The following is a 98,643-nucleotide window of genomic DNA, read 5'->3' as shown; positions in this document are numbered from 1 at the left end:
CGAGTTCAAGTTGAGCGAATCCAGTGCGACGATTGCCAGTAACACCTTGATCGTGCTGGCGGGCGCGTGAGGCTCATATGGATTGCGGGAGGCCAGGATTCGACCGGTGTCGAGATCCGCCAGCAGCCACGCCGGGGCAGGCCCGTCGGGCAGCGCGACCGCGCCGGCTGGTTCGAAGCCGGTGTCAGCCGGCGCCGGGGCGGCGACCGCGATGGCCATGCACACCGTGATGCTCAACGTGGCCAACAGCTTTCGCACGACTGCCCAGCCTACTGAGCACGCCTGCCGACGAGGTCTCGGATGCGTTGCGATTCAGCAACTTAGAGTGAGCCGACGCTGGCCTGTCGGTTCTGGGCGAAGCCCCAATCCAACAGGCCGGCTGCCTGATCCCAATATGTCGGCCCGCCTTCGTGGATGAGCCCGAACATCATCGCGATCACCAAGCGGCGACCACCCCGTTCGGCCGCGGCGACGAACGTCTTCTTGGCCGCGTCGGTGAACCCGGTCTTACCACCGAGCGTGCCGGGATAGCGATGCAGCAGCTCGTCCTCATTTACGAGCGGCTTGTCGCCGGCGTCACTCGGGAACATCGCGACCGGTTGTGCGGTGATCTGGGCGAACGTCGGATTGGCCATCGCGGCGCGGAAGATGGTGGCCAGGTCGTGGGGGGTGGTCAGGCCTGCTCCGCCTGGACCGTCCAGCCCGGACGGCGTGGCGGCGTGCGTGTGCACCGCGCCGAGGGATGCCGCTTTGGCGTTCATCTTGGCCACTGCGGCGTCGTAGCCGCCGATCGTGTCGGCCAGGGCGTTGGCGGCGTCGTTGCCCGAGGCCAGCAATACCGCGTCGAGCAGCTGCCGTGCGGTGTAGGTGCGGCCTGGTTTGATTCCCGCGCAATTGCATTCGACGTGGGTGTCGGCTTCGGTGCCGACGACTGTGGCGTCCAGGCTGGGCAGCTCGTCGAGCGCGGTGAGCGCCAGCAGGGTCTTGATCGTGCTGGCAGGGGGATGGGGCACATCCATTTCGCGACCGGCCAGCACCTGGCCGGTGTCCATGTCGGCGACGATCCATGCCGGGGCCGGACCGTCGGGGATCGGCACACTGCCGACCGGTTGGACGTCGGGCTCGGCCGAGGCGACCGGTGTAACCGCCAGCAGGACCAGACTCAGGCATGCCGTGAGCGCGGCGACGAACCTCCCCATGGGACGTGCAGCCTAATCCGGCGCCCGATCGTGTTCAATCAACGGATGTTGAGCCTGGAGGAGATTTCGGATCGGTTCGAGATCCAGCAACTGCTGATCGACTACTCGACGGCCATCGACAAGCGACGATTCGATGACCTCGACCGGGTCTTCACCCCCGACGCCTACATCGACTATCGCGCGATGGGCGGGATCGACGGCCGCTATCCCGAAGTGAAGGCGTGGCTGGCGCAGGTGCTGCCGAACTTCCCCGCCTATGCGCACATGCTGGGCAATTTCGACGTTCGCATCGTCGGTGATTCCGCGTCGTCGCACACCATCTGCTTCAACCCGATGGTGCTCGGCGGTGAGCAGAATCAGATCCTGTTCTGCGGCCTCTGGTACGACGACGAGTTCGTCAGAACCTCCGATGGCTGGCGCATGAGCCGTCGCGTCGAGGCCAAATGCTTCGACAAGATCGTGTGAGTTACGCCGCCGGTCGACCGACGAACGGGTAGCGAGGCATCGGCTTCTCGTCGATTCGGCTCTGCTCCACCTGAGAGTCCGAATTCGCCAGTGCGCCAGCAATTTTGGCAGCAGTTGCAGTGGCCACATCGTGCCCACTAGGCGTCTGTATCGCCGGCACTCCACTTAGCGGCGCGCCAGCCTGCTCCTGCACGGCCGAGTCGGTCGGAGATGCGGAGGGAGAAGACGGGATTGAAGATGTCCATCCGGAGCCGAGTCAGCGTGGAGCTCTTGATGCGCCACTGCCCGTCGATCTTTTCGTAGGTCTCGTGGTAGTGGCCGAAGCCATTCAGGTTCAATCCCGGCGCCAGCCGGACGATGTCATTGAGCGCCCAGACTCCACGCGCAGTTGTTGCGGACGTCACCTCGATCTCCGGCGCGTGTACTTGGTGCACCGTCGGCTGAGAGGCCTTGCCGATGTTGCGGCGGGTGAAGGCGACGAACTCGTCGGCTCCCCGGATCAGTTTCCCGCCGGCCTGCGACGTGTCGCTGAGGAAGTCGTCGGCGAAGATCCAACGCCATGCCGTCCAGTCCTTGATGTCCAGGTAGCGGCAGTAGCGGGCTTTCAACTGCTTGATCGCCTCGATTTCCAGCAGGGGACCGGCGTCGTCCATAACCTCAGCGTGACACTTTCGCCACAAGTTGTAAAGATCGGCGGCGGTCCGCCTGGATGGATTTCACCGGTAGGGGCTGTTCTGGCACAATGGTCGGCTGTCTGCCACGCGACCCGTTGTGTGCGATCCGCCTCCGGCTTCTCGCACGGCGCTTGCGCGGCGGTCACACACGTAAGGCAAAACCGGATCCGGGCAATTCCGCCCGTATCGCCGAATTGCAGCGTGGCAATCACAGGAGATCGTTTCATCATGGCTGTCAAGATCAAGCTCACCCGGCTTGGCAAGATCCGCAATCCCCAGTACCGCATCGCCGTCGCCGACGCGCGCACCCGCCGCGACGGCCGCTCCATCGAGGTCATCGGCCGGTACCACCCGAAGGAAGAGCCCAGCCTCATCGAGATCAACTCGGAGCGGGCCCAGTACTGGCTGTCCGTCGGCGCGCAGCCGACCGAGCCGGTCCTGCAGCTGCTGAAGATCACCGGCGACTGGCAGAAGTTCAAGGGCCTGCCCGGGGCCGAGGGCACGCTGAAGGTCAAGGAGCCCAAGCCGAGCAAGCTGGACCTGTTCAACGCGGCGCTGGCCGAGGCCGAGGGCGGCCCGAGCACCGAAGCCACGCAGTCCAAGAAGAAGAAGGCGCCCGCCAAGAAGGCTGCCGAGAAGGCCGATGACGCCACCGAGGCGCAGGCGCAGGCTGCTCCGGTAAAGGACGAGTCTGAGGCAGCGGCCGAAGGCGCCGACGCGACCACCGCGCCCGAGCCGTCCGAGAGCTGAGCGCGACCGTGAGCACTGTCGTCGTCGACGCCGTCGAGCATCTGGTCCGCGGGATCGTCGACAACCCCGACGATGTTCGGGTCGACATGGTGACCAGTCGGCGCGGCCGCACCGTGGAGGTGCACGTGCATCCCGATGACCTCGGCAAGGTCATCGGTCGTGGCGGCCGCACCGCGACCGCGCTGCGCACGCTGGTGGCCGGCATCGGCGGCCGCGGCATCCGCGTCGACGTGGTGGACACCGACCAATAGCGGTCCGGATATGGACCTCGTAGTCGGGCGGGTCGCCAAGGCGCACGGCGTCACAGGTGAGGTCGTCGTCGAGGTCCGCACCGACGACCCCGACACCCGCTTCGCACCGGGCAATACGCTGCGCGGCAAGCCCAGGACCGGTCCCGAGCGGCGGTATGCCGTGGAGTCGGCACGTGACCACGGCGGCCGGTTGCTCGTCCGGCTGGAGGGTGTGGCCGATCGCGATGCCGCGGAGGCGCTGAAAGGCGTGCTGTTCCTCGTCGACTCCGAGGACCTGCCGCCGATCGCGGATCCCGACGAGTTCTACGACCACCAGCTGGAGGGCCTAAGCGTGCGCACCATCGCCGGTGTGCCGGTCGGCACCGTGGCCGAGGTGTTGCACACCGCCGCAGGCGAACTCCTGTCGGTGCGCACTGAGCAGGGCGAGGTGCTCGTGCCGTTCGTCAGCGCGATCGTCACCTCCGTATCGCTTGCGGATCAGACCATCGAAATCGATCCGCCTGAAGGGCTGCTGGAGCTATAGGGATGCGCAGCCGTGCTCATTGATGTGGTGACGATCTTCCCCGACTACCTTGATCCTCTGCGAGAGTCATTGCCGGGCAAGGCGATTGACTCCGGGATAATCCGGCTTGCTGTCCACGACCTTCGACAGTGGACGCACGACGTGCACCGGTCCGTCGACGACGCTCCGTACGGCGGCGGTCCCGGCATGGTGATGAAGGCTCCGGTGTGGGGCGAGGCGCTCGACGAGATCTGTTCGGAAGAAACCCTTCTCGTGGTCCCGACACCGGCGGGCAGGCTTTTCACGCAAGCCGATGCGCAACGCTGGCGCACCGAAAAGCATCTGGTGTTCGCGTGCGGCCGATACGAGGGCATCGATCAGCGCGTCGTCGACGATGCGGCCCGCCGGATGCGGGTCGAAGAGATCTCGATCGGCGACTACGTGCTGCCGGGTGGGGAGTCGGCGGCGCTGGTGATGATCGAAGCCGTCGTTCGGCTATTGCCCGATGTACTGGGCAATCCCGCGTCGCACCAGGACGATTCGCATTCGGACGGTCTATTGGAAGGCCCGAGCTATACGCGTCCGGCCAGTTGGCGCGGACTCGATGTGCCTGAGGTGCTGTTGTCGGGTGACCACGCCAAGGTCGCGGCCTGGCGTCGCGAACAGGCGCTGCAGCGTACCCGGGAGCGCCGCCCCGACCTGCTGGACTAGATCCGGCCGCCCGGGAACATCGTCTTGACGACCTGGGTGATGGTGTTGCGCGCCGTGGTGTCGTCGGTGGCCTGCATCGAGCCGATCGCTATCACAAAGCGACGATCCGAGCCGACGACGCCGGTGGACATGTGCATCCAGTTGCCGCCGTTCCAGCAGCACATCCAGCCCTGCTTGACTGCGACCTGCTCGGCGTAGAGCCCATCGGGGATCCCGAATCGCTGCGGGTAGCCGTCGATGCCGATCGGCGTGGATTGCGCGAGATTCGACAGGATGATGCTGGCCTCTTCGGAGGGGAGCCCTCCGCTGCCGTCCAGCAGCATGTCGTAGTAGTGGACCAGGTCGGCGGGCGTACTCATGGTGTTCCACCAGTGGCCGTCGTAGGGCGTCGTCGTCGACTTCAACCCATACCGCGCGGCCACCCGGGTGACGATGGCGCTTCCGCCGCCACGGTTCCAGAAGTTCTCGGCCGCGCTGTCGTCGGAGGACCGCAACATGACGTCAAGCGAAGCGCGGTCGGCGAGGGAGAGCTGGGTCTGGCCCTTCGCCTCCTGCAGCAGCAGGTCGTCGGCGATGAACAGTTTGGCCACCGAGGCAATCGGAAGCGCATCGTTGCCGTTGGTGATGATCTGATCGGTGTTGCGGTCCAGGATCACCGCGGAGATGTCGGCTCCGGCCCTGGTGGCCTCGGCCATCGCCTGCTGCGCCCGGATGTTGAGGCCGTCGAAGGCGGCTGCGGGCTCGTCGGGCGGGACCTCCGGCAGCGGGGCCATGGTGCCCATCGGTGCGATGACGGTCAGCTGCGGGCCGGCGGGTTCTGGTGGCTCGCCGTAGACCTTGGCTTCGCAACCAGCGATAACGGGCATCGCGGCGACGATGGCTACGGTTGCCGTGACCAGCCGCGACGGCCGCCCGCGCATGACCCTCCTGAAGTGTTTCCGACGCCGAAAGTCAGGGTTTGCCGCACCGTCCCTGCCAGTGTCTAAAGCGTAACGGTTGGGTGCATGGATCGCGTGCTTAGTGGTCCTTGGCGTTTCGCGGCCGGCCGCAGGTGGCGATTTCACTGGACGGGTGCCGATCTGGCACAATTGAGCAGTTGTCCGCGTGGGCTTTCGAATACCGCCCACCGCGAGACGCCCCAGAAACGCCCGGAGATCGGCTCGACGACGCGCGTCACAGCGTGACAGACCGCTCTCAGCCGTCAACAGCAAGGAAGTGTCACCGATGAACACGCTGGACTTCGTCGATCAGACGTCGCTGCGCGACGACATCCCGGACTTCAGCCCCGGCGACACCGTCAACGTGCACGTGAAGGTCATCGAGGGTTCCAAGGAACGCATCCAGGTCTTCAAGGGTGTCGTCCTTCGCCGCCAGGGCGGGGGCATCCGCGAGACGTTCACGGTGCGCAAGGAAAGCTACGGCGTCGGTGTCGAGCGGACCTTCCCCGTGCACTCGCCCAACATCGACCACATCGACGTCGTCACCCGGGGTGACGTGCGTCGCGCGAAGCTGTACTACCTGCGCGAACTGCGTGGCAAGAAGGCGAAGATCAAGGAAAAGCGCTGACTTCGGCTCCGGACGAGGTCTGATCCGTGGAACCCGAGCAGCGCGGCGGGAAGCATCGCGCTGACTACGCTGATGCGGTGACCGGATCTACTGACCCCGACGACGTGGCAGGTGAGCAGACGCTCGAGCCGGTCGATTCTGATACCGACGCCGACGACACGACCACCGACGAACCGAAGAAGAAGCGTGGTGCGCTGCGCGAAGCCGCGGTTCTGATCACCATCGCGGTGGTCCTCTACTACGTCATGCTGACGTTCGTTGCCCGGCCGTATTTGATTCCATCTGAATCAATGGAACCGACGCTGCACGGTTGCAACGGCTGTGTCGGCGATCGGATCATGGTCGACAAGCTGACGTATCGGTTTTCCACGCCGCAGCCGGGCGATGTCGTCGTGTTCAAGGGCCCACCGAACTGGAACATCGGCTACAAGTCGATCAGGTCGAAGAACACCGTCGTGCGTTGGGTGCAAAACGCGCTGTCGTTCGTGGGTTTTGTTCCGCCCGACGAGAACGACTTGGTCAAACGGGTCATCGCGGTCGGCGGCCAGACTGTCGAGTGCCGCGCGAACACCGGATTGACCGTGGACGGTAAGCCGCTCAACGAGCCATACCTGGACCCGAACACGATGATGGCCGATCCCAAGGTCTACCCCTGCCTGGGCAATGAGTTCGGACCCGTAAAGGTTCCCGACGGCCGGCTGTGGGTGATGGGCGACAACAGGACCCATTCGGCGGATTCACGCGCGCACTGCGGCAATACGCCGGTCGACGCTCAGCGCGGACTGTTGTGCACGGGTGACCCGATGGCCGGGACGGTCCCGGTAGACAATGTCATTGGAAAGGCACGGTTCATCGCCTGGCCGCCGTCGCGGTGGGGTGGAGTCCACGCGGTGGACCCGCAGACTCAATAGGGGGACCGATGAGCCGCTTGCGCGAAGAGCGGAGGGCTTGAGTCTTGCCGGCGACATGGCCTCCGCGAACTGTGATCCGGAAGTCTTCAGGCCTGCGAACTCTGGAGTCCGCGCTATATCGCGGCGGGCTGGGCCCAGTGGCGGGAGTCGACGAGGTGGGTCGCGGCGCATGCGCGGGCCCGTTGGTGGTCGCGGCGTGTGTGCTCGGGCCGAACCGGTTGGAGAGCCTGGCTGCGCTCGACGACTCGAAGAAGCTCAACGAGAAAGAGCGCGAACGGCTGTTTCCGCTGATTCGCCGCTATGCGCTGGCCTATCACGTGGTGTTCATCCCGTCGGTCGAGGTGGATCGGCGGGGCGTGCATGTGGCGAACATCGAGGGCATGCGCCGGGCAGTGGCCGGTCTGTCGGTGCGGCCCGGTTACGTGTTGTCCGACGGGTTCAGGGTTCCGGGCTTGCCGATGCCGTCGTTACCTGTGGTCGGAGGCGACGCGGCGGCGGCTTGTATCGCGGCGGCCAGCGTGCTGGCCAAGGTGAGTCGTGACCGGGCGATGGTCAAGATGGAGGCCGAACATCCAGGCTACGGATTCGCCGAGCACAAGGGCTATGGCACCCCGGCCCATAGTGCGGCGCTGGCTGAGCTGGGGCCGTGCAGCCAGCACCGATACTCGTTCATCAATGTGCGTCGGTTGGTGGCGATCGAGGGTGAGTTGGTGCCGGAGGACGCGCTTGACACCGAACCCGAGCAGCAGAGCCAACTGGGGTAGGGGAAGATGGGACTAGATCTACATGAAGGACTGCTGAGCCGATGAGTGCCGAAGATCTCGAGAAGTATGAAACCGAGATGGAGCTCTCGCTCTACCGCGAATACAAGGACATCGTCGGGCAGTTCAGCTACGTCGTGGAGACGGAGCGGCGGTTCTACCTGGCCAACAGCGTGGAGCTGGTGCCGCGCAACTCCGAGGGCGAGGTCTACTTCGAACTGAGGCTGGCCGACGCCTGGGTGTGGGACATGTACCGTCCCGCCCGCTTCGTCAAGCAGGTGCGGGTGATCACCTTCAAGGACGTCAACATCGAAGAGGTCGAAAAGCCCGAGCTGCGCCTGCCGGAGTAGTCGCACTAACTGGCGCGACACAGCTTGCGCGTGCGGGCTCTCGTCGGCGAGGCGAAAAGACGAGGTCTTCTATCAGCCTGCATTGTCTGAACCCTGTGATTAGATGATCGGGAACAAAGATTAGGTTACAAACGAGGACTGCACTTTGGGCGCAAGACCGCTCCGCATCGTCGTCTGGTCGACCGGAGGAGTCGGGTCGACCGCGATCGACGCCGTCCGGCGGCGTCCCGACCTCGACCTCGTGGGTGTCTGGGTGCACTCACCCGAGAAAGTAGGCTGCGACGCAGGCGAACTCGCAGGCGGCGGGCCCATCGGAATCACCGCAACGAACGATACCGACGCACTGATCGCGCTAAAGCCCGACTGCGTCGTCTACTCCGCCAGTGGGCCACAGCGCGACGCCGGCGCGGTCCCCGACTACCTCCGGCTACTCGCGGCCGGAATCAACGTTGTGTCGACGACATCGACCAGCCTGGTCTATCCGCCCGTGTACTTCGCGGCCGAGTGGCGCGATCAACTGCAGCAGGCTGCGAAGCAGGGAAACGCCTCGTTCTACGCGTCGGGGATCTTCCCCGGATTCGGCTCCGACCAACTGGCACTCCTGATGACCACGCAGTCGAAGAGCATCCGGACGATCACCGCGACCGAGGTCGCGCTCAACGACCACTATCCGGTGGCCAGCGTGATGATGGACGGGATGGGATTCGGCCGGCCGCTCGACTTCGAACCGATGCTCAAAACCCCGGGATTTATCGAAATGGCCTGGAATGCACCGATTCACCTCATCGCTGACGGTCTCGGCGCCGAGGTGCAGGAGATCCATGGATCGCTGGACCGCCGTGTGACTGATCGTGATATCCACGTCGCATTCGGGACGATCGCCGCGGGAACATGCGGCGCCGTACGAACTCGCGCCGCGGGCATTGTCGATGGGCGCGAGGCGATCGTAATCGAACACATCATCCGGATGGCCCGCGATGTGGCTCCTGACTGGTTGAGTTCCGAGTACGACGCGACGTATCGCGTCGATATCGACGGTGAACCCGACATCCACTGCTCGATGACGCTCGGCGACGCCGAAGGTCACGGCGCAGGCAGGGGAGCGATGGCCGCCACCGCGATGCGGGTCGTCAACGCGGTGCCCTACGTCGTAGCGGCACCCGCGGGCCTACTCAGCTCGCTCGACCTGCCGATCACCTTGCCGCGCTACGTGTTCTCCTGATGGGGCGGCATTACCCGCGACGGTCGACCACTCCGCGCAGCATCGTGTCGCGGACGTGGATGAGTGAGGGGCGGGTGCCCAACTCGTGCAGGATGTTCTCCGGAATCCAGCCGACGCCGATGACGCTGCGCGCCAACACCTCGTTTGACGGGCTGTCGATCTTGATCTCGCCCGACCGAATGCCTTCGGCCAGCAGCGATTTCATCTGTCGAACGCGTTTAGCGAACAGCCAGCCGGGATTCGGGGTGTCCGGGGGAGATTGCCGCATCCACGCGAGCTGGATCCGGAACTCGTCACCGAAACGGTCGAGAGCGTTGGTGTTGACCCAGCTCAGCGCGTCCAGCTTCTCGATCGATGACGCGTCGGAGCGAAGGACGTTCGTCCACCCGGTCGCGACCTTCTCACCGAACGACTGCATGATGGTGGCCAACAGTTCGTCCTTGGATCCGATCAACCGGTATACCGTTCCGGTGCCCATTGCGGCGGCAGAGGCGATGTCCCTGATGGTCGTGACTTCGTAGCCCTTGCGGCCGAATTCGGCTCGCGCGACGGCGCGAATGTGGGCGGCCTTGTCGTTGGGCTCGGCGTCGCTATCATCCATCCACGATTGCACGACGTCGTCGGCGGCAATGAATGCGGCAGACCGGTCGAGTTGTGCGTCGGTGGGTGGGACGGCGGCGAGTCCTTCCAGCAGAATCAGGCACAGCAATGTCGCCACCTTGTCGGCGCCGGCGTTGTGGCGGATCACGTCGAGCCCGACCTGCAACATCGTCTGGACGATGCGGTCGGCCAAGACGGGCAGGTCGACATCGGACCGAAGGTAACCGCTCCACCGCGCAGCCCGAAGCGTCTGCAGCATGGCTTCCAAGATGGCCGTCGGCCGCTGCTGGGCCAATCCGGTCAGTTCCGGATTGGAGCTGGGGCCTTCGTAAAACGTCATCTGGAGCGCGGCGCGATGAGTGACCGCGCACTGCGCAATCGCCGTGCTGAGATCAACGATTCGGTCGAACGCAGATCGCGAGTCGGGCTCGTCCAGTCTGGTTTGGGCGCGCTCAGCGATGTGGTCGAGGTCCGCGTGATAGCGACGGAGCAACTCGACGAGGATGGCTTCCTTCGATTCGAAATGGTGATACAGGCTGCCCGGCAGGATTCCTGCGGCGTCGGCGATTTCCTGCAGCGAGGTGCGCAGGCCCGAGGTCGCGATCAACAATGCCGCCGTCTGCAAGATTTCGGTGCGTCGCGTGCCGTCGTCGTATGCGTGGCGCCGGGCTAGGTTAGGGGAGGCCCCTTGAGCAGTGCGCGGCTTGGGCCGCATCCGAGGAGCCTCCACAACACCTCCAAACCCACGCTCGCGTCACGAGCTTGGTCGAACGAATGTTTGGTTAACGCTATCAGATATCGGCTTCCATTCGTGCCGTGCGGGGCGATGAATACCGCAGGTAAGAACCCATTCGTTGACTCATCGGTGACGCGCCGTTATCGTTCTGAACAAAAATTAGGTCGTGGCGGAGGAGTCGCATGACTGATCCGGGCGTCACCTCGGCGTTGACGCAGGACGTCAAGGATGCGCAGGCCAAGTTCGATGCCGGGATGGGCGCTGATGGGGATGCGTCGCCATACCCGATGTTGGCCGAGCTGAGAGCGAACGCCGCTGTGCATCCCGGCTGGCCCGAAATGGGGATCTTCGAGAACCCGGAAGATGGCCAGCAGATCTACACGGCGTACTCCTTCGATGCGGTGAAGGCCGTGTTCACCGACAATCAGACGTTCAGCACGCGGTGCTACGAGGCGATCGTCCGTCCCCTTCAGGGGCCGACCATCCTCGAAATGCAGGAACCCGAGCACCAGGTCTACCGCAAGCTCCACGAGTTCGCCTTCGCCCGTTCGTCGATGCGCCGGTGGGAGGCTGAGTTGGTCCGTCCACTGGTTGAGCGCACGGTGGACAGGCTGTGTGACGCCAAGCGGGCCGACCTGGTTGAAGAGGTGTTCATGCCGATTCCGGTGCGTGTCATCGCCGCGCTGATCGGCCTGCCGGAGTCTGACATTCCTGAATTCCACCGCCTGGCAATCGATCTGCTCGGATTCCACTCGGACATGGAAAGCGCGCTGAGGGCATCCGCGCAGCTGAAGGAATACTTCGTCGGCATCCTTGCCGACCGCCGTCGTGAACCCCGCGACGACATGGTCACCGTGCTGGCCGAGGCCGACATCGACGGCGTTCGGATGTCCGACGAACAGATCTACGGCTTCATGCGCAATCTGTTGCCCGCCGGCGCCGAAACCACGTCGCGGTCAACGGCCAGTCTGGCGTTGGGGCTGTTGACTCACCCCGAACAGCTCGCTGCCGTGGTGGTCGATCGGAATCTGCTTCCGCAGGCGATCGAGGAAGGCATCCGCTGGGAAACCCCGCTGCTGAACTTCATGCGTGAGACCACCCGCGACGTCGAGTTTCACGCACACCACATTCCCGCTGGCTCGACGATATCCGTCAACCTCGGAAGCGCCAACCACGACGAGGCCAGGTGGGTCGACCCGGAACACTTCGACATCTTTCGGGAACGCAAGCCGCACATCGGTTTCGGACACGGCGCGCACGTCTGCCTCGGCATGCACCTCGCCCGTCTGGAGAGCACCCTGATCTTCAACGCGCTGTTCGACCGGCTGCCGGGGCTCCGGCTCGATCCCGATGCGCCGACGCCCTACGTGTCGGGCATGTACTTCAGGTCCCCGCAGCACCTCAAGGTGGTCTGGGACTGACGGTCAGGCGGTGATGCCGAGCCTTTCACTGACGGCGAAGACTTCGTCGTAGATGGAGCCAGGAACGGTGAACGGTTCTGTTGCGGCTATTTCCGCGAGGTGGGCCGCGATGTCGTCGGCGGTGACGCTGCTCTTGGGTTCGGCCAGCCAACCCTCGCCGAGTCCGATGAAAACCCGCGCGAATCGGCCCCCGCACGCGGAATAGTTCTGATGGCTGAACTCGCAGGCTCGACTGGCCAGGAACATCACGATCGGTGCGACGAGCTCTGGACGGATCGCCTTGAAGAACCCGCTTTCCTCAACCGCCTTCGGATCGCCGAGTGTCTCGGTGACCATACGGGAAAGGCCAAACGGCAGAACCGTATTGGCGAGGATTCCGTGCGGTGCACCTTCGAGCGCGATGACATTGGCGAGCCCGACAAGGCCGGCCTTCGCTGCCGCGTAGTGCGCCTCCAGGTGTTGGCCGAACATACCGGCCGAGGATGCGATGAACACGAACCTGCCGTAGCCCCGCGACTTCATCACTTGATACGCCGGCTGGGCCAAGTAGAAGCCGCCGTCCAGATGGACCCGTAGCATTCGGCGCCAGTCGTCGACCGTCAGCTCGTCGAAGGGGATGCTGTTGAAGATCCCGGCGTTGCTGACGACCGCGTCCAATCGACCGAAGTGTTCGACTGCTGTTTGCACGATCGCCTGACCGCCTTCGGGACTGTCGACCGAATCGTGGGACGCCACTGCGGTGCCGCCCGCGGTGACGATTTCGTCGACAACCTGGTCTGCGACAGTGTCGTCCGACCCTTCGCCGCCCATGGTTCCGCCGAGGTCGTTGACCACCACTGAGGCTCCGCGCCTTGCCAATTCGACGGCGTAAAGGCGGCCCAGCCCACGGCCCGCACCCGTGACGACGGCAACCTGCCCGGTGAAATCGATCATGTCGCCTCCGGTCATTGACTAGCGATGGTGCCGAACCTTACGTTGGAACAGATATTTGGTCAACGAACGAGGTGACGTGCAAGGCTCGACCACGATCGATGACGGACACGGCCCGCAACGGCTGCGCTTGCTCGCTTCCGCGCTGGCCGGCCGTACGGTCGCGGTGGCGGCAGGCGACCCTGGCGAGGCCGCGTGGACGGACGGCATCACGGTTTTCGTCGATGCCGCCCTCGGTTCGCGTGCGCAGGTCGAGTCCGTGACAGTCCAGGCGTCCTTGCTCGGCGGAGGAGGCCTCGACCCGGACATCATCCGCAAGTTGCTTCGGCGCCCGACGCTGGCCAGACGCTACCTCGCGGTCGAAGGTCAGCGGGCGTTGGCGGCGAATGAGGACCTTCTCCCGTTTTCACTTCGTTCGATCATCGATCTGAGGCTCGCGACCCGTGCGAACTCCCCAGCGGAGTCGCTGGCGGTGGCAAAGGGTAGGGACAGGCTCGACGGGCCGCCCGAGAACTTCGGTGTGATCAAGGCCCGCAACCTGCTTGCGGCGGGCGCCGCGGCCGGGCAATCGGAGGTATCCGGGGCGCACGCATCCCGCCGCGAGTCCAAGAAGGCGTTGGCCGAATTCGACGATGCCGTCGACGACGAGGTGATGGACCCGTTCTCCAGTCCCGTCGGTGGTGGCGGTGTGGCAGGAAAACTTTTGCAGCGCTTGATGAGCCGGGTCCGTCAGCTCAGCGGCGGCGGTGCACCGGGCGCGGATACCCCTACCCATCGGTCGCACAAGGGAATTCGCGGTGCCGGAGCGGTGGCCTCAACGTCGACAGCTCTGTCGGACACCGACGGCGCCGACGGCGGCGGCCACGGGCGGAAGTATCCGGAATGGGACGTTTACCGCAGACGCTATCGGCCTGACTGGTGCACAGTGCACGAGATCGAACCGCCAGATGACAACACCAAGCCGCTGGCTCGACCGGATGTCCACGCGCTGCGGCGGCCACTCACCCGGCTCGGGATCGGGCTGGACCGCTGCCACCGGCAGACGCAGGGCGACGACATCGACGTCGACGCCGCCGTCGAGGCCCGGGTCGAGTTGTTGGCCGGGTCGGCGCCCGACGAAGCCGTCTACCTCGACAATCTGCGCCGGCGGCGTGATCTCGCCGTCCTGGTGCTGCTCGACGTCTCGGGTTCGGTCGCCGAGGCGGGCACCTTCGGTCAAACTGTGCACGAACAGCAGCGGACCGCAGCGGCCGCCATCACCATCGCGCTGCACCAGCTTGGCGACCGCGTGGCGCTGTACGCCTTCCAGTCACAGGGCCGCGCGTCGGTGAACATTGTTCCGGTCAAACGATTCGACGACCACCTTGACGCGTCGGTGATGCGCCGCCTCGGCGGCCTCGCCCCGGGCGCCTATTCGCGGCTCGGCGCAGCTATTCGTCATGGCACGTCGGTGATCGTGGAGAAAGCTGGAACGACGCGACGGTTACTCGTCGTGCTCTCCGACGGGCTGGCGTATGACCACGGCTACGAACGTTTGTACGGCGCGGCGGATGCGCGCCGAGCGCTGAGCGAGGCCCGTCGACAGGGGATGGGTTGCCTCTGTCTGACCATTGGCGCGGCCACCGACAGCGGTGAACTCCAGCGCGTCTTCGGCAGTGCCGCGCATGCGTCCATTCCCAAACCGACCCAACTGGCCGACTACATCGGCCCGTTGTTCCGTGCGGCGCTCCATACCGCCGATCTGCGTCGTCGCGTCTCGTAAAGGAGGAATTGAACCAAACATCTGGTCCAAGCTAGGGTGATCGTGCTCCCGCGAAAGCACTTCGGAGGGAAGGAAGACGATGCCGGTGAAGCCGCCGCGTCCGTATTACGTGCCGATCGCCAACGAGGAGCAGGTATTCAAGGCGGCCTACCGCCAGGGGTTGTCCGTCGTGCTGAAAGGGCCCACCGGATGTGGGAAGACCCGGTTCGTCGAGGCAATGGCGCACGATCTCGACTGCCCGCTCATCACGGTTTCGTGCCATGACGACCTGACTACCGCGGACCTTGTCGGTCGATTCCTGTTGCGCGGGGGCGACACTGAGTGGGTCGACGGCCCGTTGACACGAGCAGTGCGTGACGGGGCGATCTGCTACCTCGACGAGGTTGTGGAGGCCCGCCAGGACACCACCGTGGTGCTGCACCCGCTGGCCGATCACCGGCGCCAGTTGCCGATCGAACGACTGGGCATCACTCTCGACGCCGCACCGGGATTTTGCCTGGTTGTGTCGTACAACCCGGGCTATCAGAGCGTGCTCAAGGATCTCAAGGACTCGACGCGGCAACGAATGGTCGCCATCGAGTTCGGCTTCCCCACGCCGGACGTGGAGGAGAAGATCCTCGTCAACGAGGCAGGCATCAGCCATGACAGGGCTGCCGAGCTCGTTCGGCTGGGCCAGGCCATCCGGCGTCTGGAGACGGGCGGCCTGCGAGAGGTGGCATCGACCCGGGTGCTCATCGCGGCAGGTCAGCTGATCGCCGAAGGCCTTGGCCCGCGTGAGGCAGCACGCTCTGCCATTGCCGGACCGCTGACCGACGATTCGACGGTGACGCGGGGACTGGTCGAAATGATCGACGTCTACCTGGCCGATCCGCCCTCAAACGATTGACGCTACGGGGCAGCCTCGCTAGGGTCAGAACAAATATTAGGTTCTATCGGGCATTGCGAAGAGTGCGCGCCAACGGAGGTTGCATGTCGTACGAAGGCACCGCAGAGCCGATCAAGATCGGCTATCTCATGGACTTCCGGCTGCCGGACCTGTATCCGCAGGAAATGAAGGAGGACCTCTCAAACCCCTTCGAGCTCATTTTCGGCGAGGCGCTGGAACAGGGGTTGATTGACCGTCCTATCGAGATCATCTACAAGGAAGTCGAGGGGCTTCCGAAGGGTTCGGTCAAGGCCGTGATCGATGCATACGGCGAGCTCGTCGACGAGGGGTGCCTCGTGGTGTTCGGACCGCACATCACCGATAACTGCGTGCCGACTCGCGAGGCCATCGAGGAGCGCTTCCGGGTGCCCGCGCTCAGCGTGACGGGCAGCGACGACTGGTTGGGGGAGTGGACGTTCGCGTTTCCCCAAGGGTCGTTGACCGACGAACCCATATTCTGGGCAGACCTGCTCGCAAAGGGCGGCCACAATCAGGTGGGTGTTCTCATCGAGCAGTCGCTGATCGGAGAAACCTACCTCAGAAACTTCCGAAGTGCCTGTCGGCGCAAGAACATTCGCATCGTGGCCGAGGCGACACTGGCCCAGACCGCACAGGACGTCACCGAAGCCGTACGCACCATGCACGAGGCCAAGCCAGATGCCCTGGTGCACTGTGGCTTTGGCTTTGGTATCGTGTTCCTCAACAACGCGCTCGAGTCGCTGGATTGGGATCCGCCGCGGTTCACCAGCACCGCCTTCCAGAACGCGTGGATCAACCCGATCATGTGGAACGCGTTCATGGGGTGGACCGGCGTCGACCAGTACGACGAGGGCAATCCCGTCGGGCAGCGGTTCCTCGATAAGTACGAACAGAAATACGGTCGCCGCCCGCAGTACTGCGTCCCAGTAGTGAACTGCGACGTCGCCACCGCGCTGCTTCGGGCCTGCACCGACGCACATCCGCTGAGCCCGCGCGGCATCAAAGAAGCGCTCGAGCGGGTGAAGATGATGCCCGCCGCCGCAGGCGCACCGGGCACCCGGGTCTCGTTCGGAAACTGGACCCGCCGCGCCTGGATGGGCGCTGGATATCTGGTCGCTCGACGGTTGGACGCTGACGGCGTCAACTCCCATCTCGTCGACCGCTTCGGTGAGGAGTAATGAAGATGACTACCGAGCGGATAACGCCGTCTGTCGAAAGCCCTGCGGTCAAAGCAAAGAAGGGCTCATGGAGGGGCGCGATCTGGGTCGTCGTCGCCCTCGTCCTGCTCGCCCTGATCGCGGTCAACGCGCGAATGGCTGCGGTATCACCCCGTATTCGCAATCCCGAGGTCGAGGGTGCGCCGCGACCCGTCGAGCCGCTGTTCGGCTACGACCATTGGCTTGGACTGTTCCAAATCTTCACCATCATCATGATGCTCATCATCATCACCGTTTACGTGGTGGCGTGGCGGCGGCACGGTGCGCACCCGGTGCTGTTGATGGGCATCGTCACGACGTTGATCGTCTGGCAGGACCCGATCATGAACTGGTCGCCGTTCGCCGTGTACAACCCGCAACTGTGGCACTGGCCCGAGGACTGGCCGCTGGTATCACTGTCACCCACGGTCGAGCCGTTCCTCGTCATCGGGTACATCATGTTTTACCTCGGCCCGTACTTCCCGGCCATCTGGATTCTGCGAAAGCTACAGGCTCGCAGGCCCGTTGACTCGTTTGTGTGGCGTCATCCGTTGATCAGCCTTGCGCTCATCATCTTGCCGATCGGGTTTGTCTTCGACATGATGCTCGAAGTCACGCTGGTGCGTACCGGCTTCTACATCTACGCACAGGTCATTCCATTCGGCTCGATCTTCGTCGGTGAGCCTTGGCAGTTCCCGCTGATCTGGGAGTCCCTGATGGTGACGTTCGTGATGATCCCGGCGGGCGTACTGCTCTACCGCGACGACACCGGCCGCACCGTTGCCGAGAAACTCGCGCAGCGCACGCGCATCTTCGCCAGTCGGCCCGCGCTGGGCATGTTCGTCGTCATGTTCGTGCTCATCAACCTCGCCTACTTCTCGTACGGCGCCGGGTTCGCGATCATCAAGTGGACCAGGACCGCGACCTCGGTCGCCTGCCCGTGGCCGTACCCGGAAGCGAAGGTTTATGACCCGCAAGGCTTTTACGAGGAGAACGGGCAACCGGGCCCATACTCGGTCGGTATCTGGTCGACCTGGATGAGCGCCCAGCCGGACGGGCGGCCGGACGTGCAGCTGGGCGCCGAGAGCGACCGGTGTGCCCCAGAAAGCCAGAATGGCTGAGCCGCGCACCGTCGTCATCACCGGCGCGTCAAGGGGACTCGGGCTCGCCTCCGCGTCTCACCTGTACCGCCGGGGCTGGCGTGTCGTCGCGGCGATGCGGTCGCCCGATGTGGGTATGGCGCGGCTGCGCGAGGCGACAGGTGCGACCGAGGACGACCCGCGATTGATCGCCGTCCCGCTCGACCTCACCGACGCCGCGTCAGTTACCGCCGCGGCCAAGTCCATCGAAGAGATGATCGGCGCTCCCTACGGGTTGGTGCACAACGCCGGCATCTCGGCGGCCGGAATGGTCGAGGAAACTCCCATGAGTCTCTGGGAGCAGATGTTCGCGACGAACATCTTCGGCCCGGTGGCGCTGACCAAGGCGCTGCTGCCGTCCATGCGGGAAGCCGGCCAGGGTCGGATCATCTTGGTGTCCAGCGCAGGCGGGGTGCGCGGGATGCCGGCGACAGCGCCGTACTCCGCCGTCAAGGGGGCGCTCGAGCGGTGGGGCGAGTCGATGGCCGGCGAGATCGCGCCGTTCGGTATCGGGGTCACGATCCTGGTGGCCGGTACCTACGACACCGACATCATCACCGACGCGGGCGCGACGGACACCCGCGATCTGGACGGGCCGTACGCCCGCCACCACAGCACGATGGACAAGCGTGGTCGGTTCGCGATGCGCGTCGCCGCAAAGTCGCCCGAGCGCTTCGCCGCCGGACTCGCCAAGGCGTTGGACAGTACCAAGCCATTCGTCAGGCGCCCAGTGGGTCCTGACGCGCGAATGCTGTTGATTACCAACCGGTTCGTCCCCGGACCCGGAATGCACCAGATGATACGGCTGATGATGGGCATTCCTCGGTTCGGCGCATTGCGAGGAAGCAAACAGCCATGACTGACGCTCCGACGGTTCACTTCGAATCAAAGATGATGATCGACGGAAAGCTCGTCGACGGTCAGGCAGGCACGTTCACCAACATCAACCCGGCGACCGAGGACCTGCTCGGCGAGGTCGCCGACGCCTCGAAGACCGACATGCACCGCGCCATCGACGCCGCCCGGCGCGCGTTCGACGAGACAGATTGGGCAACCAATCACAAGTTCCGCCAACGCTGCCTGCTACAGCTTCAAGAGGCGCTGGAGTCCGAACAAGAGGAGCTTCGAGAAGAGCTCATCCTCGAAGTGGGCTGCCCCCGCGCGATCACGCACGGGCCACAGCTCGACGCACCGCTCGCCGACGGGCTGCGCTTTCCGGCCAAGTTGATCGATGAGTATCCCTGGGAGACATCGCTTGGCGACGCCCTCGTGTCCGTCACCGGCATGAACACCACACGCAAGGTTTGGCGTGAGCCGGCCGGTGTGGTGGGCGCGATCGTCCCGTGGAACTTTCCATTCGAGGTCACTATTCAGAAGATCGGCCAGGCGCTGGGGACGGGCAACACCGTGGTGTTGAAGCCCGCGCCCAATACCCCGTACAGCGCGACGCGTCTGGGCCGGCTGATCGCCGAAAACACCGACATTCCAGCGGGAGTCGTGAACGTGGTCACCGCCTCCGATCATTTCGTCGGCGAGGAACTCACGCTCTCACCGAAGGTCGATTTGATCTCCTTCACCGGCTCGACGGTGGTCGGGCAACGGATCATGGAGAAGGGCGCCGCGACGATGAAGCGCCTCTTCCTCGAACTCGGCGGCAAGTCGGCGACCATCGTCCTGGAAGACGCCGACTTCGCGCTGGGCTGCATGATGGGCATCGCGCCGTGCATGCATGCCGGCCAGGGCTGCGCTAACCCGACGCGGCTGTTGCTGCCCCGGTCAAGATACGACGAGGGCATCGAGATGCTCAAGGGCATCTACGAAGGCGTTGCACCTGGTGACCCCCAGGATCCCGGGACACTGTGCGGTCCGGTCATTTCGGACAAGCAGCGCAGCCGGATTCGCGGATACATCCAGAAGGGTGTCGACGAGGGCGCACGGTTGGTGGTCGGGGGTGCCGAGCAGCCGGAAGGCCTCGACAAGGGGTTCTTTGTCAAACCGACATTGTTCGCCGATGTCGACAATTCGATGGCGATCGCCCAGGAAGAGATCTTCGGCCCAGTGCTCGTCGTGATTCCGTTCGAGGACGAGGACGACGCGGTGAGCATCGCCAACGACAGCCCGTACGGCCTCGCGGGCAACGTGATGTCGGGTTCACTCGACCATGCGCTTGCCGTGGCCAAGCGCCTTCGTGCCGGTTTCCTCGGCATCAATGGTGCCGCGGGCTACGGCGCCGACACCCCCTTCGGCGGCTATAAGGCGAGCGGCGTCGGCCGCCAGAACGGTGTGGCCGGGTTCGACCAGTACACCGAGGTCAAATCCGTCGCCTATCCAGCAGGTTAAGGAGCATTCTGTGCAGCTTTTCGGTGATCTCGAGGACTTCGGCGAGTTCGACGATTTCGTGTCGGGCGACGTGCGGGATCCGTACACGGAACTTGCCCGGCTGCGGCGCGAGGAACCGGTGCAGCGGATCGAGATTCCGGGCATGCCGGGCCAGGCGGGCAAACCCATCTTCATGGTGTATCGCTATGAAGACGCCCAGCAGATGTTGCGGGACAACGAGACTTTCTCGTCCTCGATCATCATTCAGGCATTCGGCGATGTCTTCGGCAAGCACGTGATGCTCGGCATGGATGAGCCGGAGCACGGCAGACACCGGGCGCTCGTGTCAAAGGCGTTCTCACAAAGGGTGTTGGCACGTTGGGAAGACGAGCTCGTCAGCAAGGTGGCCAACGAGTTGATCGATGCGTTCGCGGAACGGGGCAGTGCGGATCTGGTGAAGGAATTCAACTTCCCCTACCCGACACGAATCATCGCCCGCCTCTTGGGCCTCCCGCAGGAGGACTACGCGCAGTTCCAGCGCTGGTCGATCTCGTTGCTGTCCTTCACCGTGAACCCTGCGCGCGGCCGCGAAGCGTCCCAGACGCTGGCGGAGTACTTCAGGCCGATCCTGGCGGCACGTCGGGACGAACCGCAAGACGATCTGATCAGTGGACTGGCGGCGGCCGAAATCGATGGCGAGAAGCTGTCGGACGAGGAGATCTTTTCATTCCTGCGACTGCTGCTTCCGGCGGGTGTCGAGACCACCTACCGCTCGCTCGGGAATCTACTGTTCGGCTTGCTATCTCATCCCGATCAGCTCGACGCAGTCCGTTCCGACCGGTCATTGATTCCGCAGGCGATCGAAGAGGCGGTGCGGTGGGAGCCGCCACTGATCATGATCACGCGTGTGGCCAACAAAGACACCGAACTCGGTGGAGTGCAAATTCCCGCGGGCTGTTCGGTGATGCCAGTGCTTGGTGCGGCCAACCGGCAGGACGAGCGTTATGCGGATCCGGACCAGTTCGACATTTTCCGGGACGTCAAACCGAATATCGGCTGGGGACACGGCGTTCACGTGTGCCTCGGCATGCATCTGGCGCGCCTGGAGATGCGAGTGGCGCTGAATCTCTTGCTCGATCGCCTACCCAATCTGCGAATGGATCCCGCGGGCGATGACCCTTACATCCGCGGCCAGGCCTTCCGCTCGCCGACGTCGGTACCGGTGTTGTTTGGATGAGCAATTCTTTTCGCGAGGAGACGCAAAAGGCCCCAAAATGGCCCGAAATTGGGTGCATTTGCGTCTGCTCGCGCAGAAACAGGAGTGCGTTGTGACCGATTTCGAGGCAGTGGACTTCTTCACCGACGAATCACTCGTCCCGGACCCGTATCCGTACTTCGACTACCTGCGATCGAAGTGCCCAGTTGTATCCGCGACCCCCTTTGGTGTGCTGGCCGTCACCGGCTACGAGGAGGCGCTGGCGGTTTACAAAGACCCCGCCTTCTCGTCATGTGTCTCGGTTGCAGGCCCGTTCTCGGGGATGCCGTTCGGCCCCGACGGCCGCGACGATGTGTCAGAGCTCGTCGAGCAATACCGCGCCCAGGTCCCGATGGCCGAACACATCACGTCCCAGGATCCACCGCTGCACACCCGCACTCGTGGCCTGTTGAACAGGCTCATCACGCCCAAGCGCCTCAAGGAAAATGAAGAATTCATGTGGCGGTTGGCCGACCAACAGCTCGACACATTCATCGAACGCGACGGATGCGAGTTCTTGGCGGACTACGCGAAACCGTTCTCGCTGGTCGTCATCGCCGATCTCTTGGGCGTGCCGCTGGAGGACCACGAGGAGTTCAAGGCGGCATTTGCGCTCGAAACAGTCGGTGAGTTGGGCAAGAAGGCACCCACCTCCCACAATCCGCTGCAATGGCTCAACGACAAGTTCTATGGCTACATCGAAGACCGCAGGCGTACGTCGCGCGACGATGTGCTGACCGAGCTGGCGCAGGCCAAGCACGACGACGGATCGACGCCCGAGATCGAAGACGTCATCAACGTGTCGACATTCCTGTTCGCCGCCGGTACTGAAACAACGACGAAGCTCGTCAGCTCCGCGGTACGAATCATCGGAGAGAATCCGGACTTCGAGGCTGCCCTACGCGACGATCGCAGCAAGATTCCAACGTTCCTCGAAGAGACATTGCGGATGGAGAGCCCGGTCAAGGCCCACTTTCGAATGGCGCGCAAATCCACCACGGTCGGCGATGTGCAGGTCCCGGCTGGCACGACGGTCATGCTGCTGCCGGGGGCATGCAATCGCGATGCGCGAAAGTTCGACGACCCCAATACATTCCGAGCCGATCGGCCAAACGTGCGCGAGCAGATCGCGTTCGTGCGTGGTATCCATTCGTGTCCCGGAGCGCCGCTGGCGCGGACGGAGGGCCGGATCTCGCTGAACAAGATTCTCGACCGGATGGCCGACATCAGGATCTCCGAGGAGCACCACGGTCGGGCCGATGCGCGTCGCTACACGTACGAACCCACGTTCATCATGCGCGGTCTCACCGAACTGCACCTGGAGTTCACCCCGATCGGATGACTCTGCGTTTACGACGTAGATGTGCGACTTGAAGTCAAGCGGTCAGTGCAACTTCGGGCTATGCCGTAACGGCCGCGGCGATCGCGGCGGCGGAGCGGTCGACGTCCTCGTCGGTCGTTGCCCAGTTCGAAATAGATACCCGCAAGACGTACTCACCGTTCCATGTGGTCCCGCCGAGCCAACATGTTCCGTCGCGCTGGATCGCGGCGACCGCGGCGCGGTTGGCGTCGTCACCGCCGGGTAGGCGCACCAGCACTTGATTCAGCACGACGTCGTTCAGCACCTCCGCGCCGGGAATGTCATTCAGCTGCTTGGCCATTCGGCGTGCCTGGGCACAATTGCGTTCGATCATTTCTGCGACACCCGCGCGACCCAGTGAGCGGATCGCGGCGTAGATGGGGACCGCGCGAGCACGCCGCGAACTTTCCGGCACGTAGTTCGTGTTGTCGCGCTGCCCGGCGTCGGCCACCAAGTACGGGCCGGCCAAGCTCATCGCGGCCAGGTGCGCGTCCGGGTCGGCGACGATCGCCATCGCGCCGTCGTAGGGCACATTGAGCCACTTGTGAGCGTCGATCGCCCAGGAGTCCGCCCGCTCGACGCCGGCAGTGAGGTGTCGGGTGGCCGGTGCGGCGGCCGCCCACAGGCCGAATGCCCCGTCGACGTGCAACCACGCTCCGTGTTCCGCGCACGCATCGGCGATCGGTCCGAAGGCGTCGAACGTGCCCGTGGCGACGTGGCCGGCCTGTGTGCAGACGATGGTCGGTCCGTCGTTGGCGGCCAACGTCTTTGCGAGTGTGTCGGGGTCCATCCGGCCTTGGTCGTCGGCGGGTATGCGGATCGCGGTATCCGTGCCGAGACCCAGCAGTCGTAGCGCGGTGTAGATGGTGGCGTGGGCCTGTTCGCCGCACAGTATGCGGACGCCAGGCGCACCAATCAGTCCGTCGCGCTCCACATTCCAGCCCACGCGCGAGAGGACAGCGTGGCGGGCGGCGGCCAGACACGTCGTGTTGGCACCCTGGCCGCCGGTGACGAAACCGACGCTCGCCGTATCCGGTAATGCGAGCAGATCAAGCGTCCATGCCGACGCAATCTCCTCGATCGCCGCCGCGGCCGGCGAGAGGGAGTGAAAGGCTGCGCACTGGTCCCAGGCCGACACCAGCCAGTCGGCGGCGAGCGCGGCGGGCAGCGCGCCGCCGATGACAAAGCCGAAGTGGCGTGGACCCGCGGTCGCGACGAGACCCGGCTCGGCGCCGGCGGCCAACGCATTGACCACCGCGACGGGGTCTTCGCCCTGCTCAGGCAACGGCCCGCCGAGGACACTGCGGATGGCTGCGGCATCGGCGCGGGCGGCGACCGGGCGCTCGTCGAGCGTGGCGAGAAACACCTCGGCGTGCTCTGCGGCGGCGCGGAGGCCGGACATGCGGTCAGGCATTGGCCAGGTGTTGACCGAAGAACGAGAAGACGCGCGACCAGGCATCCTCGGCCGCGGCTTCGTTGTAGCCGAAACCGGTGATGCGAAGCAGCGGCTGGCCGGGAAGCTGGTTGGTGAAACTGTGCCCGGCATCGGGATACACCTTGATGTCGGCGGTGATGCCCTTTTCCTCGACCACTCTGCGCAGTCGAGCCGGTGCGCCGATTCCGAGCGGGTCGCGGCGCCCGAAGCTGGCGACGATCGGGCACGCCCCGTCCAGCGTCGCGCTCAGGTTCCGCGGCAGCGGGGTGCCGTAGAAGGGTGCGGAGGCGCCAAATCCTTTGGGAGACATGACCAGTGCGAACTGTCCACCCATGCAGAAGCCTGCGATGCCGACCGTGCCGGTGCATTGCGGCATCTCCCGCAGCTGATTGCGAGCGGCAATGATGTCGTCGAGCGCGCGGCCGCGCTTTGTCAGCAACTCGCGAAAGACCCGTGTTATGCAACGTGCGCGGCCGCCGCGTGAATACAGATTCGGCGTTATCGCCAGGTAGCCGGCCGCGGCGATACGACGCGAGATCGACTCGTTGTCGGGGCCGTAGCCGATCGCGTCGTGAACCACGACCACACCGGGCCAAGGTCCCTGACCTTCGGGCGTACCCAGCAGCGCTTCGATGGGTCCGTCAGGAGTGTTGATCTCGATGATCGTCACCCAATAGAACCTAGTCGGGTTTACGTCCTGGCATGGCTAGCACTCCCATTCGCCGGTTGTAACGCCATGGCGCGATTCGGGCAGATTTCTCGCCGTGGCGTTACTTTCGGGGATGGAGGCCACGGGGTGCGACGTCAACCGCACCTCGGCTTCGGCGTGTACGAGCACCCACACCCAATGCGCTCGATGTACTTCGTGTAGGCGTCTGTGATCAGTTGTCGAATTCCGGACAGGTCAGCCGTGGTGGCTCGTCGTATCGACGTCCCACTCATGCGGCCAGCCTAGGCTGGAACCCGTGCGCTCAACACCGAAGTGCTGGCTCACCGACATGGACGGCGTCCTCGTCCGCGAAGAACACGCCTTGCCAGGGGCTGCTGAGTTTCTGCAGCGGCTGGTCGAGCTCAAGCGGCCGTTCCTCGTGCTGACGAACAATTCGATCTTCACGCCGCGCGATCTGTCCGCGCGGCTGTTGCGTTCCGCCCTGAGTGTGCCGGAGGGCTCGATCTGGACGTCGGCCCTGGCCACAGCGGCCTTCCTGGCGGACCAGCTGCCCGGCGGGTCGGCATACGTCATCGGCGAGGCCGGGCTCACCACCGCGCTGCACGAGGTGGGCTACACGCTGACCGACGTGGAACCCGACTTCGTCGTACTCGGCGAGACGCGGACGTATTCGTTCACCGCGATCACCAAGGCGATCCGGCTGATCCTCGGCGGTGCGCGATTCATCGCGACCAACCCCGACGCCACCGGCCCGTCGGCTGAGGGACCGCTTCCTGCCACCGGCTCGGTGGCCGCGATGATCACCAAGGCCACCGGCCGCGAGCCGTACTTCGTCGGCAAGCCGAATCCGATGATGTTCCGCAGCGCGCTCAACCGGATCGAGGCCCACTCGGAGAGCACCATGATGGTGGGCGATCGTATGGACACGGACGTCGTCGCCGGCATCGAGGCAGGTCTGGACACTGTGCTGGTGCTGACCGGGTCGACCACCGTCGCTGACATCGAGCGGTATCCATTCCGTCCTGGTCGCGTGCTGGACTCCATCGCCGACTGCATGGAACTCGTTTGAGCCGCCGACCTGGCGACGGAAGTGATCGAGAGGTGAGCAGGTTGGCCGAACCGATCGACGAGCATTTCATCACGACCGTCTCCGCGATGAGTACGTCGGCGGGGGAGCGCTCGCACGGCGATGTCGTGCGTGACGGTTCATCGCTGAGCGTAGGACAGTGTTTGGCGCTGTTCGACGCTCAGCTAGGCAGCCGTCACCTCGATCTCGCGGCCCGCTGGTTACGGGCACAGGGCAAGGGCTACTACACCATCGGTTCGTCCGGGCATGAAGGCAACGCCGCGGTCGCCGCGGCGCTTCGTCCCACCGATCCCGCATTGCTGCACTATCGCTCCGGCGGCTTCTTCTTGGCCCGCGCTGCTCAGGTCGGCGGCCGAGATCCGCTGCGCGACATCCTGCTTGGCGTGGTGGCCGCCTCCGAGGAACCGATCTCCGGTGGGCGACACAAGGTGTTCGGCCGCCACGACCTCAACATCATTCCGCAGACATCGACCATCGCGTCGCATCTTCCGCGGGCGCTCGGCGTCGCGTTTTCCATTGCGCGCGCGAAGAAGCTGGGTGTGGCGTGCCCATGGCCCGACGACGCGATCACGATCTGCAGCTTCGGCGACGCGTCGGTGAACCACTCAACCGCGGTCGGTGCCATCAACGCGGCGCTGCACTCGGCGTATCAGGGTGTGCCGATGCCGTTGTTGTTCGTCTGCGAAGACAACGGGATCGGCATCAGCGTCAAGACTCCGCGAGGATGGATCGAGCACACTTACGGAAACCGCGACGGGCTGCAGTATTTCGACGCCGACGGCTGCGATCTGCCTGCGACGTTCGACGCTGCGGCGGCCGCGGCATCCTGGGTGCGATCGCACCGGCGTCCGGCGTTCCTGCATCTGCGAATGGTCCGGTTGATGGGTCATGCCGGGTCCGACTACGAGCCTGCTTACCGTCGCCCCGACGAGATTGCCACCGACTACGAGCGGGATCCGGTGCTGCACACCGCCGAACTTTTGGTATCTGAGGGCGTGCTGACGCCGAAGGAGGTGATTGATCGCTATGAGGCCAAGCGCGCCAACGTCATTGACCTAGCGGCTCAGGTCGGCGATCTACCACAGCTCGATGATGCGCGGACGGTGATGAAGCCCCTGCAGGACGCACTTGAGGAAGCCGTTGCCGCCTACCCGGCGTCCCTGGCCGCGGCGGTGAGGGCAGGCGATCCGAACGCCCCTTTGACGGTTGCACTCGCGATAAACCGTGCGCTGCACGACATCTTGGACCGGTATCCGCAGGTAGTGATCTTCGGCGAGGATGTCGCCCGGAAGGGCGGCGTGTACGGCGTCACCCGTGGACTTCTCGGCAAGACCAGTTCGGCACGGGTATTCGACACGCTGCTCGACGAGCAGTCGATCCTGGGCCTCGCGCTTGGCGCCGGAGTGTCTGGGCTCCTGCCGATTCCGGAGATCCAATATCTGGCGTACTTCCACAATGCCGCGGACCAAATTCGCGGTGAAGGTTCGACGCTGCAGTTCTTCTCCAACCGGCAATACCGCAATCCGATGGTGGTCCGGGTGGCAGGTTACGGATACCAGAAGGGCTTCGGCGGGCACTTTCACAACGACGACTCCATTGCGGCGATCCGTGACATCCCCGGAGTCGTGATCGCATCACCGGCGCGCCCGGACGATGCGGCGGCGATGCTGCATACCTGCGTCGCCGCTGCGAATGTGGCGGGCATCGTGTGCGTCTTCCTCGAACCCATCGCTCTCTACCACACCCGCGATCTGCATGACGAAGGCGACGACGGCTGGCTCGCGTCGTATCCGGTCGAAGGTGTGCCGATCGGCCGCGCGCGCACCTACGGCGACGGGCTGGATCTGACGGTGCTCACCTTCGGCAACGGACTACGGATGAGCCTGCGGGTGGCCCAAAGGCTCGAGTCACTTGGCATCCATGTCCGGGTTGTCGACCTGAGGTGGCTGGCGCCGCTGCCGGTGGAGGACATGCTTCGCGAGGCCAGCGCCACCGGGCGGGTGCTGATCGTCGACGAGACCCGGGCGACGGGAGGAGTGGGCGAAGGCATACTCGCCGAGCTGCTGGAGCACGGCTATACCGGCGTGGTGGAGCGCGTGGCCAGCAAGGACAGCTTCATCCCGTTGGGCGATGCCGCGCTCGAGGTGCTGCTGTCGGAGGACACCGTCGAAGCCGCAGCGATCAAACTCGCCGGTGCGGGCGCTTGATAGCTTGAGCGGATGAGCGTCGATCCCTTGCGGCCGCTGGCTGGGGTGCGCATCGTCGAGATCTCCAGCTTCGTCGCGGTGCCGTTGGCGGGGATGACGCTGAGCCAGCTCGGGGCCGAGGTGATTCGGGTTGACCCCGTCGGCGGCGCGGCCGACTACCACCGCTGGCCGGTCACCGGCGACGGCCAGAGCATCTACTGGGCCGGGCTCAACAAGGGCAAGCGCTCGGTGGCCGTCGATATGCGCTCGGTCGAGGGGCAGCAGCTCGTGCAGCGGTTGATCGCCGACAGCGGCGTGCTTCTGACGAATGTGGTGGGACGGCAATGGCATTCGTATGAAGCGCTGACCGCGTTGCGGCCCGACCTTATCCACGTCGAGGTGTCTGGCCGGGCTGACGGTGGCACCGGGGTGGACTACACGGTCAACGCGGGCATTGGATTTCCGATGGTGACGGGTCCGGCGGAGTTGGCGACCCCGGTCAACCACGTGTTGCCGGCGTGGGACGTCACGTGCGGAATCTATGCGGCGCTGGCCGTCGTGACCGCGTTGCGCCACCGCGACGCGACCGGCCAGGGCCAGCTGGTCAGCATTCCGCTGGAGAACGTGGCGCTGGCGACCGCGGGGAATCTCAGCTTCTTCACCGAGGTCATGGTCAACGGCACGGCCCGCGAGCGCATCGGCAACTCCGTCTACGGGCAGTACGGCCAGGACTTCATCAGCAGCGACGGGGTGTCGTTCATGGTCGTCGCATTGACAGCTCGACATTTCCGCGATCTGGCCGAATTGACAGGGACGACGAAAGCTGTTGCCGCGCTGGCCGAGACGCTCGGCGCCGACTTCACCGACGAGGGCGATCGGTACCGGCACCGTGACGCGTTGACCGGCTTGTTCGCCGAGTGGTTCTCGAGCCACACCGCCGAGGACGTCACCGCCGCGCTGTCTTCGACTTCGGTGCTGTGGGACCGCTACCGCACCTTCGCAGACGTGGTCGCCGAGGACCGGTTGTCCGGCAATCCGATGTTCAGCACGCTGAACCAGCCGCGGATCGGCTCGTACCTCGCACCCGGATTGCCGATGTCGATCGACGGGACCTATCCGCCCGCAGTCGCCGCTCCGGCGGTTGGTGACGACACCGCATCGGTGCTCACCGAATGGCTAGGATTGCGTGCAGACGAAGTCGGCCGTCTCACCGAATCGGGCACTGTCGCATGAGCGATTTGCTCAAGCTGCTGGACCTCAAGCCGGGCGCGGACGCAGATAACTGGATCGGGCCCGCCAGCGGTCCAGCCGGAAAGCGTGCCTACGGTGGCCAATTCGTCGCGCAGAGCTTGGCCGCCGCCTTGCGCACCGTCGATGCGGATCGGCTGCCGACCAACCTGCATCTGCAGTTCCTGCGTGGCGGTGAGGCCGGTGATCCCGTCGAGTACAGCGTCGCGCGGGTGTTCGACGGCCGGACGGCGGCCGCGCGGCGTGTCGACTCCTATCAGGACGGACGTTTGTTGACGACGGCCACGGTGTCGTTCGCCGTCGAGCTGCCCGGCCCGGAGCATGGACGGATCGAGCGGATGCCCGGCGACCCGGAGACGTTGCCGCAAACGGGCCCGGCAGGGCCGGCGCCGTCGATGCCGCTGGGCGAACTGGACATCAGAATCGCCGACGACCGAACCACCGGCGAATTCGTGCGGCGATTGTGGTGGCGGGCAACGGTTCCGCTACCTGACGACCCGATGGTGCACACGTTGGTGGCGGCCTACGTTACCGATGTCTACATGATCGATCCTGCGCTGCATGTGCACGGGCATTCGATGAAGGCCCGTACCCATCGCAGCGGGACCACGGACTCGTCGATCTGGTTCCACCGACCGGTGCGCGCCGACGAATGGAACCTGCTGGAGTGCCGCTCACCGGCCGCCGCGCGGGGACGCGGCGTCGTGACCGCGAGCTCGATCCGCGCCGACGGTGCCATCACCTCCACGATGGCCCAGGAAGGTCTTATTGCCGAGCGGTCGTAGCCGTGACCGCAGCGACGACACAAATCGGCTCAGCAGCATGCCGACAACCACCGACGCGGCAACGCCGAGCAGCGGGTGGCCGTCGAACAGTGGATAGACCTGGTAGTGGGTGAGGTAAATGTACAGCGACGCCTCCGCGACGACACCCGCAACGAGGCTGGTCGCCGGCGGGCAGTGCAATGCGGGCAGCCAGATCAGCAATGCAAACCCCGCCAGCACCAGGGCTTCTCGGTGCGTGCTGCCGAAGTAGCCGTGCAGGCTGACGACGAGCACGAGCGTCACCGCCGCACGCTGAAGAGGCGTCGACGCCTTGGCCGCGGCCCAGCCGACCGCGAAGAACCAGAACGCCAGTACCGTGAACCACGCGTCGCGGCCCAGGTGTAGACCGAGGATGTCGTAACGCAAAGCCAGTCCCGCGGCCAAGAATATCGACGCGACGGCGAACGGTCGCTGCCGTTCCAGCCGATCGATCGCAGGCAACCAGCACAGCGCCGCCAATGCGATCAGGGTCCACACCAACACCTCGACGAACCACAGCCGACCGGCCGTCATACTGTCGTGCGGGCCGAGGAATTTGTTGGCCAACAACAGGTTTGTCGGTCGATAGTCGTCGGTGAATATCAATGCGATCGCGACCCAGATGACCGACGGTCCAGCGATCCACGCGATGGTGTTGCGGAGATGTCGTACCCGGTCCGTCCGCGGCACGGGTGTCAAACAGAACCGTCCGAAGTTGTAGCCGGCAATGCCCAGCAGCACATGGGCGCCGCCCCACAGCTCGAAGAGCCCGGCGTGTGAGCCGACGATCAGCACGATCGCGACCGCACGCAGCGCGACGCTGGTTTCCAGCGTCGCCCGCCGCGGCCACCACCGTCGCGCCGGTTTGGGCATACGCTCCAGCGTGCGCAGAGACAACCGCTGCCAGTCTGCGGGCAGGCGGCCCAGCGCGCGCTCAAGACGGACTGACATCGTCACGTAGGACAGCGAATTGCCGCCCAGGTCAACGAAGCTGGCGTCGGGATCGATGGCGTCCGCATCGATCCGCAGCACCTCGGCGAACAATTCACGCAGCGCCGTCGGCTCGGGCGCAGCCGATTTTCGTGCGAGCTCCCGCACCGTCTGATAGTCGGGTTTGCCCGACGACAGCATGGGAAGCTCGTTGACCGCGACGGCGCTGACGGCGCCGGCGGGCACACCCGCAGCGGCGGCGGTCAAGCGCTGGACATCGCGTGTATCGTGGCCAAGCTCGGCGGCCACGACAAGGCGCTCCTCATCATCGGTGCAGAATGCCGTCACGCCGTGCTCGCGCAATGCGGCCTCGACGCGGTGCAAGTCGATCCGTAGCCCGTATATCTTGACGAAACGGCTTGTGCGGCCGATTACCTCGTAGAGGCCGTCGGTGCCGCGGTGGGCGATATCGCCGGTGTGCAGCGCCTCGACCGTCTTGGCGAGGGCCAGATCGTCGGGTGCGTGTGCGTAGCCCATCATGACGTTGGGTCCGCGGTAAACCAGTTCACCGGTGTCCGCGTCGGGCCATCCGTCAAGTGGCTCGAGCGTGAACGACCCACCGGCGATCGGCCGGCCGATCGAACCGGGATGCGACGACGCGAGATGCGGTGGAAGGTAGGCCATTCGCGCAGTCGCTTCGGTCGCGCCATACATCACGAACAAATCCCACCCTTGTCGGCGGCCGAGTTCGGCGAATCGCCGTACCAAAGACGGCGGCATCCGGCCGCCAGCCTGGGTGACGTAGCGCAGATGCGGCAGGTCCATCGCTTCGAAGCCGGCCCGCTCGAGCAGTTCGAACGTATACGGCACACCGGCGAACGTGGTACCGCGATGCCGGCGGAACAGTTCCCAGAATTCGTCGTCGACCACGGAATGATCAGTGAGGATCAAGCCCGCGCCGTGTAGCAGGTGACTGTGAACGACCGACAGGCCATAGCAATAGGCCATCGGCAACGTGGTTGCCACCCTGTCGGTTTCAACGATGCCGAGGTAGTCCGCGATCGCGGTGGCGTTGGCCGCCAGATTGGTGTGCGACAGGCGGACCAGTTTGGGCGAACCCGTGCTGCCCGAGGTCGACAACAGCAATGCCAGGTCCTCATGTAAGCGGTGACGACCGCGGTGGCGGTGGTGAATTCCGCTCTCGTCGATGACGATGTCGGGCTCATAGGTCCGCATGATCGTTGCGTGGTCGCGGCTGGCCGGAACGGGAAGCACGACGTGATTGGCGGCCAGCGCGGCCAAATAGTGGACCAAGGCGGCGAGATCGTTGCGGACCTCGACCAGCACCAGGCAGCGTCGATCGCCGAGTTCCCGCGCTGCGTCGCAAACCAGTTCAGCCAACTGGGAATAGGACAGTTGCCGCGTTTCGGTCAGCACCGCGGTGAGTTCGCCGTGGCCCCGCAGATGCTCGACGAACTCGCTCATGTGAGCACGACGCCGTTGCCCACCACCTCGATCCGCACCTTGGCGTCGATCGGCGGCGGGTTGAGGCTGTGCTGGCGCACGATCAGCGGTGCGGCGTCACCGGCCGGTTCGATGGTCAACAGCACGTCGTGGCCGAGGAACTCAGCGCTGAGGACCGTTCCGACACCGTCAAGGTGCTCGCTGTCGGAAACTACTGTGGCGACAAGCTGTTCGGGCCGCAACACGAGCGTCCCGGGGCCGTCGGGTGCCGTTCCCTGTAGGGGGATGCGACCGAGGGCACAGTCGGCGATCCCGGATCCGACGGTGCAGGGCAGGGAAATGCAGTCACCGAGGAACTCGGCGGTGAAGCGGTCGGCGGGCTGGTGGTAGACGTGCTGCGGGCTGCCGACCTGAGTGAAACGTCCGTCGCGCATGACGGCGACCTGGTCGGCGATCGACAGGGCCTCTTCCTGGTCGTGTGTCACCAACAGCGTCGTCACACCCGCACCGGCGAGCAGCCCGGCGACCGCCTTGCGGGTCGACGCGCGCAGGCCGGTGTCGAGCGCGCTGAACGGTTCGTCGAGCAGCATCAGCACCGGCTGGCGCGCAAGAGCGCGGGCCAGTGCGACGCGCTGCTGTTGACCACCGGATAGTTGATGTGGGCGGCGGGTGGCGAAAGACGCATCCAGCGAGACGGTTTCGAGCAATTCGGCCACGCGCGCTCGCGCCTGGGCACCGCGTACGAGTCCACGCAAACCGTAGGCGATGTTCTGCCCGACGGTCAGATGCGGGAATAGCGCTCCGTCCTGCGCGACATAGCCGACGCCGCGACGGTGCGGCGCCACGGAGCTTTCCGGGCTCGCGACTTGTCGGCCGGCGATCGTGATCGTTCCGGCGTCGGGTGACTCGAATCCGGCGATGAGCCGCAGCAGCGTGGTCTTGCCGCAGCCCGACGATCCGACGACGGCCGTCGTACTGCCCGGCTCCAATGCCAGATCGATGTCGTGCAGCACGGTGTTGTCGCTGAAAGACTTCGCAAGTCCGCGAACGTCGAGGATCGCGCGACTCACAGCGCCGCCACCTTCGTCGACTGCCGGAACAGCACGAGCGTCACCGGTATGGCGAGGATGACCAGGGTCAGCGCATAGGGCGCGGCGGCCGCGTAGTCCAGCTCACTGGAAAACGACCAGAACCGCATCGACAGTGTTCGGGTACCGGTAGGCGCCAGCAACAGCGTCGCGGTCAATTCCGTTGCCACAGCCACGAATACCAGGGATGCGCCTGCGGCAGCGGCGGGTGCGGTGAGCCGCAACGTGACTCGGAAGAAGGTCGCCGACGGCGAGCTACCGAGCGACCGCGACGCCTCTTCGAGGCTGGTCGGGATCTGGGCCAGGCCGGCCCTGACGTTGACGAGCGCTCGGGGCATGAACAACAAAACGTAGGCGAAGACGATCAGGGCGACGGTTTGGTAAAGCGGGCGGGCGACGTGGATGGTGACGGTGACGAGCGCGAGCGCGGTGACGATGCCCGGAAGCGAGCTGGTGACGTAGTTCGCGCCTTCGACGACGCGTGCCAGCAGACCGTGCGAGCGCACTGCGACCCATGCGACGGGAAATGCCAGCACCGTCGTCAGCACCGCGGCAGCGGCTGCCAGGCCGATGGTTTGGGCCAATGCGGTACCGATGTCGTCGAGGACCCAGACCTGGGCGCCGCCGATCCACAGCCAGCGCAAGATCGTCCAGACCGGCACGCCAAGCGCAAGCACCGCTAAGATCGCCAGGGCCAGCTGCGCAGGTATCATGCTGTGACCCAAGCGGATTGGTGCCGCGGCCCTGGGCACACCCGGGCCGATGCGGGCGAACCGCGCACGCCCACGTGTAAGCGCCTCGGCCACCAACAACACGAGGCAGAGCAAGACCAGCACACCGGCGAGCATGCTGCCTGCCGTGCCGTTGAAGGTGACCTGGAACTGTTGGAAGATCGCGACGGTGAAGGTGTCGAATCGCAGCATCGCGAAGGCGCCGAACTCGGCGAGCAGGTGAATTCCTATGAGCAGGCCGCCGCCGAGGATCGCCAGTCGCAACTGCGGCATCACCACCCGGAAGAACACGCCGGTCGAGTGAGAACCCAGCGCGCGGGCAGACTCCTCGACTGCGGGGTCGAGCCGGCGAAGCGTCGCCGCAACGGGTAGGTACATGAACGGAAAGTAGGAGAGCGTCGACACCAGCACACCCGCCCACAATCCGTGCATCGACGGCACGACACCGACCCAGGCATAACTGTTGACGAACGCCGGAATGGCCAGCGGGGCGACGAACAGTGGACGCCAGAACGCCCGCCCCGGCAGATCGGTGCGTTCCACCAGCCATGCCACACCGACGCCGAGCGCCACGCACAGCGGCACCGTGACGACCACGAGCGAGACCGTGTTGAACAGCAGCTCGCCCACCCTGGGTCGGACAACGAGGTCGTAGGCCTGTGCCCAACCGATGGACACGGCCGCCCATGCGACATAACCGAGAGGGATAAGGGTGGCGGCTACCAGGATCGCGACGGTGCCAGCGACCAGCGGGCCGGGTCGAGAAGCGTTGTCAGACTGCGAGACCGGCGCTGTCGGGCGCGAGACGGGGGGAGCGACCACCTATAACAACCCGGCCTTCGTCATCAGGTCCGACACTTTCTGGGCGTCCAGCGTTGACGGGTCGACCGCCGGCGCCTGCAGGTCGGTGAGCGGAACCAGCGCCGGGTTGGCGGGCACCCCACTGCCGACCGGGTACTCGAAGGAATCGCCCTTCTCCAGTACCTCCTGCCCAGCCTTGCCGGTGATGAACCGAATGAACTGCTGTGCCTGTTGCAGTTTCTTGCTCGACTTGAGCACGCCGCCGCCGGATAGGCTCACGAACGCGCCGGGGTCCTGATTGCGGAAGTAGTGCAGAGCCGTATTCCCGCTCATCTCTTTGGTTTTCGCCTGATCGCGGAACCAGTAATAGTGGTAGATGACACCGCCGTCGACTTCGCCGGCGTTGACGGCCTTGAGTGTGGCGATGTTGTCGTTGTAGATCTTGGCGTTGGCCTTCATCGCGGAGAGCCACTGCGCTGTGGCGGCCTCCCCCTTGAGCTGCAGGAGGGCGGCGACGATGGCTTGGAAGTCGGCCTTCGTCGGCGGTGCACCCCAACGCCCCTTCCACGCGGGCTCTTGCAGATCCAACAACGACTTGGGCAGCTGGTCGGGCTGCAGCTTGGTCTTGTTGTAGACGAACACGGTGGTGCGCGCGGCGACGCCGGTCCACTTGCCGCTGGACGGACGGTACTGCGCCGGAACCTGATTCAGGGTGTCGGCGTCCAGATCGGCGAACAGCCCGGCGCGTTCGACCGCCGCCATGGCGGGGGAGTTCTCGGTCAGGAAGACGTCGGCGGGCGATTTGTCGCCCTCGGCCACCAGTTGGTTGCCGAGTTCGGTATCGCCGCCCTGGCGGTAGGTGACCTTGACGCCCGTCTCCTTGGTGAAGGCGTCGATCCACTCCTTGGTCAGCGACTCGTGCTGCGCGTTGTAGATCAGCAGTTCGTCGTTACCGCCGGAGTTGGAGCATGACGTCGCGCCGACCACGATGGCGAGGACGGACACGACTGCGGCGAGCGGTCTCCAACGTCGTCGCATCCAGTCCAGTCCTTCCGTCGTTCAGGTCTTTAGCTGAGCTTTACCTAAGAGAACTTACCCGTCTAGGGCCCTTGGTCTGTTGCCGTGCCGGAGTGCGGCCGCTAGGTCTGTGGGCAGCTCGTTGTGGCGGTGGGTGTCAATTCGTAGCCGTCAACTCTTGCTGACGGTCTCGGCGCGGGTTCGGTCTACTGAGCGATTGATCTTGAATTCGTACGGGTACCTGTGCTTTCAGGTCGGGACATCACACCCGAATCAACAACTCGCGAGGGAACGAACCAATGAAGATCTCTGTAACTGCGCTTGGCGCCTTCGCGGCGGGCAGCCTCGCCGCCGCGGCGATCGCGATGCCGACGGCTACTGCAGCGCCGCCTGGATGCAGCGCCAGTGCCTTCTCCACGACGGCCAGTGGCGTACTGGCCGCGGCGGGTGGATACCTCGATGCCCATCCGGGCGCCAACGACGTGCTGACGAACGCGGGGATGCAGGGCGCCGGCGCGGAAGGCTCTGTTCGTGACTACTTCGTCGGCCATCCCCAGGAGTTCCAAGACCTGAAGGGCATCGCGCAGCCGCTGATCGACATGCAGCACAACTGCGGCGCGACGATCCAGCCGATGCAGATCGCGGCGCTCTACCAGGCGCTGTCCGGCAACGTGACGTAACGCCTACATGCGGCCGTAGCGGCTGCGCACGAAGCTGTACGCACCGAACGCAGTGAGTCCGACCGCAGCCGCAATCAAGAGGAACTTTCCGAACGGGGCGTGTCCGAGAGTCTTGATCGCTGCGTCGAGGCCGGTCGCCTTCGACGGGTCTGCCTGCAGTGTTGCGATGACGACGAGTACTCCCGTTCCGGCGAGCACCAGACCTTTCGCGACGTAGCCGCTGATACCGACCGCCGTGACACCCGTACCGCCCGAGACGCGCAGATCTTTGAAGAATTTCTTCGATGCGCCCTTGTAGACGTGGTAGCCGCCGACGCCGATCAGCCCCAGAGCCAACAAGATCAGTGCGGCCTTGCCCCAGCTGGATTGCATCATCTGCGCGGACAGACCGGCGTTCTGCTGACTGCTCTGCTTGCCGGTGCCCATCGCAAAACGCGCAGCCGATAACGCGATCGCGAAATTCACGATGGCCAGCCCGAGGGATTTGGCTCGCTTCCATACCGGAGTGTCGTCCTTGTCTTGTCCGGAGCCCTCCCCAGGCTTGGAGCCGACGATTGCCTCGGCAACGCGCCACAACCCAAGTGCGATCAGGCCGATCGCGACGATCCACAGAAACAATGCGCCGGCGGTCTGATGCGCCAGTGTCGCCAGTGCACCTGACTGGTCGGCCTCTTCGGCGGATCCGAACGCAATCCGCGCAATGATGTAGGCGACGAGAAGATGCAGTATTCCGCTGATCGCAAATCCGGCACGGGCGGTGTACTCGAACACGTCGTTGTCGGTCGCCCTGTCGGCGAAACCCTCCAATGGTTTGTCGACCATGCGGACCTCCTGCGGTTCTGCTCCGGATGCCCGTTTTTGACGGCTGCGACACCGTCTGCGCAGTGGTTGTGGATGGATCGGTGACTGGGGATAACGGCGGACGACCGCTGGCGGGGTGTCGGTGCCGGCTCGCAAGGTTGCGCTATGACGACATTGAGCCGTGCCGAGATCGGCGCGTTGGGCGAGCAGCTCGCGGTTGACCATCTGAGGTCGCTGCGGTTGCGCGTGCTGGAGCGCAATTGGCGGTGCCGATATGGCGAGCTGGACGTGATCGCAGCCGACGATGCGGCCCGGATCGTGGTGTTCGTTGAGGTCAAGACCCGCACAAGTGACCAATTCGGCGGTGTTGCGCAGGCCGTGACGCCCGACAAGGTGCGCCGCTTGCGCCGGCTTGCCGGACTCTGGCTGGCCGCGCAGAACGGCAGTTGGGCGGAGGTGCGCATCGACGTCATCGGTGTGCGCATCGGCAGGCGGCGCACGCCGGAGATCACCCATCTGCAGGGTGTGAGCTGATGGCACTGGGCAGAGCGTTCTCGGTGGCCGTGCGCGGCCTTGACGGCGAAATTGTGGAAATCGAAGCCGACATCACGTCCGGCCTGCCGGGTGTACACCTGGTCGGTCTGCCCGACGCGGCCCTGCAGGAGTCGCGGGACAGGGTGCGCGCGGCGATAACCAACTGCGGCCACAGCTGGCCGATGGCGCGCCTGACGCTCGCGCTCTCACCTGCCACGCTGCCGAAAATGGGCAGCGTCTACGACCTCGCCCTCGCTGCTGCGGTGCTGTCGGCCGACCGTAAGACCGCGTGGGAGCGGCTCGAAAAGACCGTGCTGCTGGGCGAATTGGCGCTCGACGGACGTGTGCGCCCGGTCAAGGGTGTACTGCCGGCAGTGCTGGCCGCCAAGCGGGAGGGGTGGCCGGCGGTGGTCGTCCCGGTCGACAACCTCGCCGAGGCCAGCCTCGTCGACGGCATCGACGTATGGGGTGCCCGGACGCTAGGACAGTTGCGCGCCTGGTTCGCAGGCAAGGCGCAACTCGACGACCGGATCGAGGCGCCGTCGTCGGCGCCCGAGCCGGTCATCGACCTGGCCGACGTGGTGGGTCAGTCGCATGCTCGATACGCGGTCGAGGTCGCCGCGGCCGGTGCGCATCATCTGATGCTGACCGGACCGCCGGGAGTAGGCAAAACGATGTTGGCGCAACGACTTCCAGGGCTCTTGCCGCCACTGTCGGATAACGAATCGCTCGAGGTGACGGCCATCCATTCCGTCGCGGGCCTCCTGACGGGCAACACGCCGCTGATCACCTGGCCGCCGTTCGTAGCGCCGCATCCGACGTCAAGCGTGGCCGCACTCGTAGGTGGCGGTTCGGGGCTGGCGCGGCCCGGTGCGGTCAGTCGAGCACACCGCGGTGTGCTTTTACTCGACGAGTGCGCGGAGATAGGCGTAAGCGCACTTGAAGCACTGCGAACTCCGTTGGAAGAAGGGGAAGTTCGGCTCGCCCGCCGGGATGGCGTGGCATGCTACCCGGCACGGTTCCAGCTTGTGCTCGCGGCCAACCCGTGTCCGTGTGCGCCTGCCGATCCCAAGGATTGCATCTGTGCGCCGATGGCCAAACGGCGATACCTCGGCAAGCTGTCCGGTCCACTCATGGATCGGGTGGACCTGCGGGTCGAAATGCACTCGGTGCGTGCCGGCGCGTTCGCCACCGAAGAAGGCGAATCCACCGCCCGCGTCCGCGAGCGGGTTGCCGCGGCACGGGCAGTCGCCGAGGAGCGTTGGCGCCCACACGGAATACGGACCAATGCCGAAGTCAGCGGTGCTCTGCTGCGGCGCAAATTCCGGTTGGAAAAAGCGGCGATGGAACCGTTGCGCACCGCGCTTGACCGCGGGGTTCTCAGCATTCGGGGCGTCGACCGCACATTGCGGGTCGCGTGGACACTGGCGGATCTGACAGGAAAGACCACGCCCGGTGTCGAGGAGGTGACGGCGGCGTTGAGCTTCCGGCAGCCCGGAGGTGCGCGATGACCGACGACGTCGGCCTCGCATGGGCCTACCTGTCTCGCGTCGCCGAGCCGCCGTGCCCCGACCTGTCGGCATTGGTCGCCACCCTGGGCCCAGTGGAGGCTGCCGATCTGGTCCGGCGCGGCTCGGTCGAGGGGCGACTGAGGCGCGTCACCGAGGCACGACGTGGAATCGACTGCGCTGCAGAGGATCTCGATGTGCTAGCGCGGCTCGGTGGGCGCCTGGTCACCGCGTCGGATCCTGAGTGGCCACTGCTGGCATTCACTGGCTTCGGAGGCGTGGGCGCGCGGCTGCGGGAGCAGGCGCATCCACCGATGGTGTTGTGGGTGGTCGGGCCGGCGCGACTGGACGAGACCGCGGAGCGGGCCGCGGCCATCGTCGGCACCCGCGCCGCCACGGCATACGGCGAACACGTCGCCGCCGACATGGCGGCCGGTCTTGCGCTGCGGGACGTCGCCGTGGTGTCCGGCGGTGCCTACGGTATCGACGGGGCAGCACACCGAGGTGCTTTGGCCGCCGACGGCTTCACCGTCGCGGTCCTCGCAGCGGGTATCGACGTTCCCTATCCGGCCGGACACGCCGCGCTGTTTCGCCGGATCGGCGAGCAGGGGCTACTGGTCACTGAGTATCCGCCCGGTGTTCGGCCGTCGCGGCGACAATTCCTCACGCGCAACCGGCTGGTGGCCGCGTTGTCAGGCGCCACGGTTGTCGTGGAGGCCGGGGCGCGCAGCGGCGCCGCGAACACGGCGGCATGGGCACGCGGCATCGGTCGCGGGGTGTGCGCCGTACCGGGTCCCGTCACGTCCTCGGCGTCGGTCGGCTGCCACGTGCTGTTGCGGGCCGGTGCCGACCTCGTCACGCGCGCCGAGGACATCGTCGAACTCGTCGGACATGCGGGTGAACTCGCCCCGGACGAGCAGCGTCCATCGTCGGTGCTCGACGGTCTGACCGAACCCGAGCAGCGGGTGTATGACGCGCTTCCGGCCCGCGGTGCACGCACGGCCGACGAGATCGCGGTGGCGTCCGGTTTGCCACCGACGCAGGTGCTGGGACCGCTGTCCATGCTTGAAGTTTGCGGTTTGGTGCTTCGTCAGGACGGGAGGTGGAAGTTGGCGCTCCGGTAAGTTAGCCCGTATGCATAACGCGGTGAGCAGGACTGTCGGCCGAATGTTGGCGGTCGTTGTGCTCATGACCGCGATGTCTGTCACCGGCGTGCGGACAGGGCACGCGGAGGTGGTCGTGGCACCGTCGGATGGCTACGGCTTCAGCGTTGGCGCACCGATGACGTGGATGAGCGACGTCGACGCCGACCGCGAACTCGACGCTGCCGCAAGGACAGGAGCGACGTGGCTTCGCGTCCTCATCGACTGGCACCTTGTCGAGCCGATGCCTGGCGCGTTCAACTGGGGCTACGTCGATCACTGGATCAACGGCGCGCTGACCCGTGGACTGAAGGTGCTGGGCCTGATCGCCTATACGCCCGACTGGGCGAGAACACCGGGGTCCTACTTCAGTGCCCCGCCGGTGGATCCGGCCGTGTATGCGAGTTTCGCCGCCAAGGTTGTCCAGCGCTACGGCGACCGCGTGTCGGACTGGGAGATCTGGAACGAGCCGAACCTTCCGCTGTTCTTCGGTTTCGTCGACAACCGTCCCGAGCGATACACGCAACTGTTGAAGGCGGCTTATCCGGCGATCAAGGCGGTCCAGCCGCACAGCACAATTGTGTCCGGCGGCTTGAGCCCGGCCTTTGAACAAGACGCGCCGCCGATCTTCGTCAACGCCATGTACGCCGCGGGGGCCAAGGGGTATTTCGACGCGATGGCCATGCATCCCTATGTGTTTCCCGGCGGCTTGGCCGTCGATCCCATGAACGGATGGTCTGACGTCGAAGTCGTGCGCCAGATCATGGTGGACCAGGGCGACGGTGCCAAGAAGATCTGGATGACCGAACTGGGGGCGTCGACAAGCGATCCGTCCGCCGAAGGTGTCAGCCAACAGGAGCAGACGCGGCAGATCACCGACGTGCTGTGGAAGGCGGCGCAGAGCGGCTACAGCGGACCGGCGTTCATCTTTTCCATCCGTGACGTCAACTCGACCCTGCGCGGCAACCGGGACGACAACTTCGGTGCGCTTGTGACATCGGACTGGCAGCCCAAGGTCGCGGCCGGCGTGCTGGCCAAATAGCCGAGGCCGGCGTGCTGGCCAAGTAGCCGAGGCCGGCGTGCTGGCGAGGTAGACCGCCACGTGTTCGTTGGCGCTCGTATCCTCGATGAGGTTGGCTAACGAAATGGTTTTCTTGGAGGCGAAGTGGCTGGACGTCCGGTGCACACATTTGAAGTGGTGCGCAGCGAGGAGCTGACGCCGCACCTGATTCGCGTCGTCCTGGGCGGCAAGGGGTTCGACACCTTCACGCCCAACGCCTTCACCGACGCCTACGTCAAACTGGTCTTCGTCAACGACGGCATCGACGTCGGCGCGCTGCCGCAACCCCTGACACTGGACAGCTTCAAGACCCTGCCCGTTGAGGACCAGCCGGTCGTACGCACCTACACCGTCCGCCGCGTCGATTCTGAGCGCCGCGAGGTCTGGATCGACTTCGTCGTGCATGGGGACCACGGCGTCGCCGGGCCGTGGGCCGTCGCGGCCACCCCCGGTCAACCGGCGTATCTGATGGGCCCCAGCGGGGCCTACGCCCCTGACCCCGCTGCGGACTGGCACTTGTTCGCCGGTGACGAGGCCGCCGTGCCGGCCATCGGTACGGCCTTAGAAGCGTTGCCCGACAACGCAATTGGCAAGGTTTTCATCGAGGTGGCTGGCCCCGAGGACGAGATTGCGCTGAGCGCACCGCCGGGTGTCGAGCTGAACTGGATCTACCGCGGCGGCCGCGCCGACCTGGTGCCTGAGGACAAGGCCGGCGACCATGCTCCGCTGATCGCGGCGGTCAAGGAGGCCGCCTGGCTGCCCGGACAGGTGCAGGTCTTCATCCACGGCGAGGCGCAGACCGTCATGCATAACCTGCGGAGGTACATCCGCAAGGAGCGTGGGGTCGACGCCAAGTGGGCCTCCTCGATTTCCGGCTACTGGCGACGGGGGCGTACCGAAGAGACGTTCCGGCAGTGGAAGCGTGAACTCGCCGAAGCCGAGGTCGACGCCCCGGCCTGACTGGCAAGCTAGCTGCGTGGCGTTTGGGGACTACCAACTCGAGATCTACCTTCAGGGTCTGTCAGGCATCGTGCCGTCGCTGCCGATGGCCTATGCGGACTGGGAGGCCAAGGCCGAGGCGGCGATGCCGCCGTCGATCTGGTCGTATGTGGCCGGGGGCGCGGGCGACGAACGCACCCAACGGGTCAACCGGACCGCATTCGACGGCTGGGGATTGATGCCACGGATGTTCGTCGGCGCCAAGGAACGCGACCTGTCGGTGGATCTGTTCGGGCTGACGCTGCCGTCGCCGGTGTTCATGGCGCCGATCGGCGTGATCGGCCTGTGTGACCAGAGCGGGCACGGCGATCTGGCCTCCGCACGCGCCGCCGCGCGCACCGGCGTGCCGATGGTGATCTCGACGCTGACCGAAGATCCGATGGAGGACATCGCCGCCGAATTCGGTGATACGCCAGGCTTTTTCCAGCTCTACACGCCTACCGACCGGGACTTGGCTGCCAGCCTGGTACATCGCGCGGAGGCGGCGGGCTACAAGGGCATCATCGTCACGCTGGACACCTGGGTGCCCGGCTGGAGGCCACGCGACTTGGCGACGTCGAACTTCCCGCAGCTGCGGGGGCGCTGCCTGGCGAACTACACCAGCGATCCGGTGTTCCGGGCGAGCCTGGACCAACCGCCCGAACAGAACCCGCAAGCCGCGGTACTGCGCTGGGTGTCGATCTTCGGCAACCCGCTGACGTGGGACGACCTCCCGTGGCTACGCTCGCTGACCGATCTGCCACTGATCGTCAAAGGCATCTGCCATCCCGATGACGCCCGCCGTGCCAGGGACGGCGGCGTGGACGGCATCTACTGCTCCAACCACGGTGGCCGCCAGGCCAACGGCGGTATCCCTGCGATCGACTGCCTGCCCGCGGTTGTCGACGCCGCCGAAGGACTGCCGGTGCTGTTCGACTCCGGCATCCGCAGCGGCGCCGACATTGTCAAGGCGCTGGCCCTTGGCGCCACCGTGGTCGGCGTCGGCAGGCCCTACGCATACGGGCTGGCCATCGGCGGCGAGGACGGCGTCGTACATGTGCTGCGTTCGCTGTTGGCGGAGACCGACTTGATCATGGCTGTCGACGGCTATCCGACGCTCAAGGACCTCACACCGGAGGTGTTGCGGCGCGTCACCTGAGCTGCGGCCTTGCCATCTGCGACGGTAGGGAAGTGGAGGCGATCCTTGAGGAGTTCGACGAGTACCTCGAGCTGGAGCGTGGCCGCTCCGAGCACACTCGTCGCGCGTATCTGGGTGACTTGCGGTCGCTGTTCGAATTCCTCGCCGAGCGAATACCGGACGCGGCGCTGACGAATCTGAATCTGCCGCTTCTGCGGTCCTGGCTTGCCTCGCAGGCGTCGACGGGCGCCGCGCGCACGACGCTGTCGCGTCGCACGTCGGCGGTCAAGACCTTCACGGCATGGGCGGCGAGGCGTGGGTTGTTGAGCAGCGACCCAGCCACCCGGCTGCAGGTGCCCAAGGCGCGTCGCACGCTGCCAGCCGTGCTGCGCCAGGACCAGGCGCTCGACGCGATGGCCGCCGCGAAATCCGGTGCACAGCAGGGGGATCCGCTTGCGTTGCGAGACCGACTGATCGTCGAGCTCCTGTACGCCAGCGGAATTCGTGTCAGCGAGCTGTGCGGCCTGGACATCGACGACGTCGACACACCGCGGCGGCTGTTGCGCGTCCTCGGGAAGGGCAACAAGCAGCGCACCGTGCCCTTCGGTGAGCCGGCGCAGGCAGCGCTGGAAGTGTGGCTGTCGGACGGCCGTCCGGCGCTGGCTACGCCGGATTCAGGTCCCGCGCTGCTGTTAGGTGCGCGCGGCCGTCGGCTTGATCCGCGCCAGGCCCGCACGGTCGTGCACCAGACCATCGCCGCTGTCGACGGCGCGCCCGATATCGGTCCCCACGGTCTGCGGCACAGCGCCGCAACGCATCTGCTCGAAGGCGGCGCCGACTTGCGCGTGGTCCAAGAACTGCTCGGCCACTCGTCGTTGGCCACCACGCAGCTCTACACCCACGTCACGGTCGCGCGGTTGCGCGCTGTCCACGACCAAGCTCACCCGCGCGCCTGACCCGATGAACCCTGTAAACCAAAGGGGGAGTGTGGCCCTCAAGTTGCAGTGCGTGCTGATGACGGCTGTCGCGGTTGCTTTCGTCGCGGTGTTCGGGATTCTGTCTACTACCGCCTCGGGCGTTGCGCTGTTGGCCGGCACGCTGCTGGCGATGGGCGGTAACAGCAACCCGGACGGTGTGGGGATGCCGTACGAGCTCAGCGGCTGCAGGCTGTCGGATTGCAGTTCATGGCCGCCCGGCTACATTTCCGGCGCGCCGGGCACCCACTATTCGGACTACAACTTCCAGATCGTCAAATGGTCGGCCCAGACGCCGTTCACTACGGGATCCGATGGCACGCTCTACGGCGACTCGCAGCTCGACGGCGTCAGCAAGTTTGAAGCGGCGCTCAAGGACTTCTACGTTTCCGGCACCCCGATTGTGGGCGTCGGTTATTCGAGCAGCGCAAACGTGTTGACGAAGGTATTGCGGAGACTGCAAGCGGCTCACGATGCGGGTCAGCCGACACCACCACCGGAGGATCTCAGCTTCCTGGTGTTCGGAAACCCAAATCGCCCCAACGGTGGCATCTTCAGCCGGTTCGCGGGGGCGTTTCTGCCGCCGCCGATCGGCGTCAGCTTTGACGGCTCCACCCCTGTATCCGATTACCAGGTCACAGACATCAGCTGGCAATGGGACCCGGCATCCGATTTCCCGACGTATCCGCTGAATCTGCTCGCCGTGGCGAATTCCGCCATCGGTTTCTTCACGCTGCACAGCGTCTACTTCAACGCCGACCCCACGGATTCGGACACGATCGTTCAGGACGTCACCGTGGGCAATACCCGTTACCTGCTGCTCAAGCCTGACCTGCTGCCATTGTTGAAACCGTTGCAGGACATCGGCGTTCCCAAACCTGTACTGGACCTGCTCCAAGCGCCGCTGGAATACGCCGTGGAACTGGGCTATGACCGCACCATCAGTCCTGCAACGCCGACTCCGGCGAAGTGGATTCCGCCGCTTGCCAATCCGCTGGAGGTCGGGGCAGGCTTTCTTCAGGCGGTCGCGAAGGGCGTCACAGCGGCCATCGCCGACTTGACACCGCCGCCAGCGACGGACACGCCAAGTACGCTCGCTGCGGCGGTGCCTTCTGTTACGAAATCCGACCCGCCGCAGTCCCGTATGTCAGTTGAGCCGACTGCGACTTCCCCCGAGCCGACGTCAACATCGACGGACACCGCGGCGTCGACCAAGCCGACGTCCAAACCCAAAGAGCCGGAAGTGCGCGAATCGTTGAAGGCAGTTGTCGGCAAGACGGGCCTGACTCCGCACACCGAGTCCGCGGCAACAGGCAAGACCGATTCCTCGGACAGTTCGACGTCAACCCCCGAACCCGCCACCGCCAGTTCAGCCGCAACCGACACATCGACGTCGTCGACCTCGGAGTCCGATACCACCAAGGCGGCTGCTTGATGACGGCGATTAGCGAAGCAACGCAATGACTTTCGCGATATCGGCCATGGCGGTCTCGCGTCCGATCCATTCGTCGAATACGGTCCAATAGCTCACCCCGAACCGCTGCTGGCGTTCGACAAGTGCTTCGGCCATCTGCTCATGCGTGCCGAGCAGGACGAACGGCGAATCCAGTACGAACTCCGGCGAGACGCCGCCGAACACCGCGGCCAGTTCGGCCGCCGAGGCCTGCCGATCATCGGTGTGCACGACGAACTGGATCAACGCATTGAGCTCGATTGCATCGAAGCGATCCTTTGCGGCGTCGCGCACGACGGCGATCCGGTCTTGCAGGCCCGCAGCGTCGAAATGGGTCAGCTCAACTTTCGTCGCGTCGCGGTTGTGGCTGAAACCGGCCAGCCCGGCGATGTCGGCGACGCGGCCGGCCAGCCGTAGGACCCGGTTCCCGTTGCCACCGATGAGCAGCGGAACATCGACGGACGGCGCCGCAACGAGTGCGCCCGCCTCGGCACGCACGCAGTAGTGCGCCCCGTCGACGTCGACGGGGTCGCCTGACAGCAGCGGCCGGATGACGTCAACCGATTCGATGAGCCGGTCGACGCGCGTCGCGCCGGAGTCGAACCTCAGGCCGGCGGCGTCGTACTCGGATTTCATGTGTCCGGCGCCGAGTCCCAGTTCGAACCGGCCGCCCGACACTGCGGCAACGGTCGCGGCCTCGCGTGCAGTTTCGACGGGATGGCGAAAGTCGTTGTTCAGCACCAGCGTGCCGACATGTAGTCGCTCGGTGGCCACCGCTGCGGCTGCCGCACCTGCGAACGGTGACAGCGATGCCACCAGGTGATCGGGGATCGTCAGCACGTCGAAACCCGCGTCCTGCACGGCCGTTGCGAACGCGCCGAAGTCCGTGCCGCGCGGCAACGCCGTGTGCAGGCCGAACCGAGGCGGACGAGAGCGATGAGCGTCGGTGGTCATGGTTTCGACGTTAGGCGGGTTTTGGTCGGCCGCGAGCGTGCGCATTTGTACAGAAATGGTCGGCGTGTTGCGTACAGACACGCACGCTCGCGGGAGTGGGTCAGGGATGCAGCGGCTTGAGCCGGATCGGCGTGCTCGCGAGCAGACCCAAGGGATCGACGTAGTCGGCGCGCGCCGCCGGGCCCCACATCGCGCCCCAATGCAGACACGCGGCGGCAGGGCAGCCGTCATGGCCTGGCTCGAGCTCGCCGACGACCGCTCCGGCGGAGACCACCTGACCGACGCGAACCGATGGCTGCACCGGCTCGTAACTCGTCCGCAGTCCGCCCGGATGGGCGATCGACACCAACGACCGCCCCGCCAGCTCTCCCGCGAAGACCACCGTTCCGACAGCGGCGGCATACACCCGCTCACCCGGAGTCCCGGCGAGATCGACGCCGCGATGGCCCCGATTCCAGTTCGGCGACGGCGCGTCGAACGCCCGCGTCACCGCAGGTCGCGGCCGCAGCGGCCAGTCCAGCCGGCCGTCATCGGCCCGGGCCTCCGGCGCACACACCACCACGATCGCCACCACCGCTGCCAGCCAACGCATACGACCAGCTCACCGCGCCGCAGACCATCGGCGCCATACCCGAACACCAACCTGTGGATGGGCAGGTCAGTGTGGAAAAAGCACACCTGCGCAGCGTGTAAACTGCTAACCGCAGCTCGCTTGAGCGGGCTGACTTCGCGTGTCTGCACATGACCGCCCAATGGCGGTCAGATCCGGATGCCGGCGGTCTCGGCCCGAGTTTCTCGGAATGAGTCCGGCAACCAGCAGACACCAGGGCTCGGCGCCACCCGGCGCCGTGCGTCAACCGACAACAAAAAGAGGCATAGACCATGGCCGTAGTGACCATGAAACAGCTGCTGGACAGCGGCACCCACTTCGGGCACCAGACCCGTCGCTGGAATCCCAAGATGAAGCGGTTCATCTTCACCGACCGCAACGGCATCTACATCATCGACCTGCAGCAGACGCTGACCTACATCGACAAGGCGTACGAGTTCGTCAAGGAAACCGTCGCCCACGGCGGGTCGATCATGTTCGTCGGCACCAAGAAGCAGGCGCAGGAATCCATCGCCGAGGAGGCGACCCGCGTCGGCATGCCGTATGTGAACCAGCGGTGGCTGGGCGGCATGCTCACCAACTTCTCCACCGTCCACAAGCGGCTTCAGCGCCTCAAGGAGCTCGAGGCCATGGAGCAGACGGGCGGTTTCGAGGGTCGCACCAAGAAGGAAATCCTGATGCTGACCCGCGAGAAGAACAAATTGGAGCGGTCCCTGGGTGGAATCAGGGACATGCAGAAGGTGCCGTCGGCCGTGTGGGTCGTCGACACCAACAAGGAGCACATCGCCGTCGGTGAGGCCCGCAAGCTGGGCATCCCGGTCATCGCGATCCTGGACACCAACTGCGACCCCGATCTCGTCGACTACCCGATTCCCGGCAACGATGACGCGATCCGGTCGGCCGCGCTGCTCACCAAGGTGATCGCCTCCGCTGTCGCCGAGGGCCTGCAGGCTCGTGCCGGCGTGGGCCGCGACGGCGATAAGGCCGAGGCTGAGGGCGCCGAGCCACTCGCAGAGTGGGAGCAGGAGCTGCTGGCCGGCGCAACGGCGACGGCGTCGACGGAGACGTCCGCAGCTGATACCGACACCGAATCCAAGACTGAGTCTTCCTAAGAAAGGCTGAACATTGGCGAACTACACCGCTGCCGACGTCAAGCGACTTCGGGAGCTGACCGGCGCTGGGATGCTCGACAGCAAGAACGCGCTGGTTGAGGCCGACGGCGACTTCGACAAGGCGGTCGAGCTGCTGCGCATCAAGGGCGCCAAGGACGTCGGCAAGCGCGCCGAGCGGGCCACCGCCGAGGGTCTGGTCGCCGCCAAGGACGGTGCACTGATCGAGCTCAACTCGGAGACCGACTTCGTCGCCAAGAACGCCGAGTTCCAGGCGGTCGCCGACCAGATCGTCGCGGCGGCCGCAGCCTCGAGGGCCGCTGACGTCGACGCTCTCAAGGCTGCCAAGGTCGGTGACACGACCGTCGAGCAGGTCATCGCGGATCTCTCCGCGAAGATCGGCGAGAAGCTCGAGCTGCGTCGCGTCGCCTACTTCGACGGCACGGTCGAGACCTACCTGCACAAGCGGGCCGCGGATCTGCCGCCGGCCGTCGGCGTGCTGGTGGAGTACTCGGGCGGCAACGCTGACGCCGCGCACGCGGTCGCGTTGCAGATCGCCGCGCTCAAGGCCAAGTACCTGACGCGTGAGGACGTGCCCGAGGACATTGTCGCCAACGAGCGCCGCATCGCCGAGGAGACCGCCCGCAACGAGGGTAAGCCCGAGCAGGCGCTGCCCAAGATCGTCGAAGGACGGGTGACCGGCTTCTACAAGGACGTCGTGCTGCTCGACCAGCCGTCGGTGTCCGACAACAAGAAGACCGTCAAGGCGCTGCTCGACGAGGCAGGCGTGACCGTCACCCGGTTTGCCCGGTTCGAGGTCGGCCAGGCCTAGCGAATAGTCACGCTCGGGCGGTACGAGTTGGTACCGTCAGAGCGTGACGACGCGAATTCACGCCTTCGGCGACGACGCCCTTGGCGACCTTGACGCCGTAGGTCTCGTTGACGCGCTCCGCGGTGGCCGGGTGACCGCCGCCGAGCTTGTCGAGGCCGCAGTCGCCCGCGCCGAGGCGGTCAACCCGACGCTGAACGGCCTCGCCCACGAGGCATTCGATCGCGCGCGGGCACGGTCGCACGGGGCAAGTCGATACGGCGGCTACTTCGACGGCGTCCCGTCGTTCCTCAAGGACAACGTCGCGGTCGGTGACATGCCGACGATGCACGGCACCGACGCCTGGGACCCGCGGCCCGCGCCGATCGACGGCGACTTCGCGCGCGTCTATCTGTCGACGGGCCTTGTTCCGCTGGGCAAGACGCAGATGTCGGAGTTCGGCTTCAGCGCCTCGGCCGAGCACCCACGGCTGGGTCCGGTCCGCAACCCGTGGAACCCGGAACATACCGCCGGCGCATCCTCTTCTGGCTCAGGCGCTTTCGTGGCCGCCGGCGTGGTACCGATCGCGCATGCCAACGACGGCGGCGGGTCGATCCGTATTCCTGCATCGTGCAACGGGTTGGTGGGGCTCAAGCCCTCGCGCGGACGCCTGCCCGTCGACAAGGAGCTACGGCGGATGCCGCTGCTCATCGTGGCGAACGGCGTCTTGAGCCGATCGGTGCGCGACACCGCCGCGTTCTACCGCGAAGCCGAACGCGTGTATCGCAACCCGAAGCTGCCTCCGATCGGTGACGTCACCCATCCCGGCAAGCAACGGCTGCAGATCGCGGTATGTACACAGTCGATCTCGCGCGAGGCCAGCCCCGAGGTCCGCGAGCTGACCCTCAAGACCGCGGCGCTTCTCGAGGAGCTCGGACACAAGGTGACCACGATCGACAATCCGATACCTCGGCACTTCGTTGACGACTTCCTCTTGTACTGGTCATTTTTGGCGTTCGCTTTGGTGCGCGGCGGGCGTCGGTCGTTCGGCGAGAGCTTCGACCGCACGCGGCTGGACAACCTCACTCTGGGTCTGGAGTGCTACGCCGGCCGGAACCTGCACCGACTGCCAATGGCGATCGCTCGGCTGGCGCGCACGCGCCGGATCACCGAGCGCCTCACGCGCACATACGAAGTGGTGTTGATGCCGACGCTGGCTGACGTGACGCTACCCATCGGTCACCTCGACCCCACCGCCGACTATCAGCAGATCATCGACCGGCTCATCGACTGGGTGTCTTTCACGCCGCTGCAGAACGCCACGGGCGAGCCTGCGATCTCTCTGCCGCTTGCGGAATCCACATCGGGGCTCCCGGTTGGCATGATGTTCGCCGCGCCCGTTGGTCACGAGGCGAGGCTGCTGGAGTTGGCCTATGAACTCGAAGAGGCGCGGCCCTGGGCGCGCATTCAGTCATGACCCGCGACTACGTCTTCTACCAAGGCTTCGCCGAGGAGCGCACGCGCCTGTTCGGGATGGAGTCCTTGTGGGACCCGGGCAGCCAAGCGTTGCTCGACGAGCTCGGCATCGACAACGAAATCCGTTGCGTCCGCGACACAACGCCTTAACGGCAGAGCCGTCGAGTTAACGCCGCGGACATTCCGCGCGTCCGTAGGTGAAACTTTTCGGCCCGACCATCCCTGTTTGTGGAGACATCTGCGCCCACAACCGTTCGGTTACCGGAGATCGCCAGCGCGTCGGGCAACACGTTCGTGTGCCTCGTGCGGTTCGCCATGGCCAACATTCGCCGCCGCCCGGAACGGTTCGTGCTTTCCGTGCTCGGCATCGCGCTGGCGATTGCCTGCGTGACGGTTGTCCGCACCATCTCGGCGAGTTTTGCCATTACCGGCGCGGATTCGGTGACGGACGTGCTGGGTGGTGCCCAGCTGTGGGCGGTCCCGGGCGCGGGCGTGCATTACGACGCGGGAGCTCAGGCGCTCGTCGCCGACGGTCCCGCGCCGGCCATCACGATCCCTGCGGGCTGGACGGCACTGCGGACCCTCTCCGGTGTCACCCAGGTCAACGGCAGCGTTGTATCACTGCGAGGTAGCGACGAAATCCCCAGTGGCCAAGCAGCTTTGGGTCCGGATGTTGCCGCTCGTCTCAACCTGCAGGCCGGTGATCGGGTGGTCGTAGCTGGGCAGAATCTCGTCGTCGGCATCACAGGCAGTGGCCAGTCGATCACCGTAGCGACGCCCCTGGCGAGATCGGTCGTCGGCGACAACGGCTGGTGGACGATGTTCGCGCCGCCCGGCGACGAGAAACGACGCGACCTCGGTCAGATCTTCGGCGGCTCGGTCGGACTCGAGTCGACGCCGGACCCGTCGGTGAAACCCGATCCACACGGCGACGGCTTGATCTACGACACCGTTGGCGGCAACGGTCCGCTGACGTTCGAGCAGAAGTTCTCCGCCCTCTTCTCCGGCAAGGTGACCAGCTCGACGCTCGGCCTCATCTCGACCATCGGACTGGGGCTTGGCTTTGTCATCGCTGTGTCGTCGTTCCTGGCCGCAGTGCAGGAACGCCGACGCGAATTCGGCATCATGTCCAGCATCGGACTGGCCGACGAAGTGTTGTACTTCTTCCTCGTCGAATCGGGCATCGTCTTCATCGCCGCCTACCTGGTCGGTGTGATCGGTGCCGGAGCCGCTGTGGCGCTGGTGATTCCGGGTATCGCGACGCCCACGGCGTGGTTACAGGCCGCCGGTATGGTCGCCGCGTTCCTGCCCGCAATGGCCATCGTCGGCGCGCTCATTCCGGTGCACCGGCTACTGCAACAACGACCCGTCGACCTGCTGGGAGATCGCTGATGAGCGCTTGCGCGAAGAAGAGAGAGCACTGATGCTGCAAAAGGGGTTGTCCTACGGGTGGCTCGCGGCGCGCCGCCGGATCCGCGAGATGGTGCTGCCCGTGATCACCACAGCAACCGGTGCTTTCCTCGTGGTGATCGTGTTCGGAATGTCCGACGGGATTCGCGCGCAATCGGCCTCGCTGGGACACGCCGACGAGGTCGGGCGCGCTGTCGTGCTGATCGCGGTGACAGTGCTTTTGGTGGGCGTCGTGGAAGTCGCCGTGGCGACCACGCGGACCATCGGGCACCGCACCCGTGAGCTTGGCGTGCTGGGTGCCAACGGTGTGCCACGCAAGCCTGTGGTGGCCGCGTTGCTGGTCGAGCCGGTGATCGCGGCGGTGCTGGGGGCGCTGGCGGGTGCGCTGCTGGCCGCGCTGACCGGGATCGCGTTGGGCGCGGCTGGTTTGGTGGCCACCGGGGTGTCTATCGAGGGGCTGTTGCTTGGCGCCGCGATCGCCATCGGCGTCAGCATCGTCGCGGCCCTGGCGACCAGCGTCGTGCCCACCTTCAATGCCGCGTCGCGGCCACCCATCCGTTCCCTGACCGCCGGAGGTTGACGATGACAGCAATCGACGAAACAGCCGACACCACAACCGAGCCGGATGAGCGCCCGGCGCAACCTGTTATTGAAATCTCGGATGTCTGGAAGCTGCATAAGCTCGGCGACGAGGTGGTCCGGGCCTTGGTCGCTGCCGAACTACAGGTGATGCCGGGTGAGTTCGTCTGCCTGATGGGACCCAGTGGCAGCGGCAAGTCGACGCTGCTCAACATCATCGGCGGCCTGGATCGGCCGACGAAGGGCACCGTCAAGGTGGCCGGACGTGACACGGCGACCCTGACGGAGAGTCAATTCGCGGCGCTGCGGCACGACACCATCGGGTTTATCTTCCAGAGCTACAACCTGATTCCGTTCCTGTCGGCGGTCGAGAATGTCGAGCTGCCGCTCATATTCGAGCCCTACGACCGAAAGGCGTTGCGCAAGAGAGCTACCGAACTACTCGAACTAGTCGGCCTGGGGCACCGGATTCACCATCAGCCGACGAAGATGTCGGGTGGCGAACAGCAGCGCACCGCGATTGCACGGTCGCTGATCAGCAGCCCGACGCTCGTCCTTGCCGACGAGCCGACGGCCAACCTTGACCACCGCACGGGGGAAACGGTGGTGCGCATGTTGCGCGACCTGTGTTCCACGCTGGGCGTCACCGTCGTCGCCAGCACACATGACCCCACGGTGGCCGACGAAGCGACCCGTGTTGTCCGGATGAAAGACGGACAAATAGTCAACTAACCCAACGGCATTGGGAGAGATTCAAATGACTCAAGAACTCGAGGCGGCACCGCCGTCACAGCGTGACACGCTCATGACCACCGAGCTGGTGCCCGAGCAGGTGCTACCCAAGGTGCTGGGTACCTTCGGCCTCACCGCCACCTACGTATTCATCATCTGCTGGATCACCGGGTCGTCCATCATGGCCGGCGGCGGCTGGACCGCGATTCCGATGTGGATCCTCGGCATCATCACATTCCTTGTGCCCGCAGCCCTTGCAGTGGCTGAACTCGGCAACCTGTGGCCGGGCCAGGGCGGTGTGTACATCTGGGCGTTCCGAACCATGGGGGAGCGGTGGTCGTTCCTCGGTGGCTACCTGTCGTGGGTGCCGGTCGTCCTGAACACCGCGTCATCGCCGGCGATCGTGCTGCAGTTCCTGCTGCTGGCGTTACACGCCGAGCTCGGGCTCACCGTGAGCATCGTCCTGCAGCTGGTGATCCTGTGGACCGTCGTCGGTTTGGCGCTCGCCAAATTGGCGGCCAACCAACGGATCATGAACATCACGTTCGTGGTTTACGGCGTGCTCACCCTGACCATCTTCGTGTGCGGTGTGATCTATGCGGCCGGCCACGGCTCGGCCACGCCGTTCAGCCTGCACGACTCGCTGGTTCCCGATTTCGCCGGCGCCGGATTCTTGTACGGCACAGTGCTGCTGTATCTGGTCGGGGTGGAGACGCCGTTCAACATGGGTGCGGAGTTCCTGTCGGTCAAACGCAGCGCGACCAGGATGATCGGCTGGGGATCGGCGGCGCTGATCGCGATCTACCTGCTCACGACGCTCGGCACGATGATGGTGTTGCCGACCGACCAGATCGACCCGGTCACGGGCGTCATCGGAAACCTGGGGACGTCGGGCTTCCCCGGATTGATGGAAGTCTGCGCGGTGGTGCTTGCCGTGATCGTGTTCGTGGCGATGACGACCTACCAGGTGGCGTACTCGCGGCTGATTTTCGTCTCCGGGCTGGAACGCCACCTGCCGCGCATCTTCACGCATCTCAACCCGCGCACCCGCAACCCGGTCACCGCGGTGCTGATCCAGGGCGTGCTATCGTCGCTGCTCCTGGTCGGGCTGTACTCGCAGAGCAGCATGGCCAACGTGACGGTGTACCTGCAGGGCGGCCTGAGTGTGGTGTGGCTGATCTCCGGATTCTTCTTCTTCGTCCCGCTGGTGATCGCGCGCAGGAAGTACGCGGATCGCTATGCCAGCGAAGACTTCTGGCGGATTCCTGGCGGCATGCCCGCGGTTTGGGCGGTGGCCGCGGTGGGCGTCGTCGCGACTTGCGCCGGTATCTACTACTCGTTCGCATCGCCGTGGATCGACGTTCCGCCGGCGACATGGATGACGTGGGTCGGCGGTATCGCGGTCGGCATGTTCGTACTGGGCGCGATCGTCTACTTCTTCGGACGGCGGTCGGCAGCCACGGTGAGTCAGGAAGATGCGCTTGCGCACCTGGCCGTTCTCGAGCTGAAGGATGAAGCCAAATGACAATGGAAAGCACCGTGCCGAACACGGATGCCACAGATGATGCGACCCGGTATCCGCTGGACCCGCTCACCGGCGCCGAGATCGAGAGTGCGGCCGCCGTCATCACCGATTCGGAGTATTCAACTCCCACATTGCGATTCGTGATGATTCAGCTGGCGGAGCCGGACAAGACTCCCGAGCTGACATTCGAAGGCGCCGTCGAGGTGCCGCGGCGGGCGTTTGTGACGATGTACGACGGCGCGGCGAAGTTGATCTACGAGGCGATCGTGGACCTCGGCGCAAGGGTCATCGACTCGTGGCAGTCGGTGCCCGGGCGTTTTCCGTCCTACCTCGTCGAACACATGACCGGCGTCGAGGAGATGGTTCGCGCCGACCCGCGGTGGCAAGAGGCGATGCGTCAGCGTGGCGTCACCGACTTCGATCTCGCGATGATCGACCCCTGGCCGGCAGGCTATTACGGCCCACAGGACCACTACGACAACTCACCACTGATCTGCCGGCCGCTGACGTTCATGCGGGCTGCGGCGTCCGAGCACGGCTATGCGCGCCCGGTCGAGGGGCTGATCGTCACGTTCGACCTCGACGCGATGAAGATCATCGACATCGAGGACCACGGCGTCGTACCGCTGCCTCCGACCGCGGGCAACTACGCCGAGAAGTTCATGTTCGACGAGAACAACCGGCCGGCGTTCTCGAAGTTCCGCGACGGCGTCAAGCCGATCGAGATCACCCAGCCCGACGGGCCCAGCTTCACCGTCGACGGCTGGAAGGTGCAGTGGCAGAAGTGGTCGATGCGCGTGGGCTTCAATCCGCGTGAAGGCATCGTCCTGCACGAGATCACCTACACCGACCGTGGCGAGACCCGCCCGATCGTCTACCGAGCGTCATTGTCGGAAATGGTTGTGCCCTACGGCGATACAGCGCCGACGCACTGGAACAAGAACGTCTTCGACATGGGTGAAGTCGGCATGGGGTTCTCGGCCAACCCGCTGACCCTCGGCTGCGACTGTCTTGGCGAGATCTTCTACTTCGACGGTACGGTCAACGACTCGTCCGGCAACGCGGTCACCATCCCGAACGCGATCTGCATGCACGAGGAGGACTATGGAATCTCTTGGAAGCACACCGACTTTCGGACCGGCGAGGTGGAGGTGCGGCGTGCGCGCCGATTGGTGATCTCGATGATCTGCACGGTCGGCAACTACGAGTACGGCTTCTTCTGGTACTTCTACAACGACGCCTCGATGGAAGTGGAGGTCAAGCTCTCGGGCGTGCTCACCACCGGCGCTGTGCTCGACGGTGAGGAGCCGCGGTGGGGAAAGATGGTGGCGCCCAACATTTATGGCCCGAATCATCAGCACTTCTTCAACTTCCGGCTCGACATGAGCATCGACGGCGCCGGTAACAGCGTCTACGAAGTCGACTCGATCCCCGAACCCGACCCGGAGCTCAACCCACATCACAACGCCTGGATCACCCAAGACACGCTGGTGGCATCAGAATCCGACGGAGCGCGGGACTGGGACTGGTCGAAGGGCCGCTACTGGAAGATCACCAACCCGTCCAAGAAGAACGAGTTGGGCAGCCCGGTGGCCTACAAGCTGACGCCAAGGGACATGGTGCCGGTGATGGTGCAGGAGGGCTCGTACATCTACGACCGCGCGCGCTTCGTCCAACACAACCTGTGGGTGACCAAGTACGACCCGGATGAAAAGTTCGCGGCGGGCGACTACATGTACCAGTCGCCGGAGATACAGGGGCTGCCGCAGTTCATCGCCGACGATGCGCCGTTGGAGAACACCGACGTGGTGCTGTGGTACACCCTCGGCGCCCACCACGTCGTGCGGCCGGAGGACTGGCCGGTGATGCCGTGCGCCTACACGGGATTTCACCTCAAGCCGGTGGGCTTCTTCGACGGCAATCCGGCGCTGGACGTCCCGCCCTCACCCCCGGCGGCCTGCCACCATCACTAACGCACAACTCGCTCAGATCGGGTCAGAGCCAAGGGCGCCGAGGACGCGCTTGAAGTTGTGACGCTCGTCGTCGGTCAGGTCTGCCATCAGCCTGCGCTCGGCGGCGCGCACGCCGGAGTCGGTGCGCTTCAGCAGGTCCTCGCCCTCGTGCGTCAACTGAGCGGGCAGTGATCGGCCGGACGACACGCTGACCGGCCGGGTGACCAGCCCGCGCTCTTCAAGCCCGCGCAGCACGATGTTCATCGCCTGTGGTGAGACGTTCAGTGCGCGTGCCAGGTCGGCATTGGAATGGCCGGGGTATTTCGACAGCACCCGCATACAGAGGTATTCGGGGAACGCCACTTCCAGCGGGTCCAGGACCGTAGCCGTCACATCGGCCTTCAGCGCAGACATCACCCGGCTCAGCAGATAGCCGAGCGGCTGGTCCTCAAACGGCTCGCTCATATCAAGCATATTGACACATATCAACTGGATTGATATACCGGGGGTATGACTACGCCACAGGATCTCTTCGAAAACGCATACAGGGGCGAGGCCCCGCAACTGGGACTCGGAACGAAGCCGCCGTGGAGCATCGGCGAACCGCAGCCTGAGCTCGCGGCGTTGATCGAGCAGGGCAAATTCCACGGCGACGTGCTCGACGTGGGCTGCGGTGAGGCTGCGGTCTCGCTACACCTCGCGGAGCGCGGCTTCACCACCGTCGGCCTCGACCTGTCTCCGACGGCCATCGAGCTGGCCAAGGTCGAAGCGGCCAAGCGCGGATTGACCAATGCCACCTTCGAGGTCGCCGACATCAGCGCGTTCACCGGATACGACGGCCGGTTCGGCACCATCGTCGATTCGACGTTGTTCCACTCGATTCCGGTGGAGGCGCGCGAGGGCTATCAGCAGTCGATCGTGCGCGCCGCCGCGCCGGGCGCCTCGTACTTCGCGCTGGTATTCGACCGCGCCGGCCTACCCGAGGGTCCCGCCAACCCCGTGACCGAAGACGAGCTTCGCGACGTGGTGTCCAAGTATTGGACGATCGAGGAGATCAGGCCTGCCCGCATTCACGCCAGCCTGCCGGACAACACCGAGGGGTTGCCAACGCCCTTCGGCAACGTGCGCGATGAGCCCAACGGCCGCAAGTCGGTCCCGGCCTGGCTGCTGACCGCACACTTGCCCGCGAGCTAAGCCGCCACGGGGGTCCCCATAGCGGCAATCCGGCCGCTATGGGGCAGGATTAGGGGCGATCTCACGCGAGGACCCCGAAGGAGTCGGATGACGGAACCGACCACCACCAACGGTGCCGACGCATCACCTATCAGGCCGATGTACTCCCGCGTACTGCTCAAGCTCGGCGGCGAGATGTTCGGTGGCGGGCAGGTCGGCCTGGACCCCGATGTGGTGCACCTGGTCGCGCGGCAGATCGCCGAAGTGGTCCGCAGCGGCGTGCAGGTTGCCGTCGTCATCGGCGGGGGCAACTTCTTCCGCGGCGCACAACTGCAGCAGCGCGGCATGGAGCGCACCCGCAGCGACTACATGGGCATGCTCGGCACTGTGATGAATAGCCTTGCGCTGCAAGACTTCCTGGAGAAGGAAGGCATCGCGACGCGCGTGCAGACCGCGATCACCATGGGGCAGGTCGCCGAACCCTACATTCCTTTGCGGGCGCGCCGGCACCTCGAGAAGGGCCGTGTGGTGATCTTCGGCGCCGGTATGGGATTGCCGTACTTCTCGACCGACACCACGGCCGCGCAGCGTGCACTGGAGATCGGCGCCGAGGTGGTGCTGATGGCCAAGGCCGTCGACGGCGTGTTCACCGCCGACCCGCGTGTGCACCCCGACGCCGAGCTGCTCACCGCGATCAGCCATCGCGAGGTCATCGACCGCGGCCTCAAGGTCGCCGACGCCACCGCGTTCAGCCTCTGCATGGACAACGGCATGCCGATCCTGGTGTTCAACCTGCTCACCGATGGCAATATCGCGAGGGCAGTCGCAGGTGAGAAGATCGGAACACTGGTCACCACCTGACTGACGGTCGGCCCGCGCACGCGAGAAGTGAACTGAGGAGATGCCGTGATCGACGAAACCCTCTTCGACGCCGAAGAGAAGATGGAGAAGGCGGTGTCGGTGGCGCGCGACGACCTGTCGTCGATCCGCACCGGCCGGGCCAACCCCGGCATGTTCGCCCGCGTCCACGTTGATTACTACGGCTCGGCCACCCCGATCACCCAGCTGTCGAGCATCAACGTTCCCGAGGCTCGTCTCGTCGTCATCAAGCCGTACGAGGCGAACCAGCTGCGCAGTATCGAGGACGCGATTCGCAACTCCGATCTCGGGGTCAATCCCACCAACGACGGCAATGTCATCCGGGTGGCCATCCCGCAGTTGACCGAGGAGCGTCGCCGCGACCTGGTCAAGCAGGCAAAGGCCAAGGGCGAGGACGCCAGGGTCACCGTGCGCAACATCCGTCGCAAGGCGATGGAGGAGCTGCATCGCATCAAGAAGGACGGCGAGGCCGGCGAGGACGAGGTGAGCCGCGCCGAGAAGGACCTCGACAAGACCACGCACACCTACACGAGCCAGATCGACGAGCTGGTCAAGCACAAAGAAGGCGAGCTGCTGGAGGTCTAGTGGCCGATCAGCAAGCGACTCCCGTGGCAGACACTGACGCCGGCCCGACCGAGCCGCCAAAGAAGGCGTCCCGGGCCGGCCGGAATCTGCCGGCCGCCATCGCCGTCGGCGCCGTGCTCGGTTTCGGCGCGATCGCGATCCTGTTGTTCGCGCCGATCGGATGGCTGCCCGTACTGGCGGTGGCGATGCCGATCGCCACTCACGAGATCGTTCGCAGGCTGCGTGAGGCCGGCTACGCCGTTCCGATAATCCCGCTGTTGATCGGCGGCCAGGCCATGATCTGGCTGACGTGGCCCTACGGCCCGGCGGGGCTGTTGGGCGCCTACGGCGGCACGGTCGTGGTGTGCATGGTGTGGCGCTTGGTCGGACACGGTCTTTCCGAGCAGCCGGTGAACTATCTGCGCGATATTTCGGCCACGGTGCTGCTTGCGACGTGGGTGCCGCTGTTCGGCAGCTTCAGTGCGCTGCTGATCTTCCAGGACCATGGTGGCGGCCGTGCGCTCACCGTGATCGCGACGGTCGTTTTCGCCGACATCGGCGGCTACGTCGCGGGGGTGTTGTTCGGTAAGCATCTGATGGCGCCGGCGATCAGCCCCAAGAAGTCGTGGGAGGGGCTGGGCGGCTCGTTGCTCTTCGGCATCACCGCGTCCGTGCTGTCGGTGGCCTTCCTCCTGGACAAACCGGCGTGGGTCGGCGTGCCGCTCGGGCTGATGCTGGTGATCACCGGCGTGCTCGGCGACCTGGTCGAGTCCCAGGTCAAACGCGACCTTGGGATCAAGGACATGGGCACATTGCTGCCGGGGCACGGCGGCATCATGGACCGGATCGATGCGATGCTGCCGTCGGCCGTCGCCGGCTGGATCGTGTTGACGGCGCTGGCCTGACTACGGGCGCGAACAGCATCACCACCGCCGCAGCGCCGTAGGTGTTGATCGCACGCACGTACAGCGTCATGCACAAGGTGGCGTTGAGTAGCACGACGGCGGCCACCGCACCCCCCGCCTTCCACGGGTCGGCGACCGCGAAGGGCATGACCCTCGCCAGTGCCGCGACCGGCACCAGCGCTACGGCGTTCTGCCGCGCCGCGGTCGCACGGAAGTCCACGCCGGATCAGAACCGCTGCTGGTAAACCCCGCCCGCGGCGAGGCTGACCAGCGCGGCGAGCAGGAGTAGTACGACGGTGTCGACTCTGCCGATGGCCAACAGCCGTCCGGCGCATACCGCCAGCACGGCCAGCACACCGAGGACCAGGGCACCTATCCGCGTCGACGTCAGGCCCTCGCCGAGAAACATCGCGGCGAGCAAGGCGGTGACGACGGGATTCATCGAGATGCGAGATGACCACCGCGCTCAGCACCGCCATCGGCGATATCGCTGAAACAGCAAGCGCACCAACGGGATATCCCAACGCATAGAAGAACGTCAGATTCGACGCGGCGCGCGGCGGCATCGGGGGCAGGGCCATGCTTCCCATAGTTGCGAGCAACGCCTGGGCCCGCCAATCAATTTCGGCCATGCACAGGTGAGATACTGACACGGCATCATGACTCCATCTCTGCCCCTGGTTTTCGACGCTCCGCGACGCGCATTGCCGCCGCGGCATCTCGCCGACCTCGACGAGGACGGGCGTGCGGCGGCGGTCGCGGACCTGGGATTGCCCGCATTCCGCGGTAAGCAACTGGCCAATCAGTACTACGGGCGGTTGATCGCCGATCCGCGTCAGATGACCGACTTGCCCGCGGCCGTGCGTGACCAGGTCGCCGACGCGCTGTTCCCGCGCCTGCTCGATGCTGTGCGCGAGATCGAGTGCGACTCCGGTGAGACGCGAAAGATGCTGTGGCGGGCCGTCGACGGCACAACGTTCGAGTCGGTGTTGATGCGCTATCCGCAGCGGAACACCGTTTGCATTTCGTCGCAGGCGGGCTGCGGGATGGCGTGCCCATTCTGCGCGACGGGCCAGGGCGGGTTAAAACGCAACCTGTCGACGGCAGAGATCCTCGAGCAGGTGCGCGCCGCGGCGGTGGAGTTGCGCGACCGGGACGGGGATGGGATTGCGCGCCCCGCACGCGGGGCGCGCTTGTCCAACATCGTGTTCATGGGCATGGGGGAGCCGCTGGCCAACTACAACCGTGTACTGGACTCAGTGCGTCGCATCACCGCCGCGCCTCCGCACGGGTTCGGCATTTCCGCGCGTTCGGTCACGGTGTCGACGGTTGGGCTCGCCCCGGCGATCCGGAAGCTGGCCGACGAACGGCTCGGCGTCACGCTGGCTCTGTCGCTGCACGCGCCCGACGACGAGCTACGCGACACACTGGTGCCCGTGAACAACCGCTGGAATGTCGCCGAAGCCCTTGATGCCGCACGGTATTACGCGGACGTGACGGGGCGGCGGGTTTCGATCGAATATGCGCTGATCCGCGACATCAACGACCAGCCGTGGCGCGCAGACCTTTTGGGTAAGCGATTGCACGGTGCGCTGGGCCCGCTCGTGCACGTCAACGTCATTCCGTTGAACCCGACGCCGGGCAGTGAGTGGGATGCCAGCCCGAAGGCCGCCGAGCGTGAATTCGTCAAGCGGGTCCGCGAGCGTGGGGTGTCATGCACGGTGCGCGACACACGTGGCCGCGAAATCGCCGCCGCGTGTGGGCAATTGGCGGCCGAGGGCTGAGCGCGAAACCGCAGTTATCGTGCGCCTCTCTCGCGCAAACTCGCAATAAGTGCAGTCTCGGCAGCTTAGGCCGGTGCATTCACGAACCACACGTTTTCCTCGCGCAGATGCCGGCTGCGCCAACCGTCGGATGTGCGCACCAACTCGTGGTGGTAGTAGCCGCCGCAGGAGCTCATCTCCGACATCCCGGGCAGCTGCATCGGGTTGTAGAACATCGCCCTCACCAGCGCGGTATCGCCGGTGATATCGCTTTCGATGTTGGTGATGTAGTGCATCGTCCACGGAATGGCGCCGAATCCCTGGCTCAGCCAATCGGCAACCTCGTCGCGTGACCCGGCTGCAGCCCCCGCCGACGAGTAGTCGATGTAGGCGTCATCGGTGAAGACAGACCGATACAGCTCCCAATCCTTGGTGTCGACCGCCCTGGCGTATCTGTACAGCAGCGCAGCGATCTGGAGCTCGTCCGTCAATCCGGCATGCCGATCGTCTTGGCCTCCAAGTACTCCTTGTAGCCCTCTTCGCCGTTGCGGTAGCCCAGGCCACTCTGCTTGGTGCCGCCGAACGGACTGGTGATCCCGAAGTGGCTCTTGCCGTTGATCGTGACGTTGCCCGTGCGCATTCGCGTGGCCACCTCGAACGCCCGTTCCATGTCACCGCCGCTGACCTCACCGGACAGTCCATAGATGGTGTTGTTGGCGATCGCGACGGCTTCGACGTCGCTGTCATACGGCGTGACCGTCAGCACGGGGCCGAAGATCTCCTCTTGGGCTACTTGCGAGTCGGGATCCACATCGGCCAGCAGCGTCGGCTGGACGTAGTAACCGACCGGCAGGTTCTCGGGAATACCGCCACCGGTGACCAGTCGCGCGCCAGAGTCGATGCCGCTCTTGATCAGGCCCAGTACCTTTTGCCGTTGGGTCTCGCTGATCTGCGGGCCCTGCATATTGCCGGGCGTCCAAGGGTCGCCGACCGGGAACGCTTCCATTGCGCCCTTGAGCATGGCCAGGCCTTCGTCATATCGGCTGCGGGGCAACAGGATCCGGCTCGGCAAGATGCAGCTCTGTCCTGACATCACGCACGCCATCATCGCCGCCATCGGCAGTGCCGAGTTGAAGTCGGCGTCGTCGAGCACGATGTGCGCCGACTTGCCGCCCAACTCCAGCAGCGTCTTCTTCACCGTCGGTGCCCCGGCGGCAAGGATCGCCCGGCCGGTCGCGGTCGAGCCGGTGAACGTGATCATGTCCACCCGCGGGTCGGCCGACAATGCCGCCCCCACCTCGTTGGCGTTGGACACCACCACGTTGAACACCCCGGCGGGGATGTCGGTTTCTTCCGCGACGATGCGCCCCAGCTCACTGCCCGACCACGGGGTCAGTTGCGCGGGCTTGAGCACCACGGTGTTGCCGGCCATCAGCGCAGGCACGGTTTCCGCGACGTTGAGGTAGAACGGCACATTCCACGGTGTGATCGCGCCGACCACACCGACCGGCTCGTAGTGGATCTTGCGTCGTGCCGGACCCAGTGGCGTCTCGTGCAGCCCCGTGTCGACCAGGTACTCGAACGCCCGGCCGTGGTCGGCCCAGTGCTTGACTTCGGCGATCGGGCTCTCGATCTGGCTACCGCTCACGCTGACCGGGCAGCCGACCTCGGTGATCAAGACGCGGCGCAACCGCTCCTTGTTGTCCTCCAGCGCCTGGTGCAGCTGGGTAAGGCAGTGGTAGCGGAACTCCAGATCGCGCGACCAGGCACCAATGTCGAACGCCCGCCGCGCGGCGCCCACCGCGCGCGACATGTCCTCGACCGTGCCGTCGGTGGCCTGCCCGGCGACCTGTTCGCTGGCCGGATGGACGACGTCGAATTTCGCACCGCTGCTGGTGAACTGCAATTCGCCGTCGATGAGCATCCGCTCGTCACCGGCGAGCACGCCGGTTTCAGTCGGCACTTCCGTCATGCCAGACAGCTTTACAAATTGCGGACGAAATGTCAGCCGTTCTGTTTGATCCCGGCCGCATGGCGAAGCTGCGCGAGGAACTGGTCGTCATCGTCGCTGCGCACGATGTAGTGCGACACCGCAACGCGAATCGCGGTCGCGGCCTTGACCGCTCCGTTCGGCCCGGGCATCAGCTTCTGCAGGCGTGTCCGCATGGTGGGAATGATCCTGCCCAGTTGGGCGATGACGACTTCGGGCTCGATGTCGACGAGTCGCACACCCGAATACGAGTGCTGGTAGGAGACGATGAACCGCAGCGCGGCGTCGAGCTTTTCCGTCCCGCGCAAGCCTGCCGTGGCCCGGCTGATACCGGTGTCGAACATCTCACGCTCGTAGACACCGAACGCGTCGAGCAGTTCACCTTTGGAGGCGAACCAGCGGTACAGCGTCGGACGGGAGACCCCCGCCTGCAGCGCCACTTCGGACAAACTCAGCTTCGTTTGGCCGCTGCGGCCAAGCACCTCCGCAGTGGCGGCCAGGATCCGGTGCCTCGTCGAGGTGTCTTCGACGAGCTCGGAATCGCGTAGTGCTTCGTTCACTTCGAGGCCTCAATCGCTGTCGTTGGTGATGATCGTAGAACGTCGGTCACAATGACTTCTCGAGAAGCGCGACCGTGTCGAGGTCATCGAGCGCCGCGACAGCCCGCCTGAGTCCTTCCAAAGCGATGCTCTCGTCCTGCATGCCGCCCAGCCCGGCGGTGATGAGCGCGGCGACGTAGGCGTACAGCGCACCCTGCCTGTAGCGGTCCCATAGGTCGCCACAATCCAGAACCGGACCGCCGGCCGCCGCCAGGTCCAGGCGGTAGTGGTCAAGCAGCTCACGTTCATTGGCCCGACGCTCGGCGGTGGTCATGCTGGTCACGAGCGTGTATGCCAGCTCCCGGCTGGGGTGGCCGCGGCGCACGGCCTGCCAGTCGAGCAGACCGGCCTCGCCGTTGCGGAAGTACAGGTTCCCGGGATGGGCGTCGCCGTGCATCACCGTGTGCGGAGGCTCGTCGATCAGGCGTGCAACCGCGCAGTAGTGCTCGTCGATGAAACGGCCCCTCTCGACGGGAATGTCAGTGCGCTCGGAGATTCGGCGTGCCGATGTCTTCAGCAGCGACCCGGTGAGCAGCGAAGTGCTGTCGGCTGATGCGGTGTACAGCCAGCGAGGGACGCGGTCCCAGAACGTTGCGTGCAGCCGAGCCAGAAGTGCGATGATCTGGCTCGCTTTATCGGCGTCGAGGGGATGCAGGGTGTCGGGAAACTCGCACGCGTCGACCGCGAGATCTTCCAGCACCAGCACGAAGCGGCCGGTCAACGGATCAAACGACGACCCGTACGACTTGGGCACGCCGGTCAATTCCGGTGCCAGCTGACGGTAAAACCGGGTTTCGGTTTCGGCCAGACGGCCCAATTCGCCGATCAGGCGGGTGGCGGCGGTTTGGGCCGGCATCTTGACGAAGACCGAATCCGGAACGCCGTCGCCCGTGAGCGCCAGCCGCGTTCGTGACGAGGTTCCCGCGTCGCCGCCGATGACAGTCACGGATGTGACGGTGCGTCCCATGATCTGCGAGAGCGCCCGTGCATCGAGGTCCTCGACCGTGCGGGGCAGCGATCGAAGACGACCGACGGACGTATCGGTCGCGATACGTTGTACACCGCGACCAAGATGCAATGCCAGACCGGCGATCGGCGCAACGCGATTCATCACGCCATGTTTACAAGATCGCGGCGAATTGTAAAAGCGGCCGGAAGGGGTGGACATGGCGGGACCGTTGGAAGGCGTCAAGGTCGTCGAACTCGGGGTATGGGTCGCCGGCCCCGCCGCGGGCGGGATCCTCGCCGACTGGGGCGCCGATGTCATCAAGATCGAGCCACCGACGGGTGATCCGGCGCGCATGTTCGGCCGGATGCTCGGAATTGATGACGTCAGCCCGCCTTTCGAAATGGACAACCGTGGCAAGCGCAGCATCGTTCTCGACGTGACGACCGACGTCGGACGTACGAATGCGCTCGAATTGCTCAGCGGCGCAGATGTTTTCCTCACGAACGTCCGGCCCGGCGCGTTGCGCCGTATCGGGCTGGATTTCGAGACGGTGGCTGCCGGCAATCCTCGTCTGGTGTACGGATTGATCACCGGGTACGGCGAAGACGGACCTGATTCCGACCGCGCGGCCTACGACGTCGCCGCATTCTGGGCGCGAGCCGGACTGGCGCACTTGCTGACTCGTCCGGGCGACCCACCCCCATTTCAGCGCGGCGGGATGGGTGACCACACGGCGGGTATGACGTTGGCGGCCGCGGTATGCGCCGCGTTGGTCGCGCGTGCACAGACCGGCGAAGGCCAGTTGGTGACGACATCGCTCTATCGCCAGGGCGCCTACACAATCAGTTTCGACCTCAACACGTTCTTGATGACCGGCCACGAGATCGCGATCGGGCAGCGCGAGACGATGGGCAACCCGTGCATGAACAACTACGTGGCGGGCGACGGGCGCCGGTTCTGGGTCGTCGGCCTGCAGGGTGATCGGCACTGGCCGGCGTTGTGCCGTGCAGTCGGGCGGCCCGAGTGGCTCGCTGATCCCCGGTTCGCTAACGGGCGGTCCCGTGCAGCCAACGCCGCAGAACTGATTGCCGAGCTCGACGAGATCTTCGCGACCAAGCCGCTCGACGACTGGGCGAAATCCTTTGCGGCAGAACCGGATTTCTTCTGGTCGCCGATCAACTCGATAGAGGACGTCATGGCCGACGAACAATTTCACGCCGCAGGCGGAGTCGTGTACGTGCCCGACGGGGATGGCGGTGTGCCGATGGTATCGACCCCCGCAGACTTTCACGGCACGCCGTGGGAACCGCGTTCGGCCGCGCCGCGACTCGGCGAGCACACCGACGAAATCCTTGCCGAGCTCAAGGTGCATAGTGCTTGACGCGCGCGGCGTGCCGAAGCTGGGCCAGGAAGTCGTCGTCATCGTCGCTGCGCACCAGGTAGTGCGAGACCGCCACCCGGACGGCTGTCGCCACCGCCAGCGCGGGATCGGGCCCTGGGGCGAGTCGCTCGAGACGATCCCGCATGAGCGGAATGACCCGCGACAACCGCTTGATGACCTGCGCCGGCTCGATGTCGATCATGCGCAACCCCGGATAGGAATGCTGGTATTCGACGATCACTCGCAGTGCAGCGTCTAGCCTCTCGCACGCTGGCAGGCCGGCGGTCGCCTCGGCCACCGCGCGCTCGTAGAACTGCCGCTCCCACACCACGAAGCCGTCGAGAAGCTCCTTCTTGTCACCGAAGTAGCGGTATAGCGTGGGCCGCGATACCCCTGCCTGCGTCGCCACCTCAGACAGGCTGAGCTTCGTCATGCCGTTGCGACCCAGTACCTCCGCGGTCGCGGCAAGAATCCGCTGACGGGACGAGTTGTCGTCCGTCTCCTCGGGCAACGGTTCCTGCACGATGTCAAGCTTTACAAATTTTATTCCAACTGTCACGCTGATTCGGTGACTGTCGCCAGCCCGCAGGTCCGTGAGTACAGCCGTTACGACCTGTCGACACGCAAGTTCTGGAGCCAGCCCTTCGAGGTGCGCGACGAGACGTTCTCGCAGCTACGCGCCGGCGAGGGACTCAGCTGGCATCACCCATTGCCCTCGATGTTCGACCTCGTTGAGCCGGGCTTTTGGGCGGTGACACGGCGCGCCGATGTCGCCCACGTGAGCCAGCACCCCGAGCTGTTCACCTCGACGCAGGGTGTCGCGCTGGATCCCATGCCGGCCGAGGTTCAGAAGATTGCCACCTTCTTCCTGGCGATGGATCCGCCCGAGCACACCGTCTATCGCAGGCTGATCAGTTCGGCGTTCACCCCACGCAACGTCCGGCGCATCGAAGAGCAAATCCAGAAGAACGCCGTCGCGGTCGTCGACGACCTCGTCGGTGTCGGTGACATCGACTTCGTGACAGCGTGCTCGGGCCGGCTGCCGATGATGACGATCTCCGAAATGCTCGGTGTGGCACCGTCGGAACGCGAAGCGGTTGCGAAGGCCGCCGAGAAGCTGTTCTCGATGAGCGATGACGAGTACAGCTCGCTGGAGGAACGGGCGCAGAACACCATCAACGAGATGATGTTGTTGGTCAACACCGGCATCGAGCTCGCGAAGCACCGGCGCAGCCACCCCGGTGACGACCTGATGACCAGCATCGTCGAAGCGGACGTCGACGGACACCGGCTGACCGACGAGGAAATCGGCGCATTCTTGATCCTGCTCGCGTCCGCCGGAAACGACACCACGAAACAGACGACGTCGCATGCGATGTTGGCGCTCGTGAACAATCCGGCACAGCGGGACTGGCTGATGGAGGACTTCGAGACCCGGATCGGCCTTGCGATCGAGGAGTTCATCCGGTGGTCGACGCCGGTGCTGCAGTTCGCACGCTTTGCCACCGAGGACACCGAGATCGCCGGCCAGCAGATCAAGGCTGGAGACAAGCTCGGGCTGTTCTACTGCTCCGCGAACCGAGACGAAACCGTGTTCGACGAACCTCATACTTTCAACTTGCAACGCTCGCCGAACCCACACATGGGCTTCGGCGGCGGCGGTCCACATTTCTGCCTCGGAAATCAGCTCGCGAAGGCCGAGCTGCGAAACCTGTTCCGGGAATTGCTGACTCGGCTGCAGCGCGTCGAATTCGGTGAGCCGGACTTACTGCTGAGCAACTTCGTCCACGGAATCAAACACCTTCCGGCCTTCGTTCAATAGGAGTGACCATGCGGGTCGAAGTCGACCTCGACAAGTGCACAGGGCATGGAATCTGCGAGTCGATCGCCGAAGACGTGTTCGAGGTGCAGGACGACGGCACCGTGCTGATCCATGACAACGAACGTCCTGAGTCCGACCGTGATCGGATGAAGCAAGCCGTGACGCAGTGTCCCGCAGCGGCTTTGCGCCTAGTCGACTGACATCAGCACACGGCTCGGTCCGCGCACGGTGAAGTTGGTCCCGTAGTCCAAGGGTTGCTCGACGTCCCAGTCGGGCAGCGCCTCGATCAGCTCCTCGAGGAAGATTTGCGCCTCCAGTCGGGCCAGGTTCATGCCGAGGCAGCTGTGCAGGCCGAAAGCAAACCCCAAGTGCGGCAGCTTCTTCCGAGAGACGTCGAACTGATCCGGATGCTCCCAGCGGGCAGGGTCACGGTTGGCCGCCCCGAGCAGCAGCGTGATCCGCTCGCCGCCATACATGACCGTCTCGCCGACCGACGCGCTGTCGTCGATGACGTCGCGGAAGATCGAGTGGGAAACGGTCTCGTAGCGGTGCACTTCCTCGACTGCCGCTGGGATCACGCTTCGGTCGTCGCGAATTGCGCATCGCTGATCGGCGTGTTGGGCCAGCGTGGACACGATCTGGGCCAGAAGCTTGGCGGTCGTCTCGTTTCCGGCGAACACCAGCTGGGTGTTGCTCGCGACGATCTCCTGCTCGGTCATGTGCGTGCACGCGTAATCGGCGCGGACCATCTCCGCGATCAGATCCCACCCGTCGCCGGGCGGGCATTGGCGGCGGGGGAGTTCGGAACGGATGTACTCGTTGAGTTCGGCGGTGGCGCGCTTACCGGCGGCGATCAGTTCGGCGCCGCGTCCGCCAGGGCTGCTGTACCCCTCGGCCGACGCGCCCATCGCGTCGCTCCATGCAGAGAACTGGCCGACCATGTCCCTGTCGACGGCCAGCATGTACGCGATCACCTCGGTGGGAATACCGCGGGTCAACTCGGACATGATCTCCACGGTTTCTCCGCCGCGCAGCCGGTCGACCACCGGGGCCAACCGCGCGCGGATGACGTCGGTGATGACCGGGCGCAACTGGGCCAGCGTTCGGGGACGAAAATCGTCGGACCAGATCGCCCGGATCTTGTCGTGGTGAGGGCCGTCGTAGAACTCCATCGTCGGACCGCCGAACACCGCGGCGTGCTCGACCTGGCCGCGCTCTGACCCAAATTGAGTTGGTGCGCTGAGGATCTGCTTCACGAGGTCGAAGTCGCCGACCATCCAGCGGTTGATCCGCTCGTTGTAGATCACTCCTCCTGCGCGGCGGATTTCGGCGTACCGCGGCCACGGATCACGAACGAAATCCGGATCGGTGGTGTCGAAGCTCAGCAGGGGAGAGCGGGCCACCGTCATGCTGTCCATGTTGACAATGTTGTGCAATTCTGTAAAGCGTGACGGTGAACTTCAAGGACCTCGGCCGCGAGTTGTCCAATTGGGGCCGGTGGGGTCCGCAGGACCAGATCGGGACGTTGAACCTGGTCACGCCGCGCCACATCCGGGCCGCGGCGGCCGAGGTGCGATCCGGCAAGGTGTTCCAGCTGAGCATCCCCGTCGGCAAGGACGGCCCCCAAAGTGGCGTCGGCGGCCGGCTCAACCCCGTTCACCTGATGTCGATGCAGCCCGGCGACTGGGATCCGCATGGTCTGCAGGTGGCCGACGACTGGATCGTGATGCCGTTGCAGTCCGGCACGCAGTGGGACGCGCTTTCCCATGTCGCCTACGACGGGAAGCTGTACAACGGCTACTCGACCGACGAAGTCGGCACCCGTTTCGGCGCACGGCAATTAGCGGTCGATGCGCTGACCGATCGGATCGCGGGCCGCGGTGTGCTCCTCGACATCGCCCGGCTGCTTGGAGTCGAATGGCTCGACGGCGGCGCGGTGATCAACCCCGAGCATCTCGAGGCCGCCGAGCAGGCACAAGGTGTGGTGGTCGGCGAGGGCGACTTCCTGCTCGTGCGCACCGGCTGGCGGACGCGGCTGCTGGCCGAGGGTCGCGATGGATGGATGTCGACCGAGCCCGGGCTGGGCATCGACTGTGCACGCTGGCTGTATGACCGGGCCGTCGCCGCCGTCGGCTCGGACAACTGGGCCATCGAGGTCATGCCCGGTGAAACCGAGGCGATGCTTGCGCTGCACTGCATTCTGATTCGCGATATGGGAATGCCGCTCGCCGAGATTCTCGATCTCGAGGCATTGGCGAACGACTGCGCCGCCGACGGGCGGTGGAGCTTCCTGTTCGTCGCCCCGCCATTGCACATCTCCAACGCGGTGGGCTCACCGACGACGCCGATCGCGATCAAATGAGTCCCGCGTTCCAATACCGACTGCGGACCACCACGCCGCAGGTGAGTGTGGACGACTATGCGCATGCCGCGCGCCGCGCGCTGCCGCGGATGGTGTGGGCGTATCTGGACGGCGGCGCCGAAGACGAACGCACGATGCGATCCAACCGCGACGCATTCACGAAATGGCATCTACGGCAACGAGTCCTGGCCGGCCATAAGGACGCAGACCTGTCGGTGTCGATCGACGGCCAACCGCTGTCCATCCCGGTGATCCTGTCACCAACGGGCCTGACGGGTCTCGCGCACTGGTCGGGTGAACTGGCCGCCGCGCGCGCTGCCGAACGCGCGGGAACGCGGCTGACACTGTCCACCGCGTCGTCGTATTCGATCGAGGAAGTGGCCGCCGGAACCGGGCAGGATCACTGGTTTCAGCTGTACCCATGGGGAGACCGCAGCATCCCTGGATCGTCGTTCATGGACTCGATGCTGGATCGCGCCCGTGACGCCGGCTACCGCACTCTCGTTGTCACCGTCGATGTTCCGGTCCAGGGCAACCGAACGGGTGAGCGCCGCACAGGGATGGGACATCCGCCGATCCTCACGCCCGGCCGCATCCTCGACGCTGCGATCCGCCCTGCGTGGTGGTACGGCCTGCTGCGGCACAGGCGAATGACGATGCGCAACATCACCCATGCCCCTGGCGCCAGGGGGGCGGTGCAGTCCGTCGCGATCCAGAGCCGTCAGATCCGGCCGGACCTGATGTGGCGCGATGTGGCGGCCTTGCGCGAGCGATGGGATGGGCCGTTCGTCGTCAAGGGAATACTGGAGCCCGATGATGCCGTGCGGGCCGTCGACGAGGTCGGTGCCACGGGTGTCGTCGTGTCGAATCACGGTGGCCGCCAACTGAATGGAGCGGTTGCTTCGCTGGACGCGCTGCCTGACGTCGCCGAGGCGGTAGGTGATCGCGCGACGGTGCTCATCGACGGGGGAGTGCGGAGCGGCAGCGACGTGGTGACCGCCATGGCCCTCGGAGCCGACGCGGTGATGATCGGCAGGCCTTATATCTATGGGCTCGCGGTGGCCGGCGGCGACGGTGTCACAGCCGTACTCGACATCCTCGCCAACGAGATCCGCCAGACGCTGACGCTCATGGGCGTCGCGAGCGTGGCTGATCTCGACCGCGAACACGTGAGTTGTGGAGCGTAACCCGCGCTGACCGCGGTGCGTTGACCGCGGCTGCGGCTCCACAAATCGCTCAGCGAGGCCGCGGGCGGACCAGTACTGACTGCTGGATGCCGCCGACTGCGCCGTTCTCGTCGAACAGCGTCCCGATTGTCGTACCGATACCGTCTGGGCCGTAATTGGTTTCCGCGCGGATGCCGATCCACTCACCGTCGGGGACACGATGCACGTGGACCACAAGGTCGGTGTTGAGGAACGTCCACTTGCGGATGTCCAACTTCGTGCCGATGCCGTTGGCGTCGTCGGCGACCGCGAACAGCCGCTCCAGCGGCGTCATCATCTCGCCGTTGACGAGATCGACCTCCGGCCTGATCCACGATTCGCCAGGGCCCTCGCTCAACGGCTTGGTCAGCCATCGCCAATCCAGGCTGTGCACGTAGTTGCGGTCCCAATCCTTTTTCATGTCACGGCTTTTGGCCTCTGCAAGCGGACGCAGCGGTGTCGCCGGCGCGTGGACAACTTCGGCGGTATCCAGCGTCTGCAACCGCCATCCGCTCGCGCGGGCCACCGGTCGTGGATGGCCGTCCGGACCTGGAGCCAGCATCTCGGCGCTCAGCAACTCGATCTGCTTGCCGGATCGTTCGCGTTTCGTTCGCACCCATAGATCTCCCTCGGCGGGCACGGGGCCCAGCAGGTCGACCATCACGCGGCTCAGACGAGTGTCGTCGCGCTGTTCGCAACGCTGCAATCCGCGGACCAGCAAGGCGGATACCGGTGCGGCGTGCTGAATCGCCGCGGACCACGTGCTGCGCACCAAGTCGGTGGCTCTGAACATTTCGCCCGATGTGTCGGCGGCGTCGACGAGTTCGTAGTAGCTATCGCTCATGGGAGCCCGGCCCCGGGTACGTCGACGGTCACTGCATCGAGGCGGGACAGCTTTGTGCCGACGAGCCGTTGGGGATCGGCGTCAGTGCTCGAGAGCAGGAAGAGCGTGCGACGCTCCGGCCCCCCGAGCGTGCAGGCGATCGCGGTCCTGTCGCCCATGTCGATGCGTTCGGTGACCGCGCCGCCCTCGACGATGCGCTCGAACTGATTCGCCAGCGTCATCGATGCCCACACTCCACCTTCGGCGTCGAGTGTGATCCCGTCCGGCGGGCCGTCGAGACCGTCGGCGAATATCCGCCGATCCGACAACGACCCATCCGGACCGATGCTGTATGCCGTCAGCCGCCGGCCGATGGACTCGGCCACGATCAACGTGGTGCTGTCGGGCGTGATGACCATGCCGTTGGGAAAATCGAGGTCCCGTGCCACGACGGTAGCCGAGTCGTCGGGGTCGACCCGCACGATCACGCCTCCCTCAAACGCTTGGGATCCAACGTAGGCACGGCCGACGTCATCGATCACCATGTCGCCGAGGTTCGCCGGCGCGATATCAGAGAGATCCGCGACGGTCGTGACGACTTCGCCGTCGTAGCGCAGCACCTTCCGATCCTCGGTCGAGGCGATCAGCAGTGAACCGTCGGGGCGAAAGCCCAGACCGGACGGAGCATGGCCAGCCAGAGGAAGCGTGGTCATGTCGCCCCGCAGGTTAACGGTGTGCACCGCCTCGCCCAGCATGTCGGAAAACCAGAGCAGCCCCTCGAACCAGCGGGGCCCTTCCCCGAAGCAGAAACCCTTCGCCAATGGCGTCAGCATCGTACCTTTACAAAACACGCCGTAAGTGTCACGCTCGCTAGGTGCCACTGTCAACTACCTGCGGCTCGTCATGAACATGAAGCGCTACCACGGCCACACGCTGTTGTATCTGCACGAGACGGTTGAGCTGGGATCGGGCCGTAGCGATCGCTTCACTTCAGCGTTCAGCGACGTCTACCACCCGATGATGGAAGAGCTTGGCGCCCGGCTGTTCGCGATGTGGGAGACCACGCCGTACAACGGACACTGGCCTCAGGCGACAATCATCTGGGAGATCGACTCGTTCGCCGACTACGCGCGCATCGGCAAGGCCCAGTCACGTGGCGGCAGCCACGAGGAATCGGCAGCGAAATGGGCGACCTACCTCTCCGAGATCGGAGCATCCGGTGAAGGCCGGATCACGTACGCCGGTGCGAGCAACAAGACCCTTGCGCAGCTGAATGAAGCGAACTTCCGCGCGGGTTTGGTCATTCAAGAGATCATGCAGACCAAGCCGGGGCGCCAGGACGATTACATCCGCGAGCTCGAGCGTCTCTATGTGCCGTGGTCGGAACGGACGGGCAAGAGGTGGCTTGGTTCGTTCATCACGACGTTCCGGTTCAACGAGGTCATTCATTACTGGGCGCTGGATGGCGACTGGGAATGCTTCGTCAATCACTACCCGTCATGGACGGACAGCCCGCCCTCGGAGATCGTCACCTGGATGAGCGTCGCGCCCGCTCTGCGCGACGGCTGGGAGGACTCGATCCTGCAGGCCCTACCGCCCTCACCCCTGCAATGAACTCGCCTGTGATGCAGGATTTCTCGTACGATCCGTTCGATCCGGCGGTGATGTCGGATCCGCTGTCGTACTACCGCGTGCTGCGCGACGACTACCCGCTGTACCACATCGACAAGTGGGACACGTATGTTCTATCGCGGTTCTCCGACATCTGGCAGGTACTGGAGATCAGCGACGGGACGTTCGTCGCCTCCGAAGGAACTCTTCCCGCCGCAACGGTTTTAGCGTCGCGCAACGATGGGCCGGTGCCGGATCCGCCGGTGCATCCCATGCCGTTTCACGCCAACTTCGACGCGCCGATCTACGACGGCGTGCGTCGGTGCACCTCCAGCCAGTTCCGGCCCAAATCCGTCTCCACCTTGGCGGACAGAATCCGAGTCCTGGCCAACGAGCGGCTCGATGAGTTGCTGCCGCGCGGCAGATTCGACCTCACCCAGGAGTACGGCGGAATCGTCGCCGCATCCGTCGTATGCGAATTGGTCGGATTATCAGCCGATCTGGCGCCCGAAGTGCTGGCAACGGTCAACGCCGGCAGTCTTGCGCAACCAGGAAGCGGTGTCGAGGTTGCCAACGCGCGGCCCGGCTATCTGGAATACCTGGTGCCGATCGTCGAGCGGCGACGCGCAGAAGGCCCCGACGGTGCGCTGCCGATCGCCGACAACCTTCTCACCTACCGGCTGCCCGATGGATCGGCATTTAGCGACATCGAAGCCGCCACCCAGATGCTCGGCGTCTTCATCGGCGGGACCGAAACCGTGCCGAAGATCATCGCGCACGGGCTGTGGGAGCTGGGTCGGCGGCCCGACCAAATGGCCGCGGTGCGTGCCGATCTCGATGCCAATGTGCCCGTCGCTCGGGAGGAGATGATCCGGTATTGCGCCCCGGCGCAGTGGTTCGCGCGCACGGTGCGCAAGCCGTTCACCATCCACGGCATCACGATCGAACCCGGCCAGCGGATCATCGCATTGCTCGGGTCAGCAGGCCGCGACGAGCGCGAGTACCCCGACCCAGAGGAATTCATCTGGAACCGGCCGATCGAGCGACTGCTGGCATTCGGCAGGGGACAACACTTCTGCCTGGGAGTGCACCTCGCTCGCCTCGAGATCGCGATCATGGTGACCGAATGGCTGAAACGGGTGCCCGACTGGCACATCGTCAGCGAGGCGGCGTCGCGGCCGCCGTCCAGTTTTCAATGGGGCTGGAACAACATCCCGGTGGAGGTCTGACGATGTGGTCGTATCGCCTCGTCGCGCCGTACACGTTTGAGCGAACGGAAACACCGGAGCCGTCGCCGGAATCGCTTGTCGACGGGCAGGTTCTGCTTCGCTTCCTCGCGGCGGGTGTCTGCGGAAGCGACCTTCCTGGCTTCCGCGGCGCGAAAGGCAGGCTGCCTGGCGACACCGGTATGTGCGCCGCAGAGATGCACGGATTTCCCATCCACGAGGTGGTCGGCGAAGTGCTGGCAAGCTGCCATCCCGCCCATCGGAAGGGCGATCATGTGGTCGGCTGGGCGTCGGGCTTCGACGGGCTGATGGAACGGGTGGTGGCCGACGGCAACGGGTTAGCGCCGTACGACCCTGCACTCAGCCCACAACTAGCGGTCGGATTGCAGCCGCTGGCGTGCGTGCTGTATGCGGTCGAGCAGTTGCCGGACCTACGAGGACGCCGCGTCGCGATCATCGGGCAGGGATCGATTGGCTTGTTGTTCTCGTATGTGGCAAAGGCGGCAGGCGCCGAGCATGTCACCGGCATCGACCCGATCGAGCGCGACGAGATCGGCAGGCTGTTCGGCGTCGATACCGCCGTCCGCGCGACCAGCGACCGATGGATAAGTCATTTGAAGCCCGATGACCGGTCCGACATCGTGATTGAAGCCGTCGGCCATCAGGTCGCGACGCTGAGCCACGCGATCGAGGCGGCGGCCTTCGGTGGCACCGTCTTCTACTTCGGCGTCGCCGACGACGACAGCTATCCGATCAGCATGCGCACGATGCTGCGCAACAATCTGACCCTGAAATCGGGTGTGACGCTGGACCGGCGGCGGGTACTGGAAGCCGCCGATGCGTTTGCGCGTGGACATCCGGAGTTGCTCGCCAACTATCTCACCCACACGTTCTCCGTCGACGACGTGCAGGCCGCATTCGAGTTGGCCTGCAAGCCCACACCCGAGCGTGTCAAGATTGCGATCGTCGAATGACGACGCCGAGCAGGCTGCAGGAAGCACTGGCCGCGAAGGAACGGATCTGGGGCGGATGGGTCGTCGGGCCGACCATCATCGGCCCGGAGGAGTTCGCCCAAACAGGCTACGACTACGTCGGATTCGACGTGCAACACGGCTACCTCGACGACGCCGACGTTGCGCTGATGCTTCGTCGCCTTGAGCATGTTCCCATTGCCACCGCCGTACGACTACCGTCGGCCGAGCCCGCGCCGATCGGCCGTGTGCTCGACGCGGGTGCCGACGCGGTGATCATCGCCATGATCGAGTCGGCCGAACAGGCCGCCGCGGCCGTGGCGGCGACCCGGTATGCCCCGGCAGGAGTGCGCAGTTTCGGGCCGCTGCGCGCTAGCCTCGGCCACGACCCGGCAGCGCTGGAGGCACGAGCCAGCGTGTTCGCGATGGTTGAAACGGCGCGAGGAATTTCGGCACTCGACGAGATATCCGCGGTGCCTGGCCTGACCGGCGTCTACGTCGGGCCTGCTGATCTGGCGATCTCGATGGGATACGGGCTCGCCGAAGCGTGGACGCATCCGGCCGTGCGCGACGCGATGGAACATGTACAGACGACCGCTTCGGCGGCCGGTCTGGTCACGGGCATTCACGCCGGTACGGGCCAGCTGGGAAAGGCCATGGCTGAGATGGGATTTCGGATGATCACGCTTGCCTCGGAATCTCAGGCACTGCGGCGCGGGGCGGCCGAACACCTCAGTGAGGCGACCGCACAAGCCGACAATAAGGCTTCAGGCAGCGCCGCCGCGAGGGGCTGTCAGTGACTGCCGATCGCGTGGCGCTGGTGACCGGCGCCGCCCGCGGACAGGGCGCGGCGATAGTAGAACGCCTTCACAAGGATGGATTTCGTATCGCCGCCTGCGATCTGCTGGCCGACGAGCTGAACGCCTCCGTCGATGAGTTCGGTGACGGCGCTGTGGTCGCGATTCCGATGGATGTGACATCCGAGGAGCAATGGGCCGATGCGGTGGCGACGGCGGTCGACCGGTTCGGCGCCCTGAACACATTGGTCAACAACGCCGGCGTGCTGCACCGGGCATCGCTCACCGACGAGACGCAGGCACGCTTCGAAAGGAGCTGGCGTGTCAACTGTCTGGGCCCGTTTCTGGGTATCCGGGCCAGTCTGGAGCACCTTCGGAAGGCCGACGGTGCAGCAATCGTCAATACCTGTAGCACCGGAGCGATTCGACCCTTCCCCAACCACGCCGCATACGGCTCGTCCAAGTGGGCGCTCCGGGGACTCACCCAGGTAGCTGCGTCCGAGCTCGCCTCAGCCGGAATCAGGGTGAACGCCGTGTTTCCCGGGCCTATCGAGACTCCGATGCTCGATGAGGCGACACAGGCACGGCTTGCGCAGCGCGCCGTCCTGGGCCGGCTGGGCAAGCCGATGGAGATCGCCGATGCCGTGGCGTTCCTCGTTTCCGAGCACGCGTCGTTCATTACCGGTGCAGAGCTTGTCGTGGACGGAGGCCAATGCCTGCAAATCGGTTGAACGGCAAGGGATTGTCGGTCGGCATCATTGGAGCCGGACCAGGCGGGCTGGCTCTGGGCATCTTTCTGCGCAAGGCCGGGTTCAGCGATTTCACGATCTTCGACCGCGAGGATGGTGTTGGTGGCACCTGGCGCATCAACACCTATCCGGGACTGGCGTGTGACGTCAAGTCGCACCTGTACTCCTATTCGTTCGACCTGAACGCGAACTGGTCGCGGTTGTGGTCCGGGCAGCCGGAGATCCTGGACTACTTTGAGCGTTGCGCACAGCAGTATGAACTCGACCCGCACTTGCGGCTGAACACGGAAATCGTTTCGGCACAATGGGATGGCGACTCCAACACGTGGCAGCTCACAACCTCAATGGGGGAGCAGCACAACTTCGACATCGTGATCTCGGCCGTCGGCCTGTTCACCCAGCCGCTGCTTCCCGATCTCGTCGAGGAAGAGAGGTTCACCGGCACGCTCATGCACACCGGTCGCTGGGATCACTCTGTCGACTTGCGAAATGCACGTGTTGCTGTGCTGGGCACGGGATCGACTGCCTCGCAGTTGATCCCAGAGGTTGCGAAGGAAGCGAAGAAGGTCTACTCCGTTCAGCGCTCACCGACATGGATCCTGCCCAAGCCGGACCGGCCGTACACAGACCGGGAGAAGTGGCTCTTCGCCCACATCCCGTTCGCCAAGAAGATCTATCGAACAAGGCTGTGGCTGCGCAGCGAATCGAACATCTCGGTGATCGAGAACGGCAGCGACAAGACGCAGGAGTTCAAGGGCATCGCACTGAAGGTGCTCGAGTCGACGGTGCCCGATGAAGAGCTGCGCCGAATGCTCACCCCCGATCACCCACTCGGTTGTAAGCGGCTGGTCTTCGCGACGGACTACCTGCAGACGCTGACACAACCGCATGTCGAGGTCGTGTCCAGCCCGGCCCGGGCGCTTCGGTCACGGTCCCTGGTGACCGAGGACGGTAGTGAGCTCGACGTGGATGTCGTGTTGTGCGCAACGGGCTATTCCGCGGCGGACTACCTCGGGCAGATCGACGTGATCGGTGAGGGTGCGCGATCTCTGCGGGAGACGTGGCGCGACGGGGCACACGCGTACCTTGGCATGACGGTTCCAGGCTTTCCGAACTTCTTCATGCTCTACGGGCCCAACACCAATGTCGGGTCCAACAGCGTCATCTTCATGCTGGAGGCGCAGGCCCGCTACATCGTGCGGGCGTTGAGGTACATGCGGCGCAGGCGCAAGGGCTATGTGGCTGTTCGGCCGTCGACGATGGCGGACTTCATCACCAAGATCGACCAGTGGATGGAGGGCACAGTGTGGCTCACGTGGTGTAGCAACTATTTTCGTGCACCCAACGGCCGTGTCGTCACTCAGTGGCCGCGCAGCGCTCGCGCATTTTGGGGCATGACCCGCCGCTACAGGCCCGCTGACTACACCTTCGATCCGCCGTCAGGCAGGCTTGCCGTTGAGGCCGGCTCACAGTCGGCTGCGAGTTGGTAAGCATGATGTTCGTGGATCGTCTGGACCCGGCACTGCGAGACTTCTCGTCGGCCCGCACCGATTTGTCCGCGGGCGTGCTGTGGGTAGTCCGTGATTCGTTGAACCAGCGCCGCGCCGAAACGGTCCGCCATGTCAACACCGTCGGCGTCGACATCGAGAACCGCAGCGTGCAGTCGATCCCGGTACGTATCTACCGCGGCGCGCCATCACCCGCGCCGACGGTGATCTATTGCCACTCAGGCGCTTTCGTACTGGGCAATCTCGACACCGACCATCGTCAGTGCGTGGAATTCGCACGGCGTGGCTGCTGCACCGTCATCTCCGTCGACTACCGGTTGGCGCCCGAGCATCCGTATCCCGCTGCACTCGACGACGTGACAGCCGTGTTGGAATGGGCTGCCGGCAACGCAGCCGAACTGGGCATCGACGCCGGCCGGCTGGCGGTCGCGGGCAGCAGTGCCGGAGCGGCTCTGGCCGCGCTCCTCGCCCAACGCGCCGCAGGTGGGGCGGCGCCCCCGATCGTGTTTCAGCTGCTGCACCAACCGGTGCTCGACGATCGCCCGATGCCGTCGAAAGACGAGTTCACGGCGACCCCGGGATTTGACGGGCCCGCTGTCGAGCAGATGTGGGGTCACTATCTGGCCGGTGAGTCGATTCCTGCTGACGCGGTGCCGGGTCGTGCAGCCGAATTAGACGGTGTGGCACGAACTTTGATCACCTGCTCGGAGCTCGATCCTCTCCGCGACGAAGCGGTCGACTACGCCTTGCGACTCATGTGGGCCGGTGTCGCCACGGAGCTGCACGTCTTCCCTGGCACCTGCCACGGCTTCGACTCGCTGGTCCCGGAGTGGGAGACGAGCCAGCAGTTGTTCGAGCTTCAGGGCGCTGCGTTGAAGAGGGCGCTACATCAACCGGCGAGCTCCCGCGCGATCGCCGCGTGGTAGGCGTCAATGTTGGCCGGATTCACAGTCCGAAAGAAGCCGTCGGTGGTGACGATGCCCCGAGACCGGTGAGAACTTCGACGAGGGCGTGCATTTGGCGCTCGGCGCCAAGGGCTATCTCGCCGCCGACTGGAAGCCAGAATCCGAGGGCGGTTTCAGCGCCGTGCGCCGACGGATCTGGGAGCTGGAGATCGGCCGGGCTCACACGTCGTGGTTTCACTGGCCCGCAACGGCGATGGCCTGTCAAGCAGAAGTCCCCAGCCTAAGCTCGATTTTGCACTGAGGGTTGTGAAGGGGCGATTGCCACAGCCCTCAGTACAAATTGCAGGTTGCTGCTACTCCTAGAGCCGCGCGATCACCTTCGTGGCGAGTAGCTCCAGGGTTTCGTCGGAACCCCGATCGTGGGTGAACAGCACGATCTGGCCGAAACCGAGTTCGTGCAGCTCGTGAAGGCGATCGACGATCGCTGATGGAGTCCCGATCAATCCACCCTCGTGTAACCCGAAAGCCGGTATGCCGAACCGTTTCTCGGCCAGGGCGCGGACCTTCGGCAGTGAGTCGTCATCCGGCGCGAGCGCCATGACTGCCTCGACCGACAGCACGATCGTGTCCGGGTCTCGCCCGATGTCTTCACAGATCGATCGCAGCACGGCGGTCTTGTGCTCGAGCTCACCCAATGCATACGTCGGCACGTTCCACACATCGGCATAGCGTGCGACCAGCGGCAACGTGTACTTCTCGCCGACCCCACCCACGATGATCGGTGGCCGAGGCTGCTGGGCCGGTCCCGGCTTTATTGGCATGTCGCGCACGGTGTAATGCTCGCCGGTGAAGTCGATCCGCTCGTCGGCGAACGCCTGACGCAGGATCTCCAAGGTCTCGCCGAGCCGGGTAGAGCGTTCGGCGAACGTTCCCCAGTCCAGGCCGACACGCGTGTGTTCGTCTTCGATGGAACCGCTGCCGATGCCCAGCTGCAGCCGACCACCCGAAATCTGATCGAGGGTGGTCGCCATCTTGGCCAGCACCACCGGATGTCGAAACTGATTGCACAGCACCATATGTCCGACCTGAATGCGCTCGGTCTGGCTGAGCAGCGCGGTGGCCAACGTCCACGCCTCCAAGGAGGGATAGTCGGGCACTCCGGGGCCGTACAGGTGATCGTAGAGCCAGAGCGAGTCGATGCCGAGGTCGTCGCAGCGCTGCGCGCGGTGCAGGATCTCGGAGTAGGTGAAGCCCATCTGAGGCAGGTAGACGCCGATGTCGAGTTTGGTCATCGCCTCAGTTCCAATCTTCCGTGAGAGATGGTCGTCGTACCGTTGGCGACGGCTTCGAATGCAAACGAATTGTTTTCGATGCCAAATGCATTCACCGTCAGTTCGGAATCCAACTGCGTCGGCGATGAGAACCTCACCGCCACCCGGGCAACCCGGCCGGGATCGTCGACGCCGAGCAGTCCCCCGTGCACACCGCCACGAGCGCGTTCCCACGCCGCCGCCGGCAGATCGGCTCTCGCCGCCTCCTGCGCCTCGAAGACGAGGATCACCGGAAACCCGACCGGCACGGCCAGCCCGTCCCGCACCGCGGGCGTCTGATCACCCGTGGCCGCGGCATAGGCAGCGATCGCATCCGGCGCGAGTCGACCAGGGAACGGGCCGTGCCGGATGGGTGTCACCGCCAACTCGCCCATGCCGCTGACCTCTTCTGATGCGCGAACTCTGTACTTTTCGTGGTTCGCATGGTAACGACATTCTCACAGATTGAGAAGATTGTTTCTGAAGCGGAGCACCCGATGAAGTTCACGTTCACCCATCCGATGCACAGCCATCCGTACAACCCGGAGCTGGTCACCGGGTCGGGCATTGCGGGGGTTGCGGCGGCGGCGGAAGCGGCCGGCTTTCACGGATTCGGGTTCACCGATCACCCAGCGCCCACGCAGCGATGGTTGGAGGCCGGTGGCCACGATGCGCTCGATCCGTTCGTGGCGATGGGCTTCGCCGCGGCCCGGACGACGACGCTGCGCCTGATACCAAACATCGTGGTGCTGCCGTACCGAAACCCGTTCGTGGTGGCCAAGTCCGGCGCAACGCTGGATCTGATTTCCGACGGGCGGTTCATCCTCGGTGTCGGTGTGGGCTACCTCAAGCGAGAATTCGCCGCGCTCGGTGTGGACTTCGACGAACGGGGGAAGTTGTTCGACGAAGCGCTGGAGGTGATACGTGGGATTTGGACTACTGACGACTTCTCGTATGAGGGAAGTCATTTCACCGCAAAAGGCATCACGGCTCATCCGCGTCCGGTCAGCCGCCCTCATCCGCCGATCTGGATCGGTGGCAACACCGCTGCCGCGCGCCGGCGAGTAACCGTGCATGGTGACGGCTGGTGCCCGTTTCCCGCTCCTGCAGTTCTGGCCCAAACCGCGCGCACCGCGGAGATGAGCTCGGACATATTGGGCGAGGGCATCGACGATCTGCGCCGCCGATTGGAGACGGAGGGACGGGATCCGTCCACCATCGACATCAGCTTCACCAACGCCGAGGGTGGTAGCCCGGGAGACGATGCGTTCAACGCCGACGCCTACCTGAGTGGCGTGGAAAAGCTTGCGGCGCTGGGGGTTACCTGGTTGCAGGTGGGACTGCCGGGCGACAGCCTCACGCATGTGCTGGAAACCATCGAACGCTTCGGCAAGACGGTCATCGCTCAGTTGCGGTGACGATCACCGGCCGCTCCCTTCCGATCTGGCCACGAAGCGGACATGGCCGCCACAAGCGCGGCGCAACTCGTCACAACGACGATGCGAGCATCCCGACGCACTACAGTTCCTTCGCCCCAAGCGTGAATGTCGGCATGGCTTCGCAGAGTTCTTGCACTTCTCGGCTTGCGCGCATCACGGTCCGGTCGGGCCGGACGACGGCGGCGGCGACGTAGCCACGCCTAAGCCAGTCGGCGAGTACGCTGCCCGGCCGAGCAACATGGACAACCGCGCCCCGGTGTTCGATCAGGGCGCGCTGGGCTTCGGTGGTCGGCGTGCGGGTGACCAGTGCGAAACCACCGCCGAGGATGGCGTCGAGGCGCTGTCCGTCGGCCAACAGAGGGTTGGGACACAGCGTGCCGGCGAATTGCCAGGGTGTGTGCCGCTTGGCGACCAACGCGGATCGGTGCAGCGCGGGAGTTCTACTCTCGATCAGCTTGTCACGCAATGCGGGAACAAGACGCAGCCTCGGGACGACGAGCCGGCGGATGAGATTGCCGATTTCACCGCCGGCTGTCATCGCCCAACCCATACCCAAGGCCATTGCGATCATTAAGCGGGCGTGCGGTTTTCGCTCCTGCTCGTAGCTGTCGAGAACGGTCGTGGCAAGGTCACCGGAGATGACGCCGGCGAGTTTCCACGCCAGGTTCATCGCGTCCCTCAACCCGGCGCCCATGCCCTGGCCGATGAACGGCGGCGTGAGGTGGGCCGCGTCGCCGAGGAGAAAGAGGTTTCCGCGCCGCCACCGGTCGGCAATTTTCGCGCGAAAGGTGTACTCCGCCACGCGGACAAGCGTCAGATCCGCGGGTGGACCGTCGCCAACCCAGGGCGCGATGAGCGGGCGCAGCGCGTCGAGGGAGCCGAATTCGTCTGCGGTCTCTCCGGGCAACAACTGGAATTCCCAGCGGTAGCGGGAGTCACCGATCCGCATATATGTCGCGGCGCGGACCGGATCGCAGACCTGGTGCACACCGTCCCACTGATCGAGTTCGGCGGTCGTTGCGATGTCGACAACAAGCCAGCGCTGGTCGAACTTCAGGTCGCGCATGCCGGTGTCGATGCATGACCGCACAACACGCAGGTTCGCCGGCAGCGGTCAGATCCAGGGCGGAAACATCACCTGCGCGTGCGTCGCGGATCGACACCGCTCGCCATGTCGCGAGTCGGATGGTGATGCGCGGGGTCGCGCGGCTCATCAACGCCAGCTGACGCCCTCTGAATCGTCGCCGAACGTTCCTTACCGCTCGAAGAATCGGCAATGTTTCGAGCGGTACGGAACGTTCGGCGCAAATGACGTCTAGAACGCCGCTTCGGGAAGCCGCATGATCTCGTCGTCGAGGTTCTCCACGATGCGGCGGACGGCGGTGATGGTCGGCAGCATGTTCGCACAGAAGAACGCCGCGGTCGCGATCTTGCCGCGGTAGAAGGCCTCGTCCGCCTCCGACGGCCCGGCCGCGAGGGCCGCATGTGCCACGCCCGCCTGCACCAGCAGGCGCCAGCCGATCATCAGATCCCCGACGGCCAGCAGGAAACGCACCGACGCCAGGCCGACTTTGTATATCTCCGTTGGTGTTTCGCTGGCGGACATCAGATAGCCGGTCACAGTGGCGGTCATCGCTTGGACGTCCGCAAGGGCGGTACGCAGCCGCTCGGCTTGCTCCTTCAGCGCCGAGTCGGACGTGTTGATGGTGTTGCTGATCTGTGCCGCCACATGCGCGAGCGCCTCACCGCGGTCGCGAACGATCTTGCGGAAGAAGAAGTCCAGCGCCTGGATCGCGGTGGTGCCTTCGTAGAGCGAGTCGATCTTCGCGTCGCGGATGTACTGCTCGATCGGGTAGTCCTGCAAAAAGCCAGAGCCCCCCAACGTCTGCAGCGACTCGGTCAGAATCTCGTACGCCCGTTCAGAGCTCACGCCCTTGACCACCGGCAGCAGCAGGTCGTCGACCCGGTGCGCCATGGACGGGTCGGCACCCGAAGTCTGTTGCGCGACATCGTCGTTCTGATGCGCGGCGGCATAGATGTACAGTGCGCGCAAGCCCTCTGAGTAGGCCTTCTGCGTCATCAGGCTGCGCCGCACGTCCGGGTGATGAATGATCGTCACCCGCGGAGCGGTCTTGTCCGTCATCTGGGTCATATCGGCACCCTGGACGCGTTCCTTTGCATACGCCAGAGCGTTGAGGTAGCCGGTGGACAGCGTGCCAGCCGCCTTGACACCGATTGTCATGCGCGCGTGCTCGATGACGGTGAACATCTGCGCGATGCCGTTGTGCACGTCACCGACGAGATACCCGACGGCCGGTATGCCGTGTGCGCCGAACGTCAGCTCACATGTGGGAGAGGACTTCAGGCCCATCTTGTGTTCAAGCGCGGTTGCGAAAACCCCGTTTCGGGCACCGATTTCGAGCGTGTCCGGGTCGAACAGGAACTTTGGCACGTAGAACAGGCTCAACCCCTTGGTACCGGGCCCAGCACCCTCGCGTCTGGCCAGCACGAGATGGAAAATGTTCTCCGCGGTGTCTCCGATGTCGCCGCCGGAGATGAACCGCTTCACGCCCTCGATGTGCCACGTGCCGTCCGGCTGGCCGATGGCCTTGGCGCGTCCGGCGCCGACATCGGAGCCGGCGTCGGGTTCCGTCAACACCATGGTGGCAGCCCAGCCGCGCTCCAGACCCATTGCGGCCCAGCGCTTCTGCTGCTCGTTGCCCTCGACATACAGAGCGTTGGCCATCGCCGGACCCAACGCCCAGAAGAAGGCCGCCGAGGGATTGGCGCAGACCAGCATCTCGTAGAGCGCCCACGCCAGCGGTGCCGGTGCCGGCACGCCACCGACTCCCTCGGCGATACCGACGCGCCACCACTCGGCGTCTTTGACCGCCTGCACCGACTTTGCCACCTCAGAGGGAACCGTGATGGTATGAGCTTCCGGATCGAACACCGGTGGGTGTCGGTCGCCTGCCGCGAACGACTCGGCGACCGGGCCCTCCGCGAGCCGGGCGACCTCGTCGACCATCGTGCGTGCGGTGTCGACGTCCAGATCGCCGTAACTTCCCGAGTCGAGGACGGCTCCCAGATTCAGCACCTCGAACAGGTTGAATTCGATGTCACGGACGTTGGCGATGTAGTGCCCCAATGGTTTCCCTCCGCGCTAGCAAACTATCTGCAGTGTGGCTGAGCAGGGAAAACGTACGCAACCGTAACCTACGGTGACGCAAGCGTAGGGAGCGAGGTCGCGTCTGCAATATGTGACGTGTGTCACATTTCGCAGACGCGACCCGCGGTGCCCGGCGATTCGGGCAGCTCCGCTACGACGTCCGCGCGGGCGGCGTCGAAGCTGAAATAACCCTTGATGGGGAGGCATTCGGGTGGGGGATCCTCGTAGCTCCACGCCACGTCGTCAACGACCGTGTCACCGATGACCGCCGACCAGTACGTCGCGTACCCCTTGTAGTTGCAGTACGTCGATGTGCTCATCCGGCGCATCAGATCGGTGCGCACGACCGAACGCTGCACATAGAGCCGAGGCTCGAGCGCAGTCTCGAAAACGATCACGGTGTCGATGGTGTCGACGAGCGTCGTGCCGGAGACAGAAACGCGCAGCCCGCGATTTGTCGGTCGGCAGTCGACGCGGTGGTACGGATTCGGCGGGTAGTGGACGAGCGTGCGGCCCTCCTCGAGCCAGGTGTCGACGGCGTCCCACGCCACCCGCACATATCCGGGAGCCTCTGGCACTTGCTCGCTAGGAAGCTCCCCAACCTCGCCGGCCGGAAACACGTAGCTCAACGGGTGGTCGCGGCGATGCACCAGCAGTGCGTGCTCGGTGTCGATGACGGTCCGGCCGTTGCGCACGGCTTGGACTCGTCTGGGATGCGGCTCGGCGTAGACCACCTCGTCGGGTAACGGCGGGGAGAACCAGCCCGCGGGGTCCTTGCTCAGCGGACCGCGTCCAGCGACAAGACTCATTGCCGGCCTCCGTTCACCGTCTCGCCCTCAAGCTTTACAAGGATTGCGTGAAGTGTCACCGCTCGACGAGAAATCGAACCTTTACAGATCATCGTAATAGTGTCACGCTCTTGGTGCCGCTCTTAGTCGACATCGTGGATAGGACACCCATGGCAACGCGATCCTTCACCGCCGATGACCAGCGAGCCGATGGTGTCTACCCAGCTGACCGGCAGTTCTCCAGTGTGGCCGGCACTCATCGATATCAACTCAATGTCATCGCATCGAGCACGGCCGACGTCGTGCAATCGGCCGGCGGTTGGTTGTTCGATCGCGCGAGGGCCGGTTGGGACGTCAACGTGCTGGTCGCCGCGCATGACGATCTACGGCCGATGGCCATCCTCGGCGCGACGGCGTCGGACCTCGACGCGGGGTTCTCTGCCATGGTTCGGACGGTTGCGGTAGGCGGGGCGCTCGCGGTTGGTGCGGACGTGCTCGGCATCGACATCCGGATTCGTGACGAGGTGCTCAGGCTCCTCAAGCGGGGGCAGACCGAGGTCACGGTGTGGGGTGATGCGTGGCCTGCCGAACTTGGCCGTCAGATCGACCCCGTGCCACATCGGGTCAGTGCGGCCGCACGGGCGTTCAAGTTCTATGCCCTTGCCGCAGCAGCGGTTTCGAGTGACACCGTCAGCAGAACCGAGACGCTGTTTCGTATCGGGACGGGGACGTTTCGTTCGCTGTACTCGGTGTGAGGTGGGCTGGCCTACCTGATCAACCCGCGGCGACGCAGCCACCAGTCACGCGCGACCCCGATCACGATGAGCGTGGCGAACGCGATGAGAAACCAGTCCTCGACGTGGCCGACGTGGTTGCCGTGCATCATCACCAGCAGGAAGCCGGCCGACAGCAGCCCGCCGATGTGGATCAGCCGATGGTTCTCCTGGGACCAGCCCCATTCCGCGGACGGAACGTCTTCGACATCGACGCCGGTGTGTCGTTCCACCTCGGTGTTGGCCACAGCTGCTCCTCACGGTCGGGCTGAGTACTTGGCAACATTCTGGCATAGGTCTACTACGCGTCGGCGTAGACGTGTTTCAGCGGATCTTGCCGTATCGGCGCAGCGCCTCCGCGCGCTCGACTGCATGGTCGACGATGGGCTCGGGATAGCCGTCGTCGTTGACCTCCGGTACCCAGCGGCGAATGTAGGCACCGTCGGGGTCGAACTTGCTGCCCTGCGTCACCGGATTGAACACCCGGAAGTACGGTGCGGCGTCGGTGCCGCAACCCGCGGCCCACTGCCAGCCGTGCTGATTGTTGGCGATGTCGCCGTCGACCAGTTGCTCGAGAAACCACCGTGCGCCCCACTGCCACGGCAGGTGAAGGTCTTTGACGAGAAACGAGGCCGCGATCATGCGCACCCGGTTGTGCATCCAGCCGGTCTCGGCGAGCTGCCGCATGCCCGCATCGACGACGGGAAATCCGGTGCGTCCGGCTTTCCACGCCTCAAACAATCGCTTGGCGTTGACGTCCTCGTCCACCTCGATTCTGTCGAACGACCTGTTCCAGTTCCACCAGGCGCTGTCTGGCCATGCGTGCAGCACCGCAGCGTAGAAGTCGCGAAAGGCGAGCTCTCGCAGGTATGCCTGCGCGCCCTTGCCGCGGCTCAGATCGACGGCCATCGTTCGCGGGTGAATGGTGCCGAATTTCAGGTGCGCCGACATCCGGCTGGTGGCGTCCAAGTCGGGCCGGTCACGCTCGTCGGCGTAGCCGTCGAGGCCGTTCTCCACGAAGCGTTTCCATTGCCGGCGGGCCGCTGTCTCGCCGGCTGGCATCTCGAGCGCAACTCCTGCGTCGGGAATGTCCACACCGCCGTTCACGTCGGCCGGGTCGATCCAGCGCGCCGAGTCCGCGTCCGACTTGGCCGGCGATCGCCAGCCGTGCCGGCGCCAGGCGTCGTAGAACGGGGTGAACACCTTGTACGGCGCGCCATCGCCCTTCGCCACCCGACCGGGGGACACCAGATACGGAGATCCCGACTCCTCGAACGGGATTTCACCCAATGCGTCGCGGACGGCTGTGTCACGCCGTCCGCCGAACGGCGAGTAGTCGGCCGACACATGCACCGACGTCGCGCCGATCTCGTTGACCAGCGCGGGAATTCGCGTCTCCGGACGGCCGCGCGTCACCAGCAGGCGGCCATCGAGGCGGTCGCGAAGGTCACGCAAGGCGTCGCAAAGATATTGGGACCGGCGAGGTCCGGACGACGCCTTCAACCGCGGGTCCAGCACGTAACAAGCCAGCACCTCGCCATCGGTCGCCGCGGCGTCCAGCAGCGGCGGGAGGTCGTGCAGCCGCAGGTCACGCCGAAACCACAGCAGTGCGGGCATGCCATTGATGCTGCCCGAAATTCGAGATAAGGAAACAGGATGCGGTTTTGGTCGGGCACGGCGTTCATGAAGACCTCGGAGGCCATCGCGGTGGCGCGGATGCTCGACGAGGCCGGCTACGACGGCATCGTGACGTCTGACCACATGATCTACCCGCGGGAACTGTCGTCGCCGTATCCGGATTCACCGACCGGCAAGCCGATGTGGACGCCCGAGACGGCGTGGCCCGCCTCGTGGGTGCTGACCGGTGCGATGGCGGCGGTGACGGGCCGCCTGCAGTTTTCCAACGCCGTGTACATCGCGCCGGCACGACCGCTGCTGGAGGTGGCCAAGCAGGTCGCCACCGCGTCGGTGATCTCCGAGGGCCGGGTATCGCTGGCGGTCGGCGTCGGCTGGATGCGCGAAGAGTACGAGCTGATGGGTCAAGACTTCGACTCCCGGGGCAGGCGACTGAACGAGATGATCCCTGCGCTGCGCGAATTGTGGCGCGGCGGTTGGGTGTCGTGGAGCGGTCAGCACTACCAGGTGCCCGAGATGATGATCGAACCCCATCCTCCGGCGCCGGTTCCGATCCTGTGCGGCGGCGAGTCCGATGCGGCACTACGGCGGGCCGCAAGGCTGTGCGACGGGTGGGTTGGATACGCGTACGCCTGGGACGACGCCGTCCGTTATGCGCAGAAACTCACAGACCTCCGCCGCGAGTACGGACGTGAGGACGAACCGTTCGAGATCCTGCTGGCGCTGCTCGAACCGCCAACCCCGGATCTGTACAAGCGCGCCGAGGACGTCGGTATCACGGCGGTGATGGGCAGTCCGTGGGCGGGGATCGACGGCATGGCGTCCGGCGATGCGGAGCGCTTCCGCGGGCCGATCGAGCGGTTCGCCGAAACGATCATCGAGAAGGTGCGCTGACGGCGATCCCTGCCACAATTTCCTCCATGACGCTAGGGCCTGCCGACGACTACCCGCGGGACATGATCGGCTACGGGCCCAACCCCCCGCATCCGCAGTGGCCAGGTGGGGCCAACATTGCCGTGCAATTCGTGCTCAATTACGAAGAGGGCGCGGAAAACAGTGTGCTGCACGGTGATCCGGCGTCGGAGACATTTCTCTCGGAAATCATTGGAGCGCAGGCCTTTCCGAATAGGCACATGAGCATGGAATCGCTCTACGAGTATGGGTCGCGGGCAGGGCTGTGGCGGGTGCTGCGGGTATTCGACCGCCGCGGGCTTCCCTTGACGATCTTCGGGGTGTCTATGGCATTGGCGCGCAATCCGCTTGCGGTTGCGGCCTTCAGGGCCCGCGGCGACGAGATCGCCTGCCACGGCTTGCGCTGGGTGAGCTACCAACTCGTCAAGCCCGACATCGAGCGGCGCCACATCGCCGAGGCGGTGCAGCTGATGACTGAGCTGACCGGCGAGGCGCCGCTGGGCTGGTACACGGGCCGCGATTCGCCTCAGACCCGACGCCTGGTCGTCGAACACGGCGGTTTTCTCTACGACTCCGATTCCTACGCCGACGACCTGCCTTACTGGACAGTGGTCGACGGGGCGAACCACCTGGTGGTGCCCTACACGTTGGACACCAACGACATGCGCTTCGCCACCGCCGGCGGGTTCCCGAGTGGCGACGAGTTCTTCACGCATCTGCGCGATGCATTCGACGTGCTCCATGCCGAAGGCGCTGCAGGCTCTCCCAAGATGCTGTCGATCGGGCTGCACTGTCGGCTGGTCGGCAGGCCCGCGCGTACGGCCGCGCTGGAGCGCTTCCTCGATCATGTGCAATCACACGAGCGGGTGTGGGTCGCTCGCCGCGTCGACATCGCAAGACACTGGATCGAGCACTTTTCGCCGAGCTAGACGGATATCGTTGGCTCTGTGGCTGATTCGATGGACGATGCGGTCAGGGAACTCGTCGAGTGCTTGTACGCGGCGCTGGACAGACGGGATTGGTCCACCGTCGAGGCGCTGGTGTCGCCGCGGCTGGTTGTCGAGGTCGGCAGTTCGGCACCAGCCAGCTGGGAGCAGTGGCGGGCGAACCTGGACGAGTTCTATCGCGGCTTTCCCGATGGGCGCCACGTCATCGAGGAAGTCCTGGTCGACGGTTCGCACGGCGTCTCGCGTTGCCGGTTCGTCGGCACCCACACGGGGGAGTTCCGCGGCGTGGCGCCCAGCGGCGCCGCGGTCTCCGTCGGCGTGATCCATATCGACCGCTTCCAGGGCGACATGCTCGTCGCGCACCGCGGTCAGATCGACATGCACGGGCTATTGCAGCAGCTAGGAGGGCCTGAGGGTCCGTCGGCGTCAGAATGACGCTTGCGTTGACGTCATTATGATGTCACCATGACGTCATGGACTTGCAGCCGTACGTCGACGCGGTACGCCATGAACTCGGCGTCGCGGCCGCCGCCGGTGGACAGGACGCGGAAGCTCTCGCCGAGAGATTGACCGCCCCACTGGAGTCGGCCATCCGGCTGGCACTCCTCGAAGCGCTGTCGGAGGCGGCTGAGCAGATCACCCGCGAACTCGCTCCGGGATCGGTGGAGGTCCGGCTGCGTGGCCGCGATCCGGAATTCAACGTCAGTGCGGGAGTTGCCGACTTTTCCGACTCGCCGTCGGTCGCAGTTGGCGAGCCCGACGAGGACGGTGGCACATGGCGGGTGACGCTGCGTCTTCCGGAGAACCTGCGGCCGCGAGTGGATGCCGCTGCGCGCGGTGACGGCTTATCGGTGAACGCGTGGCTGGTCCGTACGGTCACCGCGGCGCTCGGCGGCGGTCATTCGCGCCGCCCGCGCGGCGATTCCGACAAGCACTTCAGCGGCTGGGTCCGCTAACCCACTACCGAAGAGGAGAGAAACCATGCCCAATTTCGATACCCCGCAACCCATTTCCGCGGTCGTCGAGATCGCCGCCGGTTCAGTGCGACTCGTCGCCACTGATCGCACCGACACGGTCGTGGACGTGCGTCCTCGCGACGAGTCCCGGCCGCATGATGTCAGGGCCGCCGAGCAGGTGCGCGTCGACTTCGACAACGGCACGCTGACCGTCACGAGCAAGCGCGGGTTCTCATTTCCGCGCAGGGGAGCGGTCGTCGTCGACATCGCGCTCCCGTCCGGGTCGCGATTCAATGCGTCGGCGGCGTCGGCTGATGTCACCGCCGACGGCGAGTACGCCGACTGCAAGTTCGCGTCAGCGAGCGGTGACCTGACTGTCGGCAGTATCTCTGGAAACCTCAAGGCGGACACCGCTTCTGGTGGAATGAGGGCACAGGCTGTCAATGGTTCGGTCTCAGTGTCGACGGCATCAGGGGACGCCACGTTCGGTGAGCTCATGGGCGATGTCAAGTTCCGGGCGGCCAGCGGTTCGCTGTCCGTCGCGCACCTACGGGGAAACCTCAACGCACAGACCGCTTCCGGCGACGTTTCTGTCGCGGCCGCCGTCCGTGGCAGCATCTCGGTGCAGACGAGCAGCGGAGAGGTTGCCGTCGGGATCGCGGAAGGCACAGCGGCGCAACTGGATCTGCGTACCGGGTCCGGCGCGGTCCGCAACGCGCTGCAGCCCTCGGACGGCCCGTCCGAGGATGACGAAACGCTCGTCGTGCACGCACACACAGGCTCCGGTGACGTCATTGTGCAGCGAGCGACCGGTCCCGCTGCGGCCTAGCCGTCGAATCGGAACACGGTGAGCTGGCCGGCCAAGGCCGCAAATTCGTCGGGGGTGCCGTCGCGGACAAGCCCCGCCCGTTTGGCGAAGCCGACACCGACCGGCACCTTCTGCGCAAAGCTGCGCAGCACCGGACCCGCTTGGGCAGCACTGAGTTCGATGATTCGCACAGGCCGCGACGTGCGTCCACGCGAAAGGGTTCCGGCGCCCGCCGCGCGGGCGTTGGACGCCCAGTCAGCGCCGGGATAACCGGCCACGACGTAGAGGCCTCCGTTGTGCTCGAACGGTGTCATCGGGGTGCTGCGCGGCTTGCCGGTTTTCCTGCCGGGCACCGTCAGGACCATTGCAGGACCGGTCGGGAGGCCCAGCTTTTGGACCGCCATCATGAACTTGTTCATCGGCTTGAGGTACCGCGGTGGCTGAAATTCGGACATGTCCTGGCTCCCTTACTGTTTGGCGAAGATGTCGCGATGGGCGCCCACCCCGTCGGCGAAGCTCTCGGCCGGACGACCGAGGATCTTCTCTACGTCGTGTGTCACGAGGGCGGGCTTGTCGACCGTCGCCTCCAGAAACGCGATGTAGGCGTCGGCGAATTGGGTCGGAAAGCCAAGCCCGATGAAGCGCTGCCGCACGAGGTCGGCCGGAACCTCCTGATAGCGCAGTCGGCGCCCGAGGACCGCGCCGATCGCCTCGACCAGTTCCGTGTTCGTGTAGGCCTGCGGTCCGGTCAGCGGAACCTTCCTACCCAGCAGGTCATCGGTCAGCAGCGCTTTGGCCGCCACCGCCGAGATGTCACGGTCGACGATCGGTGCCGTCGACGCCGACGCGTATGGGCCGCTGACCACATCGCCGGCCTGAATCTGGGGCGCCCACATGCCAAAGAAGTTGGTAATGAACACCGTTGGGCGCAGGCTCACCCAGTCCAAACCGGAATCCACGGCCAGTTGCTCGACTTCCTTGTTGCGGTCGCCCCGAAATCGCGATGGCTGGCGAGAGAAGTCGTCGTCGGCATTGATCGCCGAAAGCGCGACGAGGCGCCGCACGCCTTCGCGACGAGCCAGTTCGACGACCGGGGTGAGGTCGTCGCCTAATGCACGTGAGTTGAGGAAGATCGCGTCTGCTCCGCGCACCCCCTCGGCGGCGGAGGTGACGACGTCGACCCCGTCGGGAAACCCTGCGGTGTCCGGACGGCGGGTGACGGCGCGTACCTGCGCGCCGGCATTGACGAGTTCGGTGACCAGTGGGCGACCGACATTGCCGGTGGCGCCCGTGACAAGAATTGCATTCATGAAGTCAAGGACGGGGCCGCGACCGGAAAAGTTACACGCCGTCGCGTGTAACTTTTCGCACCGCCGATTCGTCATTACTGCATGAGCGATTCACCTTCGGTCGACGTGGCGTGGCGCAGCCACCGCGCCTACGTGGTGAACCTCGGCTACCAGATGCTCGGCGACGTCGGGGAGGCCGAGGACGTCGCGCAGGAGGCCTTCCTGCGCCTGTCGCGCGCGGACCTGTCGGAGATCGACGACATCCGAGCCTGGTTGACCGTGGTGGCCGGGCGGCTGTGCCTGGACCAGTTGCGATCGGCCCGCGCGCGCCTCGAACGTCCTGATGAATCGGGAGTCCTCGACGCGAGCCCGTCGGCGGAGATCGATCCGGCCGACCGGATCACGCTCGACGAGGAGGTGCGCGGCGCGCTCCTCGAGGTGCTGCAGCGGCTGAGTCCAGGCGAGCGGGTGGCGTTCGTGTTGCATGACGTCTTCCAGATGCCGTTCGACGAGATCGCCGAGACGGTGGGCAGGCCCGTCGGCACGTGTCGTCAACTCGCGCGGCGGGCCAGGGCGAAGATCGCCGATGCGTCGCCGCGGCTTACCGACATCAGCGACGTCGAACATCAAGCCGTGACCCAGAAGTTCATCACCGCGTGCACCAACGGAGACCTGCGGACGCTGACAGCGGTGTTGGATCCGACGGTGTGGGGCGTCGCCACGTTCGTTGGTGGGGGGTCCCCGCAGATCAACCACGGGCGGGAGGACGTGGCGCCCAACCTCCTTCGCTTCTTGGCTCATGGACTCACCTTGGTCACCGGACCGGCTGGGGAGGTGCTCGGCTTCGCCGACCGCAGGCTGGCGGTGGTGCTGACGCTGACTGTGCGTGACAGCCTCATCGTGAAGATCGAGGCGACGGTCGATCCGTCGGCGGCGAGCAGGACCTGATTACTGCCAGTACTCGTTCATGGGTTGGGCGAACTTGTCGTTGTTGGTCAGTGGTGGAAGCCCAAGGGACAGTTCGATGGTGCGCAGCAGGCTGTAGTGGTTGTTGTGGTCCTTGGCGACGAAGTGCCCGCTGCGCATCCCGCTAGCCACAGCGCCCGGTGACGGGATGACGACTGTGACGATGTGGTTGCCCTGGTTGCCGTTGCCCAGTGACAGGTTGTTGTAGTCCTCGTCGAACGTCACGACGACGGCGCTCTTCTGCGTAAGGTCCTGCCACGTAGGCGAATTCAAGATGACGGGCAGCGTGTCTTGAAGCCACTTGTCACCCGCCGCGACGTTGTACTGATGTCCGCCGAGGAACGGTGGTAATAGCTGGCTGACAGCCCACTGGATGATGCCGTCGAGGGTGTCGGTGGGGCCTTCCATATTGGTGTGATCATCCGCCGCGAACCACACGAAGTTCGGGGCCTTGGTTGGCACGGCGAGATCCTGTCCCATCTGCGTCAGATCGAACAGGTGTGCCGCCACGCGCGCCTGGTCGTTGTAGATGTCGCTGAAGGCGAGGAACGGTAACCGGTCGGTCGGCGTGGTGTAGCCGCCGCCGCCTTCCATGTAGCCGGCCCACGTCTTTTTCGCCGCCTCGATGTTGTCGGCAAGATTGCGCTCGTCAAAGCAGTTCGCGGGGCAGTTGAAATTGGTGCCGAAGTCGCTTCCGCCGAGGATCGGATAGTAATTCGGGTCGCTGGGGTGGGTCAGCGCGTAGTAGTTCGAGCCGAGTCCGTAGGTGTTGATGAGGCTGTTGAGGTACGGCGCGTTGGGGCTGCCGACGATGTCGGTATAGCCCTTGTTCTCCAGGTAGACCATGAACACGTGATCGAGCTGGCCGACCCTCGACTCAGGTGGTGTGGGTGGCGGTGGGGCGGGAAGTGCAGCCCCGACGGTGAACGAGAGATCGTCGGCGTAGGCGTTGTTGTAGTTGCCGGGGAACGGGTTGCAGTCGGTGAACGTCACGACCACACGCGCGCTGCGGGTGCCCGTCGGGATCGTCCCCGAGGCCTCCCGTTCGAGCAGCACGGTCTGAAGCCAACGATCGAGCACGGTGACCGGCGTGAGCCGGCCGGTGCCAAGAACTGACTGGTCGGCGCCCAGGAAGTCGACGCTGACCGATGCCGCGGACGGGTCGATGACGAAGCCGCCAAGTGCACCGCTCAGCGTGTACGGCACTGTGCCGGTGTCGATTTCGAGTGCCGCATCCTTGAGATTGACGGTTTGGGTGAGGGAGGAGGTGGCTACGTTTCCACCGCCGAAGAACTGTTCGCCGCTGCCGACGGGAGCGCAGATCGCGCTCGGAAATCCCAGAAAAGCCGGCAGTGTCGGCCCGGGCGTACCCAGTGGCCACGGCAGACGGCGCTGCGTGCCGTATTCGATCACGGTCGGTGTCCCGGTTACCGTCCACCCCGGAACGGTGACCGAGCTGTATCCCGACAACGACGGGTCGCCCAGCTCAGCGCCGGGGTTGACCAGCAGATTCGGGCTCTGGACCAGACTTGTCGTCACTGCGGCGGGCGCGACGTTGACGAACGCCTGCTCAAACTCACGGCGCACCCAGGCCAGCAAGGT

Annotated in this window: 97 protein-coding genes and 6 pseudogenes (1 of these 103 cut by a window edge); 67 read left to right on the top strand and 36 right to left on the bottom strand. The window is 65.1% G+C overall.

Features of this window, described 5'->3' with window-relative positions; genetic code table 11:
- Positions 1–258 (bottom strand): annotated as a pseudogene (locus VJV41_RS05220) (D-alanyl-D-alanine carboxypeptidase); the annotation flags it as partial.
- Positions 259–320: 62 nt separating this feature from the next.
- On the bottom strand, positions 321–1,199 hold the full coding sequence (locus VJV41_RS05215; protein WP_325331786.1) for a D-alanyl-D-alanine carboxypeptidase family protein: 879 nt from the start codon (positions 1,197–1,199) through the stop codon (positions 321–323).
- 45 nt (positions 1,200–1,244) lie between these two features.
- Here VJV41_RS05215 and VJV41_RS05210 point away from each other — a divergent pair, with 45 nt between their 5' ends.
- Positions 1,245–1,664: a nuclear transport factor 2 family protein gene (locus tag VJV41_RS05210; RefSeq protein ID WP_325331784.1), complete on the top strand. Its 420-nt coding sequence runs from the start codon at positions 1,245–1,247 to the stop codon at positions 1,662–1,664.
- Between the two features lie 137 nt (positions 1,665–1,801).
- Here the strand turns inward: VJV41_RS05210 and VJV41_RS05205 are convergent, their stop codons facing one another.
- Positions 1,802–2,317, bottom strand: a complete 516-nt coding sequence (locus tag VJV41_RS05205) for a nuclear transport factor 2 family protein (RefSeq protein WP_325331782.1) — start codon at positions 2,315–2,317, stop codon at positions 1,802–1,804.
- A 249-nt stretch (positions 2,318–2,566) separates the two neighbouring features.
- Between VJV41_RS05205 and rpsP the strand changes: the two genes are divergently transcribed.
- Genes rpsP through trmD form a run of 4 tightly spaced genes read left to right on the top strand, consistent with a single transcriptional unit; the run spans position 2,567 to position 4,552 of the window.
- Positions 2,567–3,088, top strand: a complete 522-nt coding sequence (rpsP, locus tag VJV41_RS05200) for a 30S ribosomal protein S16 (RefSeq protein WP_325331780.1) — start codon at positions 2,567–2,569, stop codon at positions 3,086–3,088.
- Between the two features lie 8 nt (positions 3,089–3,096).
- Positions 3,097–3,339 carry an RNA-binding protein gene (locus VJV41_RS05195; protein WP_003878715.1) on the top strand — a complete coding sequence of 81 codons (243 nt, stop codon included), beginning with the start codon at positions 3,097–3,099 and terminating at the stop codon, positions 3,337–3,339.
- 10 nt (positions 3,340–3,349) lie between these two features.
- Positions 3,350–3,862 carry a ribosome maturation factor RimM gene (gene rimM / locus VJV41_RS05190; protein ID WP_325331777.1) on the top strand — a complete coding sequence of 171 codons (513 nt, stop codon included), beginning with the start codon at positions 3,350–3,352 and terminating at the stop codon, positions 3,860–3,862.
- A 12-nt stretch (positions 3,863–3,874) separates the two neighbouring features.
- On the top strand, positions 3,875–4,552 hold the full coding sequence (trmD, locus tag VJV41_RS05185) for a tRNA (guanosine(37)-N1)-methyltransferase TrmD (protein ID WP_325331775.1): 678 nt from the start codon (positions 3,875–3,877) through the stop codon (positions 4,550–4,552).
- On the opposite strand, the gene VJV41_RS05180 is transcribed toward trmD, so the two are convergent.
- Positions 4,549–5,472 (bottom strand): hypothetical protein, encoded by a 924-nt coding sequence (locus VJV41_RS05180; protein WP_325331773.1) that lies wholly within the window; start codon positions 5,470–5,472, stop codon positions 4,549–4,551. The genes trmD and VJV41_RS05180 overlap by 4 nt on opposite strands.
- Before the next feature lie 304 nt (positions 5,473–5,776).
- Here VJV41_RS05180 and rplS point away from each other — a divergent pair, with 304 nt between their 5' ends.
- From rplS to VJV41_RS05155, 5 genes are all read left to right on the top strand, one after another.
- The gene (gene rplS, locus VJV41_RS05175; RefSeq protein ID WP_014214050.1) at positions 5,777–6,118 is read left to right on the top strand and encodes a 50S ribosomal protein L19; all 342 of its coding nucleotides are present in this window, start codon (positions 5,777–5,779) and stop codon (positions 6,116–6,118) included.
- Positions 6,119–6,144: 26 nt separating this feature from the next.
- Positions 6,145–7,029, top strand: coding sequence for a signal peptidase I (gene lepB / locus VJV41_RS05170; RefSeq protein WP_414684882.1), 885 nt, complete (start codon positions 6,145–6,147; stop codon positions 7,027–7,029).
- A gap of 44 nt (positions 7,030–7,073) precedes the next feature.
- Positions 7,074–7,793 carry a ribonuclease HII gene (locus VJV41_RS05165; protein WP_325331768.1) on the top strand — a complete coding sequence of 240 codons (720 nt, stop codon included), beginning with the start codon at positions 7,074–7,076 and terminating at the stop codon, positions 7,791–7,793.
- A 41-nt stretch (positions 7,794–7,834) separates the two neighbouring features.
- Positions 7,835–8,140, top strand: coding sequence for a DUF2469 domain-containing protein (locus tag VJV41_RS05160; RefSeq protein WP_015306240.1), 306 nt, complete (start codon positions 7,835–7,837; stop codon positions 8,138–8,140).
- Positions 8,141–8,285: 145 nt separating this feature from the next.
- A complete protein-coding gene (locus tag VJV41_RS05155; protein ID WP_325331764.1) occupies positions 8,286–9,362 on the top strand; it encodes a dihydrodipicolinate reductase in 1,077 nt (358 codons plus the stop codon).
- 10 nt (positions 9,363–9,372) lie between these two features.
- Here VJV41_RS05155 and VJV41_RS05150 read toward each other — a convergent pair whose 3' ends face one another.
- A complete protein-coding gene (locus VJV41_RS05150; RefSeq protein WP_325331762.1) occupies positions 9,373–10,677 on the bottom strand; it encodes a TetR/AcrR family transcriptional regulator in 1,305 nt (434 codons plus the stop codon).
- Positions 10,678–10,880: 203 nt separating this feature from the next.
- Between VJV41_RS05150 and VJV41_RS05145 the strand changes: the two genes are divergently transcribed.
- The gene (locus tag VJV41_RS05145) at positions 10,881–12,119 is read left to right on the top strand and encodes a cytochrome P450 (RefSeq protein ID WP_325331760.1); all 1,239 of its coding nucleotides are present in this window, start codon (positions 10,881–10,883) and stop codon (positions 12,117–12,119) included.
- 3 nt (positions 12,120–12,122) lie between these two features.
- Here VJV41_RS05145 and VJV41_RS05140 read toward each other — a convergent pair whose 3' ends face one another.
- On the bottom strand, positions 12,123–13,052 hold the full coding sequence (locus VJV41_RS05140; RefSeq protein WP_325331800.1) for an SDR family NAD(P)-dependent oxidoreductase: 930 nt from the start codon (positions 13,050–13,052) through the stop codon (positions 12,123–12,125).
- 76 nt (positions 13,053–13,128) lie between these two features.
- Here VJV41_RS05140 and VJV41_RS05135 point away from each other — a divergent pair, with 76 nt between their 5' ends.
- The 8 genes from VJV41_RS05135 (at position 13,129) to VJV41_RS05100 (ending at position 22,966) form a co-directional block, all read left to right on the top strand.
- Entirely contained in the window at positions 13,129–14,811 is a 1,683-nt protein-coding gene (locus tag VJV41_RS05135) for a nitric oxide reductase activation protein NorD (protein WP_325331758.1), read from the top strand.
- A 79-nt stretch (positions 14,812–14,890) separates the two neighbouring features.
- The gene (locus tag VJV41_RS05130) at positions 14,891–15,697 is read left to right on the top strand and encodes a CbbQ/NirQ/NorQ/GpvN family protein (RefSeq protein ID WP_325331756.1); all 807 of its coding nucleotides are present in this window, start codon (positions 14,891–14,893) and stop codon (positions 15,695–15,697) included.
- A gap of 83 nt (positions 15,698–15,780) precedes the next feature.
- On the top strand, positions 15,781–16,893 hold the full coding sequence (locus tag VJV41_RS05125) for an ABC transporter substrate-binding protein (protein ID WP_325331754.1): 1,113 nt from the start codon (positions 15,781–15,783) through the stop codon (positions 16,891–16,893).
- A gap of 5 nt (positions 16,894–16,898) precedes the next feature.
- The gene (locus tag VJV41_RS05120) at positions 16,899–18,032 is read left to right on the top strand and encodes a spirocyclase AveC family protein (RefSeq protein ID WP_325331752.1); all 1,134 of its coding nucleotides are present in this window, start codon (positions 16,899–16,901) and stop codon (positions 18,030–18,032) included.
- Entirely contained in the window at positions 18,025–18,909 is an 885-nt protein-coding gene (locus tag VJV41_RS05115) for an SDR family oxidoreductase (protein ID WP_325331751.1), read from the top strand. Before VJV41_RS05120 ends, VJV41_RS05115 begins: the two co-directional genes overlap by 8 nt.
- Positions 18,906–20,390: an aldehyde dehydrogenase family protein gene (locus tag VJV41_RS05110; RefSeq protein WP_325331750.1), complete on the top strand. Its 1,485-nt coding sequence runs from the start codon at positions 18,906–18,908 to the stop codon at positions 20,388–20,390. Before VJV41_RS05115 ends, VJV41_RS05110 begins: the two co-directional genes overlap by 4 nt.
- Before the next feature lie 10 nt (positions 20,391–20,400).
- Positions 20,401–21,606, top strand: coding sequence for a cytochrome P450 (locus VJV41_RS05105; protein WP_325331748.1), 1,206 nt, complete (start codon positions 20,401–20,403; stop codon positions 21,604–21,606).
- A 91-nt stretch (positions 21,607–21,697) separates the two neighbouring features.
- A complete protein-coding gene (locus tag VJV41_RS05100) occupies positions 21,698–22,966 on the top strand; it encodes a cytochrome P450 (RefSeq protein ID WP_325331746.1) in 1,269 nt (422 codons plus the stop codon).
- A 58-nt stretch (positions 22,967–23,024) separates the two neighbouring features.
- Here the strand turns inward: VJV41_RS05100 and VJV41_RS05095 are convergent, their stop codons facing one another.
- Both VJV41_RS05095 and VJV41_RS05090 read right to left on the bottom strand, forming a co-directional pair.
- A complete protein-coding gene (locus VJV41_RS05095; RefSeq protein WP_325331744.1) occupies positions 23,025–24,398 on the bottom strand; it encodes a pyridoxal phosphate-dependent decarboxylase family protein in 1,374 nt (457 codons plus the stop codon).
- Positions 24,391–25,089, bottom strand: coding sequence for a dienelactone hydrolase family protein (locus VJV41_RS05090; protein WP_325331742.1), 699 nt, complete (start codon positions 25,087–25,089; stop codon positions 24,391–24,393). Before VJV41_RS05090 ends, VJV41_RS05095 begins: the two co-directional genes overlap by 8 nt.
- Positions 25,090–25,384: 295 nt before the next feature.
- Here VJV41_RS05090 and VJV41_RS05085 point away from each other — a divergent pair, with 295 nt between their 5' ends.
- The 4 genes from VJV41_RS05085 to VJV41_RS05070 are packed head-to-tail and all read left to right on the top strand — an operon-like array spanning position 25,385 to position 30,395.
- The gene (locus tag VJV41_RS05085; protein ID WP_325331740.1) at positions 25,385–26,158 is read left to right on the top strand and encodes an HAD-IIA family hydrolase; all 774 of its coding nucleotides are present in this window, start codon (positions 25,385–25,387) and stop codon (positions 26,156–26,158) included.
- Between the two features lie 41 nt (positions 26,159–26,199).
- Positions 26,200–28,383 carry a thiamine pyrophosphate-dependent enzyme gene (locus VJV41_RS05080; protein WP_325331738.1) on the top strand — a complete coding sequence of 728 codons (2,184 nt, stop codon included), beginning with the start codon at positions 26,200–26,202 and terminating at the stop codon, positions 28,381–28,383.
- Between the two features lie 12 nt (positions 28,384–28,395).
- On the top strand, positions 28,396–29,595 hold the full coding sequence (locus tag VJV41_RS05075; protein ID WP_325331736.1) for a CoA transferase: 1,200 nt from the start codon (positions 28,396–28,398) through the stop codon (positions 29,593–29,595).
- Positions 29,592–30,395, top strand: a complete 804-nt coding sequence (locus VJV41_RS05070; protein WP_325331734.1) for an acyl-CoA thioesterase — start codon at positions 29,592–29,594, stop codon at positions 30,393–30,395. Before VJV41_RS05075 ends, VJV41_RS05070 begins: the two co-directional genes overlap by 4 nt.
- Here the strand turns inward: VJV41_RS05070 and VJV41_RS05065 are convergent.
- From VJV41_RS05065 to VJV41_RS05050, 4 genes are read right to left on the bottom strand one after another with little or no spacing between them, the layout of a single operon-like run.
- Positions 30,285–32,828 (bottom strand): AMP-binding protein, encoded by a 2,544-nt coding sequence (locus VJV41_RS05065; protein WP_325331732.1) that lies wholly within the window; start codon positions 32,826–32,828, stop codon positions 30,285–30,287. The two genes, VJV41_RS05070 and VJV41_RS05065, sit on opposite strands and share 111 nt — an antisense overlap.
- Entirely contained in the window at positions 32,825–33,877 is a 1,053-nt protein-coding gene (locus VJV41_RS05060; RefSeq protein WP_325331730.1) for an ABC transporter ATP-binding protein, read from the bottom strand. The genes VJV41_RS05065 and VJV41_RS05060 overlap by 4 nt, the downstream gene beginning before the upstream one ends.
- A complete protein-coding gene (locus VJV41_RS05055; protein WP_325331728.1) occupies positions 33,874–35,448 on the bottom strand; it encodes an iron ABC transporter permease in 1,575 nt (524 codons plus the stop codon). The genes VJV41_RS05060 and VJV41_RS05055 overlap by 4 nt, the downstream gene beginning before the upstream one ends.
- Entirely contained in the window at positions 35,449–36,465 is a 1,017-nt protein-coding gene (locus VJV41_RS05050; protein WP_325331726.1) for an iron ABC transporter substrate-binding protein, read from the bottom strand.
- Positions 36,466–36,743: 278 nt separating this feature from the next.
- Between VJV41_RS05050 and VJV41_RS05045 the strand changes: the two genes are divergently transcribed.
- On the top strand, positions 36,744–37,124 hold the full coding sequence (locus VJV41_RS05045) for a heme-binding protein (protein WP_325331724.1): 381 nt from the start codon (positions 36,744–36,746) through the stop codon (positions 37,122–37,124).
- A 3-nt stretch (positions 37,125–37,127) separates the two neighbouring features.
- Here VJV41_RS05045 and VJV41_RS05040 read toward each other — a convergent pair whose 3' ends face one another.
- The gene (locus tag VJV41_RS05040; RefSeq protein ID WP_325331722.1) at positions 37,128–37,946 is read right to left on the bottom strand and encodes a DUF1206 domain-containing protein; all 819 of its coding nucleotides are present in this window, start codon (positions 37,944–37,946) and stop codon (positions 37,128–37,130) included.
- Positions 37,947–38,090: 144 nt separating this feature from the next.
- Here VJV41_RS05040 and VJV41_RS05035 point away from each other — a divergent pair, with 144 nt between their 5' ends.
- The 8 genes from VJV41_RS05035 to VJV41_RS05000 all read left to right on the top strand — a co-directional run bounded on the left by VJV41_RS05035 (position 38,091) and on the right by VJV41_RS05000 (position 46,694).
- Positions 38,091–38,459, top strand: a complete 369-nt coding sequence (locus VJV41_RS05035) for a YraN family protein (RefSeq protein WP_325331720.1) — start codon at positions 38,091–38,093, stop codon at positions 38,457–38,459.
- Entirely contained in the window at positions 38,459–39,970 is a 1,512-nt protein-coding gene (locus tag VJV41_RS05030; RefSeq protein WP_325331718.1) for a YifB family Mg chelatase-like AAA ATPase, read from the top strand. The genes VJV41_RS05035 and VJV41_RS05030 overlap by 1 nt, the downstream gene beginning before the upstream one ends.
- Entirely contained in the window at positions 39,967–41,091 is a 1,125-nt protein-coding gene (gene dprA, locus VJV41_RS05025; protein ID WP_325331716.1) for a DNA-processing protein DprA, read from the top strand. The genes VJV41_RS05030 and dprA overlap by 4 nt, the downstream gene beginning before the upstream one ends.
- Positions 41,092–41,113: 22 nt before the next feature.
- Positions 41,114–42,151: a hypothetical protein gene (locus VJV41_RS05020; RefSeq protein ID WP_325331714.1), complete on the top strand. Its 1,038-nt coding sequence runs from the start codon at positions 41,114–41,116 to the stop codon at positions 42,149–42,151.
- A 123-nt stretch (positions 42,152–42,274) separates the two neighbouring features.
- Positions 42,275–43,129: a siderophore-interacting protein gene (locus tag VJV41_RS05015; protein ID WP_325331712.1), complete on the top strand. Its 855-nt coding sequence runs from the start codon at positions 42,275–42,277 to the stop codon at positions 43,127–43,129.
- Between the two features lie 16 nt (positions 43,130–43,145).
- Positions 43,146–44,306, top strand: a complete 1,161-nt coding sequence (locus VJV41_RS05010; protein WP_325331710.1) for a lactate 2-monooxygenase — start codon at positions 43,146–43,148, stop codon at positions 44,304–44,306.
- A 32-nt stretch (positions 44,307–44,338) separates the two neighbouring features.
- Positions 44,339–45,241: a tyrosine recombinase XerC gene (locus VJV41_RS05005; protein ID WP_325331708.1), complete on the top strand. Its 903-nt coding sequence runs from the start codon at positions 44,339–44,341 to the stop codon at positions 45,239–45,241.
- Positions 45,242–45,272: 31 nt separating this feature from the next.
- Positions 45,273–46,694 (top strand): PE-PPE domain-containing protein, encoded by a 1,422-nt coding sequence (locus VJV41_RS05000; protein WP_325331706.1) that lies wholly within the window; start codon positions 45,273–45,275, stop codon positions 46,692–46,694.
- Positions 46,695–46,703: 9 nt separating this feature from the next.
- Here VJV41_RS05000 and VJV41_RS04995 read toward each other — a convergent pair whose 3' ends face one another.
- Together VJV41_RS04995 and VJV41_RS04990 are read right to left on the bottom strand one after the other, a co-directional pair.
- A complete protein-coding gene (locus VJV41_RS04995; protein ID WP_325331703.1) occupies positions 46,704–47,666 on the bottom strand; it encodes an LLM class F420-dependent oxidoreductase in 963 nt (320 codons plus the stop codon).
- Between the two features lie 109 nt (positions 47,667–47,775).
- Positions 47,776–48,210 (bottom strand): annotated as a pseudogene (locus VJV41_RS04990) (M23 family metallopeptidase); the annotation flags it as partial.
- 338 nt (positions 48,211–48,548) lie between these two features.
- Here VJV41_RS04990 and rpsB point away from each other — a divergent pair.
- The 9 genes from rpsB to VJV41_RS04945 all read left to right on the top strand — a co-directional run bounded on the left by rpsB (position 48,549) and on the right by VJV41_RS04945 (position 57,888).
- Positions 48,549–49,388 carry a 30S ribosomal protein S2 gene (gene rpsB / locus VJV41_RS04985; protein ID WP_325331699.1) on the top strand — a complete coding sequence of 280 codons (840 nt, stop codon included), beginning with the start codon at positions 48,549–48,551 and terminating at the stop codon, positions 49,386–49,388.
- A gap of 13 nt (positions 49,389–49,401) precedes the next feature.
- Positions 49,402–50,217 (top strand): translation elongation factor Ts, encoded by an 816-nt coding sequence (tsf, locus tag VJV41_RS04980; protein WP_325331697.1) that lies wholly within the window; start codon positions 49,402–49,404, stop codon positions 50,215–50,217.
- A 43-nt stretch (positions 50,218–50,260) separates the two neighbouring features.
- A complete protein-coding gene (locus VJV41_RS04975; RefSeq protein WP_325331695.1) occupies positions 50,261–51,670 on the top strand; it encodes an amidase in 1,410 nt (469 codons plus the stop codon).
- Positions 51,667–51,819 carry a hypothetical protein gene (locus VJV41_RS04970; RefSeq protein ID WP_325331693.1) on the top strand — a complete coding sequence of 51 codons (153 nt, stop codon included), beginning with the start codon at positions 51,667–51,669 and terminating at the stop codon, positions 51,817–51,819. Before VJV41_RS04975 ends, VJV41_RS04970 begins: the two co-directional genes overlap by 4 nt.
- A gap of 78 nt (positions 51,820–51,897) precedes the next feature.
- Positions 51,898–53,061 (top strand): ABC transporter permease, encoded by a 1,164-nt coding sequence (locus VJV41_RS04965; RefSeq protein ID WP_325331691.1) that lies wholly within the window; start codon positions 51,898–51,900, stop codon positions 53,059–53,061.
- 31 nt (positions 53,062–53,092) lie between these two features.
- Entirely contained in the window at positions 53,093–53,659 is a 567-nt protein-coding gene (locus VJV41_RS04960; protein ID WP_325331689.1) for an FtsX-like permease family protein, read from the top strand.
- 2 nt (positions 53,660–53,661) lie between these two features.
- Positions 53,662–54,390 carry an ABC transporter ATP-binding protein gene (locus VJV41_RS04955; RefSeq protein ID WP_325331687.1) on the top strand — a complete coding sequence of 243 codons (729 nt, stop codon included), beginning with the start codon at positions 53,662–53,664 and terminating at the stop codon, positions 54,388–54,390.
- A 25-nt stretch (positions 54,391–54,415) separates the two neighbouring features.
- Positions 54,416–55,915: an APC family permease gene (locus tag VJV41_RS04950; RefSeq protein WP_325331685.1), complete on the top strand. Its 1,500-nt coding sequence runs from the start codon at positions 54,416–54,418 to the stop codon at positions 55,913–55,915.
- Positions 55,912–57,888, top strand: coding sequence for a primary-amine oxidase (locus VJV41_RS04945; protein WP_325331683.1), 1,977 nt, complete (start codon positions 55,912–55,914; stop codon positions 57,886–57,888). The genes VJV41_RS04950 and VJV41_RS04945 overlap by 4 nt, the downstream gene beginning before the upstream one ends.
- 12 nt (positions 57,889–57,900) lie before the next feature.
- Here the strand turns inward: VJV41_RS04945 and VJV41_RS04940 are convergent, their stop codons facing one another.
- Positions 57,901–58,332: a MarR family transcriptional regulator gene (locus VJV41_RS04940; RefSeq protein ID WP_325331681.1), complete on the bottom strand. Its 432-nt coding sequence runs from the start codon at positions 58,330–58,332 to the stop codon at positions 57,901–57,903.
- Positions 58,333–58,377: 45 nt separating this feature from the next.
- Between VJV41_RS04940 and VJV41_RS04935 the strand changes: the two genes are divergently transcribed.
- The 4 genes from VJV41_RS04935 (at position 58,378) to VJV41_RS04920 (ending at position 61,388) form a co-directional block, all read left to right on the top strand.
- Positions 58,378–59,061: a class I SAM-dependent methyltransferase gene (locus VJV41_RS04935; RefSeq protein ID WP_325331679.1), complete on the top strand. Its 684-nt coding sequence runs from the start codon at positions 58,378–58,380 to the stop codon at positions 59,059–59,061.
- An 87-nt stretch (positions 59,062–59,148) separates the two neighbouring features.
- Positions 59,149–59,901: a UMP kinase gene (gene pyrH, locus VJV41_RS04930; RefSeq protein ID WP_325331677.1), complete on the top strand. Its 753-nt coding sequence runs from the start codon at positions 59,149–59,151 to the stop codon at positions 59,899–59,901.
- A 45-nt stretch (positions 59,902–59,946) separates the two neighbouring features.
- Positions 59,947–60,504 carry a ribosome recycling factor gene (gene frr / locus VJV41_RS04925; RefSeq protein ID WP_325331675.1) on the top strand — a complete coding sequence of 186 codons (558 nt, stop codon included), beginning with the start codon at positions 59,947–59,949 and terminating at the stop codon, positions 60,502–60,504.
- Positions 60,504–61,388 carry a phosphatidate cytidylyltransferase gene (locus tag VJV41_RS04920; RefSeq protein WP_325331673.1) on the top strand — a complete coding sequence of 295 codons (885 nt, stop codon included), beginning with the start codon at positions 60,504–60,506 and terminating at the stop codon, positions 61,386–61,388. The genes frr and VJV41_RS04920 overlap by 1 nt, the downstream gene beginning before the upstream one ends.
- A gap of 1 nt (position 61,389) precedes the next feature.
- Here the strand turns inward: VJV41_RS04920 and VJV41_RS04915 are convergent.
- Positions 61,390–61,954: pseudogene (locus tag VJV41_RS04915) on the bottom strand (EamA family transporter); the annotation flags it as partial.
- Between the two features lie 93 nt (positions 61,955–62,047).
- Here VJV41_RS04915 and rlmN point away from each other — a divergent pair.
- Positions 62,048–63,172, top strand: coding sequence for a 23S rRNA (adenine(2503)-C(2))-methyltransferase RlmN (rlmN, locus tag VJV41_RS04910; RefSeq protein WP_325331671.1), 1,125 nt, complete (start codon positions 62,048–62,050; stop codon positions 63,170–63,172).
- 65 nt (positions 63,173–63,237) lie between these two features.
- On the opposite strand, the gene VJV41_RS04905 is transcribed toward rlmN, so the two are convergent.
- From VJV41_RS04905 to VJV41_RS04890, 4 genes are read right to left on the bottom strand one after another with little or no spacing between them, the layout of a single operon-like run.
- Positions 63,238–63,642 (bottom strand): nuclear transport factor 2 family protein, encoded by a 405-nt coding sequence (locus tag VJV41_RS04905; RefSeq protein ID WP_325331669.1) that lies wholly within the window; start codon positions 63,640–63,642, stop codon positions 63,238–63,240.
- Positions 63,639–65,123, bottom strand: coding sequence for an aldehyde dehydrogenase family protein (locus tag VJV41_RS04900; protein ID WP_325331667.1), 1,485 nt, complete (start codon positions 65,121–65,123; stop codon positions 63,639–63,641). The genes VJV41_RS04905 and VJV41_RS04900 overlap by 4 nt, the downstream gene beginning before the upstream one ends.
- Before the next feature lie 32 nt (positions 65,124–65,155).
- On the bottom strand, positions 65,156–65,701 hold the full coding sequence (locus VJV41_RS04895; protein ID WP_325331665.1) for a helix-turn-helix domain-containing protein: 546 nt from the start codon (positions 65,699–65,701) through the stop codon (positions 65,156–65,158).
- A gap of 46 nt (positions 65,702–65,747) precedes the next feature.
- Positions 65,748–66,851 (bottom strand): phosphotransferase, encoded by a 1,104-nt coding sequence (locus VJV41_RS04890; protein WP_325331663.1) that lies wholly within the window; start codon positions 66,849–66,851, stop codon positions 65,748–65,750.
- Between the two features lie 55 nt (positions 66,852–66,906).
- On the opposite strand from VJV41_RS04890, the gene VJV41_RS04885 reads away from it, so the two are divergent.
- Entirely contained in the window at positions 66,907–68,070 is a 1,164-nt protein-coding gene (locus VJV41_RS04885; RefSeq protein WP_325331661.1) for a CoA transferase, read from the top strand.
- Here VJV41_RS04885 and VJV41_RS04880 read toward each other — a convergent pair.
- Positions 68,051–68,593, bottom strand: a complete 543-nt coding sequence (locus VJV41_RS04880; RefSeq protein ID WP_325331659.1) for a helix-turn-helix domain-containing protein — start codon at positions 68,591–68,593, stop codon at positions 68,051–68,053. The genes VJV41_RS04885 and VJV41_RS04880 overlap by 20 nt on opposite strands.
- A gap of 45 nt (positions 68,594–68,638) precedes the next feature.
- Here VJV41_RS04880 and VJV41_RS04875 point away from each other — a divergent pair, with 45 nt between their 5' ends.
- The gene (locus VJV41_RS04875; RefSeq protein ID WP_325331657.1) at positions 68,639–69,892 is read left to right on the top strand and encodes a cytochrome P450; all 1,254 of its coding nucleotides are present in this window, start codon (positions 68,639–68,641) and stop codon (positions 69,890–69,892) included.
- Between the two features lie 8 nt (positions 69,893–69,900).
- Entirely contained in the window at positions 69,901–70,092 is a 192-nt protein-coding gene (locus tag VJV41_RS04870; RefSeq protein ID WP_325331655.1) for a ferredoxin, read from the top strand.
- On the opposite strand, the gene VJV41_RS04865 is transcribed toward VJV41_RS04870, so the two are convergent.
- A complete protein-coding gene (locus tag VJV41_RS04865) occupies positions 70,081–71,310 on the bottom strand; it encodes a cytochrome P450 (RefSeq protein ID WP_325331653.1) in 1,230 nt (409 codons plus the stop codon). The two genes, VJV41_RS04870 and VJV41_RS04865, sit on opposite strands and share 12 nt — an antisense overlap.
- A gap of 29 nt (positions 71,311–71,339) precedes the next feature.
- Between VJV41_RS04865 and VJV41_RS04860 the strand changes: the two genes are divergently transcribed.
- Positions 71,340–72,254, top strand: coding sequence for a cyclase family protein (locus VJV41_RS04860; RefSeq protein WP_325331651.1), 915 nt, complete (start codon positions 71,340–71,342; stop codon positions 72,252–72,254).
- On the top strand, positions 72,251–73,441 hold the full coding sequence (locus tag VJV41_RS04855; RefSeq protein ID WP_325331649.1) for an alpha-hydroxy acid oxidase: 1,191 nt from the start codon (positions 72,251–72,253) through the stop codon (positions 73,439–73,441). Before VJV41_RS04860 ends, VJV41_RS04855 begins: the two co-directional genes overlap by 4 nt.
- Positions 73,442–73,490: 49 nt before the next feature.
- Here VJV41_RS04855 and VJV41_RS04850 read toward each other — a convergent pair whose 3' ends face one another.
- A complete protein-coding gene (locus VJV41_RS04850) occupies positions 73,491–74,303 on the bottom strand; it encodes a thioesterase family protein (RefSeq protein WP_325331648.1) in 813 nt (270 codons plus the stop codon).
- A complete protein-coding gene (locus VJV41_RS04845) occupies positions 74,300–75,115 on the bottom strand; it encodes an SMP-30/gluconolactonase/LRE family protein (protein WP_325331646.1) in 816 nt (271 codons plus the stop codon). The genes VJV41_RS04850 and VJV41_RS04845 overlap by 4 nt, the downstream gene beginning before the upstream one ends.
- A 76-nt stretch (positions 75,116–75,191) precedes the next feature.
- Between VJV41_RS04845 and VJV41_RS04840 the strand changes: the two genes are divergently transcribed.
- From VJV41_RS04840 to VJV41_RS04810, 7 genes are read left to right on the top strand one after another with little or no spacing between them, the layout of a single operon-like run.
- Positions 75,192–75,896, top strand: coding sequence for an NIPSNAP family protein (locus VJV41_RS04840; RefSeq protein ID WP_325331798.1), 705 nt, complete (start codon positions 75,192–75,194; stop codon positions 75,894–75,896).
- Complete coding sequence (locus tag VJV41_RS04835) at positions 75,893–77,122, top strand: cytochrome P450 (RefSeq protein ID WP_325331644.1); 1,230 nt, start codon at positions 75,893–75,895, stop codon at positions 77,120–77,122. The genes VJV41_RS04840 and VJV41_RS04835 overlap by 4 nt, the downstream gene beginning before the upstream one ends.
- A 2-nt stretch (positions 77,123–77,124) precedes the next feature.
- Positions 77,125–78,093 carry a zinc-binding dehydrogenase gene (locus tag VJV41_RS04830; protein ID WP_325331642.1) on the top strand — a complete coding sequence of 323 codons (969 nt, stop codon included), beginning with the start codon at positions 77,125–77,127 and terminating at the stop codon, positions 78,091–78,093.
- On the top strand, positions 78,090–78,890 hold the full coding sequence (locus tag VJV41_RS04825) for an HpcH/HpaI aldolase family protein (protein WP_325331640.1): 801 nt from the start codon (positions 78,090–78,092) through the stop codon (positions 78,888–78,890). The genes VJV41_RS04830 and VJV41_RS04825 overlap by 4 nt, the downstream gene beginning before the upstream one ends.
- The gene (locus VJV41_RS04820; protein WP_325331638.1) at positions 78,887–79,618 is read left to right on the top strand and encodes an SDR family oxidoreductase; all 732 of its coding nucleotides are present in this window, start codon (positions 78,887–78,889) and stop codon (positions 79,616–79,618) included. The genes VJV41_RS04825 and VJV41_RS04820 overlap by 4 nt, the downstream gene beginning before the upstream one ends.
- The gene (locus VJV41_RS04815) at positions 79,600–81,126 is read left to right on the top strand and encodes an NAD(P)/FAD-dependent oxidoreductase (RefSeq protein ID WP_325331636.1); all 1,527 of its coding nucleotides are present in this window, start codon (positions 79,600–79,602) and stop codon (positions 81,124–81,126) included. Before VJV41_RS04820 ends, VJV41_RS04815 begins: the two co-directional genes overlap by 19 nt.
- 2 nt (positions 81,127–81,128) lie before the next feature.
- Positions 81,129–82,070, top strand: coding sequence for an alpha/beta hydrolase (locus tag VJV41_RS04810; protein ID WP_325331634.1), 942 nt, complete (start codon positions 81,129–81,131; stop codon positions 82,068–82,070).
- Here VJV41_RS04810 and VJV41_RS04805 read toward each other — a convergent pair.
- Positions 82,040–82,111 (bottom strand): annotated as a pseudogene (locus VJV41_RS04805) (SRPBCC family protein); the annotation flags it as partial. The gene VJV41_RS04810 and the pseudogene VJV41_RS04805 overlap by 31 nt on opposite strands.
- 17 nt (positions 82,112–82,128) lie before the next feature.
- Between VJV41_RS04805 and VJV41_RS04800 the strand changes: the two are divergent.
- A pseudogene (locus tag VJV41_RS04800) lies at positions 82,129–82,308 on the top strand (acyl-CoA dehydrogenase); the annotation flags it as partial.
- A gap of 100 nt (positions 82,309–82,408) precedes the next feature.
- On the opposite strand, the gene VJV41_RS04795 reads toward VJV41_RS04800, so the two are convergent.
- A complete protein-coding gene (locus tag VJV41_RS04795) occupies positions 82,409–83,341 on the bottom strand; it encodes a TIGR03560 family F420-dependent LLM class oxidoreductase (RefSeq protein WP_325331632.1) in 933 nt (310 codons plus the stop codon).
- Positions 83,338–83,754 carry a hypothetical protein gene (locus tag VJV41_RS04790; RefSeq protein ID WP_325331630.1) on the bottom strand — a complete coding sequence of 139 codons (417 nt, stop codon included), beginning with the start codon at positions 83,752–83,754 and terminating at the stop codon, positions 83,338–83,340. The genes VJV41_RS04795 and VJV41_RS04790 overlap by 4 nt, the downstream gene beginning before the upstream one ends.
- 102 nt (positions 83,755–83,856) lie before the next feature.
- Here VJV41_RS04790 and VJV41_RS04785 point away from each other — a divergent pair, with 102 nt between their 5' ends.
- Positions 83,857–84,777, top strand: coding sequence for an LLM class F420-dependent oxidoreductase (locus VJV41_RS04785; protein WP_325331628.1), 921 nt, complete (start codon positions 83,857–83,859; stop codon positions 84,775–84,777).
- 100 nt (positions 84,778–84,877) lie between these two features.
- On the opposite strand, the pseudogene VJV41_RS04780 reads toward VJV41_RS04785, so the two are convergent.
- From VJV41_RS04780 to VJV41_RS04770, 3 genes and pseudogenes are all read right to left on the bottom strand, one after another.
- A pseudogene (locus VJV41_RS04780) lies at positions 84,878–85,891 on the bottom strand (bifunctional 3-(3-hydroxy-phenyl)propionate/3-hydroxycinnamic acid hydroxylase); the annotation flags it as partial.
- Between the two features lie 222 nt (positions 85,892–86,113).
- Positions 86,114–87,946, bottom strand: a complete 1,833-nt coding sequence (locus VJV41_RS04775) for an acyl-CoA dehydrogenase (protein WP_325331627.1) — start codon at positions 87,944–87,946, stop codon at positions 86,114–86,116.
- Positions 87,947–88,068: 122 nt separating this feature from the next.
- Entirely contained in the window at positions 88,069–88,776 is a 708-nt protein-coding gene (locus VJV41_RS04770) for a DUF427 domain-containing protein (RefSeq protein ID WP_325331625.1), read from the bottom strand.
- Between the two features lie 149 nt (positions 88,777–88,925).
- On the opposite strand from VJV41_RS04770, the gene VJV41_RS04765 reads away from it, so the two are divergent.
- Positions 88,926–89,510: a hypothetical protein gene (locus VJV41_RS04765; protein WP_325331623.1), complete on the top strand. Its 585-nt coding sequence runs from the start codon at positions 88,926–88,928 to the stop codon at positions 89,508–89,510.
- Between the two features lie 11 nt (positions 89,511–89,521).
- Here VJV41_RS04765 and VJV41_RS04760 read toward each other — a convergent pair whose 3' ends face one another.
- Together VJV41_RS04760 and VJV41_RS04755 are read right to left on the bottom strand one after the other, a co-directional pair.
- Positions 89,522–89,776, bottom strand: a complete 255-nt coding sequence (locus VJV41_RS04760; RefSeq protein ID WP_325331621.1) for a DUF2631 domain-containing protein — start codon at positions 89,774–89,776, stop codon at positions 89,522–89,524.
- Between the two features lie 76 nt (positions 89,777–89,852).
- Positions 89,853–91,145, bottom strand: coding sequence for a deoxyribodipyrimidine photo-lyase (locus VJV41_RS04755; protein ID WP_325331619.1), 1,293 nt, complete (start codon positions 91,143–91,145; stop codon positions 89,853–89,855).
- A 39-nt stretch (positions 91,146–91,184) separates the two neighbouring features.
- Between VJV41_RS04755 and VJV41_RS04750 the strand changes: the two genes are divergently transcribed.
- From VJV41_RS04750 to VJV41_RS04730, 5 genes are read left to right on the top strand one after another with little or no spacing between them, the layout of a single operon-like run.
- Positions 91,185–92,057, top strand: a complete 873-nt coding sequence (locus VJV41_RS04750) for a TIGR03619 family F420-dependent LLM class oxidoreductase (protein WP_325331617.1) — start codon at positions 91,185–91,187, stop codon at positions 92,055–92,057.
- Positions 92,058–92,083: 26 nt separating this feature from the next.
- A complete protein-coding gene (gene puuE, locus VJV41_RS04745) occupies positions 92,084–93,004 on the top strand; it encodes an allantoinase PuuE (RefSeq protein ID WP_325331615.1) in 921 nt (306 codons plus the stop codon).
- Positions 93,005–93,022: 18 nt separating this feature from the next.
- The gene (locus VJV41_RS04740; RefSeq protein WP_325331613.1) at positions 93,023–93,457 is read left to right on the top strand and encodes an ester cyclase; all 435 of its coding nucleotides are present in this window, start codon (positions 93,023–93,025) and stop codon (positions 93,455–93,457) included.
- A gap of 38 nt (positions 93,458–93,495) precedes the next feature.
- Positions 93,496–93,978 carry a histidine kinase gene (locus tag VJV41_RS04735; RefSeq protein ID WP_325331611.1) on the top strand — a complete coding sequence of 161 codons (483 nt, stop codon included), beginning with the start codon at positions 93,496–93,498 and terminating at the stop codon, positions 93,976–93,978.
- Between the two features lie 25 nt (positions 93,979–94,003).
- On the top strand, positions 94,004–94,807 hold the full coding sequence (locus VJV41_RS04730; RefSeq protein WP_325331609.1) for a DUF4097 family beta strand repeat-containing protein: 804 nt from the start codon (positions 94,004–94,006) through the stop codon (positions 94,805–94,807).
- On the opposite strand, the gene VJV41_RS04725 is transcribed toward VJV41_RS04730, so the two are convergent.
- Together VJV41_RS04725 and VJV41_RS04720 are read right to left on the bottom strand one after the other, a co-directional pair.
- Positions 94,804–95,241, bottom strand: coding sequence for a nitroreductase family deazaflavin-dependent oxidoreductase (locus VJV41_RS04725; RefSeq protein ID WP_325331607.1), 438 nt, complete (start codon positions 95,239–95,241; stop codon positions 94,804–94,806). The genes VJV41_RS04730 and VJV41_RS04725 overlap by 4 nt on opposite strands.
- A 12-nt stretch (positions 95,242–95,253) precedes the next feature.
- Positions 95,254–96,096: an NAD(P)H-binding protein gene (locus VJV41_RS04720; RefSeq protein ID WP_325331605.1), complete on the bottom strand. Its 843-nt coding sequence runs from the start codon at positions 96,094–96,096 to the stop codon at positions 95,254–95,256.
- 81 nt (positions 96,097–96,177) lie between these two features.
- Between VJV41_RS04720 and sigI the strand changes: the two genes are divergently transcribed.
- Positions 96,178–97,023, top strand: coding sequence for an RNA polymerase sigma factor SigI (gene sigI, locus VJV41_RS04715; RefSeq protein WP_325331603.1), 846 nt, complete (start codon positions 96,178–96,180; stop codon positions 97,021–97,023).
- Here sigI and VJV41_RS04710 read toward each other — a convergent pair whose 3' ends face one another.
- Positions 97,024–98,643, bottom strand: the 3' portion of a protein-coding gene (locus tag VJV41_RS04710) for an alkaline phosphatase family protein (RefSeq protein WP_325331601.1). It continues 150 nt past the right edge of the window; only the last 1,620 of its 1,770 coding nucleotides appear in the window; its start codon lies beyond the right edge, outside the window — the gene reads right to left on this strand; it ends in the stop codon at positions 97,024–97,026.

It is taken from the genome of Mycobacterium sp. (assembly GCF_035274705.1).
Classification (GTDB): domain Bacteria; phylum Actinomycetota; class Actinomycetes; order Mycobacteriales; family Mycobacteriaceae; genus Mycobacterium.
This window is presented reverse-complemented; position numbering and strand designations above follow the sequence as displayed.

What these genes read in the sequence shown, in the direction of transcription:
- VJV41_RS05215 (WP_325331786.1), bottom strand. Translation starts at nt 1,199, where the DNA reads ATGGGGAGGTTCGTCGCCGCGCTCACGGCATGCCTGAGTCTGGTCCTG.
- VJV41_RS05210 (WP_325331784.1), top strand. Translation starts at nt 1,245, where the DNA reads ATGTTGAGCCTGGAGGAGATTTCGGATCGGTTCGAGATCCAGCAACTG.
- VJV41_RS05205 (WP_325331782.1), bottom strand. Translation starts at nt 2,317, where the DNA reads ATGGACGACGCCGGTCCCCTGCTGGAAATCGAGGCGATCAAGCAGTTG.
- rpsP (WP_325331780.1), top strand. Translation starts at nt 2,567, where the DNA reads ATGGCTGTCAAGATCAAGCTCACCCGGCTTGGCAAGATCCGCAATCCC.
- rimM (WP_325331777.1), top strand. Translation starts at nt 3,350, where the DNA reads ATGGACCTCGTAGTCGGGCGGGTCGCCAAGGCGCACGGCGTCACAGGT.
- VJV41_RS05180 (WP_325331773.1), bottom strand. Translation starts at nt 5,472, where the DNA reads ATGCGCGGGCGGCCGTCGCGGCTGGTCACGGCAACCGTAGCCATCGTC.
- rplS (WP_014214050.1), top strand. Translation starts at nt 5,777, where the DNA reads ATGAACACGCTGGACTTCGTCGATCAGACGTCGCTGCGCGACGACATC.
- VJV41_RS05160 (WP_015306240.1), top strand. Translation starts at nt 7,835, where the DNA reads ATGAGTGCCGAAGATCTCGAGAAGTATGAAACCGAGATGGAGCTCTCG.
- VJV41_RS05150 (WP_325331762.1), bottom strand. Translation starts at nt 10,677, where the DNA reads ATGCGGCCCAAGCCGCGCACTGCTCAAGGGGCCTCCCCTAACCTAGCC.
- VJV41_RS05145 (WP_325331760.1), top strand. Translation starts at nt 10,881, where the DNA reads ATGACTGATCCGGGCGTCACCTCGGCGTTGACGCAGGACGTCAAGGAT.
- VJV41_RS05140 (WP_325331800.1), bottom strand. Translation starts at nt 13,052, where the DNA reads ATGATCGATTTCACCGGGCAGGTTGCCGTCGTCACGGGTGCGGGCCGT.
- VJV41_RS05130 (WP_325331756.1), top strand. Translation starts at nt 14,891, where the DNA reads ATGCCGGTGAAGCCGCCGCGTCCGTATTACGTGCCGATCGCCAACGAG.
- VJV41_RS05125 (WP_325331754.1), top strand. Translation starts at nt 15,781, where the DNA reads ATGTCGTACGAAGGCACCGCAGAGCCGATCAAGATCGGCTATCTCATG.
- VJV41_RS05120 (WP_325331752.1), top strand. Translation starts at nt 16,899, where the DNA reads ATGACTACCGAGCGGATAACGCCGTCTGTCGAAAGCCCTGCGGTCAAA.
- VJV41_RS05115 (WP_325331751.1), top strand. Translation starts at nt 18,025, where the DNA reads ATGGCTGAGCCGCGCACCGTCGTCATCACCGGCGCGTCAAGGGGACTC.
- VJV41_RS05110 (WP_325331750.1), top strand. Translation starts at nt 18,906, where the DNA reads ATGACTGACGCTCCGACGGTTCACTTCGAATCAAAGATGATGATCGAC.
- VJV41_RS05095 (WP_325331744.1), bottom strand. Translation starts at nt 24,398, where the DNA reads ATGCCTGACCGCATGTCCGGCCTCCGCGCCGCCGCAGAGCACGCCGAG.
- VJV41_RS05075 (WP_325331736.1), top strand. Translation starts at nt 28,396, where the DNA reads ATGAGCGTCGATCCCTTGCGGCCGCTGGCTGGGGTGCGCATCGTCGAG.
- VJV41_RS05070 (WP_325331734.1), top strand. Translation starts at nt 29,592, where the DNA reads ATGAGCGATTTGCTCAAGCTGCTGGACCTCAAGCCGGGCGCGGACGCA.
- VJV41_RS05065 (WP_325331732.1), bottom strand. Translation starts at nt 32,828, where the DNA reads ATGAGCGAGTTCGTCGAGCATCTGCGGGGCCACGGCGAACTCACCGCG.
- VJV41_RS05050 (WP_325331726.1), bottom strand. Translation starts at nt 36,465, where the DNA reads ATGCGACGACGTTGGAGACCGCTCGCCGCAGTCGTGTCCGTCCTCGCC.
- VJV41_RS05045 (WP_325331724.1), top strand. Translation starts at nt 36,744, where the DNA reads ATGAAGATCTCTGTAACTGCGCTTGGCGCCTTCGCGGCGGGCAGCCTC.
- VJV41_RS05040 (WP_325331722.1), bottom strand. Translation starts at nt 37,946, where the DNA reads ATGGTCGACAAACCATTGGAGGGTTTCGCCGACAGGGCGACCGACAAC.
- VJV41_RS05035 (WP_325331720.1), top strand. Translation starts at nt 38,091, where the DNA reads ATGACGACATTGAGCCGTGCCGAGATCGGCGCGTTGGGCGAGCAGCTC.
- VJV41_RS05030 (WP_325331718.1), top strand. Translation starts at nt 38,459, where the DNA reads ATGGCACTGGGCAGAGCGTTCTCGGTGGCCGTGCGCGGCCTTGACGGC.
- dprA (WP_325331716.1), top strand. Translation starts at nt 39,967, where the DNA reads ATGACCGACGACGTCGGCCTCGCATGGGCCTACCTGTCTCGCGTCGCC.
- VJV41_RS04995 (WP_325331703.1), bottom strand. Translation starts at nt 47,666, where the DNA reads ATGACCACCGACGCTCATCGCTCTCGTCCGCCTCGGTTCGGCCTGCAC.
- rpsB (WP_325331699.1), top strand. Translation starts at nt 48,549, where the DNA reads ATGGCCGTAGTGACCATGAAACAGCTGCTGGACAGCGGCACCCACTTC.
- VJV41_RS04970 (WP_325331693.1), top strand. Translation starts at nt 51,667, where the DNA reads ATGACCCGCGACTACGTCTTCTACCAAGGCTTCGCCGAGGAGCGCACG.
- VJV41_RS04960 (WP_325331689.1), top strand. Translation starts at nt 53,093, where the DNA reads ATGCTGCAAAAGGGGTTGTCCTACGGGTGGCTCGCGGCGCGCCGCCGG.
- VJV41_RS04955 (WP_325331687.1), top strand. Translation starts at nt 53,662, where the DNA reads ATGACAGCAATCGACGAAACAGCCGACACCACAACCGAGCCGGATGAG.
- VJV41_RS04950 (WP_325331685.1), top strand. Translation starts at nt 54,416, where the DNA reads ATGACTCAAGAACTCGAGGCGGCACCGCCGTCACAGCGTGACACGCTC.
- VJV41_RS04945 (WP_325331683.1), top strand. Translation starts at nt 55,912, where the DNA reads ATGACAATGGAAAGCACCGTGCCGAACACGGATGCCACAGATGATGCG.
- VJV41_RS04940 (WP_325331681.1), bottom strand. Translation starts at nt 58,332, where the DNA reads ATGAGCGAGCCGTTTGAGGACCAGCCGCTCGGCTATCTGCTGAGCCGG.
- VJV41_RS04935 (WP_325331679.1), top strand. Translation starts at nt 58,378, where the DNA reads ATGACTACGCCACAGGATCTCTTCGAAAACGCATACAGGGGCGAGGCC.
- pyrH (WP_325331677.1), top strand. Translation starts at nt 59,149, where the DNA reads ATGACGGAACCGACCACCACCAACGGTGCCGACGCATCACCTATCAGG.
- rlmN (WP_325331671.1), top strand. Translation starts at nt 62,048, where the DNA reads ATGACTCCATCTCTGCCCCTGGTTTTCGACGCTCCGCGACGCGCATTG.
- VJV41_RS04900 (WP_325331667.1), bottom strand. Translation starts at nt 65,123, where the DNA reads ATGACGGAAGTGCCGACTGAAACCGGCGTGCTCGCCGGTGACGAGCGG.
- VJV41_RS04890 (WP_325331663.1), bottom strand. Translation starts at nt 66,851, where the DNA reads ATGAATCGCGTTGCGCCGATCGCCGGTCTGGCATTGCATCTTGGTCGC.
- VJV41_RS04885 (WP_325331661.1), top strand. Translation starts at nt 66,907, where the DNA reads ATGGCGGGACCGTTGGAAGGCGTCAAGGTCGTCGAACTCGGGGTATGG.
- VJV41_RS04870 (WP_325331655.1), top strand. Translation starts at nt 69,901, where the DNA reads ATGCGGGTCGAAGTCGACCTCGACAAGTGCACAGGGCATGGAATCTGC.
- VJV41_RS04865 (WP_325331653.1), bottom strand. Translation starts at nt 71,310, where the DNA reads ATGGACAGCATGACGGTGGCCCGCTCTCCCCTGCTGAGCTTCGACACC.
- VJV41_RS04855 (WP_325331649.1), top strand. Translation starts at nt 72,251, where the DNA reads ATGAGTCCCGCGTTCCAATACCGACTGCGGACCACCACGCCGCAGGTG.
- VJV41_RS04850 (WP_325331648.1), bottom strand. Translation starts at nt 74,303, where the DNA reads ATGAGCGATAGCTACTACGAACTCGTCGACGCCGCCGACACATCGGGC.
- VJV41_RS04845 (WP_325331646.1), bottom strand. Translation starts at nt 75,115, where the DNA reads ATGCTGACGCCATTGGCGAAGGGTTTCTGCTTCGGGGAAGGGCCCCGC.
- VJV41_RS04840 (WP_325331798.1), top strand. Translation starts at nt 75,192, where the DNA reads ATGAAGCGCTACCACGGCCACACGCTGTTGTATCTGCACGAGACGGTT.
- VJV41_RS04835 (WP_325331644.1), top strand. Translation starts at nt 75,893, where the DNA reads ATGAACTCGCCTGTGATGCAGGATTTCTCGTACGATCCGTTCGATCCG.
- VJV41_RS04830 (WP_325331642.1), top strand. Translation starts at nt 77,125, where the DNA reads ATGTGGTCGTATCGCCTCGTCGCGCCGTACACGTTTGAGCGAACGGAA.
- VJV41_RS04825 (WP_325331640.1), top strand. Translation starts at nt 78,090, where the DNA reads ATGACGACGCCGAGCAGGCTGCAGGAAGCACTGGCCGCGAAGGAACGG.
- VJV41_RS04815 (WP_325331636.1), top strand. Translation starts at nt 79,600, where the DNA reads ATGCCTGCAAATCGGTTGAACGGCAAGGGATTGTCGGTCGGCATCATT.
- VJV41_RS04810 (WP_325331634.1), top strand. Translation starts at nt 81,129, where the DNA reads ATGATGTTCGTGGATCGTCTGGACCCGGCACTGCGAGACTTCTCGTCG.
- VJV41_RS04795 (WP_325331632.1), bottom strand. Translation starts at nt 83,341, where the DNA reads ATGACCAAACTCGACATCGGCGTCTACCTGCCTCAGATGGGCTTCACC.
- VJV41_RS04790 (WP_325331630.1), bottom strand. Translation starts at nt 83,754, where the DNA reads ATGGGCGAGTTGGCGGTGACACCCATCCGGCACGGCCCGTTCCCTGGT.
- VJV41_RS04785 (WP_325331628.1), top strand. Translation starts at nt 83,857, where the DNA reads ATGAAGTTCACGTTCACCCATCCGATGCACAGCCATCCGTACAACCCG.
- VJV41_RS04770 (WP_325331625.1), bottom strand. Translation starts at nt 88,776, where the DNA reads ATGAGTCTTGTCGCTGGACGCGGTCCGCTGAGCAAGGACCCCGCGGGC.
- VJV41_RS04765 (WP_325331623.1), top strand. Translation starts at nt 88,926, where the DNA reads ATGGCAACGCGATCCTTCACCGCCGATGACCAGCGAGCCGATGGTGTC.
- VJV41_RS04755 (WP_325331619.1), bottom strand. Translation starts at nt 91,145, where the DNA reads ATGCCCGCACTGCTGTGGTTTCGGCGTGACCTGCGGCTGCACGACCTC.
- VJV41_RS04750 (WP_325331617.1), top strand. Translation starts at nt 91,185, where the DNA reads ATGCGGTTTTGGTCGGGCACGGCGTTCATGAAGACCTCGGAGGCCATC.
- puuE (WP_325331615.1), top strand. Translation starts at nt 92,084, where the DNA reads ATGACGCTAGGGCCTGCCGACGACTACCCGCGGGACATGATCGGCTAC.
- VJV41_RS04735 (WP_325331611.1), top strand. Translation starts at nt 93,496, where the DNA reads ATGGACTTGCAGCCGTACGTCGACGCGGTACGCCATGAACTCGGCGTC.
- VJV41_RS04730 (WP_325331609.1), top strand. Translation starts at nt 94,004, where the DNA reads ATGCCCAATTTCGATACCCCGCAACCCATTTCCGCGGTCGTCGAGATC.
- VJV41_RS04725 (WP_325331607.1), bottom strand. Translation starts at nt 95,241, where the DNA reads ATGTCCGAATTTCAGCCACCGCGGTACCTCAAGCCGATGAACAAGTTC.
- VJV41_RS04720 (WP_325331605.1), bottom strand. Translation starts at nt 96,096, where the DNA reads ATGAATGCAATTCTTGTCACGGGCGCCACCGGCAATGTCGGTCGCCCA.
- sigI (WP_325331603.1), top strand. Translation starts at nt 96,178, where the DNA reads ATGAGCGATTCACCTTCGGTCGACGTGGCGTGGCGCAGCCACCGCGCC.